General features: G+C 39.6%; 99 protein-coding genes and 4 pseudogenes (1 of these 103 running past the window's edge). 59 read left to right on the top strand and 44 right to left on the bottom strand.

Annotation, left to right across the window (positions count from 1 at the left end; translation table 11 throughout):
* From B0B05_RS16505 to B0B05_RS00040, 8 genes and pseudogenes are all read left to right on the top strand, one after another.
* A pseudogene (locus B0B05_RS16505) lies at positions 1-339 on the top strand (IS5/IS1182 family transposase); the annotation flags it as partial.
* Between the two features lie 93 nt (positions 340-432).
* On the top strand, positions 433-1,386 hold the full coding sequence (locus tag B0B05_RS00010; protein WP_076781257.1) for a ketoacyl-ACP synthase III: 954 nt from the start codon (positions 433-435) through the stop codon (positions 1,384-1,386).
* A 9-nt stretch (positions 1,387-1,395) separates the two neighbouring features.
* Positions 1,396-2,547 (top strand): glycosyltransferase, encoded by a 1,152-nt coding sequence (locus B0B05_RS00015; RefSeq protein WP_076781258.1) that lies wholly within the window; start codon positions 1,396-1,398, stop codon positions 2,545-2,547.
* Positions 2,548-2,556: 9 nt separating this feature from the next.
* On the top strand, positions 2,557-3,120 hold the full coding sequence (locus B0B05_RS00020; RefSeq protein ID WP_076781260.1) for a serine acetyltransferase: 564 nt from the start codon (positions 2,557-2,559) through the stop codon (positions 3,118-3,120).
* Positions 3,121-3,258: 138 nt separating this feature from the next.
* A complete protein-coding gene (locus B0B05_RS00025) occupies positions 3,259-3,924 on the top strand; it encodes a carbonic anhydrase (protein WP_076781262.1) in 666 nt (221 codons plus the stop codon).
* Positions 3,925-3,938: 14 nt separating this feature from the next.
* Entirely contained in the window at positions 3,939-4,235 is a 297-nt protein-coding gene (locus B0B05_RS00030) for a hypothetical protein (RefSeq protein WP_076781264.1), read from the top strand.
* Positions 4,236-4,420: 185 nt separating this feature from the next.
* Positions 4,421-6,016, top strand: a complete 1,596-nt coding sequence (locus tag B0B05_RS00035) for a SulP family inorganic anion transporter (RefSeq protein ID WP_076781265.1) — start codon at positions 4,421-4,423, stop codon at positions 6,014-6,016.
* Between the two features lie 47 nt (positions 6,017-6,063).
* A complete protein-coding gene (locus B0B05_RS00040; RefSeq protein ID WP_076781267.1) occupies positions 6,064-6,699 on the top strand; it encodes a carbonic anhydrase family protein in 636 nt (211 codons plus the stop codon).
* Positions 6,700-6,764: 65 nt separating this feature from the next.
* Here the strand turns inward: B0B05_RS00040 and pth are convergent, their stop codons facing one another.
* Complete coding sequence (gene pth, locus B0B05_RS00045) at positions 6,765-7,328, bottom strand: aminoacyl-tRNA hydrolase (protein ID WP_076781269.1); 564 nt, start codon at positions 7,326-7,328, stop codon at positions 6,765-6,767.
* Between the two features lie 7 nt (positions 7,329-7,335).
* Complete coding sequence (locus tag B0B05_RS00050) at positions 7,336-8,145, bottom strand: hypothetical protein (RefSeq protein ID WP_143745913.1); 810 nt, start codon at positions 8,143-8,145, stop codon at positions 7,336-7,338.
* A 463-nt stretch (positions 8,146-8,608) separates the two neighbouring features.
* Here B0B05_RS00050 and B0B05_RS00055 point away from each other — a divergent pair, with 463 nt between their 5' ends.
* The 5 genes and pseudogenes from B0B05_RS00055 to B0B05_RS17305 form a co-directional block, all read left to right on the top strand.
* On the top strand, positions 8,609-9,013 hold the full coding sequence (locus tag B0B05_RS00055) for a hypothetical protein (protein WP_143745914.1): 405 nt from the start codon (positions 8,609-8,611) through the stop codon (positions 9,011-9,013).
* Positions 9,014-9,111: 98 nt separating this feature from the next.
* A complete protein-coding gene (locus B0B05_RS00060) occupies positions 9,112-9,549 on the top strand; it encodes a tetratricopeptide repeat protein (RefSeq protein ID WP_076781274.1) in 438 nt (145 codons plus the stop codon).
* Positions 9,524-10,249: a helix-turn-helix domain-containing protein gene (locus tag B0B05_RS00065; protein WP_076781275.1), complete on the top strand. Its 726-nt coding sequence runs from the start codon at positions 9,524-9,526 to the stop codon at positions 10,247-10,249. Before B0B05_RS00060 ends, B0B05_RS00065 begins: the two co-directional genes overlap by 26 nt.
* A gap of 354 nt (positions 10,250-10,603) precedes the next feature.
* Positions 10,604-10,882 (top strand): phage integrase N-terminal SAM-like domain-containing protein, encoded by a 279-nt coding sequence (locus tag B0B05_RS16855; RefSeq protein WP_262488130.1) that lies wholly within the window; start codon positions 10,604-10,606, stop codon positions 10,880-10,882.
* Between the two features lie 142 nt (positions 10,883-11,024).
* Positions 11,025-11,147 (top strand): annotated as a pseudogene (locus tag B0B05_RS17305) (IS91 family transposase); the annotation flags it as partial.
* 246 nt (positions 11,148-11,393) lie between these two features.
* On the opposite strand, the gene B0B05_RS00075 reads toward B0B05_RS17305, so the two are convergent.
* Both B0B05_RS00075 and B0B05_RS00080 read right to left on the bottom strand, forming a co-directional pair.
* Positions 11,394-11,918, bottom strand: coding sequence for an HXXEE domain-containing protein (locus tag B0B05_RS00075; protein WP_076781277.1), 525 nt, complete (start codon positions 11,916-11,918; stop codon positions 11,394-11,396).
* A gap of 183 nt (positions 11,919-12,101) precedes the next feature.
* The gene (locus B0B05_RS00080) at positions 12,102-13,016 is read right to left on the bottom strand and encodes an AraC family transcriptional regulator (RefSeq protein WP_076781279.1); all 915 of its coding nucleotides are present in this window, start codon (positions 13,014-13,016) and stop codon (positions 12,102-12,104) included.
* Positions 13,017-13,326: 310 nt separating this feature from the next.
* Between B0B05_RS00080 and B0B05_RS00085 the strand changes: the two genes are divergently transcribed.
* Both B0B05_RS00085 and B0B05_RS17310 read left to right on the top strand, forming a co-directional pair.
* On the top strand, positions 13,327-13,764 hold the full coding sequence (locus B0B05_RS00085; RefSeq protein WP_262488131.1) for a site-specific integrase: 438 nt from the start codon (positions 13,327-13,329) through the stop codon (positions 13,762-13,764).
* Positions 13,727-13,870 (top strand): annotated as a pseudogene (locus B0B05_RS17310) (IS91 family transposase); the annotation flags it as partial. The gene B0B05_RS00085 and the pseudogene B0B05_RS17310, both read left to right, overlap by 38 nt.
* Before the next feature lie 227 nt (positions 13,871-14,097).
* On the opposite strand, the gene B0B05_RS00095 reads toward B0B05_RS17310, so the two are convergent.
* Together B0B05_RS00095 and mfd are read right to left on the bottom strand one after the other, a co-directional pair.
* Positions 14,098-15,405: an RCC1 domain-containing protein gene (locus B0B05_RS00095; RefSeq protein ID WP_076781282.1), complete on the bottom strand. Its 1,308-nt coding sequence runs from the start codon at positions 15,403-15,405 to the stop codon at positions 14,098-14,100.
* A 219-nt stretch (positions 15,406-15,624) separates the two neighbouring features.
* Positions 15,625-18,972, bottom strand: coding sequence for a transcription-repair coupling factor (gene mfd / locus B0B05_RS00100; protein ID WP_076781284.1), 3,348 nt, complete (start codon positions 18,970-18,972; stop codon positions 15,625-15,627).
* Positions 18,973-19,182: 210 nt separating this feature from the next.
* Here mfd and B0B05_RS00105 point away from each other — a divergent pair, with 210 nt between their 5' ends.
* The 5 genes from B0B05_RS00105 (at position 19,183) to B0B05_RS00125 (ending at position 21,504) form a co-directional block, all read left to right on the top strand.
* Positions 19,183-19,572, top strand: a complete 390-nt coding sequence (locus B0B05_RS00105) for a hypothetical protein (protein WP_076781285.1) — start codon at positions 19,183-19,185, stop codon at positions 19,570-19,572.
* A 102-nt stretch (positions 19,573-19,674) separates the two neighbouring features.
* Positions 19,675-20,052 carry a hypothetical protein gene (locus tag B0B05_RS00110; RefSeq protein WP_076781287.1) on the top strand — a complete coding sequence of 126 codons (378 nt, stop codon included), beginning with the start codon at positions 19,675-19,677 and terminating at the stop codon, positions 20,050-20,052.
* Positions 20,052-20,663: a hypothetical protein gene (locus tag B0B05_RS00115; RefSeq protein ID WP_076781289.1), complete on the top strand. Its 612-nt coding sequence runs from the start codon at positions 20,052-20,054 to the stop codon at positions 20,661-20,663. The genes B0B05_RS00110 and B0B05_RS00115 overlap by 1 nt, the downstream gene beginning before the upstream one ends.
* A gap of 105 nt (positions 20,664-20,768) precedes the next feature.
* A complete protein-coding gene (locus tag B0B05_RS00120; protein ID WP_076781290.1) occupies positions 20,769-21,029 on the top strand; it encodes a hypothetical protein in 261 nt (86 codons plus the stop codon).
* Positions 21,030-21,165: 136 nt separating this feature from the next.
* Positions 21,166-21,504: a hypothetical protein gene (locus B0B05_RS00125; RefSeq protein WP_076781292.1), complete on the top strand. Its 339-nt coding sequence runs from the start codon at positions 21,166-21,168 to the stop codon at positions 21,502-21,504.
* A gap of 10 nt (positions 21,505-21,514) precedes the next feature.
* On the opposite strand, the gene B0B05_RS00130 is transcribed toward B0B05_RS00125, so the two are convergent.
* Both B0B05_RS00130 and B0B05_RS00135 read right to left on the bottom strand, forming a co-directional pair.
* The gene (locus B0B05_RS00130) at positions 21,515-23,527 is read right to left on the bottom strand and encodes an AsmA family protein (protein WP_076781293.1); all 2,013 of its coding nucleotides are present in this window, start codon (positions 23,525-23,527) and stop codon (positions 21,515-21,517) included.
* 43 nt (positions 23,528-23,570) lie between these two features.
* Positions 23,571-24,362 carry a DUF2797 domain-containing protein gene (locus B0B05_RS00135; RefSeq protein ID WP_076781295.1) on the bottom strand — a complete coding sequence of 264 codons (792 nt, stop codon included), beginning with the start codon at positions 24,360-24,362 and terminating at the stop codon, positions 23,571-23,573.
* A gap of 119 nt (positions 24,363-24,481) precedes the next feature.
* On the opposite strand from B0B05_RS00135, the gene B0B05_RS00140 reads away from it, so the two are divergent.
* From B0B05_RS00140 to msrA, 9 genes are all read left to right on the top strand, one after another.
* On the top strand, positions 24,482-25,510 hold the full coding sequence (locus B0B05_RS00140) for a GDP-mannose 4,6-dehydratase (RefSeq protein ID WP_076781297.1): 1,029 nt from the start codon (positions 24,482-24,484) through the stop codon (positions 25,508-25,510).
* A gap of 121 nt (positions 25,511-25,631) precedes the next feature.
* Positions 25,632-25,853, top strand: a complete 222-nt coding sequence (locus tag B0B05_RS00145; RefSeq protein ID WP_072997379.1) for a DUF2795 domain-containing protein — start codon at positions 25,632-25,634, stop codon at positions 25,851-25,853.
* 92 nt (positions 25,854-25,945) lie between these two features.
* Positions 25,946-29,017, top strand: a complete 3,072-nt coding sequence (gene secA / locus B0B05_RS00150) for a preprotein translocase subunit SecA (protein WP_076781298.1) — start codon at positions 25,946-25,948, stop codon at positions 29,015-29,017.
* Positions 29,018-29,171: 154 nt separating this feature from the next.
* Positions 29,172-31,325 carry a TonB-dependent siderophore receptor gene (locus tag B0B05_RS00155; RefSeq protein WP_076781300.1) on the top strand — a complete coding sequence of 718 codons (2,154 nt, stop codon included), beginning with the start codon at positions 29,172-29,174 and terminating at the stop codon, positions 31,323-31,325.
* Positions 31,326-31,368: 43 nt separating this feature from the next.
* Positions 31,369-32,574, top strand: coding sequence for a PepSY-associated TM helix domain-containing protein (locus B0B05_RS00160; RefSeq protein WP_076781302.1), 1,206 nt, complete (start codon positions 31,369-31,371; stop codon positions 32,572-32,574).
* Positions 32,575-32,681: 107 nt separating this feature from the next.
* Positions 32,682-32,954 (top strand): carboxypeptidase-like regulatory domain-containing protein, encoded by a 273-nt coding sequence (locus tag B0B05_RS16370; RefSeq protein WP_143745915.1) that lies wholly within the window; start codon positions 32,682-32,684, stop codon positions 32,952-32,954.
* Between the two features lie 122 nt (positions 32,955-33,076).
* A complete protein-coding gene (locus tag B0B05_RS00165; RefSeq protein WP_221406957.1) occupies positions 33,077-35,098 on the top strand; it encodes a TonB-dependent receptor in 2,022 nt (673 codons plus the stop codon).
* An 80-nt stretch (positions 35,099-35,178) separates the two neighbouring features.
* A complete protein-coding gene (locus tag B0B05_RS00170; RefSeq protein WP_076781304.1) occupies positions 35,179-36,156 on the top strand; it encodes an ROK family protein in 978 nt (325 codons plus the stop codon).
* Between the two features lie 85 nt (positions 36,157-36,241).
* Positions 36,242-36,880, top strand: a complete 639-nt coding sequence (gene msrA / locus B0B05_RS00175; protein WP_076781306.1) for a peptide-methionine (S)-S-oxide reductase MsrA — start codon at positions 36,242-36,244, stop codon at positions 36,878-36,880.
* A gap of 26 nt (positions 36,881-36,906) precedes the next feature.
* Here msrA and B0B05_RS00180 read toward each other — a convergent pair.
* A pseudogene (locus B0B05_RS00180) lies at positions 36,907-37,815 on the bottom strand (DUF3078 domain-containing protein).
* Positions 37,816-37,850: 35 nt separating this feature from the next.
* Positions 37,851-38,960, bottom strand: a complete 1,110-nt coding sequence (locus tag B0B05_RS00185; protein ID WP_076781307.1) for a DUF3078 domain-containing protein — start codon at positions 38,958-38,960, stop codon at positions 37,851-37,853.
* A gap of 140 nt (positions 38,961-39,100) precedes the next feature.
* Between B0B05_RS00185 and B0B05_RS00190 the strand changes: the two genes are divergently transcribed.
* From B0B05_RS00190 to gdhA, 3 genes are all read left to right on the top strand, one after another.
* The gene (locus B0B05_RS00190) at positions 39,101-39,874 is read left to right on the top strand and encodes a rhomboid family intramembrane serine protease (protein ID WP_076781308.1); all 774 of its coding nucleotides are present in this window, start codon (positions 39,101-39,103) and stop codon (positions 39,872-39,874) included.
* Positions 39,875-39,903: 29 nt separating this feature from the next.
* The gene (gene dprA, locus B0B05_RS00195) at positions 39,904-41,010 is read left to right on the top strand and encodes a DNA-processing protein DprA (RefSeq protein WP_076781310.1); all 1,107 of its coding nucleotides are present in this window, start codon (positions 39,904-39,906) and stop codon (positions 41,008-41,010) included.
* 183 nt (positions 41,011-41,193) lie between these two features.
* A complete protein-coding gene (gdhA, locus tag B0B05_RS00200; RefSeq protein WP_076781311.1) occupies positions 41,194-42,552 on the top strand; it encodes an NADP-specific glutamate dehydrogenase in 1,359 nt (452 codons plus the stop codon).
* A 72-nt stretch (positions 42,553-42,624) separates the two neighbouring features.
* Here the strand turns inward: gdhA and B0B05_RS00205 are convergent, their stop codons facing one another.
* Positions 42,625-43,506: a cupin-like domain-containing protein gene (locus B0B05_RS00205; protein WP_076781313.1), complete on the bottom strand. Its 882-nt coding sequence runs from the start codon at positions 43,504-43,506 to the stop codon at positions 42,625-42,627.
* 351 nt (positions 43,507-43,857) lie between these two features.
* Here B0B05_RS00205 and B0B05_RS00210 point away from each other — a divergent pair, with 351 nt between their 5' ends.
* From B0B05_RS00210 to porW, 5 genes are all read left to right on the top strand, one after another.
* Positions 43,858-46,575, top strand: a complete 2,718-nt coding sequence (locus B0B05_RS00210) for a Plug and carboxypeptidase regulatory-like domain-containing protein (protein ID WP_076781315.1) — start codon at positions 43,858-43,860, stop codon at positions 46,573-46,575.
* Positions 46,576-46,706: 131 nt separating this feature from the next.
* A complete protein-coding gene (locus tag B0B05_RS00215; protein ID WP_076781317.1) occupies positions 46,707-47,609 on the top strand; it encodes a GLPGLI family protein in 903 nt (300 codons plus the stop codon).
* A gap of 71 nt (positions 47,610-47,680) precedes the next feature.
* Complete coding sequence (locus B0B05_RS00220) at positions 47,681-48,202, top strand: KdsC family phosphatase (protein ID WP_076781319.1); 522 nt, start codon at positions 47,681-47,683, stop codon at positions 48,200-48,202.
* A gap of 10 nt (positions 48,203-48,212) precedes the next feature.
* Entirely contained in the window at positions 48,213-48,800 is a 588-nt protein-coding gene (locus B0B05_RS00225) for a Maf family nucleotide pyrophosphatase (RefSeq protein WP_076781321.1), read from the top strand.
* A gap of 70 nt (positions 48,801-48,870) precedes the next feature.
* Positions 48,871-51,402: a type IX secretion system periplasmic lipoprotein PorW/SprE gene (gene porW / locus B0B05_RS00230; protein ID WP_076781323.1), complete on the top strand. Its 2,532-nt coding sequence runs from the start codon at positions 48,871-48,873 to the stop codon at positions 51,400-51,402.
* 30 nt (positions 51,403-51,432) lie between these two features.
* On the opposite strand, the gene B0B05_RS00235 is transcribed toward porW, so the two are convergent.
* The 4 genes from B0B05_RS00235 to B0B05_RS00250 form a co-directional block, all read right to left on the bottom strand.
* Positions 51,433-52,809, bottom strand: coding sequence for a tryptophanase TnaA (locus B0B05_RS00235; protein WP_076781325.1), 1,377 nt, complete (start codon positions 52,807-52,809; stop codon positions 51,433-51,435).
* Between the two features lie 193 nt (positions 52,810-53,002).
* Positions 53,003-53,617, bottom strand: coding sequence for a DUF502 domain-containing protein (locus tag B0B05_RS00240; RefSeq protein WP_076781327.1), 615 nt, complete (start codon positions 53,615-53,617; stop codon positions 53,003-53,005).
* Between the two features lie 95 nt (positions 53,618-53,712).
* A complete protein-coding gene (gene miaE / locus B0B05_RS00245; RefSeq protein ID WP_076781328.1) occupies positions 53,713-54,294 on the bottom strand; it encodes a MiaE family protein in 582 nt (193 codons plus the stop codon).
* Between the two features lie 34 nt (positions 54,295-54,328).
* Complete coding sequence (locus B0B05_RS00250; protein ID WP_076781330.1) at positions 54,329-55,423, bottom strand: acyltransferase family protein; 1,095 nt, start codon at positions 55,421-55,423, stop codon at positions 54,329-54,331.
* A gap of 276 nt (positions 55,424-55,699) precedes the next feature.
* Here B0B05_RS00250 and mutL point away from each other — a divergent pair, with 276 nt between their 5' ends.
* The 4 genes from mutL to B0B05_RS00270 are packed head-to-tail and all read left to right on the top strand — an operon-like array spanning position 55,700 to position 59,573.
* Positions 55,700-57,469 carry a DNA mismatch repair endonuclease MutL gene (mutL, locus tag B0B05_RS00255; RefSeq protein WP_076781331.1) on the top strand — a complete coding sequence of 590 codons (1,770 nt, stop codon included), beginning with the start codon at positions 55,700-55,702 and terminating at the stop codon, positions 57,467-57,469.
* 3 nt (positions 57,470-57,472) lie between these two features.
* Positions 57,473-58,222 carry a rhomboid family intramembrane serine protease gene (locus B0B05_RS00260; protein ID WP_076781334.1) on the top strand — a complete coding sequence of 250 codons (750 nt, stop codon included), beginning with the start codon at positions 57,473-57,475 and terminating at the stop codon, positions 58,220-58,222.
* Positions 58,223-59,203, top strand: a complete 981-nt coding sequence (locus tag B0B05_RS00265; protein ID WP_076781336.1) for an endonuclease/exonuclease/phosphatase family protein — start codon at positions 58,223-58,225, stop codon at positions 59,201-59,203.
* 19 nt (positions 59,204-59,222) lie between these two features.
* On the top strand, positions 59,223-59,573 hold the full coding sequence (locus B0B05_RS00270) for a hypothetical protein (RefSeq protein WP_076781337.1): 351 nt from the start codon (positions 59,223-59,225) through the stop codon (positions 59,571-59,573).
* Between the two features lie 66 nt (positions 59,574-59,639).
* Here the strand turns inward: B0B05_RS00270 and B0B05_RS00275 are convergent, their stop codons facing one another.
* Positions 59,640-60,236: a superoxide dismutase gene (locus B0B05_RS00275; RefSeq protein ID WP_076781339.1), complete on the bottom strand. Its 597-nt coding sequence runs from the start codon at positions 60,234-60,236 to the stop codon at positions 59,640-59,642.
* Between the two features lie 349 nt (positions 60,237-60,585).
* Here B0B05_RS00275 and B0B05_RS00280 point away from each other — a divergent pair, with 349 nt between their 5' ends.
* The 3 genes from B0B05_RS00280 to B0B05_RS00290 all read left to right on the top strand — a co-directional run bounded on the left by B0B05_RS00280 (position 60,586) and on the right by B0B05_RS00290 (position 64,938).
* The gene (locus tag B0B05_RS00280; protein ID WP_076781340.1) at positions 60,586-61,806 is read left to right on the top strand and encodes an aminotransferase class V-fold PLP-dependent enzyme; all 1,221 of its coding nucleotides are present in this window, start codon (positions 60,586-60,588) and stop codon (positions 61,804-61,806) included.
* Positions 61,807-62,018: 212 nt separating this feature from the next.
* Positions 62,019-64,421: an endopeptidase La gene (gene lon, locus B0B05_RS00285; RefSeq protein WP_076781342.1), complete on the top strand. Its 2,403-nt coding sequence runs from the start codon at positions 62,019-62,021 to the stop codon at positions 64,419-64,421.
* A 139-nt stretch (positions 64,422-64,560) separates the two neighbouring features.
* Positions 64,561-64,938 (top strand): MauE/DoxX family redox-associated membrane protein, encoded by a 378-nt coding sequence (locus B0B05_RS00290; protein ID WP_076781344.1) that lies wholly within the window; start codon positions 64,561-64,563, stop codon positions 64,936-64,938.
* Between the two features lie 33 nt (positions 64,939-64,971).
* On the opposite strand, the gene B0B05_RS00295 is transcribed toward B0B05_RS00290, so the two are convergent.
* A complete protein-coding gene (locus tag B0B05_RS00295) occupies positions 64,972-65,769 on the bottom strand; it encodes an alpha/beta hydrolase (RefSeq protein ID WP_076781346.1) in 798 nt (265 codons plus the stop codon).
* Between the two features lie 247 nt (positions 65,770-66,016).
* Complete coding sequence (fumC, locus tag B0B05_RS00300; protein ID WP_076781347.1) at positions 66,017-67,411, bottom strand: class II fumarate hydratase; 1,395 nt, start codon at positions 67,409-67,411, stop codon at positions 66,017-66,019.
* Between the two features lie 304 nt (positions 67,412-67,715).
* Between fumC and B0B05_RS00305 the strand changes: the two genes are divergently transcribed.
* Complete coding sequence (locus B0B05_RS00305; protein WP_076781349.1) at positions 67,716-67,988, top strand: hypothetical protein; 273 nt, start codon at positions 67,716-67,718, stop codon at positions 67,986-67,988.
* A gap of 292 nt (positions 67,989-68,280) precedes the next feature.
* On the top strand, positions 68,281-69,369 hold the full coding sequence (gene prfA / locus B0B05_RS00310) for a peptide chain release factor 1 (protein WP_076781351.1): 1,089 nt from the start codon (positions 68,281-68,283) through the stop codon (positions 69,367-69,369).
* 37 nt (positions 69,370-69,406) lie between these two features.
* On the opposite strand, the gene B0B05_RS00315 is transcribed toward prfA, so the two are convergent.
* The 8 genes from B0B05_RS00315 to B0B05_RS00350 all read right to left on the bottom strand — a co-directional run bounded on the left by B0B05_RS00315 (position 69,407) and on the right by B0B05_RS00350 (position 78,919).
* Positions 69,407-69,733, bottom strand: a complete 327-nt coding sequence (locus B0B05_RS00315) for an SUF system Fe-S cluster assembly protein (RefSeq protein ID WP_076781354.1) — start codon at positions 69,731-69,733, stop codon at positions 69,407-69,409.
* Position 69,734: 1 nt separating this feature from the next.
* Positions 69,735-70,430 (bottom strand): 3'-5' exonuclease, encoded by a 696-nt coding sequence (locus B0B05_RS00320; RefSeq protein WP_076781518.1) that lies wholly within the window; start codon positions 70,428-70,430, stop codon positions 69,735-69,737.
* A gap of 76 nt (positions 70,431-70,506) precedes the next feature.
* Positions 70,507-71,841 (bottom strand): quinol:cytochrome C oxidoreductase, encoded by a 1,335-nt coding sequence (locus B0B05_RS00325; protein WP_076781355.1) that lies wholly within the window; start codon positions 71,839-71,841, stop codon positions 70,507-70,509.
* Between the two features lie 8 nt (positions 71,842-71,849).
* The gene (locus tag B0B05_RS00330) at positions 71,850-72,554 is read right to left on the bottom strand and encodes a c-type cytochrome (protein ID WP_076781357.1); all 705 of its coding nucleotides are present in this window, start codon (positions 72,552-72,554) and stop codon (positions 71,850-71,852) included.
* Positions 72,547-73,068, bottom strand: a complete 522-nt coding sequence (locus B0B05_RS00335; RefSeq protein ID WP_076781358.1) for a DUF3341 domain-containing protein — start codon at positions 73,066-73,068, stop codon at positions 72,547-72,549. The genes B0B05_RS00330 and B0B05_RS00335 overlap by 8 nt, the downstream gene beginning before the upstream one ends.
* Complete coding sequence (gene nrfD / locus B0B05_RS00340; protein ID WP_076781361.1) at positions 73,055-74,452, bottom strand: NrfD/PsrC family molybdoenzyme membrane anchor subunit; 1,398 nt, start codon at positions 74,450-74,452, stop codon at positions 73,055-73,057. The genes B0B05_RS00335 and nrfD overlap by 14 nt, the downstream gene beginning before the upstream one ends.
* An 18-nt stretch (positions 74,453-74,470) precedes the next feature.
* Positions 74,471-77,527, bottom strand: coding sequence for a TAT-variant-translocated molybdopterin oxidoreductase (locus tag B0B05_RS00345; protein WP_076781363.1), 3,057 nt, complete (start codon positions 77,525-77,527; stop codon positions 74,471-74,473).
* A 21-nt stretch (positions 77,528-77,548) separates the two neighbouring features.
* The gene (locus B0B05_RS00350; RefSeq protein ID WP_076781364.1) at positions 77,549-78,919 is read right to left on the bottom strand and encodes a c-type cytochrome; all 1,371 of its coding nucleotides are present in this window, start codon (positions 78,917-78,919) and stop codon (positions 77,549-77,551) included.
* 186 nt (positions 78,920-79,105) lie between these two features.
* Between B0B05_RS00350 and B0B05_RS00355 the strand changes: the two genes are divergently transcribed.
* A complete protein-coding gene (locus B0B05_RS00355) occupies positions 79,106-79,615 on the top strand; it encodes an SPOR domain-containing protein (RefSeq protein ID WP_076781366.1) in 510 nt (169 codons plus the stop codon).
* A 52-nt stretch (positions 79,616-79,667) separates the two neighbouring features.
* On the opposite strand, the gene B0B05_RS00360 is transcribed toward B0B05_RS00355, so the two are convergent.
* The 5 genes from B0B05_RS00360 to ricT form a co-directional block, all read right to left on the bottom strand.
* A complete protein-coding gene (locus B0B05_RS00360; RefSeq protein WP_317044103.1) occupies positions 79,668-80,942 on the bottom strand; it encodes a DUF6080 domain-containing protein in 1,275 nt (424 codons plus the stop codon).
* Positions 80,943-81,111: 169 nt separating this feature from the next.
* Positions 81,112-82,647, bottom strand: a complete 1,536-nt coding sequence (locus B0B05_RS00365; RefSeq protein WP_076781368.1) for a protein adenylyltransferase SelO — start codon at positions 82,645-82,647, stop codon at positions 81,112-81,114.
* A gap of 41 nt (positions 82,648-82,688) precedes the next feature.
* Positions 82,689-85,046 (bottom strand): penicillin-binding protein 1A, encoded by a 2,358-nt coding sequence (locus B0B05_RS00370; RefSeq protein ID WP_076781370.1) that lies wholly within the window; start codon positions 85,044-85,046, stop codon positions 82,689-82,691.
* A gap of 13 nt (positions 85,047-85,059) precedes the next feature.
* Positions 85,060-85,524, bottom strand: a complete 465-nt coding sequence (locus B0B05_RS00375; protein WP_076781522.1) for a gliding motility lipoprotein GldH — start codon at positions 85,522-85,524, stop codon at positions 85,060-85,062.
* On the bottom strand, positions 85,517-86,890 hold the full coding sequence (gene ricT, locus B0B05_RS00380; protein WP_076781372.1) for a PSP1 domain-containing protein: 1,374 nt from the start codon (positions 86,888-86,890) through the stop codon (positions 85,517-85,519). Before ricT ends, B0B05_RS00375 begins: the two co-directional genes overlap by 8 nt.
* A 368-nt stretch (positions 86,891-87,258) precedes the next feature.
* On the opposite strand from ricT, the gene B0B05_RS00385 reads away from it, so the two are divergent.
* The 5 genes from B0B05_RS00385 to B0B05_RS00405 all read left to right on the top strand — a co-directional run bounded on the left by B0B05_RS00385 (position 87,259) and on the right by B0B05_RS00405 (position 91,669).
* Entirely contained in the window at positions 87,259-88,485 is a 1,227-nt protein-coding gene (locus tag B0B05_RS00385) for an OmpP1/FadL family transporter (RefSeq protein WP_076781374.1), read from the top strand.
* Between the two features lie 14 nt (positions 88,486-88,499).
* Positions 88,500-90,053 carry an SGNH/GDSL hydrolase family protein gene (locus tag B0B05_RS00390; protein WP_076781375.1) on the top strand — a complete coding sequence of 518 codons (1,554 nt, stop codon included), beginning with the start codon at positions 88,500-88,502 and terminating at the stop codon, positions 90,051-90,053.
* 114 nt (positions 90,054-90,167) lie between these two features.
* The gene (locus B0B05_RS00395; RefSeq protein WP_076781376.1) at positions 90,168-90,593 is read left to right on the top strand and encodes an RrF2 family transcriptional regulator; all 426 of its coding nucleotides are present in this window, start codon (positions 90,168-90,170) and stop codon (positions 90,591-90,593) included.
* A gap of 21 nt (positions 90,594-90,614) precedes the next feature.
* Complete coding sequence (locus tag B0B05_RS00400; protein ID WP_076781378.1) at positions 90,615-91,175, top strand: DUF3575 domain-containing protein; 561 nt, start codon at positions 90,615-90,617, stop codon at positions 91,173-91,175.
* A gap of 62 nt (positions 91,176-91,237) precedes the next feature.
* Complete coding sequence (locus B0B05_RS00405; protein WP_076781380.1) at positions 91,238-91,669, top strand: nucleoside deaminase; 432 nt, start codon at positions 91,238-91,240, stop codon at positions 91,667-91,669.
* A gap of 44 nt (positions 91,670-91,713) precedes the next feature.
* Here the strand turns inward: B0B05_RS00405 and B0B05_RS00410 are convergent, their stop codons facing one another.
* A complete protein-coding gene (locus B0B05_RS00410) occupies positions 91,714-92,472 on the bottom strand; it encodes a type III pantothenate kinase (protein WP_076781382.1) in 759 nt (252 codons plus the stop codon).
* 111 nt (positions 92,473-92,583) lie between these two features.
* On the bottom strand, positions 92,584-94,443 hold the full coding sequence (locus B0B05_RS00415) for a M1 family metallopeptidase (protein ID WP_076781384.1): 1,860 nt from the start codon (positions 94,441-94,443) through the stop codon (positions 92,584-92,586).
* A gap of 161 nt (positions 94,444-94,604) precedes the next feature.
* Here B0B05_RS00415 and B0B05_RS00420 point away from each other — a divergent pair, with 161 nt between their 5' ends.
* Both B0B05_RS00420 and B0B05_RS00425 read left to right on the top strand, forming a co-directional pair.
* Positions 94,605-95,489, top strand: a complete 885-nt coding sequence (locus B0B05_RS00420) for a DUF488 domain-containing protein (protein WP_076781385.1) — start codon at positions 94,605-94,607, stop codon at positions 95,487-95,489.
* A gap of 2 nt (positions 95,490-95,491) precedes the next feature.
* A complete protein-coding gene (locus B0B05_RS00425; protein ID WP_076781387.1) occupies positions 95,492-96,313 on the top strand; it encodes a hypothetical protein in 822 nt (273 codons plus the stop codon).
* Between the two features lie 10 nt (positions 96,314-96,323).
* Here B0B05_RS00425 and B0B05_RS00430 read toward each other — a convergent pair whose 3' ends face one another.
* Positions 96,324-98,036, bottom strand: coding sequence for a M14 family zinc carboxypeptidase (locus B0B05_RS00430; protein ID WP_076781389.1), 1,713 nt, complete (start codon positions 98,034-98,036; stop codon positions 96,324-96,326).
* An 87-nt stretch (positions 98,037-98,123) separates the two neighbouring features.
* Positions 98,124-99,920 carry a translation elongation factor 4 gene (lepA, locus tag B0B05_RS00435; RefSeq protein ID WP_076781391.1) on the bottom strand — a complete coding sequence of 599 codons (1,797 nt, stop codon included), beginning with the start codon at positions 99,918-99,920 and terminating at the stop codon, positions 98,124-98,126.
* A 304-nt stretch (positions 99,921-100,224) separates the two neighbouring features.
* Between lepA and bamD the strand changes: the two genes are divergently transcribed.
* The 5 genes from bamD to B0B05_RS00465 all read left to right on the top strand — a co-directional run bounded on the left by bamD (position 100,225) and on the right by B0B05_RS00465 (position 105,618).
* The gene (bamD, locus tag B0B05_RS00445; RefSeq protein ID WP_076781524.1) at positions 100,225-101,217 is read left to right on the top strand and encodes an outer membrane protein assembly factor BamD; all 993 of its coding nucleotides are present in this window, start codon (positions 100,225-100,227) and stop codon (positions 101,215-101,217) included.
* Positions 101,218-101,252: 35 nt separating this feature from the next.
* Positions 101,253-101,576 (top strand): DNA-directed RNA polymerase subunit omega, encoded by a 324-nt coding sequence (locus B0B05_RS00450; protein ID WP_076781394.1) that lies wholly within the window; start codon positions 101,253-101,255, stop codon positions 101,574-101,576.
* A 101-nt stretch (positions 101,577-101,677) separates the two neighbouring features.
* Positions 101,678-102,871 carry a bifunctional phosphopantothenoylcysteine decarboxylase/phosphopantothenate--cysteine ligase CoaBC gene (gene coaBC / locus B0B05_RS00455; protein WP_076781396.1) on the top strand — a complete coding sequence of 398 codons (1,194 nt, stop codon included), beginning with the start codon at positions 101,678-101,680 and terminating at the stop codon, positions 102,869-102,871.
* 104 nt (positions 102,872-102,975) lie between these two features.
* Entirely contained in the window at positions 102,976-103,881 is a 906-nt protein-coding gene (porD, locus tag B0B05_RS00460) for a type IX secretion system protein PorD (RefSeq protein ID WP_076781527.1), read from the top strand.
* Between the two features lie 87 nt (positions 103,882-103,968).
* The gene (locus B0B05_RS00465) at positions 103,969-105,618 is read left to right on the top strand and encodes a DNA repair protein RecN (RefSeq protein ID WP_076781398.1); all 1,650 of its coding nucleotides are present in this window, start codon (positions 103,969-103,971) and stop codon (positions 105,616-105,618) included.
* A gap of 84 nt (positions 105,619-105,702) precedes the next feature.
* Here B0B05_RS00465 and B0B05_RS00470 read toward each other — a convergent pair whose 3' ends face one another.
* From B0B05_RS00470 to B0B05_RS00510, 9 genes are all read right to left on the bottom strand, one after another.
* Complete coding sequence (locus B0B05_RS00470; protein ID WP_076781400.1) at positions 105,703-106,866, bottom strand: thioredoxin family protein; 1,164 nt, start codon at positions 106,864-106,866, stop codon at positions 105,703-105,705.
* Positions 106,867-106,888: 22 nt separating this feature from the next.
* Positions 106,889-108,406 carry a GH3 auxin-responsive promoter family protein gene (locus B0B05_RS00475; protein ID WP_076781401.1) on the bottom strand — a complete coding sequence of 506 codons (1,518 nt, stop codon included), beginning with the start codon at positions 108,404-108,406 and terminating at the stop codon, positions 106,889-106,891.
* Between the two features lie 89 nt (positions 108,407-108,495).
* Positions 108,496-109,119 carry a 50S ribosomal protein L25/general stress protein Ctc gene (locus tag B0B05_RS00480; protein ID WP_076781402.1) on the bottom strand — a complete coding sequence of 208 codons (624 nt, stop codon included), beginning with the start codon at positions 109,117-109,119 and terminating at the stop codon, positions 108,496-108,498.
* Positions 109,120-109,165: 46 nt separating this feature from the next.
* Positions 109,166-110,104, bottom strand: coding sequence for a ribose-phosphate pyrophosphokinase (locus B0B05_RS00485; protein ID WP_076781403.1), 939 nt, complete (start codon positions 110,102-110,104; stop codon positions 109,166-109,168).
* A 104-nt stretch (positions 110,105-110,208) separates the two neighbouring features.
* Positions 110,209-110,619, bottom strand: coding sequence for a BrxA/BrxB family bacilliredoxin (locus tag B0B05_RS00490; protein WP_076781405.1), 411 nt, complete (start codon positions 110,617-110,619; stop codon positions 110,209-110,211).
* Between the two features lie 282 nt (positions 110,620-110,901).
* Positions 110,902-111,348, bottom strand: a complete 447-nt coding sequence (locus B0B05_RS00495; protein WP_076781406.1) for a GatB/YqeY domain-containing protein — start codon at positions 111,346-111,348, stop codon at positions 110,902-110,904.
* A 72-nt stretch (positions 111,349-111,420) separates the two neighbouring features.
* Positions 111,421-113,304: a cell division protein FtsZ gene (gene ftsZ, locus B0B05_RS00500; RefSeq protein ID WP_076781408.1), complete on the bottom strand. Its 1,884-nt coding sequence runs from the start codon at positions 113,302-113,304 to the stop codon at positions 111,421-111,423.
* A 96-nt stretch (positions 113,305-113,400) separates the two neighbouring features.
* Entirely contained in the window at positions 113,401-114,777 is a 1,377-nt protein-coding gene (ftsA, locus tag B0B05_RS00505) for a cell division protein FtsA (protein WP_076781410.1), read from the bottom strand.
* 20 nt (positions 114,778-114,797) lie between these two features.
* Positions 114,798-115,343: the 3' portion of a cell division protein FtsQ/DivIB gene (locus B0B05_RS00510; protein WP_076781412.1), read on the bottom strand. It continues 453 nt past the right edge of the window; the window shows 546 of its 999 coding nt (coding positions 454-999); its start codon lies off the right edge, out of view — the gene reads right to left on this strand; the stop codon is at positions 114,798-114,800.

Here is a 115,343-nt window from a genome sequence, read left to right on the forward strand (position 1 = left end):
CGAGGATTTAGAGGAATCAAAGAAGTAGAAGGCACCTTAATTCTGCTTCCCACAAAAAAAGAAAAAACAAGATATGGGCAGCAAGTTGCAAGATTAAGATTCCGTGCAAGAGCAGCAATAGAACCCTGTATTTCACATTTAAAAAGAAACCACTCCTTAGGATTAAACTTCCTTAAAGGAGTGGCTGGAGATATTCATAACGCCCTATTAGCAGGGATTGGATACAATTTGAAGATGAGATTGAACCAAATCAAACAACAAATTCTTTTTTGGCTCGAAGTTGTTCTCAAAATCTTCTTAGGCAAGTATAATTTTCAAAATGAAAAATTAGCTTTTTAAGGAATGACTAGTTATTTTTATCAATTTTGATATTCCTAGCATAGTATTTTATTGAGATCATATATCTTTGTAAAAACAAGAAACATCTCCTCTATGATCGCTATTGCAGCAACAGAATATTACCTCCCCCAACAAGTATTGACCAATGATGACATTTCCCTGGAATTCCCAGAATGGAGCGCTGAGAAAATAAAATCCAAAATTGGTGTAGAAACGCGGCACATTACCCAAAAATCAGAAACTGCCCTTGACCTGGCTTACAAAGCCTGCGAAAAACTGTTTCTCTCCTATGATAGATCCAAGATTGATTTTATCCTCTTCTGTACCCAAAGCCCGGATTATCTTTTGCCTTCCTCCGCCTGCATTTTGCAGAACCAGCTAGGCCTTTCCAAGCAAGTAGGCGCCCTTGATTTCAACCTTGGCTGTTCTGGCTTTGTCTATGGCTTGTCGCTTGCCAAAGGCCTTATTTCCATTGGCCTGGCCAACAATGTTTTACTGGTAACCTCAGAAACTTATACCAAATACCTTAAGCCATCCGATAAGTCTAACCGTACCATTTTTGGTGATGGTGCAGCTGCAACAGTCATTTCCAAAGATGTATCCAAAAAAGATTTTCAGTTCTCGGTAGGGTCAGATGGCAGCGGTTACCACAACCTGATTGTAGAAGCAGGCGGTGCCAGAAATGGTCATAGTATGCATCCAACCCTTTTGATGGATGGCCCAAAAATATTTAAATTTGCTGTGGAAGCTGTCCCTGTTCTTGTAAAAGAAAACCTCGCCAAAAATAACCTGACGGTTGCCGACATTGATCTTTTCATATTTCATCAGGCCAATACCTATATGCTGGATTATTTGAGGGATCTTTGTCATATCCCTGAAGAAAAATTCTTTATCGATATGAAAAATGTGGGAAATACCGTATCCGCGACCATTCCTATTGCGATCCAATCGGCTGTAGAACAGGGGCGTTTAAACAAGGCCGATCTTGTGATGGTCGTTGGTTTTGGTGTCGGCTACTCGTGGGCCGCCAGTATTATTGAATATTAGACTTAAACATTGAAGAAAAAAATACTTATCCGCATCGGTTCTCTGCGTCATGGTGGCGCCGAAAAAGTGCTGGTCACCTTTCTTAAAAATATCCCACCACAGCACTACGAGATAGACCTGCTCCTGAACCTGCACTCCGGAAAGTACCTGAATGATGTCCCGGGATGGATTAATATTATCTATCTGAACCAAGGTGAAATGATCACTACCAACAGGCTGCAGGATCTTCCTAAGAAAGCTTACCGCAAGATTTATCAGGCTGTGCTGAAGAAATTCCCAAAACTGCTGTATAACGGCATCCTGAAAGGCAAAAAATATGATCTTGAAATCGCGGCTATTCACGGGATGCGCGATGAGATCCTGAATTCGCCTATTAAGTCCTCTAAAAAAATCGTCTGGATCCATAACGACCTCAAAAAAACAGAATCTTACCATTATTCTGATGACGAGATCAGAAAATTTTTTAGTTTTGATACCATTATGGTGATTTCGGACCAGATTCAGGATACATTTTTTTCGTTGGCCAAAAATGATCAGGAGCGCAATAAAATTATACGGATTTACAATCCCTTGGACACCGATGAAATTCTAATTAAATCAAAGGCACCAGTCCTTCATTACGATTTTGACGCCTCTGTTCCCACTTTTGTTTCGGTAGGCACCGTATTTCCTCAAAAAGGATTTGACCGCCTGCTGAGGGTTCATCAAAAATTATTAAAAGAAGGCCTTCAACATAACATCCTGATTATTGGCGACGGTTACGATTTTGAAAACATTAAAAAGCTCAAATCGGATCTTGGCCTTGATAACAGCGTCACGATGCTCGGTTTTACAGACAATCCTTATCCCTACATCAGGGAGGCCGGCTACTTTGTACTCAGTTCACGCTACGAAGGCTTCCCAACAGTGCTTTTTGAAGCCATAACCTTGAAAAAGAATATCATCGCCACGCGGGTGTCCGGCGTAGATGAAATGCTGCAGAACGGGCAGCTGGGTCTGATCACCGACAATTCTGAAGAGGGAATCTACACCGGTATGAAGCAAGCTCTTACACAGCCGGAATCTTTTTCCGGATATCAGCATCAGCTGAAGAATTACAGGATGCCCTTTGATCTGGAAAATTCGGTGAAAGCTATCCTTCGAATCATTGATAATCCCTAATTTTACATCATGAGCTATTCTACCATTCAGAAAGATTTTTACAGAGAGAGCGGCCGGTATTTATCCGGTTTACAAATCCTCAAAAAGTGTTTCAGCCCCAATCTGCACTATATTTATCTTTTCAGAAAAGCACAAAAATTTCACAGAACACCACTCTTAGGATTATTGTACAGACTTTTGCTCCGCCATTACCAAATCAAATATGGTTTCCAGATCTATCCGGAAACACAGATTGGCGAAGGTTTTTATTTGGGGCATTGGGGACATGTGGTAATTAACCCCAAAACAGTTATTGGCCGCAACTGCAATGTTGCCCAGGGCGTGACAATAGCTCAGGCTAACCGCGGAAAGAATAAAGGCGCACCTAAGATTGGCGATGAGGTCTGGATCGGGCCAAATGCTGTGATCGTTGGCCATATCATGATTGGAAGTAACGTACTGATCGCACCCAATGCCTACGTTAATACAGATGTGCCTTCCAATTCTGTAGTTATTGGAAATCCGTGTACCATTACAGCAAGGGCTACAGCTACCGAAGGTTACATCAACAATAAAATAGATATTCAGTTTTAAAGAAGTGTCTGATTTTTATCAATATTAAAAGAATGTTAAATATGATGATTTTAAATCCGAAACAATTACATTTGTATAATTATTGATTGAGTCTATTGAATTAGAAAATAAATTAAACAATTTTTAATAATTAGACCTATGGCAAAATCCTACGAAGCTATTTTTGAAAATAATAAAAAATGGGTAGAATCTAAAATTTCTGAAAACCCAGAGTATTTTCACCAGCTGGCAAAAACCCAAAACCCGGAATATTTGTATATCGGCTGCTCAGACAGCCGTGTAACAGCAGAAGACATGATTGGTGCACAGCCAGGCGAGGTTTTTGTCCACAGGAATATCGCTAATGTCATCAATACGCTGGATATGAGCTCCACCGCTGTCATCCAATACGCTGTCGAGCATCTGAAAGTTAACCATATTATTGTCTGCGGCCATTATAACTGTGGTGGCGTAAAAGCAGCGATGACTTCTCAGGATTTGGGCTTAATGAATCCCTGGTTAAGAAATATTCGGGATGTCTACCGCCTGCATCAGGCAGAACTAGATGCCATAACAGACGAAGGCAAACGCTATGACCGCCTGGTTGAACTGAATGTTCAGGAACAGTGTATCAATGTTATCAAAATGGCCTGCGTTCAGGAACGTTATATTTTAGAAGAATTTCCGGTAGTTCACGGTTGGGTTTTTGACCTTAGAACTGGGAAAATCATCGACCAGGAAATTGATTTTGAAAAAATATTAAAAGACATCCAAAAGATTTATAATCTGACTAACTCAGACTGGGTAATGAGCAGAAAAAAATAAGTCCGGAACTATTTATGAAATACTGGAGCATCATCACTTTGACGGTCTTTCTCAACTTTACAGCATTACCAGGTATTGCTGCCATACTGGGTTGGGAATTGCCACGTACCAATGTGGTGATCAATGAAGAAGAGACACATTCCAGTAACACGCTCGTTAATTTTGAAAAAACACTTCCAAAAACTCTGGACATCCATGATTTCCTGAAGTTTTGTGAAACTACTACTCCTAAAAAAATCACCGTTAGCCGGGGATCAGCTCTGTATTTCCCGCCTGTTCTCAGCATTTTCTCCCCTCCTCCAGAGGCCTAAATTTTCATATCTTCTTTACGGAACGCTGTAACAGCGATTGCGGTATTTTTCCAATACCTGCATTACAATGCCGTTCCTATTCATTACACAATAATTGGCTTTTCAGTTCAATTACATCCGTTATTATTTTTTGCGGTTGCCTTTAGGTCAGGCAGTTGCATGTCGCACTTATTATTTTCGATATTATGAAAAAAACAACATCTTTGTTTGGAGGAATCAAAGAAAACTTTCCGTCCGGCCTTGTGGTCTTTTTGGTTGCATTGCCACTATGTCTTGGTATAGCACTGGCATCGGGCGCACCACCATTATCAGGTATCATCTCAGGAATTGTAGGTGGTATTGTGGTAGGACTTATAAGCAATTCCAGTATATCGGTTTCCGGCCCTGCTGCAGGCCTTACCGCCATCGTTTTGGTGGCTATCAGCGATCTTGGAGCTTTTGAACTTTTCCTGTGTGCAGGTATTATTGCCGGAATCATTCAATTGATTTTAGGTTTTATCCGCGCAGGAAGTATTTCCAATTATTTTCCTAATAACGTTATTGAGGGGATGCTAGCCGGTATTGGTATCATCATCATTCTTAAGCAGCTGTCGCACGCTGTAGGATTTGATAAAGATTATGAAGGCCACGAATCTCTTTTTGACAATGGTATTAATTTCGGTTATTTTTCGGAACTGGTTTCTGCCATCCATCCGGGTGCAGTCGTCATTACGCTGATCTCTCTTGCTATATTGTTAGCCTGGGACCATGTAACCGTTCTGCGCAGGTTAAAACTTTTGCCAGGCGCTTTGGTTGCCGTTATCGCAGGAATTCTTATCAACGAACTATTTAAGCTGAGCGGAAGTTCTCTTGCTGTATCGCCGGAACATCTGGTAACACTGCCGGTGCCAAGTACTGCAGAAGAATTTAAAAACCTGATTATATTTCCGGATTTTGCAGGATTTACCAATCCAAAAGTGTGGATAACCGGAGCAACCATTGCCATTGTTGCGTCTATAGAGACACTGCTTTGTATAGAAGCTTCGGACAGGCTGGATGTAAGACGGCGCATTACCGATACCAATCTTGAGCTTAAGGCGCAAGGGATTGGTAACCTTGTAAGTGCTTTTATTGGCGGTTTGCCCATGACATCAGTTGTTGTAAGAAGTTCTGCAAATGCCAACGCCGGTGCTACGTCTAAGGTATCCGCTATTATACACGGTATCCTATTGCTCATCTGTGTATTATCCATCCCAATGGTTCTGAATATGATTCCATTGGCAACGCTGGCGGCCGTTCTGATTCTTGTAGGATATAAACTGGCGAAGCCAGCCACTTTCAAACATTTTTGGCACAACGGAAAGTATCAGTTTATCCCTTTTGTAGCGACCGTGGTAGCCGTTGTAGCAACTGACCTGCTGAAAGGTGTGGGTATAGGTCTATTAATATCGATTATCTACATCCTACAGGGTAACATGAAGCGGGCTTACTATCTAAGCCGGGAAACGCTGAATGACGCAGACGAAATTACTATTAAGCTGGCGGAAGAAGTGTCTTTCCTCAATAAGGCCGCGATCAAGAAAACGCTGAAAAATGTAAAAGCCGGCTCAAAAGTCATTATTGATGCCAAAACCACTTCCTACATCACAATGGATGTGTTGGAAATGATTCAGGATTTTGCCAATGTACGGGCAAGAGAAGAAGATATACATGTAGAATTGCTGGGTTTCAAAACTTCTTATGGGGATTATGCCCGCGACGAAGATTCCCACGTGGTTGTCAATCATAAGAGAGCCATGTAAAATGATCACAGTATAATCACAAAACAAATTCTTTAAATATTAAATTAATGAAAGCACATACATTAGAAACACAAACAAGCATAACACCAGATAAAGCCCTTGATTATTTAAAAGAAGGCAACGCCCGTTTCGTCAACAACTTAAAAGTCAACAGAAACCTGCTGGAACAGGTGAACGACACACGCGAGGGCCAGTGGCCGTTTGCAGTAGTTCTTAGCTGTATCGACAGCCGTACCTCGGCAGAGCTCATTTTTGATCAGGGATTGGGTGATATCTTCAGCGTAAGAATCGCCGGTAATTTTGTCAACCAGGATATCCTTGGCTCTATGGAGTTTGGTTGTAATGTGGCGGGATCCAAACTGATTGTTGTCCTAGGGCATACAAAATGTGGCGCGCTGAAGGGCGGTCTGGATGCGGCAAAAATAGAGGGACTTGGGATGGATAATCTCAACCACCTGATTTATCATTTTGATCCTATTATTAATGAGATCATCAAAGAAGGTGAAGAAAGGTCATCAAAAAACGAAGATCTGCTGGAAAGGCTGAACCATCACAATGTTCAGCATGCACTGGCAGACATCAGACATAACAGCACCACACTCAGAAACCTTGAAAAAGAAGGTAAAATAAAAATTGTGGGTGCCAATTACTGTGTGGAAACCGGTGTGGTGACCTGGTTATAGGAACATTTTTTTCTTCATAAAGTTAGGGTGGTAGGCCGGGTAATTGATTTATCCGGCTTACCTATTTACTTACCATTGTATGACGACATGGTATTATTGACTCCTGCAAAAACAAATGACAACGCCGCTTCTGCAAACTTCCGGATCCTTTCGGAGAGTTTTTCCTGCTCTTCCTCCGTCCATCTGCCCAAGACATAATCAATCTGATGGCCCTGGCTGAATTCGGCAGAGATCCCGAATCGCAACCTTGCGTACTGGCTGGTATTAAGAACAGCTTCAATATTTTTGAGCCCGTTATGGCCGGCCGCGCTGCCCTTGGCTTTCATCCGGAGTGTCCCAAACGGTAGGGAAAGATCATCAGTAACTACCAAAATATTTTCCAGCGGAATATTTTCCTTCTGCATCCAGTAGCGCACCGCGTTCCCGGAAAGGTTTACATAGGTATCCGGCTTCAGCACAAATACCTTACGGCCTTTATATTTCCCTTCGGCCATCAGGCCAAAATTAGAGGACTGAAAGGGAGCTTCTATCTTCCTGCCAATCTCCTCTGCCACTTTGAAACCAATATTATGGCGTGTTTCTGTATATTCTTCTCCTTTGTTGCCGATCCCGACAATAAGATATTTCATAATTTTTTTAGTAGGTATATTTAATATATTGATCGCCGGCGGTACTTTTTAGAGGGTAACCGTCTTTATCATAGTCGTGTGAAAACTCCATATCTTCTGTGGATGTGCCGTCAGAGATGGATACTTTTACAAAGTTATTACCTGACAAATAGGCGCCGCCCTGTGGACCGAGGCCTGAAAGTAGCAGGATATACTCTTTGGGTAACAAAAGATAAGGTGACTTTTTGTTGTCGTAAGTGTAAGAAATAGTTTGTACTTCCGGACTCATGACAAGTGTACCGGATGCATTATAAATCCCGGAACTGATAATCGACTTCGAGACATTAGCACCGGCATAATCGTACACTGTCGCGATGTATGATTTTACCGGAAAAGACAAGGTATAATCATGAACAAACTCTATTTTTGACAATTTGCCTCCAGTGTAAGTATAAGTAGACGATATGGTACCCATATCTTGTAAAGTAGTGGTAATTTTCGAAACATTGCCCCCGGAATACTCCCAAACAGAAACCTCACCATCTCCTGTCATCTTTGCAATTTTATTATCTGTGTTATACTCGAATACTGTCAAATTACCATCCTGATCTGTATAAGACACTAATTTGAAACCGTCATAATTATAGGAATAACTTTCTGTCTCAATCACGCCTGATGTATCATCTTTGAGATGGGCCTCAATTTTTTGTAGCTGTTTGGTATTGAAATCATACCAGATATTATGCAGTAGATCCCCATTTGTATCCTGATCAGAAGTGCAGGACACGATAGATAAAAGTGCTAAAACAGCCAGCCAGTAACGTTGTAAATATTTCATTAATTGTTTTTTCTGTTGCAAATTTAAATTATTAAAGCCAAATGATAACAACAATTGGAAATTCTGTGGATAACGCAGCCCATTAATGCCAACAATAATTTCGCTTAAATAAATAGGACATTTCAAATTTATAAAATCTACAAAAATCCCCACTCATCAACCAAAAAAGGCGGTAATATTGAGTATTGATTTCGGAGGATTATTGGTTTTTATTTAAGGAAAATGAATCCTACACGCCAATATTTTCCTGCACTGAAATTTTTTAAAAAAAATACACCCAAACAACTGTTAACCAAATAATTATATTAACACAGATTGAATATCAATTCTGTAATTAATTACAGAACTTAGAAATCAAGATTTGATAAGATTGTATATTTGATAATTTTAAAATAAAACAACAATAAGAGGAAGTTCTTCGAACCAAGTAAAAAATAATTATTATTCACAATACAAACACCGAATGAGATCAATATTTATACTTTTTTTTATTTTGACAGCCACTCTGTATTCTGCACAAAACACGGTCACTTGCCCCGGAAATAAAAAAGTAGACCTTCTGATAGACAAAGCGACTGCAATGGACAAGAAGGAAGAATCTCAGAAAAGCATACAGATCTTCCAAAACGCTGCTCTATTAGCCAAGAAATCAAACTGCAGAGAGAGTGAACTGATGGCACAAAAAGGCATCATGCTGTGTTATGCCAGACTATACCAATACAAAAAAGCACTGGCAGTCTCAAAAACCGTTGAAGAGATCGCGCTAAGGCTAAAAGATTACAAAATCCTATCCTCTGTATTCTCAACCAGAGCGGTGCTGTACACCAACCTTGGATTGTATAAAGAATCTATTGGTGCTTATGATTAAGCTCTGGAATACGCCAAAAAAATTGATAATGATGATGCTAGATTTTTTGAAATTGGATTCATCTACTTTAACCTCGCACCCTATTATCAGGATCATCTTTGGAAAAAGCCATCACTTATCTTCTGAAAAGCAAAACCGAAATTGAGAAAATCAGTAATCATGGTAAGGACATCCCGCTGAGTAAGAAAATGGACATGCTGGTTTCCATCAATACCAATTTGGGAATGTTTTACCAAGTTAGCAACAACCCCGACCGAAACCTGGAAAAATCAAAACAGTATTATGACGCAGCACTCAAAGATACCGAAAACGAAAACTACAAGGTAGGAACTGACACCAAAATTAATCTTTATGAATGTCTCTTAGAATTCTACAATGCAGGCAAAGATTATAATAAAGCCATTGACTTTGGCGAAAAAATGCTTGCGGTAGAAAAGTCTTACAGTATGCCTTATAACAGGCGTGTCGGCTATATGGTACTTGCAAAAGCTTATTTGGGCGCCGGCAAAAATGAAACATCCCAAAAAGTACCTTGACCTGTATTCTAAAATCAATGACAGCATCAATACCGTGGAAAAAGAAGCTGTAGAAGAGCCTGTAAAACAGATTATTAAAAAAAATGAAAACAACTATTCCCAGAAGGTCAAAACGGCATTTCTACTTGCCGGTATAACAGTTCTGTTGATCGTTGTGACTGCATTGGTCCTGTGGCTTTTTCATAAGAAAAAATTAAAGAAAAAATATGAAGCGATCATAGACAACCTCAAGGCAAGCAACACTGCAATCACAGAAACGCCTATTGAAGTACAAAAGGCAGAAGATGAAAACCAAGCGAGCGTCAATATTGCTGATGACACTTTGAAAACCATTCTCAAACGACTGGAAAAATTTGAAAGTTCTAACCGTTTCACAAAACAGGATGTGAACTTTGCATATCTGGCCAACTACTTGGGCACCAATTCCAAATATCTGAATAATATCCTGAAACAATATAAAGACAAGACATTTAGCGAGTATATCAATGACCTCCGGATCAACTATATTATCAAGCAACTGTATGAAAAACCAAAATACAGAGAGTATAAAACCAGCTACCTGGCTGAGGAATGCGGTTTTTCTTCAAGGGAAGTTTTTACCACGACTTTCAAAAAAATTGCCGGCATCCCGCCATCCTATTTTATAGAAAATCTCAAAAAAGAACAACATTCCGCTGGTCATTTGGAAACAACGAATTAAGAGAAAATAAAACGCCTGCATCTTGTGATACAGGCGTTTTGCGTTAAATCAGGAACTTATTATTTTTTGATTAATTTAATTCCTTTAGCATCGTTTTGTGTTTTGATGAAATAAACTCCAGCCGGAAGTTCAGAAACATTAAGAGCCTAACCGTTTTCCACTGTAGCTGATTTTACCAAAGTACCGTTGAACTAAACCTCCGGTAGCTTTTCCCATTCGCCGTTTTAGTAACTTTGTTTTTATTAACCTTTTAAAAACTCATGAAATGGCTACAAAAAAAAATCTCCGGAGGATTTAAGGACCAACAAATTCCTCAATCGTGCCTCGAGCGAAGTTAAAGGTTTTGCCGAACTTCTGCAACGCTTCGAAAGAAATATTTCCATCCTGGGCAGAAGCAGGCGTACCTTTAACTATTATTCCCGTCACGTTGCAGCCTTGGCGCTTCATTTCGGTAAAGTCCCTACCGAATTAGACCCGGAAGACATCAAAGATTACCTTTTTGAACTTCAAAAGCGATCAAAAACCCCTTCTCAGTCGTACTTTAAACATACCGTTTACGGACTGCGGTTTTTGCTGAAAACCGAAGGCTTGCCTTACAGCTACCTCCATCTTCCCGCGATTCCAAAGGTGTAAAAACTTCCCACTATTTTAAGCCGTGAAGAAATCTGGCGAATGCTTCAAAGTGCTGAACTCCTGAAACACAAACTGCTCATCGGCCTGATCTACGGGTGCGGACTGCGCTGTATGGAAGTAAGGAATATCAAGCTTCACACACAAAACGCTGCTCAATAAATGCCGGTGCTGCAAGGAGGGAAACCTGGTGACCATTGCCGTTTTCGGGCAGCGCGGTCCACCGCAGGACTTTCTTTTCGTTACCCAACCTTTGTCTGCAAAATAACCTTTGCGGGTAAGGGAAGCTGTGCCCTACCGCCAATAAAACCCCGCAGAAACCACTTCCAAAGTCTACCCAATGCCACAAAAAAGCAGTCCTCCCGAAAAAACTGCTTTGTGTATCTAAATTCTGAAAACGACATCCCCATAAGAGGACCATCTTACTGCTGAAAAGCCACCGGAGCTTCCTTTCAACGGGCTTTCATCTTCTGTCCTGCGGACAAGACGAAAGCTTAGTTATTAGCAGAAGGTTTTATTTATTTTGAATATTTTTTTCAAATTTTAAAATTAGAAAGTGAACAAAAATTAAGTTTACGACAACAAGTATAAAACCTAAAATGCCCCAAACAATTTGATCACTAATACTTAAAACTTCTTGATTGTTAATTTTTAAAAATGTATATAAACAATAAGGTAAAACTAAAAATGATGTTATTATTGAAGGTATATATTTACCAAAAATAATCCATTGAATGATATGAACTATTATATGTAAAGAAAATCCTATAAATATTCCATACCATAAATTATACTCTTTAGTTACTAAAGATAATATTGTAACTATCGATATTATCAAAAACTCTTCAGCTACTCCAACAGTAAAAGATGCTGTGGAAATTTTATTTAAGTGAGAAGAAATCTTCTTACCAATTTTTGGAAATCTTGATATTAATTCTTTTTCATTTTTTTCTATCCATTTTTTGAAAAATATAATTTCTTCAAAATCATGAATCATAAAAATTATCGGAAGTAGCATTATTAATATTTCAAAATCCATTTTTTAATTTCGTATAGTGTTTACAAACTTTCTGCTAACGGTGTGTGTAGCATTAGTGGCGGATTGCGGGCGTATCTCCTTTCAAGCCAGTAGATGGCTGATGCGGGAAATGAACCTTGCGGAACGTGCTTTACCCGCCATTAATGCTACACAATGTTAGCTGCTGGTTTTCATTAATTTATTTCATAATTTCCTTACAGGAACACAAATATCTACTTTAAAAATTCCATTTTCTGGTTCATCAGGATATAATTCATAACAAGCTTTATCGTCAGGTTGATACCCACTTGATGGAAACCATTGTCCAATTAACCAATCCCACGCTTCTTGAAATTCGTCTGCTTTCAGTGAAAATCTTGCTACGACATATTTACCTTTCTCAAGCACCATCTTCCCAATTTCACCATCTACTTTGGTGTTTTCTGGTGCAGTCAAACAAATACTTGTCCTTAATTTGCTTTTGTCTGCAACGGTTACATCATCGTGGTAGACAATTGCTGTCCGAAATTCGTTACTGTCCAATAGTCCTTTGGAGCCTGCCCAAGCAAAAAGTTTGCTAAACAAGCTTTCAAATAATTCTGCATCTCCCTGATATGGTCCGATATGTCTTAAATAAATTACTGGAATTGCTGGTAATTCCTTGACTTCAATATTTTCGTTATTTTTCATATTAACTTTCCATTTAACTGATTTTGTTTGATTACAAATGTAAATGGAAGATTTTTTATTGAGTTTATCATTAATGCTATTCGCTTTATTCAAATTGCTATTCTTAATTCGGAAAGAAGAAGCGGATTCATTAAAATGAAATTTGAAATTTTTTGAAAACACTGGCAAACTTTTAAATCCACATTTACAAGAAATCCCTGATATAGAATCGTTCCCATGAATTAACAAAGATGCTGCTTTTTCCAGTCGAAGTCGAAGAATCAATTGAAATGGTGTTTCTCCGGTTACACCTTGAAATATTCTACTAAAATGAAACTTTGAAAAGTTTGAAACATTTGCCAATTCTTCCAATGTAAAATCACTGTCCAAATTTTTCTCAATGTGGTCTATTACTTTATTTATTCTGTATTTATATTCTTTGTCAATCATGTGGTTGTTCTAACTTGCAGCTAACGAAAAAGTATTGCAGAAGGCGGGGTTAAAATGCACTTCTGTTCTACTGAAACAAAATTAAATTAAACAAAAAAAACTACCGCATATAACATTCAACCCCGCTTTTTGCAATACAATGTTGAACTAAACCTCCGGTAGCTTTTCCCATTCGCCGTTTTAGTAACTTTGTTTTTATTAACCTTTTAAAAACTCATGAAATGGCTACAAAAAAAAATCTCCGGAGGATTTAAGGACCAACAAATTCCTGAATCGTGCCTCGAGCGAAGTTAACGGTTTTGCCGAACTTCTGCAACGCTTCGAAAGAAATATTTCCATCCTGGGCAGAAGCAAGCGTACCTTCGACAATTATTCCCGTCACGTTGCAGCCTTGGCGCTTCATTTCGGTAAAGTCCCTACCGAATTAGACCCGGAAGACATCAAAGATTACCTTTTTGAACTTCAAAAGCGATCAAAAACCCCTTCTCAGTCGTACTTTAAACATACCGTTTACGGACTGCGGTTTTTGCTGAAAACCGAAGGCTTGCCTTACAGCTACCTCCATCTTCCCGCGATTCCAAAGGTGAAAAAACTTCCCACTATTTTAAGCCGTGAAGAAATCTGGCGATTGCTTCAAAGTGCTGAACTCCTGAAGCATAAACTGCTCATCAGCCTGATCTACGGTTGCGGACTGCGCTGTATGGAAGTAAGAAATATCAAGCTTCACACCCAAAACGCTGCTCAATAAATGCCGGTGCTGCAAGGAGGGAAACCTGGTTACCATTGCTGTTTTCGGGCAGCGCGGTCCGCCGCAGGATTTTCTTTTCGTTACCCAACCTTTGTCTGCGAAATAACCTTTGCGGGTAAGGGAAGCTGTGCCCTACAGCCGGTAAAACCCCGCAGAAACCACTTCCAAAGGCTACCAAACGCCACAAAAAAAGCAGTCCTTCTGAAAAAACTGCTTTGTACCTCTAAATTCTAAAAACGACATCCCCATAAGAGGACAATCATACTGCTGAAAAGCCACCGGAGCTTCCGTTCAACGGGCTTTCATTTCTTGTCTTGCAGACAAAACGAAAGCTTAGTTATTAGCAGAATAGATTTTGACATCTTCAGATTTCTGAGCAGATTTGATCTGGATCATATCTTTAGCCGGATTTGGGTAAACAGTAATTTTTGTATTGGCAGAAACATTGCTCACAGCCAGTTGCCCATCTTCACAAGTTACCTGAGTCGGTACATAGCTATCTGCTGTTGTACCATCTGTATTGCCTAACTGGTAAAGATTATCTGCACCCCAAGCCCATAGAGAACCATCATTTTGAACCGCGCCAAAGTGGAAACCACCAACTCTTAAGGCCAAATTTTTCCAGTTGTTGCTTGTTCCTACCTGTTGTGGTGCAAGATTATTGGTATCACCTGCTGTACTGCCAATAATACCATTGTGGTTAGCACCCATAGCGTAAAATGTGCCATCTGCTTTTATCAATGCAGAAGCATCCCATGATGTTGCAATCTGCTTATAAGTAGAAGCTGGATCTACAGCTTGTGGTGTTCTGAAATACTGAGCACCTGCACCGACGATTCCTAATCTCCCGTTAGCACTATATCCCCAACCAAAAACTTTCCCGGTTGTTTTAAGAGCCAATACATGGTAAACGCCACAAGAAACATCCTGCCAGTTGGTATCTGTTCCCACTTGTATAAAAACATCAGATTCACCAGATGTTGCTCCGGTACCTGTTTGCCCTTCTAAATTGGTGCCGGCAGACCAAAGTGTTCCATTGGTTTTAATACCAAAAGAATTATAATATCCTGCGGAAGTTTTTGCCCAGTCTGTAGCTTTAGAAGACTCTTGCTGCCAAGTATTGTAAGATACCTGACTGGTTCCTATGCCAAGGCCTCCCCAGTCGTTGTATCCTGCTCCCCACAATGTACCATCGGTTTTTACAATTGTCGTGTGGTGATAACCAGCAGAGAAAGACTTAACGTTTTCTGCGATCTTTACCGGGGCATATTGGTCTGTATTATTACCAATAGCCAAATTGCCATTAACGTTATCTCCCCAGCCATACAAGTCACCGTTAGCTTTGAGTGCTAAAGCGAAAAAACGGCCTGCAGCAATATCTACCCAATCAGAAGCGGTTCCGATTTGTGTAGGATGCTTTACCAAGCCTCCATTGGTGCCATCACCCTTGATACCATTTGTGTTATTACCCCACATCCATATCGTACCGTCTTCTTTGACAGCGATACTGGACTGCTCTGTCTGAGAGAATTTTTTCCAGCCTGTTAAAGAACATTGGGCATTAGCCATAACACCCAGCACAAACATTAGCAAACTGACTAATGATTGTCCTCGTTTTCCAAAAAATACATTTTGCAACATAATTTATAAAATTTTAAAATTGATGCTGCAAAATAACTGAGCCTGGTAATGATTTATACTATGTGAGTTGTGAGGTTTTCTGTAAATATAGCCAATTAAACACTACCAACAAACAACTAATAATCAACGCCATACAAAACCAAAAATGTATTTTTAACAATAAATCCCAGTTTCAGGCAACAAGGCCAATTCATCGCTATACTCTCTGAGAATTTAAGTTTATCTCAACATTTTAGACAGTACCAGATTCACCTCATCTACATTTTTCACATGATCTTTCCTCATCATCAGCTGGTTGTTTTTTTCTTTCAGCGTCGCTTCTGAAGGATTTTGCGTAAGGTAGGTAATGATATTTTTAAATTTCTCACTCTGGTAGAACTTATCTTGTGGATTGGCCGGGAAGTAGCCCAGGAACACTTTATTCTTCACCACCAGTTTATCAAAGCCTATATCGGCAGCCAGCCATTTGAGCTCTACAGATTTCAACAGGTTCACCGCTTCTTCGGGAAGTTTGCCAAAACGGTCTTTCAGTTCATTTTCAAACCGGTGCAGATCTTTTGGATTGTTGATATCAGCCAGTTTCTGATAAAGCAGCAATCTTTCCTCGGTGCTGGAAACGTAAGAATCCGGCAGCATCAGTTCCAGATCGGTATCAATATTAACTTCTTTTACCGAGTTGAATAGTTTTTGCCGCTCTTCTTCGTTTTCAAAAAGGCTTTCAAAATCCTGGTCATCTTTTAATTCTTCCAATGCTTCCTGCATTAGCTTCTGATAGGTTTCAAAACCCATTTCGTTGATGAATCCACTTTGTTCACCACCCAGGAGATCGCCTGCACCGCGGATTTCCAGATCCTTCATTGCAATCTGGAAACCACTTCCCAGATCTGAAAACTGCTCGATAGCCTCAAGACGTTTTCTAGCATCCGAAGTCATCATATCAAATGGCGGCGTAATGAGGTAACAAAAGGCTTTTCTGTTGCTTCGCCCTACTCTCCCCCGCATCTGGTGAAGATCGGCCATCCCGAAACGCTGGGCATCATTGATGAAAATTGTGTTGGCATTAGGTACATCTACCCCGCTTTCTACAATGGTTGTGGAGACTAATACATCGTATTTCCCTTCCATAAAATCCAGGACATTCTGTTCCAGTTGTTTACCATCCATTTGCCCGTGCCCAGTAATCACTCTTGCATCCGGCACCAGCCTCTGGATCAGGCCGGCAATATCTTTCAGGTTTTCTACTCTGTTGTTGATAAAATAGACCTGCCCGTCGCGCTGCAATTCATAAGAAACGGCATCTCTCAGTATTTCTTCGCTAAAACCGATAATACTGGTTTCTACAGGCTGCCGGTTGGGTGGTGGCGTTTTGATCACCGAGAGGTCGCGCGCTGCCATTAATGAAAACTGTAAAGTTCTGGGGATTGGCGTAGCAGTCAGTGTGAGCGTGTCAACATTGGTTTTCATGGTTTTGAGTTTATCTTTAACCGAAACCCCGAATTTGTGCTCTTCGTCGATGATCAGCAAGCCCAGATCTTTAAACTTCACTTTATCAGAAACCAGCTGATGGGTCCCAATTACAATATCTATTTTCCCGTCTTTGAGCCCGGCGAGCGTTTCTGACTTTTGCTTGGCAGACCGGAACCGATTAAGGTAAGAAATATTGACAGGAAAATCCTTCAGACGTTCTTTGAAACTTCGGTAATGCTGAAATGCCAGGATGGTTGTAGGAACCAAAATAGCCACTTGCTTGCCATCCGTAGCTGCCTTAAAAGCAGCACGAATCGCTACTTCGGTCTTACCAAAACCCACGTCGCCACAGATCAGGCGGTCCATCACGCCTTCATCTTCCATATCTTTTTTAACATCTACGGTCGCTTTCTCCTGATCAGGCGTATCCTCGTACAGGAAACTCGCCTCCAGCTCATTCTGAAGGTAAGAATCCGGTGAATACTGGAAGCCTTTTGCCGTTTTTCTCTGGGCATAGAGCTTAATCAGGTCAAAAGCAATTTGCTTAACTTTAGCCTTGGTTTTCTGCTTCAGTGACTTCCAGGCTGGCGAACCGAGTTTGCTGAGGACAATCTCCTTACCATCTGGGCCGTTATATTTTGAAATCTTATGCAGGGAATGGATGCTCACATAAAGCAAATCTCCGTTTTTATACGACAGCTTAAAACACTCCTGGATTTTACCGTCATTATTCACTTTTACCAATCCCATAAATTTCCCGATACCGTGATCGATATGGGCAATATAATCCCCCACCTTCAGCGACATCAGATCTTTCAGCGTGAGTTGTTCCGATTTGGCAAAGGTGTTTTTGGCCTGATAACGCTGGTAGCGGTCAAAGATCTGGTGGTCTGTATATACAAGGATTTTGTTGTCCAGATCTACAAAACCACCATGCAATTCTGACTTAAAACTCTTGAAGGGCAGCTCGTGCTCCAACTCCTCAAAAATCGACTGAAGACGCTCTTTCTGCTTTTCTGTAGAAAACGAAATCCAGGTATCAAAGCCCTGATTCTGTTTTTCTTCCAGATCCTCTATCAGCAGCTGAAAATTTTTGTGAAAACTCGGCTGTTGGGTCTGGTTCAGCTCTATGGCCTTTGGCTTGGCCAGTTTTAAAGTCTTAGGGCTGAAGTCGATGGTTTTGAATTGACTGATACCAGCGGAAAATTCGTCCTCCGACACAAACAGTTCCTGAGGCGTCCGGTGTTTGATTTCTTTGCTTAACGTTTCGAATTTCGCCAGTGACTTGTCGTAAAAATTATCAATCTTACTGAAGCCGAGATCCAGATTTTTTGAAACTACAAAAGTATCCCGCGGAAGAATCTCAAATAAGGAAACCTTGCTACCGGAAACCGAAAAATTCATATTGGACACCAACTGAAAATCATCGATCTTATCAACAGAAAGCTGTGTCTCTATATCAAAAGTCTTGATGCTCTCTACCTCGTTCCCAAAAAACGTAATCCTGTAAGGCTTCTCGTTAGAAAAAGAGAAAACATCCACAATCCCGCCACGCACAGAGAATTCCCCTGGCTCAGACACAAAATCGGTTTGGTTAAAATGGTAATGGTTCAATAGTTCATCCACAAAATCAAAATCCAGCTGATCGCCAACTTTGATATGGTGGGAAATAGCTGTAAAATCTTCTTTTTTAAGAACTTTCTCAGCCAAAGCCCCTACAAAAGCGACAATTACTTTAGGCGACTGGTTCGCATTAATTTTATTAATCGCCTCGGTCCTCAGCACCAGATTGGCATTTTGTGTTTTTTCCACCTCATAAGGTTCCAGATGTGTCGCCGGGAAATAGAGCACTTGGTTTTTACCCAGCAGGTCCTCCATTTCTGCATTGGCGTAGAGCGCTTCCTCTTTATCATCGATTAGATAAAGCACTGATTTCTTCTGCGTCAGGAAAAGCTCTGCTGCAAAAATTGACACTGCAGAACCCGCACTTCCCCTTACAGATATATTTTGATGATCCGATATTTGTGAGAAAATCTCTTTCCCGAATTCCTTTTGCAAAAGATCTGGAAGAAGATTTTGATTGATTTTTTTTAATTCCATTCTAAGGGACTGAATCTCTGAAAATATTGATAATTGATATAAACGCAAAAGCGATTCCGAAAAAAATCCGGAACCGTATGACGATGCAAATTTACGTCATTTTTTATAATTAAAACCAAGACTCTTCGATCGCCTAAAAACTTCGGTTATAACAGAGAAAAATTTATTGCAGAGTTTGGAAATTGGAAGGCACGTAAAAAATAAAATATTATGAAAAATGTATTCAGAATTCTAGGCGCTTTTATATTCGCCTTTGCACTATTGTCTATCTCGTCCTGCTCCAAGGATGATGATCCTGTAGACAACGATTTTTTTGCCGGCACTTATAAAGGCAGGATTACTTATAATGCCGGAAGCACCACAAAAGAAGTGGATAACGGAAGCGTTTTTGTAACCAAAGTTGCCAGCGGAACCAAGTATAACTTTGCGTTCTCTGATAATATCCCAAACATCAATGATGTTGAGTTTGAGAAAAAAGGTGACAACGTTCTGGTAAGTGTGGGAGCTAATGACACCGTATACATCAGAATTGACAATAACACTCTTAAAATTGCTTATCTGAAAGACGGCAAAACCTGGACTGCCAACTGTACAAGATAATTAATATAAGATTTAATCAATCATCCCGTTTCTATATAAGAGGCGGGATTTTTTCTGCACAATTTTAAAAATGTTAAATTTGCCCGATAAAATGTGTCAATTTTGAAATCTGCAATACATATCATAAGTTTACTAATACTGCTGCTTCTGGCTACAGCACAATGTAAAGATGATGATACGCAGATTTTCCGCGCCTATGCAGAAGGAACAATCAGCTACTCTGATGCTAAATTCCTTCAGGATCCCATTCATCTTGTAAAAGACGGGAAAATAATTGCAGAAACTTATCCCAAAGACAATGGTAATTTTGTTTTGGCCGGCCCTTATGACAAAGGCATCTATAAACTTCAGCTGAAACAGTATAAAATAAAATCATTTTCTACAGAAACTAAAGGCTGCAGGCTATCTGCCGATTCTTTGGCTATAGAGATCCCTGATGGCGTTACTTATGTCATATTTAATAATATTGAACTGAAATAATGAGAAAATACGGCACCACTTTTCTCTTATTAATTTCGATATTGGCATTCTCTCAAAAAAGGAAACAGACCTGGACCGAAAATGTACGGTTTTCTATCGATCCTCATTTTAAAATAATGACAGCGTTAGGCGATAATTTTCTAAAGGAATCAATCGGATACTTTTACGGATTCGGGCTTGGAGCCAATGCAAATATTTACAAAAATTTTGGCCTGGGTGTAGAGTACACCTATTTTTTGGCCAATATCAAGCGGCCGGAACTGTTTGGATATCTGGGCGCACCATCGATGAATAACTTTGACTGGTATCTTTTTCACAAAGATAAGATTACAGATAATTTTTTTATAGAAGAACTATTGGGCTACAGCACCTATCGGATGAAGAGCCCTTATCTCTCTGGCAGCGGGAATTTCTCCGAAGGCAACGGCGGAATCAATTTTGGAGCAAAAGCCATCTACACCATAGATGCAGAAGGTTTTCAGCAGATTGTTTTTGGCACCAGACTCAATTTTTACAATGCAAAGATCGGAAACCAAAATCCAGACATTGCCGATTTTTATTCCAACGCAATACTCCTTAATTTCAGTTTAGCTTATCGGTTTAACTTTTAAGCCGTTTTTAAGTTGTTATAATTTCTGGTTAAAATCATTTTAAATTTTAGTTTATTCAAATTTTAGAATAAATTTGCTTCATCAAACATTACAAATCAGACTGATATGAAAAATTTATTAACAGCGTTGATGCTTACTTTGGGCCTTGGCTTAGCATCTGCACAGACTGCTGCGCCAGCCGTAGCCAAGCAAACCGCTCAAAAAACCGAGAAACAGGCAAAAAAAGCTGATGCCAAAATTGAAAAAACAGCTGCAAAAGCAGAGGTAAAACTAAAAAAAGACGGAACACCGGACAAACGATACAAAGCCGCAAAAACGCTGAAAAAAGACGGGACACCGGACAAGCGTTATAAGGTAAACCAATAATTTTCCTAATCTGTGAAGAAGAGAGGGATGATTTAATTTTTCATAACTTTTATTTTTTTAAGACTTTGCATTTTTTGCAAAGTCTTTTGCTTTTGGTGCATGATTTGTTGGATTATAGTATCAAATCTAAATTATTATGACACCTAAACCTATGCTTACACTTTCTCAGGTAATGGAAAAACTGAGAGAAAGAGGAATAACAGACGAAATAAGGATGAATGACAACAAAAAATTTGTCATTTCCGGAACCGAAAAATCCTACAATGCTGAAGATCTCAAGATCATCCGCGTATACCGCTTTGAAGGCGCCAGCGACCCAGACGATAATGCTGCGCTGTACCTTGTAGAAGACACCTATGGCAACAAAGCAATGATTATAGACTCGTACGGTGCCAGCAGCAATTATGACGGTCCGGAGTTTGACGAGTTCCTTAAAGCCATCCCTACAGAAGAAAAAGAGGAATTTGACTTCTAATCTTTTTTTCTTAACTGACTTTTATAACAAGCAACGTTTTCTTGAGGCCGTCTTCTATACCTTTCCAGTAAAAGTTGAAGAAGGATCGCTGCTTGTTTCTTTCGACCTCAATATCCACAAATTCCGGGAATTTCTCAGAATCTTTTTTCACGAGAAGATTGGCCACCGCAGACAGGATATTTTTTTTCTTTTTGGTGTCTTTGTCCAGAAGATTAACCTTCAGGTCCTTATGCTTAATTCTGAAAGTACCTGTCATACGGTCGTTATTACCTCTAAAATTAAAATTGAGGCTGGCAATTATCCCTGTTGCAGTGATATTCATATAAGGCTTGATAAAAGGCGTAATATCCGCCGCTGGCAGCTTCCCTATAGAGCCTTTGATTGTAAAATCATCGTGCCTGTTGGCAGTGTCAAAATTCCAGTTGACCTGCATTGGTGAAGCATCCATAAAACGGCAATGGATGGCAATGGGCACTTCTGTTTTTTCACCTTTCCGTTTATTGGAATTGATGTTTTTAACATTCATATTAAACTGCGTGAAAATAACTTTCCCCGGACCGTTGGTGTCCGGTTTATCTTCCTCATACACCAGCTTAGACTGTACCAGGTCGAGATTCTTTACCAGAAGCGGGAACTTGATTGACCTCAGTAATTTTGAGTACAATGGTTTTTCTTTGGGATTATCTTTCGGGATTTTGCTGCGGAAAATATTAGCATCCACCTGCGTGAATTTTGCATAGTTCACAAGAACATCAGGCTGATCCTTTTCAAATTTCCACTGGAGGCCGGATAAATGGACACGCGTTGCCGAAAGATTGAACAAATCATTTTCCATCGGGATCATTCTGACAAATTCTGAGCGCGTGACTTTGGGCACCATTTTAAAATATTCGATATCTATTTCCGAAGGATTCGTATGAAAGCTAGCCATAGTAAGATGGTAATACTTACCTGCATCATAGAAAAAACGTTTCCCTGTAATGTTATAATCCTCCCAAGAAAAAGGCAATTTATTGTTAGCAGTCTCACTGTTCATCAAAAAACCTTTGACATTCGCATTCAGCTCATTTACCGACAACGATTTTTCTCCATTAGATTTGAGAACTGAAACCGCTGCATTCACCAATGCGATATTATCAAGATTCAGTTCAAAAGTTTTTTTGGATTTAAGGGCTTTTTGGACAGATTGGTTCCTGTTGCGAATAATGATTTCCGGCGAAATGAGCTGGGCATCCTTAAGAGCCAGTTTGTTTTTACCAATAGCCAGACTAGCCAACACCAGGCTTTTCCCTGTGATATTGTAGAGGCTTTTTTGATTTTTAAATTGGCTTTCCCATGTTTTGAAGTCCGGAACAGATTTCAGTTCAAAATCATTCATCTGCAATTTCTCACTATCTGTCTTGATTTCGGCCATAGAGACTGCGTAGACAGGGCTAATCCTAGAGTACAGATCTTTTGCATTGATTACCAAAGCATCTAGCGCAAACGGAAGTTCGTCTGGAATTTGGTTGAGTGACAGGTTTTTAACATCCAGGTTCAGAGCTTTTGCAGAAAACAGAGGTGATTTATCCGATTTTTGGATTATGATATTACCATTCTTAAGTCCAATATTTTTGATTATAAAAGGCATCAGATCTTCCTCTGACTTATTATTTTTTGAGCGAGCGAGCCTGATTTTTAGGTTTGGCTGATCGAGCAATATTGTATTAGCATCAATCTGCTTGTTTTTAAGCAATTGGATAATTCCCAACCTGCTGATTTTCAGGTTTTGCAAAGTCCCGTCCAGTGCCAGGATATAGGGATTGTCAGGCTGTTTGGTTTTCACCATTATTTTATTGGCAGAGATGCCGCCGGTAAGAACAGATACATCCAAGGATTGATAAGTGATCCCGTATGGTGTTTTGCTTTTAAGATAATCAGGCAGCTGATATTTGAGCCAAAGGCTAAATGCAAGGTTGACGATCAGGAACAATCCAAGCAGGCAGCCAGCTATAATAAGCGGAATTTTAAATGATTTTTTCATCCGTATTTTAATTACCTACATTGGACTAAAAACCATTCCAAATTTATACATCCAGTTCTATGACATAACCTTCGTGACCACGGATATTAATAAAATCGCCGCCTTCAAAAGAAAGATACTGGCCCTTGATACCGTTTAGCACGCCGCTGTAATCCGGTTTTTTATCTAATGTAAATACATTGATTTTCTCCGGTTTCTCGTAAGGGAAATCCAGCTTTACCACATTCTCGTCGCTCACGGCAAATCTTTTGAAATCATTGGGGAAATATTCTGCAACCTTATCGCGGAAATCAATCAGGTCTATAGTATCTTCATAATCATCCATCAACATTTTTTTGGGATTGGTCTTATCGGCTAAATGATTCTTGAGTTCCATCTCTATCATTCCGGCTTCGTAACGGTTGTTGGTAACCGCAATTGGCAAAGCAAATGTTGCACCCTGGTCAATCCAACGTGTTGGGATCTGATGAATTCTTGTCACACCTACTTTCACATCGCCTGTATAAGCAAGATACACAATATGCGGCACCAACTGTATCTCTTTTTCTATCTCGAGATCACGCTCAGCAATGCCAAGATGCGCCGTAGAAAGTTCCGGGCGGATAATCGTGTTGCTGGCATAAGGACTTTCAAAAAAACACCTTTTGCAAAAACCCATGCGGTAGATTTTTTCGTCGCTTCCGCAGTTAACACATTCGTAACCAATATGCCTGATGTTTAGCTCTTTCCCAATAAGCTGATTCATATTAATTAAATCATTTTTGAGATTAAGGTAATACTGGATGGGTTTTCCGTTTTGGGAAATCATTTTTAGAATTTGTCCTGCGAAGTGCATCAGATAGGATTTTTATATTTTGAATAAAAGTAGGCAAATACGAGCTATGTAACCAAAAAAGCAGGATAAAATCAATAACTTTTTTCATTAATGCTTATCTTCGCCATACATTACATGTTATGAACTATCTTGTTACCGGAGGAAGCGGTTTTATAGGTTCTCATTTGGTAGAACATCTTTTGAAAAACGGACATTCTGTCATTAATATTGATAACTACGATGACTTTTATGATTATAAAATCAAGATCAAAAATACGCTGGAATCTGTAGGAGCAAACACAGCTTTCCCATTTCAGGATAAAGAGACTGATATTCAAAAAGTTACAAAAGATACAAAAACAGAAAACTACACCCTCTACTATCAGGATATCCGGGATAAAGATGGCCTTACGGAGATTTTCAAAAATCATAAGATTGATCTAATCATTCATCTGGCAGCATTAGCCGGCGTTCGGCCTTCTATTGAGCGGCCTCTGGAGTACGAGGCGGTCAACATCCGTGGCACGATGAATCTCTGGGAACTCTGTAAAGAATTTGGGATCAAAAAATTTGTTTGCGCCTCATCATCAAGTGTTTATGGTAACAATGAAAAAATCCCATTCTCCGAAACCGATAATGTAGACCGGCCAATTTCGCCCTATGCGGCAACTAAAAAATCGGGGGAAATATTGGGCCATGTCTATCATCATCTTTATGATATAGATATGATCCAGCTTCGGTTTTTTACCGTTTACGGGCCAAGGCAGCGGCCGGATTTGGCCATTCACAAATTCACAAAACTGATCTCGGAAAATCAGGAAATCCCGTTCTATGGTGATGGTTCCACAGCCAGAGACTATACTTATATTGATGATATTATAGATGGTGTTGTCAAATCGATTAAGTACCTGGAAAACCACGGTAAAACTTATGAAATCGTTAATCTGGGAGAAAGTGAAGTCGTTACACTTAATGAAATGGTTTCTACCATAGAAAATACCTTAGGCCAGAAAGCCCTTAAAAAAAATCTGCCAATGCAGCCCGGCGATGTCCTGAAAACCAATGCTGATATCCAAAAAGCCCCGTCACTTTTGGGCTATGATCCCACCACAAACTTCCAAAATGGCATAAAAAAATTTGTGGAATGGTTTTTGGGAAATCGGGATTAATAAACTGGTGGGAAAATAATATCGAAAATAAAATGTAAGATTATTTTTAAATATTATTGAAAATCAGTAGAAAAATATATAAAATATCACCTAATTTTTTACTTTTGCAAAAAATTTAATTATGTATTGGACATTAGAATTAGCTTCCTATTTAAGTGATGCACCTTGGCCGATGACCAAGGCAGAATTGATCGATTACGCCATCAGAACCGGCGCTCCTATGGAGGTTGTGGAAAACCTGCAAGCCATCGAGGACGAAGGCGAAATTTATGATTCTATAGAAGAAGTATGGTCTGACTATCCAACGGATGAGGATTTCCTTTGGAACGAAGACGAATATTAAGATAGCCATTAGCTGATAGCTGTTGGCTGTTGGCTTTTTAAAATAATTATTAATGCAATCAGCCTATATGCTGGTTGCCAAAAGCTGAATAAATGAGTTTTTTAAATACCGTTCTTAAGAGTTTTTTGGGAGACAAAAATGCAAAAGATTTAAAAGAAGTAAAAAAAGTTGTCGCAAAGATAAAAGCAGCAGAACCTAGTATCCAATCTTTATCCGATGACGGGTTGAGAGATAAAACTGCAGAGTTTAAGGAGAAAATCAAGTCAGCAGCTGCCAAATTCACTACCCAGATAGAACAGATTAACGAGCAGATAAAAAACTCCAGCAATGTTGATGAAAAAGAGGCTCTTTTCAACAAAATCGAAGGTCTTAAAAAAGAATCTTACGACGTAGAAGAAAAAGTGCTGAACGAGATCCTTCCGGAAGCTTTCGCTTTGGTAAAGGAAACTTCGCGCCGCCTGGCTCAGAACGGAGAAATCCGTGTAACAGCAACAGACAGAGACCGCGAGCTGGCCGCAACCAAAGACTTTGTGGTTTTAGAAGGCGACACCGCCATCTGGAAAAATCATTGGGATGCTGCCGGAACACCGGTTGTATGGGATATGGTTCATTATGATACACAGTTTATCGGTGGTGTAGTTCTGCACCAGGGTAAAATTGCTGAGATGGCAACCGGGGAGGGTAAAACCTTGGTAGGAACATTGCCTATTTATCTTAATGCACTACCGGGGAGAGGTGTTCACGTTGTAACTGTCAACGATTATCTTGCCAAAAGGGACTCGGCATGGATGGGGCCATTATACGAATTCCATGGGTTGACGATTGACTGTATTGATCTTCACCAGCCTAACTCAGACGCCAGAAGAAAAGCATATCAATCAAGCATCACTTACGGTACCAATAACGAGTTTGGTTTTGACTACCTGAGAGATAACATGGTAACCAATCCGTCAGAACTCGTTCAGGGAGAACTTAATTTTGCCATTGTGGATGAGGTGGATTCTGTTTTGATTGACGATGCCAGAACTCCTTTGATTATCTCCGGGCCTGTACCACAAGGTGACAGACAGGAGTTTGATGTTCTAAAACCTTCTGTTGACAGGATTGTAGAAGTTCAGAAAAAAACAGTTGTAGCGATCTTCAACGAAGCCAAAAAACTAATTGCCAATGGCAATACCAAAGAAGGCGGATTCAAACTGCTTCAGGCTTACAGAGGACTTCCTAAAAACAGACAATTAATCAAGTTTTTATCAGAAAGCGGCAACCGTGCATTATTGCAAAAGGTGGAAGGCCAGTATATGGCGGACAACAACCGTGATATGCCGAAAGTGGATAAAGATCTTTATTTTGTCATTGATGAGAAAAATAATCAAATCGATTTGACTGATAAAGGTGTAGAATATATGTCTGCCGGCAACGAGGATCAACAGTTCTTCGTACTTCCGGATATTGCAACAGAAATTGCTGAACTCGAAAAGAAAAATCTTTCCAAAGAAGAGGAGTTTGCTGCTAAAGAAGAATTATACAGGGATTTTGCCGTAAAATCGGAACGCGTTCATACACTCAATCAGTTGCTGAAAGCCTATACATTATTCGAAAAAGATGATGAATATGTAGTTATTGACGGCGAGGTAAAAATTGTGGATGAGCAAACAGGCCGTATTATGGAAGGCCGCCGTTACTCAGACGGATTACACCAGGCGATTGAAGCTAAAGAAAATGTAAAAATCGAAGCTGCAACACAAACATTTGCAACGATTACTTTACAAAACTACTTCCGTATGTACAACAAACTGGCTGGTATGACCGGTACTGCGGAGACCGAAGCCGGAGAATTCTGGCAGATTTATAAATTGGATGTAGTGGTAATCCCTACCAACAGACCAATACAAAGAGACGACAGACAGGATTTGGTTTACAAAACCAACCGTGAAAAATACAATGCTGTTATCGAAGAAATTGAGCGATTAACCTCAGCGGGACGACCTGTCTTGGTAGGTACAACTTCTGTTGAGATCTCTCAATTGCTTTCCAAAGCATTACAGTTAAGAAAAATTCAGCACCAGGTTCTGAATGCGAAACTTCACAAAAAAGAAGCGGAGATTGTAGCTGGAGCTGGTGGACCAGGCGTCGTGACGATTGCAACCAATATGGCAGGTAGAGGTACCGATATCAAGCTAAAACCGGAAGTGAAAGAAGCAGGTGGACTGGCCATCATTGGTACAGAAAGACATGATTCCCGCCGTGTGGACAGACAGTTAAGAGGTAGAGCTGGACGACAGGGAGACCCGGGAAGCTCTCAGTTCTATGTTTCTTTGGAAGATAACCTGATGCGTCTTTTCGGTTCCGAAAGAATCGCTAAGATGATGGACAGGATGGGGCATAAAGAAGGTGAAGTTATTCAGCATTCTATGATCTCAAGATCTATCGAGAGAGCTCAGAAAAAAGTGGAAGAGAATAACTTTGGTGTCAGAAAAAGATTGCTTGAGTATGATGATGTGATGAACAAACAGCGTGACGTAATCTACAAAAGAAGAAAGAACGCGCTATTCGGCGATCACCTGAAGTATGATATCGTGAACATGATCTATGATACTGCTGCAGCCATTGTAACACAGGCCAAAGCGTCGGGTAATTACAAAGATTTTGAGTTTGACATCATCAAGTATTTTACAATGGAAGCTCCGGTTAGCGAATCTGTATTCGGAAGCACACCAGTGGCGGCGTTGACGGATTTGGTTTTCAAAAAAGCCAAAGAAGATTATGACCAAAGATTGGATCTGCTTAAAGAAAAAGCGTACCCAATTATAGAGAACGTTTACCTTAACCAGGGCTCAATGTTTAAGATGATTCAGGTTCCTTTTACAGACGGTACAAAAACGATGACGATTGTTACCGACCTTAAAGAAGCTTATGATACTAAGTGTGAAAGCCTGATCACTGATTTTGAAAAGAACATTTCTCTTGCAATCATTGATGAAAACTGGAAAACTCACCTTAGAGAGATGGATGATCTTCGTCGTTCTTCGCAAGGTGCTGTTTATGAGCAGAAAGATCCGCTGGTGATCTACAAACAGGAATCTTTTTATCTCTTCAGCGAAATGGTTGAGCAGGTAAATAAAGAAATTGTTTCTTTCCTTTACAAAGGCGAGATTCCTGCATAAAGTTGATTATTTATCAAAATAATATAAAAGACTGTTGGTTAACCGACAGTCTTTTTTTGTTTTAACATTTTTTAAGGAATGACAAATATCATACAGCTTTATAATTTAGAATTAATAAAAATAATACATTTGCAAAATTATTCCCCTAAAAAAAATGAAGAAAATAATTGTAAGTGTTATTGCACTTGTTTCTACCGCCGCTTATGCTCAGGAAACTGATTCTATAAAAAATTCAAAAAATATAGAAGAAGTCATCATCAATAAAATGGTGAAAAAACTCGATACCGAATCTTCCAACAAAATGCCGGTAAAGTTCATAGAAAATCCACAAGTTTATTCTTCTATCGATAAAGGGATTTTGGAAAATGAAAATATTTTCACTGTTGATGATGCTTACAGAAACGTAACTGGATTGCAGAAAATGTGGAACCCGACAGGAAGAGCCGGAGATGGTGGCTCATTCTTCGTTTTGAGAGGGTTTCCTTCGCAAGCCTCTACCAGAAATGGTGTAGTTGCTCCTGTTACTTCTACAATTGATGCAATCAATGTAGAAACTTTGGAATTTCTAAAAGGTCCCGTTGGAACACTTTACGGAAGTACAGTCGCTTCTTATGGTGGTCTTATTAATAGGGTAACCAAAAAACCTCAGCAAAATTTCTTCGGCGCAGTTTCAGCTTCTGCCGGAAATTACAATACTTACAGAGCCACTGCGGATATTAATGCTCCGATTACAAAAGACTTGCTTTTCCGCATCAATACGGCTTATACAAACGAAGGAAATTTTACTAAAACTGATGCGAAAAACCAATATACGACATTTGCGCCGAGTTTGACTTACAATGTTTCTGACAAAGTTCAGTTGAATGTGGATTATGAGTTATTCAACAACCGAGTAACAGCCAATCCCTACTTCTTCTATCTTTCACCAAAAACACTGAACGGAATTGATAATATGAAAGATTTGGAAAAAGTAGCAGGTTTGGATTATAAAGAATCTTACACAGGAAAGGATTTGTACATGACGGCGAGAAACTCCAATGTTTTCGGGAACGTGAAATGGGAAATCAACGATAATATTACTTCTAGTACTTATATTAATAATTCTGATTCTTATTCAGACGGATACAATCCATATTTTTCTATTGCTTATGATGCTGCATCTTCTTCATATTTGGTGGCAAGAGCAGATCAATCGACAAATGACAGTAAAAAATCTTGGTTTCAGATCCAACAAAACTTCAACTTCAATTATGATTTCTCCAACGGAATGAAAAACAGAACAGTTGTTGGTTTTGATTATATGAGGACAACAGAAAGATTACGTTACAAGTATTTGAATTCGAATTTTGATACTGTTGTGGCAGCTGGCGCAGATTATTCCGGAATGAATGCCGGTGCATTATCTGCACTTTATGCCAATTCTGCAAATTTCTCAACTTGGGACTATCTGAGAGATCTTAACACCTATTCAGGATATATTTCTAACTTGTTTACTCCAGTAGAAAACTTACACATTATGGCCGGCCTTCGTTATGAAAACAACGATTATTTGGGAGGAACTTCTGGAACTAATATAGAGTTGCCTTTCAATCAATCTGCATTTTCGCCAAAAGCTGGTATTGTTTACGAAATTGTGAAAGAGAAATTCTCGGTTTTTGGAAATTATCAGAACTCTTTCAAATCCAACGGATATTATGCTTCTAATGTAGCCGGAGATATGGTTTTATCAGACCCTCAAAGAGGAAACCAGTTTGAAGGTGGTTTCAAGGCGAGTTTGTTCAAAAACAGATTCAATGCAACAGTTTCTTACTACAATATCAAAGTGAAAAACCAATTGCTATACACCGGAGAATATACAGCAAGTTGGGCTTCTGTACAAAAACAAGCGGCTTCTACGCTCAGCAAAGGTTTCGAGTTGGAAGTTAATGCATATCTTGTAAAAGGCTTCTCATTAGTAGGAGGTTTGGCTTACAACGATACAATAGATGAATCCACAGATCTAAGACCAACAACAGCTGGATCTTTCTGGAATGCAAATTTCAACTTGGCTTACCAATTTGTTGATGGAAAAGTAAAAGGACTTGGTTTTGGATTTGGTGGAAATTATGCTAGTGATAATAATGTAACAGGAGATTTCATTTTACCAAAATATTTCGTTTTGAATGCCAATGCGTTTTACGATGCCAAGAAATTCAGAATCGGAGTTAAAGTTGACAACTTCACGAACGAACATTACTGGACAGGCTATTCCACAGCTAATCCGCAAAAATTGGCCAACTTCTTAGGAACGGTTGCTTACAAATTCTAAAAAACAAAAAGGCTAAGTTCATAATTTGCCCTTTAAATTATGTATGACGAAAAAACACCATCATAAAAAGAAACCAGGATTTTTCAAAAAATGGTCAGCCAAACTACATTTGTGGTTTGGCTTGTCCATTGGGTTCCTGATTTTTATTATATCGATTACAGGAGCGCTTTATGTTTTCAAAGATGAGATAGAAAACTTTACCCGCAAAGAATACATCTATCATAACGAGCAAAATATAGCGAGCAAAAAGGTCATTCCGATCCGGGAATTGGAAAAATTGGTTGACTATCAAACCAAAGAAAAATACCCGATCCACTGGGTCAACGTCCCGATTGACAAAAAGATGTCTTACCAATTCTATTGGTATGAGCATCAGCCTGATCAATGGAACTATTTTGATGAATTTCCAATATATAAAGTTGCTTATGTCAATCCTTATAATGGAAAAGTCCTTAAAACCTATGATGAAAAAAACGGATTCTTTGCTATCGTAAAATCCATCCACTGGAGTTTTCTTTTGAAACAGGATTGGGGAACTTATGTCGTGGGTATTCCTGTTATTATTTTCCTGATAATGCTGGTTACAGGGATCATACTCTGGTGGCCAAAAAACAGAGCTGCGAGAAAACAGCGTTTCCGATTACAATGGAAAGATACGACCCGATGGAAGCGTAAGAATTATGACCTTCATAACATCCTTGGTTTCTATTCTTCAATTTTCGCATTGATTCTTACAATAACAGGTTTGTTCTATGCGTTCTTTGTTGTTCAGGCGATGATTTATGTGATTTTTTCGGGAGGAGAAACCGCTTATCCCGATTTTTCAAAGATCACAACGAGGGCGCCAATCGAGATGAGAACTGACAAAACATTGGATAAGATTTCCGAAAAAGTCATTCAGCTTTATCCTGATGCGTATGCTTTTTCTCTGGATCTTGGGCATCCTCATATCGATGACCATGAGCATCCTAATTATGAAGTTTATGTCAAGTATCTGTCCTACTCCTATCACAAGAGCAGCAGCCTGATTTTCGATGAGAACTCTGGGGAGCTTTTGCATACGCACGACCCGAAAGATAAGAATTTTGGAGAAAAAGTAGTTGGCGCCAATTATGACATCCACGTTGGAGCGATATTGGGCTTGCCTACAAAGATCATCGCTTTCATTGTAAGTCTCATCATTGCATCAATGCCAATTACCGGATTTATGATCTGGTGGGGACGAAGAAAAAAAACAGCAACTAAATAATTACAAACAACCTGAATATTGATGATTCAGGTTATTTATTAATTTTATTTCATACTATTTTGGTATGAATTATTTCTTTTTTACAATTGCTCATTAATTTTTAAACTATGGGCAGAACTTCTTCTATTTTTAAAAAGGCTTTTTATGTCTTTTTTATTTTGTCATTCTCTCACTCTTTCGCACAGGATACAGTTAACGGCAAAATCCTTGACAGTATTAATAACAAACCACTTAGTGGCGTCAGGATTTCCTCAAGGTCAGACAAAAACCTGTCCCTGCAAACCGATCAGAACGGAAATTTCACGATCCAGGATCTACAGTCCTATCCTTTTGATTTAAAAATTCAGAAAAAAGTTTTGAAACAAGATTTGTATCAATAAAGGAAAATCCGAGAGACACTTTATTCATCAAACTATTACCAAATGATGTTGTTATTACAGAAGTTGTTGTAACTGCCAGAAGAAGAGAAGAAACGGCTCAACAGGTTCCAATCCCTATTAATGTGATCTCAGGGAAAAAGGCTGAAGAAACCGGCGCTTTCAATGTCAACCGCTTGAAAGAATTTGTGCCTTCTGTTCAGTTTTACAGCTCCACACCCAGGAACACTAGTCTCAGCATCCGAGGTTTAGGTTCTACTTATGGTTTGACAAATGACGGACTTGATCCAGGTGTCGGGTTTTATGTAGATGGTGTCTATTACGCAAGACCTGCTGCGACAACTTTGGATTTTGTTGATATCGAAAGGATTGAAGTTTTGCGCGGTCCGCAGGGCACTTTATTTGGCAAAAACACAACGGCAGGAACTTTTAACGTAACTACAAAGCAACCGAGTTTTACAACCGGTGGGACTGCTGAAATCAGCTATGGAAACTATGGATTCATCCAGGCAAAAGCATCGGTAACAGGAGCAATTACAGATAAATTGGCTAACCGGTTTTCTGCTTCAGGCACGCACAGGGATGGAACAATTTATAATTCGAGAAACAATCAGGAGCTTAATAATATTATTTCCGATCTGGGCTATACTTTGCCTGCCATTGACCCTTTTAACAGGACAGTGGATACAGACACACCCTGGCGGGCAGAACAGGATATGGGCGGATTGGCCCTGAATGTTGAATACAATCTCGGCAAAGGAAAAATCACGTCCACATCAGCGTGGAGATTTTGGAACTGGAACCCGTCCAATGACAGAGACTTCACAGGGCTTTCGGCATTGGCAAAATCCCAGGCACCTAGCAAGCATCAGCAATGGAACCAGGAAATCCGCTGGTCAGGAAACTTTAATGAAAAATTGAGCGGCGTATTTGGTGTTTTCGGAATCTGGCAAAGACTGAGAGCCGGAAAAGATGGCCAAATTGAAGAAGCGGGAAAAGACCAATGGCGGTTTTCTTTATCCTCTGCCAACCAAACAGTCATTGACCAATGGAAAACGCCGGGGCTTCTGGATGGTTATGGCATCAAATCTTATCCTAATCTTAATTCGTTCAGTGGTGCCGTATTTGGTCAGCTGGATTGGGCTTTCACCGAAAAACTTAGTTTACTTCCGGGAATCAGAATTAATTATGATAAAAAAGAAATCGATTTCAGGAGAATTACCTACGGTGGCTTACAGACAGACAATGCTGCTCTCAATGCTATTAAAAATTCAGTGTACAGTAATCAGGAGTTCAATGCAGCGATTGATGATACCAATTTTTCTGGTCAATTGACCCTGGCTTATAAACCGACCAAAAATTATAATCTTTTCGGAACCTTCTCAACGGGCTTCAAACCAGTTGGGCTCAACCTAGGAGGATTGCCAACAAATAACGGAAGAGTGATGACAGAATTGGCTGTCGTAAAACCGGAAAGAATTTTACATTACGAAATCGGGCTAAAATCCCAACCGCTTAAAAATTTGATTTTCAATTTGACGGTTTATAATTCCAATATCAGGGATTATCAGGTGCAAGTCCAGGCAGCAGACCTGTCTATCAACAGAGGTTACCTTGCCAACGCAGAAAGAGTGAGAGTGCGAGGCATTGAAACTGATATTTCATATACCTTCAACAACTTTTATTTCTTTACCAACCTGGCTTATACAGAAGCGATTTATAAGAAATTCACCAATGCGGCACCAGCTTTGGAAGATACAGGTGGTGCGAATTATGTTGATATCTCGGGCGGTGTTTTGCCTGGTGTTTCAAAATGGGCAGGTTCAACGGGCGGAGAATTAAATTTTGCAGGAAAATTCCTGAATTACAGTGGTGACTACTTCTTTGCATTGGATAGCTATTACCGTTCAACATTTTCCTCAAGCCCTACTCCATCGAAATTTTTAAATATTCCTGGCTACGCGTTGTTTAACACAAGATTTGGATTTAGGGTTCGGCAGAGTGTTACGACTTATGTCTGGGTGAGAAATATCTTTAACAGAGATTATTTTGAGCAGCTACTTCCAGGAGCCGGCAACGCCGGACATTACGCCGCTGTCTTAGGCGATCCCAGGACTTTTGGCCTAACCATCAAAGTTAGTTTCTAAAAATTTAAACTTAGATTAATATTTAATACATATTACATTTAATTTTTTTTAAATTTAGCCTTTGAAATTTTTAAAGATACATGTCATTACTTGATTTGTCCCGGCAAGTTGCCCTGGGAATCGATATAGGCGGGACCAATACAAAATTTGGCCTCGTGAACCATCGCGGAGACATCCTCGCAAAAGGAAGCATCAAAACAGATGAATATGAGAAAGTTGAGGATTTTATAGAATCACTTTATCAAAATATTGAACCACTCATCAAAACCTATTCTCCACACAAGAATCTTGATGGTATAGGTGTAGGTGCTCCCAATGCCAATTACTACAGAGGAACTATAGAACAGGCGCCCAACCTGCGCTGGAAAGGTGTTGTCCCTTTTGCAGAACTGATGATACAACGCTTTGGCGTGCCTTGCAAAATGACCAACGATGCCAATGCTGCAGCATTAGGTGAGATGATGTTTGGCGCAGCCAGAGGCATGAGAGATTTCATCATGATTACCTTGGGTACAGGTGTAGGCAGTGGTATTATCGCCGGAGGCAGCCTCATCTACGGGCACGACGGTTTTGCCGGAGAATTGGGCCACACCATAGTAAAACCTGGAGGCAGAAAGCACTGGAGCACCGGTTCCGAAGGCAGCCTAGAAGCATACGCCTCAGCAACTGGCATTTCGATCACGGCCAGAAAATTCCGGGCTGAGTTTCCTGATTCTATGCTGAATGAGTATCCTGAGGATGAAATCAACTCCAAAACAGTTTACGAATGTGCGATAAAGGAAGATCCTACTGCGATTGAGGTTTTCCGCTATACCGGACAAAAACTGGGTGAAGCGCTGGCTAACTTTGTGATGTTCTCTTCCCCGGAAGCTATTTTACTCTTTGGAGGTGTAATCAAGGCGGGTGACTTTTTGCTAAAGCCGACCAAACTACATATGGAAAGAAACCTGCTTCCTATCTTCCGCGGAAAAGTAAAACTGGTTTTCAGCGAACTTGACGAAGCCGATGCTGCTATACTGGGAGCAAGTGCCCTGGTATGGGAAAACAATAATAAATAATTGATATTAGAAATCCTTTGCCTTTTCTTCTAATAGGAATAACTTTTGCTATTAGTCTAAAGAAAATCAAAGGATTTTTTGTGCAATGACCCGATATTTATTAATCATTCTAAGCTTTATCCTCATCAGTTGTAATGGTCAGGATAAGAAAGTAAAACCATTAACAAATCAAACAATGGACAACAATCATTTGGAACATGCCACAATTGCCGGCGGGTGTTTCTGGTGTGTGGAAAGCTGTTTCCATATGCTGAAAGGTGTATCATCCGTCACCTCGGGATATTCCGGAGGACATAAAGACAATCCTACTTACGAAGAAGTCTGCACAGGAACCACCGGTCATGCTGAAGTGGTGGAAATAACATTTGACCCAAAAATTATTTCCTACAAGCAACTTTTAGAAGTGTTTTGGTTTTTACATAATCCCACCACCCTCAACAGACAGGGAAACGATGTGGGAACACAGTACAGATCAGCTATTTTTTATCACTCCGAAAAACAAAAACTGGAAGCAGAAGAATCAATGAAAGCCTCAGAAGCCAAACAGGAATGGAATGGTAAATACGTAACCGAAATTGTACCTTTCCAAAAATTCTGGCCGGCAGAAGCTTATCATCAGGGTTATTACAACGCCAATCCCAATCAGCCTTATTGCAGTGCTGTTGTTGGGCCTAAAATCCAGAAATTCAAAAAGCATTTTGGAGAACTGGGTTGGCTAAAATAAAAAAGTGGAACACAAGTTCCACTTTTTTATTTCCATTCCTGATTACGTTTGTCTTCAGATCTTTTTTTACCATTATCTATATTATAAGCAAAGCCAATTCCCAGAGTTTGTTTCAGTTGGGTCTTTTTGATCTGGTTATGATCATACAAAAGATCCAGTGTTACATTGGTAGAGATATATCTATTAACCTTCATATTTAGGATTCCGCTGTAAGACAGTACCAGTCTCTCTGGATGATCCAGATAATTAGAAAAAACCGAAGCATTATTTTGCAACGTGATATTCTCCATCAGCTTTAATTTATATTGCGCCGTCCCCAGAAAACCAAATTGAAACAACATCGAGTCTCCGTCATTTTTTAGGCCATAACTACCGGCATACTGAAGGTCTTTATCCAGTACAAAAGTAAATCTTGCATTAGCAGGCCTTAGTGTCATTGTAAAATTATCAGATGGTTTATAAGTAAATCCGACTCCCAAGTTTAAGTAACCCGGTGACATAAAGTTTGAGATCTTAGCCGCCTCAGGATTATTGCCGTCACCATAACCGGCCGCAAACTGAGAAATAAGGCCTGCACCACCGGAAACATACCAGTTGGTCGCACCCAGTTTTCTACCATAGTTAGTGGATAAGTTGATAACATCCTGCGTTTTTCTGTTACCTACGCCCTGGGTATTATTCATACCATAACCCAGAATCACAATATTTTCCCAAAGGTCTTTTCCTTTTTCGTATGTCAGGTTATAGTTGACGCCTGCCTGCCAGCCAATATTATTAGCTCCACCGGCAATCCAGTTTGAGAAAGCGGACTGATTCAGCATCAATGTATTTTGTCCAATTACTGACTATGCCTTTACAGAATCCTGTACCGGCTGTTCTTGCGCCTTCGTCATTAGAGCAAACAAAGCGCTGCTTAACAATAGAATTTTCTTCATCGTGTATGTTAGTTTAAAAATGTTATAGTTTCGTGTTAATTAATAAATGGCTTAATAACGCCTGTATTACTGTCGCGTTCCATTTTATAGCCCAAATTATAGGTGATTCCCACACCCAATGTTTGTTTTCTTTGCAATTTTTGGATTTGGTCATGATCATACATCATTTCCAGGCTTACGACTGTCGTGATATATTTATTAAATTTGAGATTAAGGCTTCCTACATAATTGATATCTATCCGCTCAGAATGTTGCAGATAGTTACTAAAGAAATTAATCTGGTTGACATACGTGGCATCTTTGAAAAGCTTAATCTTATACAAAACATTAAGCATGGCTCCCAACTCTGCCCTCAGGCTTTGCCCATCCCTCTCCAGACCATAGTTGCCGGCAAACTGCAGTTTTTTATCCAGCACAAATGTAAATTTGCCATTAAGAGGCCTCATAATCACCTGAAAATTTTCATTAGGATTGTAAGAGAAACCAAGACCTACATTGAGATATCCCGGTGCCATAAATTTGGAAATGCGGTCATTATAAGTAGGATCTGGTGTATTAGCGTAATTAAAGCCCGGCGTAAACTGCGACAAAACCTGGAAACCAGTGGACAGGTAATAGTCCTTAGCCAACTCATAACCATAATTGGTAAGAATATTAATATAATCATCAGTTTTTCTGGTAGATTGGCCTGTAGAAGATACTAAGCCATAACCCATCTGGATATTATTGTCCAGATAATGTCTGTTTTTCTTGTAGACGATATTGTAATTGATTTTCCCCAGGACACCAATATTATTATTCCCACCGGCATACCAATTCGCAAACGAAGATTGGTTAAAAACCAAACTGTTTTGCCCAAATATAAACCACCTTTTCAGCGTAGGCAGAGAAAGCATAGATGAGGGTGTTAAAGGGCTGGAGTCGCCTGCATTAGGAGCCACCACGATATTACTGTTCAGTTTTACAGAGTCTTTGCGGGCTGTTTTTATTTTCACAATCCGCGGATTTGCCAAGCTGTCTATGTCAACGCCGGAAGAGTCCCATTTTTTTTGATTGATAGAGTCTATTAATTTATGATAATCTGTGATCTGAGCCTGAGAAAAAAAGCATACACAAAACAACAGTAACGCTGATATCTTTTTCATTAAATTCCTAATTTGATGCAAAAATAGTAAATCAAAATTTTAAAAATCTGACTTTAACGCCAAATAATGTATTAATAAGTCAATTTCCAGACAAAATTACCATCAAAAAAAATTGGCTGCATTATTGTGAAAAAAAAATAATGCTGCTAAAATCAATTAGAATTCAGGCTCTTCTTGCACCCGCCTTCATGCTGGCCATGATGTGGAGTTTTTATCTATTGCAGACGCTTGGTTTTTTCAGTGGCTGCAATGGCGCTATTATACCACTTATGCCTCAGGGCCTTAAGGGTGTCATATTTGCGCCATTGCTGCACGGCAGTCTGGATCATATTATCAGTAACTCCTTACCGATAGTGATACTGCTCTTTTTACTGTTTGAGTTCTACCCAAAAATTGCATTTAAAATTTTCATCATTGGCTGGATTGCCTCCGGCCTGTTGGTTTGGCTGCTGCCGCCAATTGATATCAATACCGGAAACTGGAACTACAGCTGTGTCATAGGTGCCAGTGGGCTGGTCTACATGTTGGCATTTTTTATATTCTTCAGCGGGATATTTCGGTGGGATGTCCGGCTCATGACTGTTTCGCTGGTAGTTGCCCTATACTATGGCAGCCTTATCTGGGGGATTTTTCCCGAAGAATTTTTTTATCAGCTGCCGGAACCCAGCAGAATCAGCTGGCAATCGCACCTTGCCGGAAGCATTACTGGTCTGATGCTGGCCCTGATATTCAGAAAACAGGCTGATAAAAAAATCAAATACATCTGGCAATATCCTAATTATTACAGTGAAAAGGATGACAAACTATGGCAGGCTTACATCGCCAGCCACCCTCAAAATTTCGAAGAACTGCCGCAGCTGAAACAGGAAAATATCTGGGATTATCTGGATGAGATTCGTAAAAACGAAAAATAGTTTTTATCTTCGTAAGAACTCTAGCAACCATGTTTTACGAAGAATATCTTTACCTCATTGCACTGCGCCAATGCAATAACCTTGGCAACGCCAACTTGCGTAAGCTGACCAACAACATTGGCTCAGCAAAACAGGTCTGGGAATCTACTCATAAAAACCTGATGGCTGTTGATGGCATCGGCAAAGTAAGGATCAAAGATATTGGCAACCCGGAGTTTATCCGCATGGCAGAAAAAGAACTGCTTCACTGCGAAAAACATGGTATCAGCATGGTTTCTCTCCGGGAAAGTGGCTATCCAAAACATCTGCAGAATTGCGATGACGCTCCTGTTCTCTTATTTTATCAGGGCAACCTAAACGTCATACAAAACACTATCAGCATTGTTGGCACCAGAAAGCTGACGTCTTACGGTAAGACTTTTATTCAGGAATTTTTATCCGAATTGCGTGGCAATCCTATATGTACGGTAAGCGGCCTTGCCCTGGGTGCAGACACCTGCGCCCATGAAGAATCCCTTAGTACCAATATCCCGACTGTTGCAGTCCTGGCACAAAGCCTGAACAGCATCTATCCTGCTGCCAATAAAAAACTAGCACGCCAAATTTTGGAAAATAATGGTGTATTGATGACCGAATACGCGAGTTTTGATGGTGCCAGCAAAGAATACTTTCTTCAGCGTAACAGGATTATAGCAGGTCTATCGCCCCATCTTGTGGTGGTAGAAACGGCCTACGGCGGCGGCTCTGTCACGACCGTGAACTGTGCCAACAGCTATAACCGGGATGTCTTTGCGCTCCCGGGAAAAATAACAGACATTTACAGCCAGGGCTGCAATATGCTTATTGCTCAAAACAAGGCGGAATCCATTGTCAATATCAAAACTTTGGTCCAGAATCTCAACCTATCTTTACAACCTCAGCTTTTCACCGAAGAACAGAAAAAACAAGAAATTAATCCGGCGCAGAAAGATCATCTTAAAACACTGGAAATCATCAGGCAATCAGCATCTGTTTCTCTGGATGAGATTGCAGAAAAAACAGCAATTTTGCATCACAAATTATTACCAATTTTACTGGATCTGGAACTTTATGGCTACATCAAATGCCTTTCCGGAAGACAATATCAGATCATCTAAGAAAAGCATCGTTTCGAAAATTTGAAATAAATTAATATTAACTTCAACTATTCTTAACATAAAACTCGTAATTATACATTTTGCAAATAAGTACAGTCATATTCTTAAATTTTAAATAAAAACCAAAATATTACTTGCGAAATTCGAAATTAAAATTAAATTTGTTGTCATAATTATAGAATAATGGAACACTATAACGTTGAGCAAAAGATTCAGGAATTTATGGCAAAAATTGAAGCCAAAAATCCTAATGAACCAGAATTTATACAGGCCGTAAAAGAAGTTGCAGTAACTGTAATTCCTTTTATCGCAACCAAGAAAGAATATACCGGCATGAAGCTTCTCGAGAGAATGGCAGAACCGGAAAGAGTAATCATCTTCCGCGTACCATGGATTGATGACAAAGGAGAAATCCAGGTCAACAGAGGTTTCAGAATCCAGATGAACTCTGCTATCGGCCCTTACAAAGGTGGTATTAGATTTCACCCGACTGTTAACCTGAGCGTTCTTAAATTCTTAGCTTTTGAACAGGTTTTCAAAAACAGTTTGACCACATTGCCAATGGGCGGCGGAAAAGGTGGTTCTGATTTTGACCCTCAGGGCAAGTCTGATATGGAGGTTATGCGTTTTTGCCAGGCCTTTATGACAGAACTTTCCAAACATATCGGTCCGGAAACCGATGTCCCTGCGGGAGACATTGGTGTGGGCGCCAGAGAAATCGGATATCTTTTTGGTCAATATAAAAAAATCAGAAACGAATTTACCGGTGTGCTAACCGGAAAAGGCCTGGCATACGGTGGATCGCTAATCCGTCCGGAAGCTACGGGTTATGGGGTGGTATATTTTGCAGAGCAAATGCTGAAAACCATTAATGAATCTATTGCTGGCAAAACGGTTGTTGTTTCAGGATTCGGAAATGTGGCTTGGGGTGTTATCAAAAAGATTGATGACCTTGGCGGAAAAGTAGTGACTATATCAGGGCCAGACGGCTACATCTATGACAAAGATGGTATCTCTGGGGAAAAAATAGATTACCTGTTGGAGCTGCGCGCTTCCGGGAATAACAGAGCCGAAGATTATGCGATAAAATATCCCGAAGCTCAATTCTTTGCTGGTAAAAGGCCTTGGGAAGTAAAATGTGATGTCGCCTTCCCTTCTGCCACGCAAAACGAATTGGATCTAGATGATGCCAGAGCTTTGGTGGCCAATGGTTGTGTATGCGTTACTGAAGCGGCTAACATGCCTTCTACACTGGACGCTATCAACTACTTCCTAGATAACAAAGTACTTTTCTCCCCAGGAAAAGCCTCTAACGCTGGAGGTGTTGCCACTTCCGGATTAGAAATGACCCAGAACTCAATCCGCCTGAACTGGACTTCTGAAGAAGTGGACGCCAGGTTGAAGGAGATCATGATTGGTATTCATAAGTCGTGCAGAGATTATGGCAGAGAAGAAGATGGTTATGTCAACTATGTAAAAGGTGCTAACATTGCGGGTTTTGTAAAGGTAGCTGAAGCTATGCTTGCGCAAGGTGTTGTATAAGCAGCCAATCAAAATAAAAAGAAAAGCAGCTCGTTTTGAGCTGCTTTTCTTTTTTATGTAAGAATAGAATTTCTATTTTGGCAAACCTTTTTTGAGGGCATAATTAGCACGCTCTACGGCTTTTTTCTCTTTCCAGTTCATATATCTGGCTTTGAAGTTTTTCTTCATAAAATTATCGAAGTTACGCTGCACGGTAAGATTCCATAGAGAATGTGCTTTTACACCCCAGCTTTTATCCCAGGCTCTGAGAGAGATTGAGAAGCTACCATCCAAATACTTCATCCAGTGCCACCAGCCTGTCGGCATAAAGAGTGTATCGCCATGTTCCAGAAAGCACTCGATGCCTTCTACACCATCCAAAGCCGGAAATTTGCTGAAATCAGGATTTTCTATATCATAATCTTCCAAAGCATAAGTAGCATAAGGAATCTGGTACAACCGGTCTTTCCATTTATAATCAAACAACAGGATATGTTTTCTTCCGTTGAAATGCGTATGGAAGATATGCGCCATATCTATATCATAATGCAAAAACGTAACAGAGCCTTTCCCTCCAAAAAACATACTTGGGTATTTGTCCAGAAAGCCTCCCATCAGGTCTTTTGGAGAAATATAATCATTCAGGATTTTCGGGGCATGTTTTATTGGGTCAAAAAAGAAAATCCTTAGATCCGTCGGTTCTCTTTGTATCAGATCGATATAATCTGCAAATTTCATCTCTGCAGTTGGCGCATTGATCGGAGCTGCCGGATCTGCTTTGGAACTGTCATACAAAGGCACTGTGACATCTCCCACCACCTCTTTTATATAATCCATCGTCCACTTTTGATAAGCCGGCCATTTTTTGGCCATGTTTTTAATTACCAAAGGTTTTCTAGGCTTCAGGTATTTTTCAAAAAATTCCTCTTTTGTGATATCATCTACAATATCAATAGGTTTTAGAATGACTCCCATGTTGATGTATTATTAAGCTGCAAATTTATTAATTTTTAAATTGCCAACGAAAAAAAACAAAATTATTATTTATATCAATTATAAATAAGCCCTATAAAATAACCTTTTTTGATCTTTATATACCAGATTCACGTTCCTTACTATTTTATCTTGGTGATAAAGCCTGATCAAAAGCCAAACACTAGTTTAACTTTATTGATATTCTACACTCCAATAAAATACTTTGTAACAATTCGACAAAATGTTTTACTAATGTTTTAGTGATATAGAATAATAACCGTGAAAATGCCTTTCGGATAAGACTTTTACTCCCAGAGGCACTCACTTTTTTAAATAAGAATACTATTACCTATGAGAAAACTTCTATCTTTATGCCTTGTGCTGGGTTTTTCTATGATTATGCTGGCACAAAAAACGATTTCCGGCGTCATTACCGATACAGACGGAAAAGCTTTGGCCAGCGCCAGTGTAACCATCGAAGAGCCCGGGAAAAATGCAATTCTGGCTTACGGAATTTCTAATGCAAAAGGCGAATATAAGGTAAGCTTTACTTCTTCGGAAAGCAATCTTGATCTTAAGATTAAAGCTTTTAACCAAAAGCCAATTACCACTTCTATTAAAAACGAAGATCAGAAGCAAAACTTTTCTATGGACTCTCAGGCTACCGAAATCCAGGAAGTGCGGCTAAAAACAAAACTGATTACCAAAAAAGGAGACACAATCTCCTATGATCTTAAATCTTTTGAAAATAAAAATGACCGTACCTTAGCTGATGTATTGAAAAAAATCCCCGGCATCGAGGTGAACAAAGACGGAACCGTTCTCTATCAGGGCGAAGCGATCAACAAATTCTATGTAAACGGCAAAGATCTCATGGAGGGTGGTTACGGCACGGTTAACAACTCGCTCCCAAAAGATGCAGTATCCAAAGTTGAAGTGTTGGAAAACCATCAGCCGGTGAACATCCTGCGGGACAAACTACCATCTGAGCAAGCTGCCATTAATATCAAACTCAAAAAATCGGTCACGATGACGGGGCGTGGTGAGATTGGTGCAGGCTTCAGCCCACTACTGTGGAATGTGAAATTAACACCGATGTTTTTTGGACAGAAAAACCAATGGGTCGTTAACTACAAGGCTAATAACAATGGCGAGAGTGTAGAAAACGAAGGTAACCTATTGGCTTTTGGAAGCCGTTGGGAAGGCAGGAGAAGCCAGGCTGCTCAAAAATCCTGGACCAATGTAGAAACTGCAGGTATTCCTAATATTGGAGAGAAAAGATATTTACTGAATAATGTGCATTTCTTCTCCGCCAATCTTTTGACAAGCCCTTTTAAAAATAAGGAGTGGGAACTGAAGGCTAATGCATCTTATACCAATAACAGTATCAAAAGAGAAGATTTACAGACAAAAGTATATGAGCCAGGCTCACAGGCAGTAAATCAGGGAGGGACCTTTATATCAAGCACTAATAACAGGTTTTTTGATAATGTTGCCAAAGGAGAATTAATTTTTACAAAAAATGCGAAAAAAGGATTCTTCAAAAATACAACCACGTGGAACAGCTTCTGGAACACAGACAGAGCCGACGTAGATAACAATCTGCCTCCTCTCCAAAATGATCTTACAGCAACACCCATTCACAAATTTGCTAATGAATCACTGGAATCTCCTTCTAATATGTTCCAAAATTCATTAAGTACCATTATCCCGTGGAAGGATAAACTGGTGAATTTTATGAGTTGTATCAAATACCAAAAAGACAAGCAGACACTAAAGGTTAATCCTGGAAGTTATATGGATAATTTTGGTTTTGGGAATTTCAACTCGATTACCCAGTACACCAATTCAAAAACAATGGAAATCAACCATTCTGCATCTGTTGGGTTATCTTATAGAAAATGGACTTTCACACCGGAATTTGGTTTGAATCTCAATTTTAATAATCTTAGTTCCGCTATTACCGGTGAAACCAATGGCAGTAATATGTATCTTGGCCAGGATTATCAGAATGATGTAGACTGGAATGAGGTACAACCATATACCCAAGTTGGTGTTAATTACAAATCACAGAATCTAAGCCTGAATGTCACATTGCCAATGAATTTCTATGGCATCACTTACAAAGATAATTTAAGACAAAAATATCTGGATAAGAGCAAAACGGTGTTTGAACCTAATATGTTTGCCAGCCTGGATTTTGCTTCGTTTTTCAAACTGTGGGCATTTGCTAATCAATCCTATGATTTTGGTAATTTTGGTTTCCTGTATGGTGGAAAGATGCTGACAAATCCTACAAGCCTGCAAGTAAGATTCAGTGATAAGATAGAGATGCCAGAGTATCTTACAAGAAGTGCTGGATCCCGTTTGGAATACAGAAACCCACTGAATAATTTATTTTTCAACGTAAGGTATAACTACTCTACCAACAAAAGAAACCTTATAGAAAGCTATACCACAAATGGTTTTATATCAGAGCTGATGCTGCAAAGTTTAGAAAATACAATAAGGAGCCAGACAGAAGGCGCTGAAATTGGGAAATATTTTCCAAAATTCAAAACCAATTTATCAGTGAGTGGTACCAATACAGATTCCAACTCATTCTCTTATTTTAATTCTGATCTTAGAGAATCATCTAACAGCAGGCAAACGATGGGTATTAAATTTAACAATACCTACTTCAGCTGGTTAAGTGTAGATTATAATATTAGTCTCAATTGGAGTAAGAATACCAACAAAAGTGATAATACGGTATTTACATCCAGCGGGTGGAATCATAATCTTGCAGCGTATATCTACCCAAGCGACAACCATACGTTTGGTTTTAACTGGGATGACTTATCTACCAGCGCCAGCGGTAACCATTTCAGAAATACTTTCTTTGACTTATCCTATCAATATACATGGGTTAAGAAGAAGATTGATTTCGAATTCAAATGGCTCAATATTGCCAACAGAAAAGTTTATGAAACTGTCAATGTAGATGTTTTGCAACAGCTTGTAACAACCAACCAAATGTACATCCGTCCAAGCCAGTTTATGTTCACGGTTAAGTTTAACTTCAAATAACACACTATTTTTTTATCGAAAAGGCAGTTCAATTATTTTGTCTGCCTTTTTATTTCACTAATTTTAAATCACTAATTTTTTAGTCATCAAAATAATTTCATTCAACATCAATCACTTAAAAATATAACCATATGAAAAAAGTACTACTTATTTTAGCCCTTATGCTAAGCTTAGTCGCCATCGCACAAGGAACCAGAATTATGTATGAATACAGATTTATTTCCAATATAGACAAAAAAGACTCTGCCGATACAGAACTGATGTACCTGGACATCAAAAAAGACGGCAGCAAGTTCTACAGCAGGCAAAAGTTTGCAAGCGACTCTGCAAGGGAAGCTTATTTCGCGAAACAAATCTCTATGGGATCAAAAAACTTCAATTACAGCGGCGGTAATCCAGGGAAAGTTGGTTATACCGTTACAAAAACTTATCCTGATTTTGTCACCACACTACACACCGCAATGGGACGTTCAAAATTTGCAGTAAAAAACGAAAAACCTTTAGCTTGGAAAATCCTGCCAGAAAAAAAGACAATCGATCAGTTCGAAGTACAGAAAGCCACGGTTGACTTTGGAGGAAGAAGCTGGACAGCCTGGTTTTCCCAGGATTTCCCTTTTCAGGATGGGCCTTATAAATTCCACGGGCTCCCCGGGCTAATTCTTGAGATGGAAGATTCTACTGGCACACATCAATTTAAATTCGTGGGAAGCAAAAAATTTGATGAAGTAGAAAGAATCGATAAAAAAGATGATCTGGGGAGCACAAAAAGCGGTTTTGTCGTTAAGTCAGTTGGGCTTGGCGGTAAAGAATTGGAAGTGACAGAAGACCAATTCCGAAAACAATGGAAAGAATACAAGAACGATCCGACAAAGGAGATGAAGCAGATGCTTTCCCAAGGCAATGTCAAAGTAACCATGAATGTGAATGGCAAAGCGATTACCGATAATTCGGAAATGCTACGTTCTATGGAGAAAAGCCAAAAAGAGCAGATCAAAAACGATAATAATAAAATTGAGCCTGCACTTTACCCATAATTTCTCATAAATACTTACTTTTATAGTCCTCAAATCTGAGGACTTTTTTATGCAGATACAATAAAATTACAATGAGTTACTTATCAAGACTTAAAAATATAAAAGCTTTCGTTTTTGATGTAGATGGTGTTTTCACAGATGGCAGCGTTTATCTGTTACCTGACAAAAGTATGAGCCGCGTGATGAGCGTTTTGGATGGCTATGCCATTGTACAGGCGATCAAAAAAGATTTCGTAATAGGGATTATCACCGGAGGCAATGACCCGATGGTAAAAAACAGGATGGAGTATCTGGGAATTACAGATTACTATGCCAAATCTTCACATAAAATCTCTGATTACCAAGATTTTAAAATAAAATACAATCTGAAAGATTCCGAAATCCTGATGATGGGCGATGATGTCCCGGATATTGGTATTATGAAACTCGCGGAGATTTCTGCCTGTCCCGCCAATGCCGTTCAGGAAGTGAAAGCCATTGCCGATTATATTTCGCCGGTTTTTGGTGGGAAGGGTGCGGTGCGCGATGTGATAGAACAGGTGATGAAGGTACAGGGAAAATGGAACCTGGACGAAGAAACAAAATCAGCTTAGTTAATTGATAATGAAATTATTACTAGCCTCTAATTCCCCCAGACGAAAAGAATTATTATCACAGCTTGGATACGATTTCGAAGTCGTTAAAATTGATGTTGATGAATCTTACCCTGAGGATTTGAAACCCAACCAAATCTCTGAATATGTTTCGGCGAAAAAAGCAGCAGCACTGGAAGTCCGTCCGGGCGAAGTTCTGTTAACCTCAGACACCATTGTAGCACTGGATCAGCAGATTCTTCTAAAACCCAAATCCGAACAGGAAGCTTTTGCCATGCTAAAGAAACTGTCTGCAAAAACGCATCAGGTTTACACGGCTTTCACTATTAAAACCGATACTTCCCAATTGAGCAGGACAAGCAAAACAGATGTAGAATTTTCAGAAATCAATGATGACGAAATTAATTTTTATATCAACAACTATAAGCCTTTTGATAAAGCCGGATCTTACGGCATACAGGAATGGCTGGGTATGGCAAAGATCAAAAACATAACCGGATCTTTCTATGCCGTGATGGGTTTGCCTGCGGATCTGGTTTATGAAGAACTTAAAAAACTGGGCTGTTTCCCTGCTAACTTCCAAAACCGCAAGCCTTAGATAATTTTCCTTGCAAAAATTCGTTATTTTTACAGATCATACTCTGGAAATTGATTTTGAAACAAATTAGATGAGAAAATATTTACTAATCATAATAGCTGTCTTAAGCGTTGTTGCCTGTAATCCGAGATTCAAAAAGAAGAAAACCAAGAGTGGGCCCGTTCACCGTTTTATGACCTATTATAACACTTTGTTCAATAGTAAAGAAGCTTTGAACGCTGAATTGCAAACGCGTGACAAAACCCATACGGACAATTTTTATGATCCTTATATCTCTGTCTATACGACAGAAGATAACGCTGCAGATCTACAAAATACACCAGCCGCAGGAAGTGCTTCTGATACAGAAATGGGTCCCAGAGGTATGAGAAGCGCCAGCGAAAATGCTTTTGGAGCCGGCGGCGGCGGTGCGAGAGGCCAGTCCGGGAACAAGGGTGCATCAATCCTGCAAATTGCTGAGGCAAAGGCACAAAAAACGATTTCCAAATATTCGGTCCTCGTTAACGGTGTAGAAAAAAATAAGAAAATTTTTGATGCTTATATCCTGTTGGCCAAAGCCAAAATGTATCAGGGCAAGTATCTAGAATCTTTGGATGCTTTGGGCTATGTTTTCAACACCATGAGCAAAGACAAAAGGCTGCCATTAGCAAGAATATACCAAGCTGTTAACTACTCCAAGCTCAAAGAATATTACCGCGCAGATGAAGTGTTCCGTGGACTGGAAGATGATCCTAAAATAAAACTTACCCGGGAATACAAAGCCATATTAAAAGTCTATCAGGCAGATAATTTTCTGAAATGGGGCAAAAAAGAACTGGCTGCAGAAGTTCTGGATGAAGCATTTACCTATAACAAAAACAGGAAAACCCGAAGCAGAATTGCATTTTTAAGAGGGCAAATCCTTGCAAGCCTCGGTAAGAAATCCGAAGCCAGAGAATCTTTTGCCACAGCTTATAAATATGCAAACAGTTACGAGTTCGAGGTTAAATCTCAGATAGAAATTGCCAAAACATTTGATGGCAAAGCAGACAGTTATGACGAAGCTGTTGCCTACTTGGAAAAGATTGCCAAAAAAGGGACTTATGCTTCCCGCAAAAATGAACTGTATTATGCAACCGGCCTTATTGCAACTACTGTAGCAAAAGATTCTATAGCTGATTCTTATTTTAGGAAAGCACTCAAAGAGAAACAATCAGACCCGCAGATCCGCGGGCTTACGTATTCTGAATTAGCCAAAAAATATTTTACCAAAGATGATTATCTTACCGCCGGTATCTACTACGACAGCGCATTGGCAGTCATGACCTACAAACCTGAAAAAGACAGGCTCACCGAGTTGACAGCCAATATCAAAAAACTGTCAAAGAATTATTATGTCATCAAGAAGAACGACAGCATCCTGGCTTTGGCTAAGATGAGCCCTGATGAGAAAAAAGCTTATTTTACCAAGTATATTGATAAGATTAAAGAGAAAGAAGCTGCAGAAGAATTGGAAAAAAGAAGAGCAGAAAAAAATAAAGGTTTTGATAACGGAGATTATAATGCTAACTCCATATTTGCTAATAATTCGTCTGACGCCAATAGCTTTCAGAATTTTGGGATCAGCAGCGGCGGATCCACGTTCTATTTTGCCAATACCAATAATATCCCAAGAGGTGAAGTAGCCTTTAAACAGACCTGGGGCAGCAGGACATTGGCAGACAACTGGCGTTATTCTGCCAAATCAGCAACCATAGAAGACCTCAAAAACGAAGCTCTGGGCATTGCAACAGCACCAGATCCCCGGCGTCTGGAGCCAGAATTCTATATCGAGAAAATCCCTACATCAAAAGCAGAACTTGACAAACTGAAAAAAGACAGAGACACCGCAAGCCTGGGCATGGGAAGGATGTATGAGAACTTTTTTGGCAATACAAAACTGGCAACCAAAACACTTTTTGATCTTACAGACAGCAAACCTGACGAGGAGACTGATCAACAGGCACTGTACAACATCTTTGTTTTTAATCAGGAAAAAAATCCTGCTGAGGCAGAAAAAGCTAAGCAGCTGATTTTGCAAAAATACCCTTACACATCTTATGCAGAATTTGTTAAAAACCCAAAGAGCAAAGACCTCAACAAATCATCAGAGAATGTAGAAAAGCTCTATGCTGATGCCTATAAACTCTATGTGACCGAGAAATATACCGAATCATCGGCTATTATAGATAAAGCCATCGCAGACAACCCAAAAGATGCGCTTATACCTAAGTTTTATCTTTTGAATGCTTATAATGCAGGCAAAACGGCAGGCAAAGAGATTATGATTTTACAACTGGAACAGATTGTTCTTAATTATGCTAAGACTCCGGAAGGCAAAAAAGCCAAAGACCTTCTCAAATTCTTAAAAAGTGATGTCAAACTGGAGTTAACAGATGAGAATGGCAATGCTGTTACGCAAAATCCACCGCAACAGAAATCTGCCGAAGAACAGAAACAGGCAGAGCAAAGCACAGATTTTGCAGCCCCTGTAAGTTCCGGACCCGGAAGACCCGGAGGCAATGGCAATCCGAAAAACCCGGATGCACCGCGAATACAAATGCAGCGCAGAAGTACAAAATAAAAGAGAGCAATTGCTCTCTTTTTTTGTTAATTATATTTTATCCAATTGGACTGTAAAATGCCTTAAGATATCAGGCTCGTGTTTGATTTTATATCCCTTCGTAATGTCATCTCGCCTTTCAAAAACATTAATGACCGCTGCGGCAACATAATCCATATGGTTATTGGTGTAAGTCCGTCTTGGTATCGCCAGTCTCAGCAATTCAAGTTTTGGATAGCGGTTTTCTCGTGTTTCCGTATCCCGGTCTGCGAGCAAAGTCCCTATTTCTACCCCACGGATGCCTGCTTCTTTGTAGAGCTCTATGGCCAAAGTCTGCGCAGGGAATTCCTCTCTTTTGATATTTGGTAAAAAACTAAGCGCATCAATGAAAACAGCGTGCCCGCCAATCGGCTTTTGAACCGGGATTCCGGCTTCCATCAATTTGTTTCCCAGATATTCCACTTGGGAAATCCTACTTTCCAGATAAGGAAATTCGGTGGCTTCGTCCAGACCGGCCGCCAAAGCAGACATATCTCTCCCTGCCATTCCTCCGTAAGTGATGAAACCCTCATAAATAATGGTGAAATTAGAGGCTTTTTCAAAAATCTCTTTATTCTTCAAAGCGATAAAGCCGCCGATGTTGACCAAGCCGTCTTTTTTGGAGCTCATTGTCATTCCGTCTCCGTAAGAGAATAGTTCTTTACAGATTTCTTTAATACTTTTATGCTGCTGTCCTTCCTCTCTTTTCTTGATGAAATAAGCATTTTCTGCAAATCTTGCCGAGTCGAACAGAACAGGAATCCCAAATTTGTCAGACAATGCTTTAACGGCTTTGATATTCTCCAAAGATACGGGCTGTCCTCCGGAAGAGTTGCAGGTAATCGTAATCAGACAAAAAGGGATTTGCTCTTTCGGATGAGATCTGTAAACCTCTTCCAGCTTTTGCAGATCGATATTCCCTTTGAAGGGATGAAGATTGTTGATATCAAAAGCCTCATCAATAGTACAGTCGATGGCGTGTGCTTTTCGGATTTCGATATGTCCTTTTGTTGTATCAAAGTGGGAGTTTCCCGGTACAACATCGCCTTCTTTTACCATGACCGAGAACAGAACATTTTCTGCCGCCCGACCTTGATGCGTTGGCAATAAATATGGAAACCCCGTAATTGTTTCAACGGTTTGTTGTAAAGCTTCGAAAGAGCGTGATCCGGCATAACTCTCGTCACCAATCATCAGTGCGCCCCATTGTTTGTCGCTCATCGCTCCGGTTCCGCTATCTGTTAAGAGATCGATGTAAACGTGGGAACTTCTGAGATTGAATAGGTTATAATCGGCTTTTTTCAGCCATTCTTCGCGTTGTTCTTGTGTGGATTGGTATATTTCTTCGACCATTTTGATTCTAAATGGTTCTGCGTAAGGTAATTTCATAATAATGAATAGTTAAGAAAGAATAATTAATTTCGTGGAAAATGATTATAACTTCTATCCTGGGACAAAACCGCAGCCCGACTTGAGTGGAGCTCTTTTTCTTTTTTGACAAAAAAAGAAAAAAGCGGGAACGGAAGGCGGAAAAGCTGCCCAAAAAATGATAATTAATAATCGGCAATTAATAATCAAAAAACTACTCCGGTGCCTTGAAAACACTTTCGTCTGAATGGAATCCGGCAACGCCACCGCTCACCGCAAACTTCATAGCCTCGGCAGAGCTCATCCCGTTAACTTCTTTAATATTATTGAATTGGGTAACAATCACCCAGCCGGACACGGCGTAAGAATGTGGCAGATAAACAGCAACCATCTGATCTAGATTGACGGCAGACATATCAGACTGTGTCAAAAATCCGATTCTCCAGATCTCAGGATTTTCATTGGTTTTAACCCAAACCGGCACATTGAATTTTTTTTTATCTCCCACAAAAGAGCCGAGAACGTCCTTGAGTGAAGTATAAATGAACTTAATCCCAGGGATATGTTCCAAAACATAATCAACACCATCAACAATCAACCGACCGATGATGAATTTGTTTCCCATAAACCCGATAAAGGCGGTCCCAAAGATAACAATGAAAAATATGAGCCCCGGAAATTTACCCGAAACCGACGGCACCAGATTGTCTATACTGAAAACGATGTACCAGATAATCCATACAGTAATCGCAAATGGGCCAATGATGATGAGCCCCTGGATAAAGGACCGCAGAAAAAGCCGAAGGTAATCGTTAAAGCTTCTGTTCATTTTAATTTAATAGTCTCCTTGTCCTCGCAAACTGACAACGTTCATTTACTCATAAAGTGTTAATGATGCCCAGTCAGCGTAGTATTAGCGTTTGTTTATCCGTGGATGGTTTCTTTGTTACCGTAAGATTGCATGACCTCTGCCTCGTAAGCCAGCCATTCTTCCCAGCGCTGGTTAACTTTTTCGGGATCGCCGATCTGTCTTGCAAACCCGATGAATGTGGTGTAATGATTGGCTTCGGAAATCATAAGGTCGTTATAGAATTTTTTCAGTTCCGCGTCTTTGATATTTTCCGTCAGAACTTTGAAGCGTTCGCAGCTTCTGGCTTCTATCATGGCTGCGAAAAGCATTTTATCTACCAAAAGATCTTTGCGGTCGCCGCCTTTTACAATAAATTTCACCAGATCGTTCACATAATCGTCTTTGCGGGTTCTCCCAAGGATGCCGCCTCTCTTTTTGATAATCTCGTGAACCTGATTAAAATGATCCAGCTCTTCCTGCGCAATAGCCAGAAGTTCGGTAACCATCTCGGTATGCTCCGGAACCATTGTAATAAGCCCAATGGCGTTGGTTGCTGCTTTTTGCTCGCACCAGGCGTGGTCTGTAAGAATCTCTTCCAGGTTATCTTCTGCAATATTGGCCCATCGTGGATCTGTAGGAAGTTTGAGACGAAACATTATTTTGATTTTTTTGTAAAATTAAGAATAATAATCAATTATTAGATGCAGTTTTTTCTCTCAAATACTGTAAAATTTTCCAGCCCAGATCATCTATTTTTTTAAGCCCCTTTGCAATAATAACCGCCAACAAAATATTGACTGGATAGATAATCAAAACCAGCCACCACCAGCTCATAAAATCTTTTAGCGGAACCACGATAAAATACATCAGAGACGAGCTCATCCCCTGTGCGAAATAAAAGAAGATCGCATCCTGACCAACCTTTGTGAAAAAATTAGGCTTATTGATTTTCAACCGGTTATAAAACACAAATAATGTTACCAGAGAGAATAAAGTCCAAATAATGTAAGGGATTTTTGGAGGGAACTTCTGCTTGTTGAGTTTGTAAAAAATCTCACCCCCGTAATACCAAAACATCCAAACCAAAGCTGCGGCAACCAATCCGTAAAGCACAGGGATCATTTTGGCCGGGATCTGTTTTCCGCGCATTTTGTGAGCAATCAGAAAAACAGCCATATAAAAAGCGACATAACCAACCTGTCCGCTAGGATAATATTGCGGAAATATATTGAAGATCAAAGTTAAAGCCGCGCAAATCCCGATAAACCAGTTGATATGTCTCGGAAAAAACCTTAATATTAAAACGCCTAAAACAGTCAGGATATAATAAACTTTCAGATACCAGAAGCTGCCCATTACCACAGGAAAAGTATCACAATTAGAATATTCGTGCAGATACCAATTCCCCAAAACCTGCCATTGTGGTTCTGCCGAAATGCTTGCCGGAACATATTTGCTCCCAAAGGTAGAATAGAAATCCTTCAGCCATTCAAAAGAAAAAACCGTCAGTCCAAAAACCTTGAAAAAATAATCCAGAAAGAACAGGAATGTCACAAAAATCATATAGGTGATCTGCAGCTTCAGCAATCTGTAAAGAGTTTTCTCAACATTATTCCCGGACGTGATTCCGCTCAAAGCATAAAACAGCGCCACATCAAAAACCAAGGAAAATACGCGCACTTCTGTCGGCAGGTAAAACTGACCACTCCAGAAAGCCGTGTGAATGAAGATGATGGAAATGGTAGCAAACCCTTTGGCAAAATCAATATAGAGATCTCTTTTCATCAATTATGAATTATTTACAGGACTCAAAATTATCACAAATTTCCCAACTTTTACCGTCCGCGAAAACATTAGCGGTATTGCCAACAATTATTTACTCCAATTTGTTAAAACTTCTCAAGACAGTTTTACTTAGCAAAGAATGTTGCCTTGCTTTTATTGAAAGACTTTAAAGCCCGCTATAATAAGCCCCTTTGTGAGTATTATGTTCAAAAAATACAATTATTTAACTTTTATCGCTCGATACTTATCCTTATTTTTGGAAGTTCAATAGCAAATATGTCAGATATTATTCAGCTTTTACCGGATCACGTTGCTAATCAGATTGCTGCAGGAGAAGTGGTGCAACGCCCGGCTTCTATTGTTAAGGAATTATTGGAGAATGCCGTGGATGCTGGCGCGGATAAAATCCAGCTGATTATCCGCGACGCGGGTAAAAACCTGATTCAGGTGGTTGACAACGGAATTGGCATGTCCGACACCGATGCAAGGCTGGCTTTTGAACGCCATGCCACTTCCAAGATCCGATCGACAGAAGATATTTTCAAGATTGCCACCAAAGGTTTCCGTGGAGAAGCACTTGCTTCTATTGCAGCTGTTGCGCAGGTTGAGCTGAAAACCAAGCAGAAAGATGCGCCGGTTGGGACTAATATTTATATCGAGGGCGGACAGTTCCAGTTTCAGGAACCGGTACAGACGGTAGAAGGTTCTAATTTTTCTGTCAAGAATTTATTTTACAACGTTCCGGCAAGGCGCAAATTCCTGAAAAATGACAATGTAGAATTCCGTCATATCATTGATGAATTCCAGCGTGTTGCACTCGCTCATGAGACGATTGAGTTTGAGATGTTTCATAATGACGAGCCTGTTTTCCGCCTGAGAAAAGGCGGACAGATGCAGCGTATTGTAGATGTTTTCGGCAGGAAACTGCAGCCGATTTTGATCCCTATCAAGGAAGATCTTGGTTGGGTAGACCTGCATGGTTATGTCGCGAAGCCGGAAGGTGCCAAAAAAGTAAGAGGTGAGCAGTTTTTCTTTGTCAACGGGCGATATTTTAAAAGCCCTTATCTCAGCAAAGCGGTACAGGAAGCGTTTGAAGGTTTGTTACAACCAGGCTATATCCCTTCTTTTTTTCTTTATCTGCAACTGGATCCCGAGAAAATAGATGTGAATATCCACCCTCAAAAAACCGAAGTCAAGTTTGAGGATGAGGCTTTGATATTTGCCCTGATGCGTTCCACCATCAAGCGTTCTCTGGGGATCTATAATATTGCGCCAAGCCTGGATTTTGAAAGAGACCCAAAGATGGAAGCTTTTTTCTCATCCACGCCAAGCAAAGCCAACAGTGGTGCACCAATGCCTTCTGCGATTAATGTTGACCGGGATTTTAATCCGTTTGTTTCAGAAAAAATATCAAACGAGGAAAAAATAAACCTTGCCGAACTGTATGATGTTACCGCTTCTGCAGCACCATCCAAGATTAATCTTTTTGAAGATGATGACCTGGATGAAGACCTTTTTCGGTTGCCCAACGGCTATTGGCTGCTCAACAAAGACGGGCAAACTTATATGCTGGATCTTGGGCGGATGCACCGCGTCCTGATGTCTTCTCATCAGGAAAACCTTCCGACCAAAAAAGCAGGTCAAAGCCTTTTATTTTCTTTGGAATATCATCTGAATGAGATTGAAAAAAACAAATACAAGTCCATCAAAAAATATTTGCCCGATTTTGGGTTTGAAATGACCTTGGCTCAGGAAAATGTGCTGAGAATAGAAGCCGTTCCCGAAGCTTTAAAAGAATCTCAGGTTATCAAATTCCTCGAAAAAATCTTTGAAATCCTGGAGTACAGGACTGAAGAAGACTTCTACAAATATTTTGAATACCAATGGGTAAAACTAAAAACCAAGTCCAAGTTCGATTTTATTTATAAAACCGAAGTCGAGCAACTGGTAAAAGACTTTATAGAGCTTGGGTTTCCGCAGTATACCGTCAATGGGAAAAAATGCTGGCTGGAAGTGCCCTTTGATGATTTTAAAAATAAATTTTAAACTATGTTTCCACAACTGACACCTGTTACCAAAAATATTATTATTCTGAATGTAGTGGTTTTTATTGCAACATTTTTGCTGGAAAACTACAATATTAACGCCACAGGACTGCTTGCAGGCTATTTTCCGTTGTCTCCCAACTTCCACTCCTGGCAGATTATAACGCACATGTTTATGCATGGGAGCATTCTTCACATTGCTTTTAATATGATGACATTGTGGAGCTTTGGGCCTGTGTTGGAGCAAGTGTTGGGCGAAAAAAAATTCCTGATCCTATATTTTGCTTCAGGTCTGGGCGGCTTTGCCCTTTACAATTTGTGGAATTATTACGAAGTCAGCCAGATTACCAACTTCTTGACATCTCAAGGTTTTGACATCCATGAGATTTATAAATACGCTGATTTTTCTTACAGCGGAGAGCGGCCTATTAACTCCAACAACCCCGAAGTGATTGACCAAGCCAAAAAATTATTTGGCATGCTAACCACGCCAATGGTTGGTGCATCTGGTGCTATATTTGGGGTAATTGCTGCATTTTCAACACTTTTCCCGGATGCTAAGCTGATGTTCCTGTTTATCCCTTTTCCTATCAAGGCCAAATATCTGACGCCTATAATCATTGTAGTTTCGCTATTTTTGGGATTCAGGCAAAGCGATGGAGATAACATTGCCCATTTTGCACATTTGGGAGGCGCGTTGATTGGTTTCCTTTACATCCTGAGCTGGAAGAAAAACAGAGACAGGATACAATAGATGGTAATTATACGTTTTCTTTTAACAGCATTGCATTTGCTGGTTATTTCCATCTTGTTTGGAACAATTCTGAATGCTTACATTCCGCCGCGGGTTTTTGGTTTTCTGAATTTGCTTTCTTTAGCATTTCCAATATTAATTATTGCTAATGTATTATTGCTGATTTTCTGGATCATCACATGGAGAAAGAGGTCTGTTATTTTCCTGTTGCTGTCGTTGTGTTTCATTACTCCCACAAGGCGGTGGATCAATTATACTTCAGAAAAAAAAGAAAAACCCAATCTCAAACTCCTGTCCCTGAACGGCAAATTCGGTGCGTTAGGCGATGACGCGATCTATAATTATATTAATAAACAGAATGCCGATATTGTTTTCCTTCAGGAATTTAACAGTGATGAAAAACCGGAAGGATTTGGATATTCCGGGAAAAATTATGCCTACATCAAGATTTTTTCTAAATATCCAATCTCCGAAACCGGCCTGATAAAAACAGATGTTAATAACGGCTTATCTATTTTTGCTGATATCAAAATTAATGGAAAAACCATCCGGTTTGTCAACATTTATATGGAACCTTTTTTTCTGGAAAAGAAAATGGTAAGGCCAACAAGCGATATGAACAGGAATGAAGAAAAAGCCAGAAAAGTACTTCATATGCTGATCCCAACATTCAAAAAACATGAGACCGAGATCAATCAGATCAAGAATTTTATCAATGCTTCGCCTTATCCTGTGATTGTGGGCGGCGACTTCAATGCGGTTCCCAATTCTTACGAATATTACAAAATTTCCGAAGGTTTACAAGATGTGTTTCTCAAAGCCGGGAAAGGCAGTGGGACAAGTTTCCACGATTTTAAATTCCCTCTAAAGATAGACCACGTATTTGCATCAGAATCTATAACTCCGATTAGTTATAAAGTAGACAGAACGGTCAGGATATCAGACCATTTTCCGGTCATCGCTACGTTTAATATCAAATAATTTTACGATTTTTGCAGCTATGAAGCTTATAATCTGTACATTAATCATTGCGTCCACAGCACTGTCCTGTTCCCAAAAAAGTACGGCACAAAATAATCCCGACAATCTGGAGGCTGCACCCAGTATAACTTACGATACAACAGTCATAGATTCTTTCGGTCCCGGCGCCACTTCGGAAAGTGTGATGTCGAAAATTAATGCCGTTGCCATCAAGAGAGAAAAGGACAGCCTTGCAGCGATTGCGAAAGCGGCACAGGAAAAATTGGATAAAGGAAAAGCAGAAAAAGAAGCCCAAAAAACCAAAGAGGAGAAAAAAGAAAGCAAACCGGAAAAAACGGAATCTCCCACATCTCCAGAATCGACCAACTAAAACATAAAAAACCATCAGGAAACCCTGATGGTTTTGACGGTTTATCTATAATGTTTTTTAGCCGGATTATTTATTGTAGAATTCTTCCACTTTATCCCAGTTGATTACATCAAAAAAAGCGGCAACATAATCTGGTCTTCTGTTCTGATATTTTAGGTAATAAGCGTGTTCCCAAACATCAATACCTAATATCGGAGTTCCCTGAACATCCGCAACAGGCATCAGTGGATTATCCTGGTTTGGTGTGGAAGAAACAACCACAGATCCGTCAGCATTTTTTACAAGCCAAGCCCATCCGGAACCAAATCTTGTTTTGGCTGCGTTAGAAAAATCTTCTTTGAATTTTTCAAAACCACCCAATTTCTCAATTTCGGCTTTTACGTTGCCTACCGGTTCTTTGCTTCCTCCCGGTGTCAAAAGTTCCCAGAAAAGCGAATGGTTGTAGTGTCCGCCGCCATTATTCCTTACAGCTGGTTTATCAGTTCCTATTTTTTGTAGATCTACAAGAGATTTTCCCTCAAGATCTGTTCCTTCAATTGCTTTGTTTAGATTATCCACATACGCCTGATGGTGTTTTGTATAGTGGATTTCCATTGTTTTTGCATCAATCGTTGGTTCCAACGCATCGTATGCATAATTTAGTTTTGGTAATTCGAATGCCATAGTTTTACTATTTATTTGTTAATAATAAATGAATTGTCCAAAAATACTCAATTATTATTCCATCAGACAAAAATCCTCATTTTTTTATAAATATTTAACATCGATATTTTTAATAATTTTTGACGTAACTTTGACCCATTCTAAATAATTATTACTAGCATTTTAATTATTTGGGCAGCTTATCCGCCTTCTGCTCCCAATCTTTTTTGCACGAAGTTTTCAGTCCAAATAAAACTTGAAGTACAAGCAAAAAAGGATTTCCGCTCAAGTCGGGCTGCTGTAATTCAACGCTTTAGCATTGGACTCAATTCGAACAAGTAAATTATAACATCTAATATCTACATCCAAAATGTTTGATATCAACAACATAAGATCGCAATTCCCTATTCTAAATCAACAGGTCAACGGAAAACCTTTGGTTTATCTGGACAATGCAGCGACTTCGCAAAAACCATTGTCTGTCATTAAAACCTGGGAAAAATATTACGAAACCATCAATGCCAATGTGCATCGTGGGATTCATACGCTGAGCCAACTGGCCACTGAAGAAATGGAACTGGCGAGACAGAAAATCCAAAAGTTCATCAACGCCAAACACGATTACGAAATCATTTTCACCAAAGGAACAACCGAAAGTATCAATCTTGTGGCTTATGCTTTGACGAATCAGATCAAAAAGGATGACGAGATCATTATTTCTTATCTGGAACACCATTCCAACATCGTCCCTTGGCAAATGCTTTGCGAGAGAACCGGCGCCAAACTAAGGGTAATTCCTATGGACGAAAACGGCATTCTTCAAACCGACGTCTTAGATTTCTGGTTGGGAGAAAAAACCAAAATGGTTGCGGTTAATCAGGTATCCAACGCTTTGGGAATCGTTAATCCAATCGAAGAAATTATTGCCAAAACCAGAAAACTTTCCAATGCTTATGTTTTGATTGACGGCGCGCAATCGGCACCGCATTTCAAAATCGATGTTCAGAAAATGGACTGCGACTTTTTTGTATTCTCAGGGCACAAGATGTACGCACCAATGGGAACAGGGATTCTATATGGGAAAGAATCTGTTTTGGAAAACCTTCACCCCTTCCACGGTGGCGGCGAAATGATCGACAAGTGTAGTTTTGATGGGACAACTTATGCAGGTTTACCTTTCAAATTCGAAGCTGGGACGCCTAATGTTGGCGGTAATATTGCTCTGGGTGCAGCCGTTGATTTTATAGAAAAGATCGGTCACGATAATCTTCAGATCCACGAAAACGAACTTCTGAATTACGCACAGAAAAAACTTTTGGAAATCGAAGGCCTTTATATTTATGGTGAAAAAGCCAACAGGACCGGCGTCGTCTCTTTTAATCTGAACGGAGTAGGAATAGCGTCTGACACTGGCATGATTCTCGACAAAATGGGGATTGCCGTAAGAACCGGACATCACTGTACACAACCGATTATGGATTTCTTCAATATTGCGGGAACTGTCCGTGCGAGCTTTGCGGTTTACAACACCTTAGAAGAGATCGATATTCTTGCAGAAGGTGTAAAAAAGGCACAAAGAATGTTGGTGTAAAATCAATTCAAATAAAACTTAAAAACCCTTTCAGAGTTTCAAACTCTGAAAGGGTTTTTTAATTAAAAACTGCCAAATTGCTAGGTTTTTTCCTGTGGCATAGCGCTTGTGAAATTATAATCCAACATAGAACCAGATTGATTTTCTAAGAAATGTAGAGAATCAATCTTTATATCCATTAAGATTAATGACAATATGTCATCAACTATATTATGACAGAATTTGAAAATATCAATTTTGAAGAGATACTTGACGAGGGCATAGGAATGCTTGCCGAAGAGATTAATTTTTCTGACTTCGATACTAAGGAAAGCGATGAATCTCAAAACCTTTTCCCGATCCTTCCGGTGAGAAATATGGTTATGTTCCCAAAAGTGATTATTCCCATAACAGCTGGAAGAGAAAAGTCCAAAACACTGCTGGAAGAAGCACAAAAGGAAAATAAATTCATCGGGATCATCAGCCAGAAAAACCCAAACGAGGAAAATCCAACAGAGAAAGACCTTTATGCTGTCGGAACTTTGGCTAAGATCATCAAAATTATCAAACTCCCTGAAGGTAATATCACAGCCATTACAAGAGGGTTCCAAAGATTTAAACTCAAAAAAATGGTTTCTCAGGAGCCTTATTTTATTGCCGAAATTATCAGGCTAAAAGATGCTCAGCCTAAGGATAAAGAAGAGTTTTCTGCACTGATGGATAATATCAAAGATCTGGCGGAAAAGATTATTAATATTGATCCCAACATCCCCAATGCGGCTCAGTTTGCTATTAAAAATATTGACGGGCAGGAAGATCTCCTGAATTTTGTTTCTGCCAACGGCAACTTTTCATCAGACAAGAAACAAAGGCTGCTGGACGAGAAATCGTTAACCGGACGTGCAAAAGCATTGTATGAATTGATGCACGACGACTTCCGCCATTTGGAACTGAAAAACCAGATCCATCAGAAAACAAGCAAAGATCTTGACAAACAGCAACGCGAATATTTTCTGAATCAACAGATCAAAACCATTCAGGAAGAATTGGGTGGTGGCGCTGAATCTGACGCTGATGAATTCCGCCTAAAAGCTGAAAAAATAAAATGGAACTCTGACGTAGAAAATCACTTCCAAAAAGAACTGCAAAGGCTGCAACGCCAGCATCCAAATTCCCCGGATTATAACGTCCAAAGAAATTATCTGGATTTCTTTACCGATTTGCCTTGGGAAAAATATTCCAAAGATCATTTTGATCTCAAAAAAGCGGAAAAACTTCTTGATAAAGAACATTTCGGACTGGAAGAAATCAAAAAAAGAATCCTGGAACATATTGCTGTCCTTAAATTAAAGAACGATATGAAGTCGCCAATTCTTTGTTTGGTTGGTCCTCCGGGAGTTGGAAAAACCTCGCTTGGAAAATCGATTGCAGATTCTTTAGGAAGAAAATATGTTCGAGTTTCCCTTGGCGGTTTGCACGATGAGAGCGAAATCCGCGGACACCGGAAAACTTACATTGGTGCGATGGCCGGCAGGATTATTCAGTCCATCAAAAAATCTGGGACATCCAATCCTGTGATCGTCCTTGATGAGATTGATAAAATCGGGCAAGGCGCGCACGGCGACCCGAGTTCCGCTTTGTTGGAAGTTCTTGACCCTGAACAAAATAGCAATTTCTATGATAATTTCTTGGAAATGGGTTATGATCTTTCCAAAGTAATGTTTATTGCAACTGCCAACTCACTTTCTACTATCCAAAGGCCTTTGTTGGACAGAATGGAGATCATCAGCATTGCAGGCTATACGTTGGAAGAAAAAATTGAAATTGCTAGAAGACACTTAATCAAAAAACAGCTTCAGGAAAATGGTTTGGATGCAAAATCCTTAAAACTGGGAAATCCTGAACTGAAACATATTATTGAAGCCCACACTTCGGAAAGCGGCGTAAGAACGCTGGAAAAAAGGATAGCGGCCATTGCCCGTTGGGTAGCACTGCAGCTGGCTATGGAGAATGACTATGATCCAAAAATTTCTGTTGAGAAAGTGGATGAGATCCTGGGCGTGCCAAGGCCAAAAACATTAGCAGAAATAACTGATGTACCCGGCGTTGTAACCGGATTGGCCTGGACAAGCGTTGGCGGTGACATTTTGTTTATAGAAAGTATTTTATCCAAAGGTAAAGGAATACTGACAATGACCGGGAATCTCGGAAATGTAATGAAGGAATCCGCTACTATTGCATTAGAATTTATCAAAGCGCACCACGAAGATCTGGGCATATCTGAGGAAGATATAGAGAAAAAAAATATCCACGTCCACGTTCCTGAAGGCGCCACACCAAAAGATGGCCCGTCTGCCGGGATTGCAATGCTGACATCAATGGTGTCCAGCTACAAAAACAAAAAAGTGAAACCCCATTTGGCAATGACCGGCGAAATCACACTGCGCGGCAAAGTATTGCCTGTTGGCGGTATTAAAGAAAAACTGTTGGCAGCTACAAGAGCAGGCATCAAAGAAGTCATCCTTTGTGAGGCCAACAGAAAAGATGTGGAAGAAATCAAAAAAGATTATCTGAAAAACCTAAAAGTCAACTACGTGACCAATATGAGTGAAGTGGTTGATATTGCACTAAAATAGATTCCAAATCAATTTTACCAGAATCCGTTGTTTTATATTTGTAAAGCAACGGATTTTTTTATGTCATAAAATTAAAAATATTTGGTTTTTGAATCAAAATTTTAATTAATTTCGAATAATCATCACAAATTTTATAATTATGAAATACGTTAAGTTTATCCTCTGCCTTCTCTTTGGCCTGATGTTTATCAATGCCGGTCTGGACAAATTTCTGCATTATATGCCAATGCCTACACCAACCGAGGAACAGAAAAAACTGTTTGCCGCTTTTGCAGAAATCAGCTGGCTGATGCCATTGGTTGGTACGGTAGAAATCGTAGGTGGTTTACTGTTTATCGCTCCAAAAACAAGGGCGTTGGGAGCTATTGTCATACTTCCTGTTTTGGTGGGTATTGTCATTCATAATTTCACTAAATTTCCTACCACAGAAGGGATGATCATCGTAACTGTTCTCGCCCTTATCAACTTGTGGATACTCTATGACAACCGTGGAAAATATAAAACTTTGATCAGTTAAAAAAAGGAAGGTCGTCAGACCTTCCCTTTTATATTATAAATTTTCAATTGCTTTCAGAATCCTATCTTTATCAGCGGTTCGCATTCCATCAATATGCTCTCCGGAAAATTCTAAGAACTGTTTTGGTTCAGGAGCATTCTCGTAAATCAATTGACCTTGTTCAAAAGGAACGGTAGAATCGCCTTTGCTGTAAATGAATAATTTTGGAAGCCCCGCCAATGCCTTAACATCTTCTTTTGCGGAATAGGGAGATGTGACATACTTTTCAATAATTTCTTTCATTTCCGGTTTAAACTTAATGGCAATATCTGTGAAGGAGGACATCCCGCCATCTAAGATCAAACCCGAGATTTTTGACTGATTGCCTTTAGCCAGATGTGTCGCAATCTGAGATCCTAATGATGCTCCATAAAGGTAAATTTTAGTATTACTGATGTCTTTTCTGCTTAACACATAGTCAAAAAATTTCTGACCATCTTCTGCCACGTTAAGGTGCGTGGGTGTCCCGGTTGACTTCCCGTAACCTCTCATATCTACCATTACAACCTGAAACCCTGCATCTACTAATGGTTTTGTCATAAACTGGTAAGTTGAAATATTTCCTGCTGCCCCGTGAAAAAACAGAATGGTTTTTTTGATTGATTTTGATTCTGGTTTCAAAACAACCGCGGTGATGGTATCATTGTTTACAGGAAGGCTTACCTGTTCGATGTTCTTGAACTCCAGAGCTTTCATTTCTTTTTTAGACTGATAGAACTTGTCATCCATCTGCGCTTTTGAAAAAAATGATACTAAAATTAAAAAGATGGTGATAAAGATTGAAGTTTTCATATGTAGATATTTATTGTTTTTTTTTTTGCTATATGTTATCGCAGTATCTTTGATGTTTGAGTTTCTCAATCAAGGCGATTTCATAAGTTTTGTTTTTTTGATACCCCAAAATTAGGCTGGCGCAAAAGAAACTCAAAAAAAACACAACCGAACGGTCAAAAATCTTTACTGAGCAGTCATAATAAGATCATAAAAACAAAAGACTGCCCTATTGAGCAGTCTTTATCTATTAAAAAAAAGAAAAATCTTATTTCAAACTTCCTACCATATCTTCCGGTTTTACCCATTCATCAAACTGCTCAGCAGTCAGAAGGCCAAGATTAACCGCTTCTTCTTTAAGCGTTGTACCGTTTTTATGTGCAGTTTTTGCGATTTTAGCAGCATTTTCGTATCCGATATGCGTGTTAAGCGCGGTTACCAACATTAGTGATTTGTCCACCAATTCTTTGATTCTTGGCAAATTAGGCTCGATACCTACAGCACAATGCTCATTAAACGAGATCATGGCGTCTGCCAATAGTTGCGCAGATTGCAAAAAGTTGGCAGCCATCACCGGTTTGAAGACATTCAGTTCGTAATTACCTTGTGTTCCTGCGAAAGAAATAGTGGTATCATTCCCGAGAACCTGGGCGCAAACCATGGTTAAAGCTTCGTTTTGTGTAGGATTTACTTTTCCCGGCATAATAGAAGAACCCGGTTCATTCTCCGGAATGTGGATTTCACCAATTCCTGATCTAGGACCAGAAGCCAGCAATCTGATATCCTGAGCAATTTTATAAAGTGAGACGGCCAGTTGCTTAAGAGCACCGTGCGTTTCAACAATGCCATCGTGAGCCGCCAGAGCTTCAAATTTGTTAGGTGCCGTTACAAATGGCAATCCTGTAAAATCTGCGATGTACTTAGCAACCAAAACATCATACCCTTTTGGTGTATTAAGACCCGTTCCCACGGCTGTACCGCCTAAAGCCAATTGCTTAAGGTGCTCCAGCGTATTTTCGATCGCTTTTTTCGCATAATCCAATTGCGCCACGTAACCGGAAAATTCCTGTCCTAGCGTCAACGGTGTTGCATCCATCAGGTGTGTTCTTCCTATTTTCACCACACTCTGGAATTTTTTGGATTTTTCGTCCAACGTATTTCTCAATTTTTCCAAAGCCGGCAAAGTTTCTTTCACCACTTTGGTGTAAGCCGCAATGTGCATGGCTGTAGGATAAGTGTCATTAGAAGATTGCGACTTGTTGACATCATCATTGGGGTGGACATCTGTTTTCTCGCCCAATTTCCCTCCATTGTTAACGTGTGATTTGTTCGCTATCACTTCGTTCACATTCATGTTAGACTGTGTCCCGGAGCCTGTTTGCCAGATAACAAGCGGGAACTGGTCATACAGCTCACCTGCAAGAATCTCTTCACAAACTTTGGCAATCATATCTCTCTTTTCATTAGAGAGCACACCTAATTCTGCATTGGTATAAGCTGCGGCTTTTTTCAGGTATGCAAATGCATTAATGATCTCATGAGGCATGCTGCCTTCCGGTCCAATTTTAAAATTGTTCCTGGAACGCTCTGTCTGTGCACCCCAAAACTTGTCTGAAGGCACTTGCACCTCGCCCATTGTGTCTTTTTCAATTCTGAAACTCATTGTATAATTTTTTTATTTATTAAAATTTTGTAGGTATAAAACCAAATTTATTAGGAGCTGATTCCCGCTTTCCGCTCATACGCCTCACGCCGCTGCATTTTCCAAGGCATGTTCCGGGGTAACCGCTTCAATCGGGGCTAGTTGATAAAGCCTGTTTTCATTCTTTTTCAACCCAATTCCGACTGATTATTAAACATTACGAATGTACTAAAAACTGAAAATTTATCAAAATGAAAAAAATCAATCCCCAAATTTTGTCTGGTAAGATAAAATCGTTTATTTTTGCTGTTAAATATAGATCATTATGATGTTATCAGCATTCTGGCCGTTTTACCAGTTCCTTTGGACAATTTATTTTTTCACAATGTTCCTTTGTGGATTCTGGTGTATCTTTATGTTTGCGACATTTATTGTCCCACTTTGGTTGACAGAAGGTGTAGCAGAGTACTTTGGAAAAATCAATAAAAACTTTGATCCAGAACAAGTAAGATACAAAAAACTATATGAGCAAGAAGGTGTAGAAGTAATCTACCAAAGACCTGCAGGCGAAAAACCAGCGAACCACGGTCATCATTAATAGGGCAATTTTCTTTTCGTGAGAGATTGCACTCAAAGCGAAACAATATATATGAAATCCATTCTTTCGAGAGTGGATTTTTTATTTTTTGACATAAAGTCGCATAGGTCCAACTAATAATTAGGTGATCATTACTAAAATGTTCTTTGGAAACAGTGTATAAAACTTTATCTCTTTTGTGCTTTTAGATAACAGCATCCTATCAAAACTTCTGACATCCTACTTCCTACTTCCTACTTCCTACTTCCTACTTAAATCTTATTTCCGTATCTTTGCCAACTAAAATTTAAGTATGTCTAAGTCATTAATTCCGAAACTGGAAGCGATAAAACAACGATATAATGAGGTTGCTGACCTGATCATTCAGCCCGATGTGATAATGGATCAGAAACGCTACTCTTCCCTTAATAAAGAATACAGCGATCTGGGTAAGATTGTAAAGGTTTTTGATGAATACAAAGGCGCCCTTAATACCATAGAAGAATCAGACGAGATTATTGCGGATGGTTCTGATAAAGAGTTTACCGAATTGGCCAAAATCGAAAAAATGGAGGCTCAGGACAAACTTCCGGCGTTGGAAGAAGACCTTAAATTTCTCCTGATACCAAAAGATCCCGCAGATGATAAAAATATTATTCTGGAGATGCGTGCCGGAACCGGCGGTGATGAAGCGGCTATTTTTGTAGAAGACATGTACAGGATGTACTCGATGTACTTCAAGACCAAAGGCTGGAAGCATGAGATCACCGATGTCAGCGAGGCATCCAAAGGTTATAAAGAATTGATCATGAAGGTAGAAGGCGAAAGTGTCTACGGTATTATGAAATTCGAGTCTGGTGTTCACCGTGTGCAACGTGTCCCAGAAACAGAATCCCAGGGCCGTGTCCATACCTCTGCTATCACAATAGCTGTTTTGCCTGAGGCTGAAGAAGTAGATGTAGAAATCAACCCGGCTGATATCGAGATGCAGACATCCCGATCTGGCGGTGCTGGTGGACAAAACGTAAACAAAGTGGAAACTAAGGTGCAGCTGACGCACAAACCTTCGGGATTGGTAGTCGTTTGTCAACAAGCCCGTTCTCAGTTAGCTAACCGGGAATTGGCAATGGAAATGTTGAGAGCTAAACTCTATGATATCAAACTTCAGGAAGTGGTGGGTGATATCGCCGCTCAGAGAAAAACCATGGTCTCCACAGGTGACCGTTCTGCGAAAATTAAAACCTACAATTATCCGCAAGGCCGTGTCACAGATCACAGGATCAATAAGTCAATCTACAACCTGGATGCTTATATGAATGGTGATATTCAGGAGATGATGGATGCCGTAATCATGGCGGAAAATGCCGAAAAACTGAAAGGCGAAGAGGAAGGCATCGCATAACAAATAAAAAGGAGATTGTAAAAACAATCTCCTTTTTTTATAACATACCTAGCTCAAACTTGGCCTCTTCGCTCATCATTTCGCGCGTCCAGGTTGGCTCAAAGGTTAATTCAATTTTGGCAGATTTTACGCCTTCTACGCCCCTTACCTTGTCTTCTACTTCTACTGGCAGCGTCTCGGCCACCGGACAATTGGGAGACGTTAATGTCATGATGACCAAGACTTCACCTTCATCAGAAATCTGTACATCATAAACCAATCCTAATTCATAGATATCAACTGGGATCTCAGGATCAAAAACGGTTTTCAGTTCCTTAATTATTTCTTCCCCAATATCTGCAATCTGGTCGTCTGTATATTTCATTTTAATCTAATCTTTTTAATAAATCTTCTTGCCGCATACGGCGGAAAATATTAGCCAAAGTTAAGACATCTTTTTCACAATAATGAATGATTCTGTCTATATCGCCTTCATTATAATAAATATCGGCTACCATGCTGCCGTCTATATCGTCCTTTGGTGTAGGAACACCGAAGAGATGGGCGAGTAACTCCAGGGAAACAAAACTTTTCCAGTCACCAAACTTCCAAAGTTCCATGGTGTCCAAATGCGGGATTTCCCAAGGTTTTTTACCAAACATCTGAAAAGGAAACGGTGGCTGAATACCATTGATTAACAAACGCCTTGCGATGTAAGGAAAATCAAACTCTTTACCATTGTGGGCACAAAGGATGACATTGGCCATACGTGGGCTGTTAAAGATCTCGCAGAATTCCAACAACAACTCTTTTTCCTCACCAGAAAACGTTTTGATTTTAAGCCTTCCTGAGTTGTTATCAATCATTCCTATAGAGATACAAATAATCTTCCCGAATTCGGCCATGATCCCGGCACGCTGCTCATAAAAATCGGAAGCTTCTATCTCATCCTTCCTTTGCAATCTTGTCTTCTTATCCCATAGATATTGGCTGGTAGTATCCAAATTGTCCCATTTGTCTATCTGTGGAACTGTCTCTATATCCAGAAATAGAATATTTTCTATCGGAATTTTGTGAATCATAGGAATCAATCTTTGATTAAAAATAATAAAAAAACCCAACATTTCTGTTGGGTTGTATTATAAATTCTAAATAAAATTAGAACGGATATTCATAAATCTCTGATTCGTGATAGTATGGATTACCTGTTGGCATCAGTTTAAGTTTGGACAATGCTGTCATTACAGTAAAGACAAAAACTCCCACAACAAAAACAAAAGATCCCAAAACTAAGAGAGCCATTGGAAGATTATTCCAATAAGGACCAACTGTACCCGGCATCACCATGTTGAAGTAATCTACGGCATGACCAAAGATCACTACGCAGGCCATAAAAGTAACAACCTTATAATTTCTCTTGATACTGCTGCTTACCAAAACCAATAATGGTGCAAGGAAATTAACAATCAGCATTGGTAAGAACGTCGGCCCGTAATACTCAAAACGGCCTAAGAAATAGTTAACCTCTTCCGGAACGTCTGCATACCAATAAAGCATGAACTGACAGAACCATAAATAAGACCACAACATACTTGTTGCAAAAAGAAACTTACCAAGGTCGTGAAGATGGTTATTATTAAACTGAGGATACACACCTTTTTTCTTAAGATAAACACTAATGATAATCATAATGGCAATAGATGTTGACAGGCAACTAACCATAGAATACCAAATATATAATGTTGAATACCAGTGTGGATCGATAGACATCAACCAATCCCATGCCCATGCGGCAGAAGCAAATCCAAAGAAAGCGATGTAACCAACGTTCCAGCTATACAAACTTGCATAGATCTTTCTGTCACCTTTGTTTTCATCCACTTTTTTAGAAAGGCTTTTAAGCTTCCATGCAAAGAAGGACGCGCCTACTACGTAAATGATCGTTCTGATAGCATAGAAAGGAATATTAAGAAATCTTTTCTTTTCGAATAAAATCACATCGAACTCCGGTGAATTGGGATCCGTTAGATTAGGATCCATCCAGTGGAATAGATGCCCCTGATGAGTCACATTCAGTATCATAATGATAACCAATAATGCACCTCCGTAAGGGATAAATGATGCAATAGCTTCCATCACCCTTGTTACAATAATAGACCAGCCGGCGTGTGCTGCATGCTGAATACTGTAAAAAAACAAGGCACAACAGCTAATCCCGAAGAAGAACACTGCAAACGTGTGGATGGCAGCCAATGGCTGATTATGAACCTGAAGTTTTGCGTGCTCCAGATGCGCATTATGATCTTGTGGGCCAACCAACTCGCTGGAATGCGAAGGCGCATCATGCCCTTTGGAATGAGCGGTCTCCATCCAATGGGTAATTGTAGCATCATCCAAGCCGTGGTTAAGTGCATAACCAATACCGAACAAAACAACGCCTACAACAATGAGTATAATTGAATATAATCTTAATTTAGGTGAAAAACTATACATTTTTTTCTTTATTTTTTATTAGCATTGGTTTTTTCGTCAGTTGCAGCAGCAGTAGCGGCTGGCGCAGCATCTGCTTTGGCAAGCGTTGGCGCTTTAAATGTGTTGTAAACATACAATGCCACTCTCCATCTGTCACCTACGTTGAGCTGCCCTGCATAAGATCCCATCGCATTTCTACCATTCGTTAAAACATAATGGATAGATCCGATTGTGATATCTCTGTCAGCATAATTTGGTACACCGGCATAAGCACCACTCTGTACGATTGGCCCCTGCCCATCACCTCCTGTACCATGACATGCTGCACACGTATGATCGAACAAAATCTTACCTCTTGCCAAATCTTTCTCAAGGTTTTTTGGATTAAGAGGAGAAACTGTCACTGTTTTGGAAGCATCATATCCGGCATTATATTCATCTACATTTTTTGGCAATGTTTCCTCGCTTACAATTCCGTCTTTATTCTGTGGTACTGTACCTTCTACCGGCGTAAGCCCTGTGGCACCATTATTAGCTACAAAAGCAGGAATCTCGTTCTCATGATCAGAATAAGCATCCTGAGCTTTCATCAATGGATCATAAGCCGTAGGAAAATACATATCCGGGAAATAAACCAATGGTGGATTATCTTTAGGACCACAAGAATTCAATAAAACACTTGTTAAACCAAAGATTGCTGTAATTTTTAAAATATTATTCTTCATTTTAAGCATCTTTTACGGTTATTTCTTCAACACCTGTATCTATCAAAACCTGCTTGATAGTTTCTACATCATCTGAAACAAATTCTATCATAAATTTATCATCAGTTGTTCTTGGATCAGGATTCTGAGGTTTTGCGCCCGGATACATTTTGTTTCTGAAAAGAAACGTTAACGACATCAGGTGAGCAGAACAGAAAACCATTAGCTCAAATATTGGGTCTACAAATGCAGGCATATTGTGTGCCCAGTCAAATGACGGTTTACCACCAATGTTCTGAGGCCAGTCATGGTTCATGACATACCAGGTTAAAATAATTCCGATACATACCCCATAGAGAGCATAGATAAATGCAGCATCAGAAATCCTCGTTTTTCTTAAACCCAAGGCTTTATCCAACCCGTGAACCGGGAATGGTGTATAAACCTCGTTTATCTTAATTCCTTTATCATTCAAGGCTTTAACGCCGTGCATCATATCATCGTCGTCGCCGTAAAGTCCATATATAATCTTAGTGCTGCTCATCTCCTTCTTTTGCTTTATAAGTTTCACCGGAAATTTTCAAAATACTCTTCAATTCGGCCTGTGCAATAACAGGGAACGTTCTGGCATACAAAAGGAATAATACAGAGAAGAATCCTATTGTTCCAAGATATACACCTACATCTATAATCGTTGGTTTAAACATCGTCCAGGATGATGGCAGGTAATCTCTTGACAGGTTGATTACGATGATATCAAAACGCTCAAACCACATACCGATATTGATAATCAATGCAATGATGAATGTCCAGAAGATATTGGTTCTTACTTTTTTGAACCAGAATGCAGCAGGTACAACCAGGTTACAGATAATCAGCGCCCAAAATGCCCACCAGTATGGTCCAACGGCAGCCCCGGGAGATAGGTAAGTAAAATCTTCAAACCGTGATCCTGAATACCAACCGATAAAATATTCTGTTGCGTAAGCCACAGTTACCATACCACCGGTTACCACGATTACGATATTCATAATCTCTATGTGGTACATTGTGATGTAGTCCTCCAGGTGACAAACTTTTCTTGCGACTAATAATAGTGTCTGTACCATTGCAAATCCTGAGAAGATCGCACCTGCAACAAAGTACGGCGGATATATCGTGGAGTGCCAACCTTTGATTACTGAGGTAGCAAAGTCAAAGGATACTGTGGTGTGTACTGAGAATACAAGTGGCGTTGCCAAACCTGCTAACACCAAAGATAACTCTTCAAATCTTTGCCAGTGCTTTGCTTTCCCACCCCATCCGAAGGCCAGAATGGTATAAATCTTTTTGTTGAATGGCGTTTTTGCGCGGTCTCTGATCATTGCAAAGTCAGGAATCAATCCCATAAACCAGAATACCACTGATACCGAGAAATAGGTAGAGATCGCAAATACGTCCCAAAGTAATGGTGAGTTGAAGTTAACCCAAAGGGATCCAAACTGGTTTGGCAACGGGAATACCCAATATCCAACCCAAACTCTACCCATGTGGATAACCGGGAAGATAGCAGCCTGACAAACCGCGAAGATTGTCATCGCCTCTGCAGAACGGTTAACCGACATTCTCCATCTTTGTCTAAATAATAATAGAACGGCAGAGATCAATGTTCCGGCGTGACCAATACCTACCCACCATACGAAATTGGTAATATCCCAACCCCAGTTGATGGTTCTGTTAAGTCCCCATGCACCGATACCGGTTCCGATGGTGTAAGCAATACAACCAAATCCGTAAACGAACAGTACCAGGGCTGCGTATAAAGATACCCACCATAGTTTGCCTGCACGTTCCTCGATAGGTCTTGCGATATCTTCTGTAATATCGTGATAAGTCTTATGACCAATAATTAAAGGTTCCCTTATCGGAGCTTCGTAATGTCCTGACATTTTTTACCTATTTATTATTTAAACGTTTTTCTCTTCTTTTCTGTTTCTGATTTTTGCATGATAGAATACGTTTGGTTTTGTACCAATCTCTTCAAGCAAAGTATATTTTCTGTTGCCGGTATACAATGATCTCACTTCTGAGTTAACATCATTCATATCACCAAACTTCATGGCGCCGGTAGAACAAGCATTGGCACAAGCCGTTTGGAACTCTCCATCCTGAACTTTTCTGCCATCTTTCTTAGCTTCGAGGATAACATTCTGTGTCATCTGGATACACATAGAACATTTTTCCATCACCCCTCTTGTTCTCGTAACAACATCTGGATTCAATACCATTCTTCCAAGATCGTTATTCATATGGAAATCGAACTTATCATTAAGAGCGTAATTGAACCAGTTAAATCTTCTTACTTTATATGGACAGTTGTTCGCACAATATCTTGTACCGATACATCTGTTATAAGCCATTTGGTTTTGGCCTTGTTTACCATGGGAAGTTGCGGCAACAGGACAAACAGTCTCACAAGGTGCGTGATTACAGTGCTGGCACATTACAGGTTGGAAAATTACATCCGGATTATCCGCAGCATTCTCCAATGCGCCTTCTATACCAAGAACAGAGCTCCCATACAGTTCCGGCACAGCCATCCCTTCTTTCAGCCCTTCATAAACTTCCACTTTTTGTTCTGTAGAATAGTAGCGGTCAATTCTTAACCAGTACATATCCCTAGACATCCTTACTTCTTCTTTACCTACAACAGGTACGTTGTTTTCTGCCTGACATGCAATAACACAGGCACCACAACCGGTACAAGAGTTAAGGTCAACAGAAAGATTGAAGTGAGGGCCATCTGTATCATCAAAAGAATCCCAAAGATCTACTTTCCCAATAGGAAGCTCGCCTCCTAAGGTATGCATTTCCAAAGGTTTGTTCCACTCGTCAACAGGTTTGTTGATATAATCCTCCAGAGAAACTTCTTTCGCAATCTCATAACGACCCATTAAGGTATTCTGAAGCTGCATACCAGCAAATTCATGGGTTTCACCAGTTCTTTCAATTTTTACATTGGAAAGAACTGTGTTATATCCATCAAACAACGGATAAGCGTTGATCCCTGTTTCTGCTACTTTACCAGAATCTTTTTTACCGTAGCCAAGAGCTAGTCCAAGAGAACCATCTGCCTGACCAGGCTGGATAAACACGGGTACATCTTTCAAAGTAACGCCATTTGCAGTAACGTTTACTGTATCTCCATCCAACTGCATTCTAGCATTAAGACTGTTTTCCAATCCTAGACTTTCTGCATCTTTTGGTGAAATAGTAATATAATTATCCCAAGACAATCTTGAAATTGGGTCCGGAAGTTCCATCAACCAAGGGTTGTTAGATTGTGTTCCGTCACCAATAGAAGGTTTGGTATAAAGCTGTAACTCTAATTGAGCTGGTTTGAAAGCTGATAATTCAGCGATAGCCTGAGCAGCATTTCCGCCGGAATAAGATAATCCTGTCGAAAGTCCGCCAGTTGCAAAACCGTTGTATAGATTCTTGTTGAATGACAATCCTCCGTTAAGCGTCAATGCGTTAGCTTTCAAATAATTATAATAATTATTAGCCGGGTTATCTTTTCCGTTAATCCACACTAAAAGAGATTCTTCAATCTGTCTCGATTTGTATATCTTCTGGATTGTAGGTTGCATTAAACAATATGCACCTGTTTCCGGTGTGATATCACCCCAAGATTCTAGCCAATGAGTAAAAGGAATAACTGCCTTTGAAGCTTTATATAATTCGTTTTTCTTATCGGTAATTGCAACAGAATAAGGAACCTTTTCGATTGCAGCCTTTAGAGATTGACCTTTTGCGTGCGAATAAATCGGGTTTATATTATTCGTAATCAAAACACCAACCTGTCCACCATTCAACCAAGAAAGAAATTCGTTGAATCTTGCGTTATCATATTCTTTAAGGAAATTAGCTTTTCCAGTAAATGCGTTAGATGCTAATTTTTGGTTGATTAAGTGCGCCAAAACATAAGCCGCTTTAGAACCATCAGCAAAAACAACAGCGTTGCTGCCTTTTGACTGAAGTTCTTTCACGATTTCGGAAGCCACTTTATCAGAAGTTCCACCATTTAGTCCGTTATAAACTTCTACCAAAGTTTTAAAAACTGCACTTGGTTTCAGTTTATATCTGCTATCGGAGTTAGCACCTGTTAAGCTCATATTAGATTCTACCTGGATATGTCTCAACATATTTTCGCCTGGCTTTCTTGCCGCAGCATAGGAAACTTCAAGGCTTGATGCGTTGTAATCACCTAAGAAATCCGCATTGAAAGAAACCACCAACTGAGACTTGCTAAGGTCATAAACCGGCAAAGCTCTTTGTCCGAATACTTCCTGTGCTGCATCCAAAGCTGCCGCGTAAGGAATCGCATCGTAAGTAATTAGTTCTGCGGAAGGATATTTCGCCTTAAATTCTGCAAATAATTTTTTGAATGTTGGTGAAGCGTAAGATTGAGATAAAAGAACGATTCTTTTTCCTGAAGCTTTAGCTTCTTCTAAACCTTTAATAACGAAATCATCTACTTTATCGAAAGTTTCGTCTTTCCCATCAAGCTTTGGTTGCTTTACTTTATCATTATCATAAAGTGAAAGTACACTTGCTTGTGCTCTTGCGTTAGTTTTACCTAAATCTCCAGCAACTGGGTTTGGTTCAATTTTAATTGGTCTACCTTCTCTAGTCTTTACTAAAACACTAGCAAAATCGAACCCATCAAAATAAGTTGAAGCGTAGTAATTAGGAACCCCAGGAATAATGTCGTGTGGTTTTACTACATAAGGTATCGTTTTGATAACCGGTGCTTCACACGCTGCCAGCGTTACCGCAGCTGTGGAGAATCCTAACAACTTAAGAAAATCTCTTCTGGATGTATTGGCAGAACCTGCATTATCATCGCTTAAGAATTCATCAACCGGAATCTCATTCTGAAACTCTTTCTGAGCCAACTTCCCAGTTAAAGTTGGGTCTTTTAGTTCGTGAATACTTCTGAATTGTATTTTATTTGAAGCCATTTATACTTCTAATTTTTGTTATTAATAATGACATTTACCACACTCAAGACCTCCAATTGCATCTACAGTGATTTTGCTACCCTCACCATATTGTTTTTTCAACTTGTCATGCAGATTTTTGAAGTATTCTTTATTATAACCGTTGGTCATATCCACTTCTGTTGTTCTGTGACAGTCGATACACCATCCCATTGTAAAGTTGTTGGCCATCTGCACCACATTCATCGTATCAATTTTACCGTGACATGCTTTACAAACCACATCGATCTTGTTGGCAGGATCTTTTTGCTTGGCATTAAATCCGTTTATGATTGCCTGTTCCCCTGCAACTACGTGCTGAGAGTGATTAAAGTAAACAAAATCAGGCATGTTGTGAATCCTTGTCCACTCTACAGGTTCGGTTTTACCGGTATAAGCCTGTTTAGACTCATCCCAGCCAACATGTTGGTATATCTTTTTGATCTCACCAGTATAGAACTCCCTGTCTTTGCCCGGCTCAAGATATTTCCCTTTGTACTCGGAAATAGAACGGTGACAGTTCATACATACGTTAAGAGACGGGATCTCAGAAACTTTACCATATTTTGCACCGGAGTGACAAAGCTGACAGTCGATTTTATTTTCGCCTGCGTGGATCTTGTGAGAGAAATAGATGGGTTGTTCCGGCTTATAGCCTTTATAAACGCCAATCCACATCAGCCAGTTCCAAACACCATACAGCGCAAAGATAGCTAAGAGAGCCACAAGAGCTTTCCCAACATAGCTGTATTTCTCATACAGTTGAGAGAATGATGTGATCCTGGTAGAATTAAGTTCTGAAAGTTCAGGCGACTGCTGAAGTTTTACCAACTGACGGATTTTCAATAAAAGCCAAAACAACAGGCCGGCAATAGCAATAAACGCCGCCACCATAATTTTGGAATTAAGCTGATTGGCTTTATCCGCCTGCACAGATTGCATATCAGTAGCAGCAGCGTCTCCGGCTTTATCCGCCGCAGGTTCTTCCGCAGGAGGATTGGTTGTATAGGCAAGAATGTCGTCTACATCAGCTTCTGTAAGCTTACCTTCAAAAACCTGCATAGCCACTTTACCATTCTCCTCATAGACCTGGTTGGCATACTTGTCTCCGGATGCTCTTAGTTTATCATTGTTAATAATCCACTTATGCAGCCAATCTGTGTCAAGGTTCTGTTCCTTTTTCAGCTTATCGACGATGCCGCCCAACGCAGGGCCAACAACCTTTTTGTCCAACGCGTGACAAGCGGTACAATTCGCCTTAAACAGGTCCTGTCCTTTTTTGGGATCGCCTTGTGCATAAACAGAAGCGCCGGTTGACAGCAATAAACTAATTGCTATCAGACCCTTTTTGTAATGCTTTCTCCAACTAATCATTTATATAATCTTGGGTTAGTAAAATTTCTTGAGTTTACTTTCAGTTCCGCAAAAATAGCACATTAACAAAAATTAAGAAGACCTTCGCCCATGGTTTTTGTCAATTCTGATTAATTTGTAACAGTTCTAAATAACAAGTTTTGCGTTTCTTCCTTTTTATATTAAATTTGCATAAAATAAAATTAAATGAATAATCTTCTGAAGTTTTTCATCATCTGTAGCTTTTTCTGCTTCTACCAACTTGACGCACAATATATTGTTAAAAAAGATACTTTGTCAGGAACCGAACTTTCTTTTTCTCTGGACGAGCGTATCAATGATGCGCTGGAGAAGGTAGAAAACAACTGCAACCGCTCTGCAAGCATCCCTGTAAAAGCGCCATCACGTGTCCTTGTACCCAACAGAGAGCTTACCAACGCTGAGATTTGCCGCAAGAACCCAAAAATTATGGGTTATAAAATCCAGGTAGTGATTGTTAAAAATAATGACGACGCCAGAAAAATTGCTACCGAATTCCGCAATAGCTTTAGAAACCTTAAAGTTGAAACCGATGCCTCCTTAAGGCCTAATTACAAAATATTGGCTGGCAGCTATTTTACCAAACAGGGCGCTGCAGAAGATCTTAAAAATATCCGCAGACAGTACCCATCCGCTATCATAATTCCGTACGCGGTTTTTTGTGTAGAAGCCAAATAATTGCCTGATAGAAACCAAAAAATTATATACAATCCGCATTTTTGCGGATTTTTTATTGGTAATAAGTTTCCAAGAACTGGTAAAACTCTTCTAATCGATAAATGTTATTAAAACCAAGATAAACCGTTAAGATCAGGAGCAACCCATATACCAGGCTTACCAAATTTTGTCTATCCTTCAAACTATAAAACAGCCATCCAATCAATAAAGGATAGACAAAAACAAAATGCCCCCCGTAGATATAAGATGTATGAAGGCCAAACTTAAGAACGCAGTGGATCAAAATATCCACTGAAAACGAAATCACAAGAATCCAGATCAGTTTGTTTTTATAATTATTTAAAATGCTCCAGATTATAAGGCCAAGCACAAGGCCGACAAAAATATAAGATGCAGCTGATGTATAAACATCCATAAAGAGAGCCTTGTAAAAGAAGCCCTGCTTATTATGATAATCTCTGATGACAAAACCAGGAAAAAGAATATTGCCTCCGAAAAACCATGAACTTATCATGTCCCAAAGCGGTGTTACTTTTGGCTGAGAAAACTTGTCATATTGTTCGCCGGTTTTATTGAAGAAATTCTGAAAGTTAAAATCCAGCCTCAATAAAAAAAGCAACATAAAAACACCTGCAGAAACAATAATTTTTGATATTGCAAGACCCATTTTTTTCCAGCTCCGGAATATATTTTTCTCAAACAGAAACGGAATATAAACCTTGACAATATTGGTAATGGTCAAACCACCTACTACAACAGAACCCAAAACGGTTGCACCAAAAGAAATGGGTTTTTCACTCCGAATTTTAATCGCTGAATAATAATTGAATACCGAAAGAACAAGCAATGTATAGGTATAGGTTTCCGGCGTGAAAGACAGTAAAATATTGGTAACAAACAGGCCATAAAAAGCCAATATTACAAGACTTATTTTTAGCGGGATACCAATAATATTATTGAGATATTTAAAAATCTGAACATTGGCTAATGCGACCGTAAGCGTGGAAAAAAGCGCTAAGACCAGCCTAAAAACGGCGTTGTAACGATTCCCGGAAAGCCACAACGCAAAATCCCTGACGTTATTGAAAAAGTAATTGGAAAGCGGATGCCTCTCAAACCCGCCGCCAGTCTGGATAATAGCCCGGTTATCAAAGCTAAAATATGCGTCCCAGGGAATTCGGTCGTCATAAACAATCCTGAAATTCTCTGCAATAAACCATGCATTGGCACCATACAGAATAACAAAAAACAAGAAAATCAGGATTTCTGTTCTAGTAGCTGGAAAAATAACCTTCAGGAAGGAAAACAATTTGTTGAGAATTTTCAAGTTTTGATATTTTGTGCAAAAGTAAAGAATGATTTTTTTATTCTTTATGGGATGTTAGTATATTTGATTTATTAAACAATAAAATATTCTATACTAGAGAAGACCTCACAGTTTTTGAAAACCTGTGAGGTCTGTATAATTAAGAAATAAAGATTATATTAAAAAATAATCACGAACTGCAGGACAATTGGCTGCAACCCGTTTGGTCATCATATTTGGATGGCCGTTTTTGATTAAATTCCGGGAAGAGGTTTTTGTAAGGATTTTGCAAAGCTTCTTTTAATTTAAAAAACATGGCGTAATCACCTTTTTCTGCATCCTGAATTGCTTCGAACAGGAGATAATTCCTGAGGGTAAATTTGGGATTTGATTTTGACATTAATGCAAGGGATTCACTCTCCAGAATACTATTTTTTATTCGTCTTGCCTTGTATTTTTCTATAAATTCAGACAGCCGGCTCAGCTCTTTCTGACTCAGATCTCTGTAAAATGCATTAGAAAAAAATTCGATATCAATCTCTGCAATCGGCTTTTCCAGATTTTGGAAAAATATGGTATAATCAAGACCCAGATCCTGCATCATCTGCTGCCATTCTGTAAAAAAACGTTCATCTTCTTGCAGCACCTCGTCCAGGCCAAATTTGTCAGCTAACATTTTATCATGCTCGATCCAGAACTGTTTGCCATACCGGTCCAAAATATTTCCCAAAGCCTCCGAATCCTCAATCAATGGAAAAACAGCATTGGCCAATGCTGCCAGATTCCAATGGGAAATTTGCCCCTGCTTCCCAAAGGCATACCGTTTACCGGGCAAATCTGTTGTATTGGGTGTAAACTCAAGATCATAACCATCCATCATAGCATAGGGGCCATAATCAATCGTTAAGCCAAGAATTGACATGTTGTCAGTGTTCATAACACCATGTACAAAGCCTACACGGTACCAATCGATTATCATTTTTAAAGTTCGATCACAAATAGCCTGAAACCATTGGAGGTATTTTTCAGGATTATTATCGTGATTAATTTCCGGGAAAAAATTCTCGATGGTGTAATCTGCCAGTTGCTTCAACAGATCGTTTTGTTTTCTGGCAGACAGCAGTTCAAAATGCCCAAATCTAAGGAATGATTCCGCAGTCCTTACTACAACAGCACCCGGTTCTCTCTGCGGATGCCCGGAATACTGTATATCCCTGACAACTTCTTCGCCGGTAAGCGATATGCTGAGAGCCCTAGTCGTGGGCACACCCAAATGGTACATTGCTTCGCTCATCAGATATTCGCGGATAGATGAGCGCAGAACGGCTCTGCCATCTGCATGCCTGGAATACGGCGTTGCTCCTGCGCCTTTCCATTGGATTTCGGTTTGTTTCTTGCCATCCGAGATTTCACCGGCATAGATCGCCCGGCCATCTCCCAGTTGCCCGGCCCAATTACCAAACTGGTGCCCGGCATAGGCTGTTGCAAAAGTGGTTACATTTTTGGGCAAGTCCTGCGCTGCCAAAAAACGCTGATCACCTTCCAATTTACCAAGACCTATTTCCTCTGAAAGATTTTCATTAAAATCAATCAGTTTATTTTTTTCAAATTCAGCTGGTTGTACAGTGCAAAATAAGGCGTCGGGTGTTTGGCGCTGGATCCTATTCCCGGAAAAATCTCCCGGAAAAATTTTGGTGAAGTGCTGACTAATTTTGTTTATGTTCATCTATCAAAAATCCCGTCTCGCTAAAAGCGGACGGGAAATGTTTATTTGTTAAAATCTATATCTTCAGAAGAATTAATGGCTTCATTAGAATGATCATCTTTTTTTGCTGGCTTATCCGGGACTATCTGTGTTGGATTTTTGAGTTCATCAATTGTTTGCAAGTCTCCTTGATCTCCGTAGCCATTTCTTAGATTATTGAGATCCGAGCAGCTTCCTGTCCAATTGGCTGGTTTTATGAATTTTTCATCCGGATTGATATTCAGAGATTTGTCTGCAAAGACTTTTTTCATAAAAATTGCCCAAATCGGAAGTCCCATTTTAGCGCCTTGTCCTTCACCAGTGCTCCAGAAGTGTGTTGCCCTGTCTTCCCAGCCAACCCAGACTCCTGTTGCCAGCTTGGGAACAATACCTATAAACCAACCATCGGAATTATTTTGTGTGGTTCCGGTTTTACCTGCGATTTCAACAGTTGCAGGAATTCCCTGTCTTCTCAGTTCTCCGGAAGCCGTTCCAAACTCTGCAACGCCTTTCATCAAATCAATCATGGTATAAGCATACATCTCATTCATCACTTCTTTAACGACAGGTTTTACTTCTTTGATGACACGTCCATTGGCATCTTCAATTCTCCAGATCATCTCTGGTTTGGTATAATTCCCGAAATTGGCAAATGTGCTGTAGGCGCCTAACATTTCATAAATGGTAATATCGGACGTTCCCAGCGCCATCGGTAAACTGGTAGAAATATCTTCTGTAACGCCTAGATCCCTGGCTGTTTGGATTATATTTTTTGTACCTACCATTTCTGCCAAACGCAAGGCTACAGGGTTTTGAGATTGTGCTAACGCATTTTTGAGTGTCAGCATTCCGCCTTTTCCTGGTACGTGATAACTTCCTTTGTTAAAACTGGCATTGGAAACTGTGGAACAAGGTGTCATCCCCAGATGCATAATAGCGGTAGCGTATACAAAAGGCTTAAAGGTTGATCCAACTTGTCGTTTTCCTTGCTTCACGTGGTCATACTGAAAATGCTGCCAATTGATTCCTCCTACCCAGGCTTTGATATCGCCAGTTGCTGGTTCCATAGACATTAGCCCGGCTTGTGCAATTTGTTTATGATAACGGATGGAATCCCAAGGCGACATTTCTACTTCCTCCTCGCCTTGCCAAGTAAATCTGGTCATTTTAACTGGCTGGTGAAACTCCATCATAATAGAGTCTTCCGGCATTCCTTCGGCTTTAAGTTGTTTATATCGTCCGGTTCTTTTAACGGCTGACATCATTAGGCTATTGATCTGTGACTTCGAAAGATTGTAATAAGGACGGTTCGGGTTACGCTTCATTTCACTGTCAAAGTTTCTCTGAAGGTTGGTTAAATGTTCCTTAATTGCTTCCTCTGCATATTTCTGCATTCTGGAGTCCAGCGTAACATAGATTTTTAAACCGTTTTTATACAGACTCAACTGTTTTCCGGTTTCTTTTTCATAGGCGTCCAGATACTGCTGAATTTCTTTTCTTAGATAAAATTTATAATAAGCGGAATAGCCTTCTTCAACTGTTTTTACCTCATGGTAATCTACAGCAACAGGCGTGCTGACCGCTTTTTCGTAAGTAGAATTATCAATATAACCTGTATCCAGCATCTGCTTAAGAACAACATCCCTTCTTTGTTTTGATTTCTCAGGATTTCTGTAAGGATTATTTCTTCTTGGTGCTTCCAGCATTGCAACAAATGTTGCTGCTTCCGGCAGGGTTAACTGGTTTGTAGATTTATTAAAATAAACCCTGGAGGCCATCTCAATCCCTTTTGCATTGAAAAGGAAATCCATTTTATTAAAATAAAGTGCTACAATCTCCTCTTTGGTATACCGTTTTTCCAGACTTACGGCAACACACCATTCCTTAAGCTTCTGCAAAGCACGTTCGATTTTGTTTTGAGACGCATTACCCGTGAAAAGCAATTTGGCAAGCTGCTGAGTAATAGTAGAACCACCGCCACGCTCGCCACGGAAAAACACGGCTCTGGCAATAGACTTAAGATCTATCCCCGAATGTTCTTTAAAACGCTCATCCTCTTTAGCCTGCAGAGCATAGACCAGGTATGGCGGGAGCTGTTTATAAGTAACGGGCATGGTCTTCTCTTTCTCAAATTTCCCCAACAGGACATTGTCTGACGAGTAAATCTCTGAGGCCACAAAAATATCGGGGTTTTCCAGTTCCTTGACATCCGGCATATCACCAAGAAAGCCTTGGGAAACTGCGAAAAACAATGCCGAAATCCCTAATACCAACGCAAAGAAACCGATCCAGATAATCTTAATCCATTTCTTGACCGTTGTTTTGGGTTTTTTCTTTTCCGGAAGAGGAAAAGTTTTTTGTTCAGGTTTTTTATTTTCCATTAATATCGATCTATTAATTAGGCTTAATATTTTGAATTTTTACTCCTATATCTTCTATCCCTGGCAGAACATTTCTCCGCATAGCCTGTATCACTTTCAGAGAATATTGGCCATCCTGAGGAAAATTGTAATTGAGTTTATACTGGAACAAGGCTTCCTTTGTATCGCCAAAACCAGTTCCCAGCCACTCGCCATTCGGTTTTGCAAGAACATAATTAAGCGTATCCTGGGAAACAATCTTCTTATTATGCTCCAGTATCGCTATAAGCCTCAGGTTACTGTAGGGGTAATCATTATTATTTCTGACAATAAAAATAATATTTTTTTGCTTTTGAAAGTCATTAATACTGAAATCAAACTTATGACTGGTCTTTTTATCCCACTTGCTATCTACATTTTGCATTACCACAGTCTCATCGGGATTATTACAGGACAGGCAAAAGAGAACAAGACACAACAATGATGTTATTCTAAGCATTACCTTCATCTTTAGGCGGCGTTTTCTTTTTTGGTTTTTTGAACGGCTTTTTATAATTTTTATTTTCCTGTGGCTGTCCCTGGCTTTGAGGCTGACTTTCAGGTTTATTTTTAGGAGCAGGTTTTCTGTTGTCCTGAGACTTTTGTTCCGTATTACGGTTTCTGTTTTCAGGCATTTTTTGTTCGGCATTTCGATTCCTGTTCTCCCTTTGGTTTGGATTTTTGTTATCCTGGTTTTTGGGTGATCTATCCCGGTTGTTATTAGGTCTTGGCTTTCTGTTTTTCTTTTCAAAACGGTCTACGCTGTTTTCCTGAATAAGGTCAGACGTTACCAAAGGGTTCTCAACCACTTTAAGATCTTCCAAGGCCGGCGCTTTTTCACCTTTTTTGTTAATGGCAATCAGCTTTTTGACCTCAGCGATATCCAGGTCATACCAAGCCATGGAATTTTCTACATAAGCAAACCACATTTTCTTTTTGAAAACATCAATTTTAATGCAAAAAGCCCTGCCCTTTTCTGTATTCAGCACGGTATTGGATGAAGGGAAATCTTTAAGCACATCCAGGTAACTGTCCAGCTCGTAATTGAGACAGCATTTCAGTTTTCCACATTGCCCTGCCAACTTTTGGGGATTAATACTCAACTGCTGATATCTTGCCGCATTGGTATTGACAGACCTGAAATCTGTGAGCCATGTAGAACAGCACAACTCCCTGCCGCAGGATCCTATCCCGCCCACTTTCGCAGACTCCTGGCGGAAACCGATCTGCTTCATATCAATTTTTGTACGGAAGGCTCCGGCATATTCTTTTATCAGCTGGCGAAAATCTACCCGATTATCTGCTGTATAATAGAACGTAATTTTGGAACCATCGCCCTGATACTCAACATCGGTAATTTTCATCTCCAGATGAAGGCCATAAGCAATTTTACGAGCCTCGATCTTGATGCTATTTTCTTTCTTTCTCAGCTCCTGCCATGTTTCCACGTCTTTTTGATTAGCAAGACGGTAAACCTTAAGAGGATTATCCAGCGTGGCATGTTTCTTTTTCATCTGGATTTTTACCAGCTCGCCAGCCAGGCTTACTACACCTATATCATGTCCCGGACTAGATTCTACCGCAATGATGCTACCAATATGTAAAGGAAGGTTGTTGACATTTTTATAATAGAGCTTCCGGTCGTTTTTAAAACGGACCTCAACATATTCAGAGCTTTTTGATTTTGATGAATCAATATCAGAAAGCCAGTCAAAAACACTTAATTTATAACTATTACCACAGGTATCTACACTACTGCACCCACTGGCACTTTTTGTACCACAAGAATGGGAAGAATCGCCGGATGTTTTGCATCCACAACTCATATTTTGATTTTTATATACTGTTTGCAAAGTTAATATAATTTTTGTTTCAGCTTTAGGAATATGCTTTTTAAAAAAACAATTTTATTAATTTTAAGTTAATATTATATTAATATTGATAAATTGACATTTAAAATTATGATTATTTAACTATTATGTAAAATATCATGAGCGTTTTTACTATGGTTTACATTATAATGTTTAAAACTAAACTAAAACTAAATACAAAACCTAAACAATACATTATCAATATATTAAATACAATTTTACATTAAACAATTATTCAATAAATAGCAATGTTTAACTTTTTTATGAAATATTTATAATTGTTATTAAAATAATTATAAATTTGGAACATTAATAATAATTATATGAGAAAAATTTTTGTTACCATGGCTTTGGCTGCCGGTGTAGTAGCATACGCAGGAGGATTCCGGGTATCGCTTCAGGGTGTTAAGCAGTTAGCAATGGCGCATACCAGTGCCCATGCAGAAGATGCAAGTGTCGCTTTTTATAACCCGGCGGGTATCTCATTTATCCCTGCAAAATTAAGCGTTGCTGCAGGAGGATTTGGTGTTTCTAATAAAATTACTTACCAAAATACCAGCACATTGCAACAGACTGAAACCGATAACCCGCTGGGAACACCGATTTATGCAGCAATTGCTTATAAGGTGATGGACAATGTTTCCGTTGGTTTTAGTTTTTCTACACCTTTCGGAAGCACCATAGAGTGGCCAAGCGCTTGGGAAGGGAAAGAAATAGTTCAGAAACTGGAACTGAAAAGTTATTTCTTCCAACCGATGATTTCAGTTAAACTGGCACCTTGGGCTTCTTTTGGAGCAAGTTACATCTATGCCAAAGGAAAAGTGGACTGGACAAAAGCTCTGACTCAATACGGCGGACAGCTCAATCTTTTAGATGACACCGCTTCAGGACATGGTTTCGGTTTTGGTTTTTATTTCCAGCCAAATAACAATTTGGACGTCAGCGTAGCATACAGATCACCAGTAGATATGAAGGCAAAAGAAGGTAAGGCAACTTTTACGGTGCCATCTTCTCTGCTATCTAATTTTAATGGTGGTTCGGACAATTTCAAGGCTACACTTCCTCTTGTGGACGAATACACTGTTGGTGTTACATACAAGGTTACACCTAAATGGTTAATTTCTGCGGACTATAATTACCACGGCTGGGAAAGATACAGCAAGCTGACACTTGACTTCAGTACAGTTGCAGCAGGCAATCAGCCGAATGATCCAACCATCTCCGTATCACCTAAAAATTTTAAGAGTACTTCCAGTGTAAGAATTGGAACACAGTATGCGTTCAATGAGATGATTGCCGGTAGATTGGGTTGGTACTATGATCAGTCACCTTATGCAGACAAAGATTTTATCCCTGAAACACCTTCTTTTGACAATTATGTTATAACAGGTGGTGTAGGATTTAAGTTCAACAAACTTGGAGTTGATCTTTCCGGAGCGTATGCAATGCCAGAGAGCAGAACATTTAACAATCCTAACCTGAATTTTGCGGGTCAGGCAAAAGCTGATGTATTCTATTTTGGTCTTGGATTATCTTATAACGCATTCTAAAATTTGAATTAATTATGAAAAAATTATATATATCAACAGTAGCTGCAACGCTTTTATTAGCTGCGAGCTGTAAGACAGATTTCGAAAACAGCACGGAAGATGTGGTGGTAACATCGGGCGAAGCCAATTTTTCAAAGTATATCGCTTTAGGAAATTCTCTTACATCTGGTTACAGAGACGGAGCACTTTATTCAAGTGGGCAAGCTGAATCATATCCAAGTATGCTTGCAATGCAAATGAAATTAGCAGGTGGTGGAGAATTCACACAGCCTTTGATGCCAAATAATGTGGGAGGTTTCATCGGAATTCCAGGATTTGGAGGCAAGTATAATCTAGCTCTTGTAGATGTAAAAGACTATACCGGGGCTGTTACTGGAAAAACATTATCACCTGTGCAAGCAAATCCTGCGGCTCAACTAGATGTTATAGGCGGTGCTGGAAAATATTTTGGAAATATGGGTGTTCCCGGTGCAAAATCTTTTCATTTGGTAACACCAGGCTATGGAAGCGCTGCTAACTTAGCGATTGGCGCTGCAAATCCTTACTTTGTACGCTTTGCAACATCTGCAACAACTACAGTTTTGGCAGATGCAATGGCTCAAAACCCTACTTTCTTCTCATTGTGGATTGGAGCTAACGATGTACTATCATACTCTACATCTGGTGGTACCAATTCTACAACCATAGGCGGAGTGACAACTTATACCACAGCGACCGATCAAACAGGGAATACAAATCCAGCGACATACAAATCAAACGACATCTCAGATCCGAATGTAGTGGCAGGATCAATCAAAGCAGTTTTAGATGGACTAAAAAGTAAAGGTGCTACAAAAGGCGTGATTTCAAATATACCATATGTAACTTCTATACCTTATTTTACTAGAGTTCCGTATAATCCTATTCCTCTTTCAGCTGCATCTGCCTCTGCACTCAATGCGAATTTTGGACAACTTAATACAGCATTAACCAGCCTAGGGCAAGCAAAAAGATTTGTAACATTATCTTCTGCTTCTAGCAACCCCGTTTTAATAATTGATAAAAGTCTTTTCGATATCGCTCCTTATTTACCAGCAAATCTGAAAATGTACGGACAGGCAAGACATGCCACATCAGAAGATTTAATTTTATTAACAGCATCTGGCGTTATAGGAATCGACCCAACAACAGGTCTTCCTCCAGCACCAACTTCTCAAACTATTGGTGGCGTTACAATTCCTTTAGCAGATCAATTGGTTTTGACAAAAACAGAAGCAGCGAAGGTAAAAACGGCAACAGATGCCTATAATACAGCCATCTCCAATTTAGCATCTCAATATGGTTTAGCTCTTGTAGATGCTAACGCAAAAATGAGAGAACTAAACTCAGCCTCAGGGATTTTGTGGGATGGTGTGAAGTATACCGCTACTTTTGTAACAGGAGGAGCATTCTCCCTAGACGGTGTTCACCCGACAGGAAGAGGTTATGCTATTATTGCTAATGAATTCCTTAAAGCTATCAATACTAAATACAAATCTAATCTACCAATGATTAGTCCAAATTCTTATTCTGGAGTTACATTTCCATAAAGATTAAATAATATTTGTAAAGCCGCTTCACTTTTGAAGCGGTTTTTTATTTGTAATTAATAATATTCTTAAAATGTAATTTTTTGATTATTTTTACATCCACAAGATTAATCAATGCTTTCAAAAAGAGTAAAATACGCGATTAAAACATTGCTTTTCCTCAACAGAAAAGACAATGCATCTCTCTATTCTGCAAAAAAAATTTCGGAGAGCGAACGTATTCCGCTCAAATTTCTGGAGCAGATCCTGAGGGAACTGAAACAAAATAAAATCCTCAAAAGCGAACGAGGCGCAGAAGGTGGTTATACCTTTATGAAAAATCCTTCTGACATAAAAGTACTGGATGTCATCCGAATTGTAGACGGCCCGGTGGCTATGCTCCCGTGTGCTTCTCTCAATTTTTATGAAAAATGTGATGACTGTACAGACGAAGCCACCTGCAGCATCAGAAAGCTTCTCATTAACGTTCGGGACAATATGCTGCCAATATTGGATACCAGTATTGCGGACATGACCAACTCAGAGCAATATCCTATTTAAAAAACAATTATCAAAATAACCATGAAAAAAACAATTTTACTTCTTACTATTGCCGCACTCTGCAATGTTGCGAAGGCTCAGACGTCATCGGAAACGCCAACATCCGACAGAAAAAACGATATAATGATCAGCCCGATTGAGCTGATTGCCTCGCCACTGCTCAACATTTCTTATGAAAGGCTCATCAGCGCCCAGTCCGGAGTAGGGATCAACGGGATGTTTTATTTCGGTGACAAAAATGAAGACACAACAGGATTCACCCAGGTATCGCCTTACTACAGAATGTATTTTGGGAAAAAATATGGTGGAGGCTTTTTCGTAGAGGGATTCGTGCCCATTACATCTACAAAAGACAGATACTATACTTACAACTACTACAACAATTATGCAGGGCCTGACTATCATGAAGAAACCAGAACAACAGTCGGGATAGGCGTAGGATTTGGCGGAAAGTGGATCACCAGGAATAATATCATTTTTGAAGCCAGCATGGGTGTGGGCAGAAGGTTTGGTGATAATGACAAGTACGACGACTCCAACCTAACAGGAAAAGGGATGTTGGGAATTGGGTATCGATTTTAACAAGCTTGTTTCAGATAAGAAAAATTAAAAGTTTAGTTTTGTGCTAAACTTTTTTTGTTATTATGTTTACCGACGAATATTTTATGAAAATGGCTTTTCAGGAGGCAGAAAAAGCACTTGAGAAAGACGAAGTTCCTATTGGCTGTATCATAGTCTCTAATGACAGGATTATTGCGAAAGCTCATAATTTAACAGAAACCCTTAATGATGTTACGGCTCATGCAGAAATGCAGGCCATCACTTCAGCCGCTAATTTCCTTGGCGGAAAATACCTGCAGAACTGCACACTGTATGTAACCCTGGAACCTTGTGTGATGTGTGCCGGTGCACTGGCATGGTCACAGATTTCTAAAGTCGTAATTGGTGCCAGAGATGAGCAACGCGGCTTTATCAACAAAGGTTTAGCACTTCATCCGAAAACCCAGATTGTTACCGGAATTATGGAAAACGAATGTTCTGCAATTGTAAAAGATTTTTTCCGGAATAAAAGATAAATCTTGCTGAAAGTCTCCCAAAATCTGACTTCCACCAAATCACTTTACAAATCCTTTCCCAGAAAGTACAGCCCTTTCAGTGTATGGAGGCGATCCCCGATATTGATCTTATCTGTCAAAGGTTTATAAACATGGCTCACACCTCCGGTTGCAATCACAAAGCAGTTGTCATCAACCTCATCATTAATCCTGTCGATAAAACCCTCTACCATCCCCAAAAAACCGTAAACCATCCCACTCTGCATACAGCTGATAGTGTCCAATCCTAAAACTGATTTTGGTTTTACCAACTCTATCTCAGGCAGCTGAGCCGTTCCTTTTATGAGGCTATTCAGCGAAGTTACTATTCCAGGAGCAATGATAACACCCAGGGTTTCTCCTTTTTCATCAATACAGCTCGCCGTAAGCGCCGTCCCAAAATCTAGAACAATTTTCTTTTGCCCGGGATATAGATTATGCGCCGCTACGAGATTAGCATAGATATCGGTACCCATTTGTCTGGATTTGGGAACCACGCCGGATGGTGTACCCCTGTCCACAACAATTGGATTTCTCTGATGGATTTTTTTGATCGCACTGCTTACCACTTTAGTAAGCTGGGGAACAACAGAGCCAATAATCACTTTATCAATTTTCTCAATATCAATTTTGTAAGTCTGATAGAGCATCAGAAATTGAACAAAAAGCTCATCCGTTGTTTTGTACGGTTTTGTATTGATAACCCACGAAAGATCGCAGTTATCATCATCAAAGAGACCGAAGCGGATATTGGTATTTCCTATATTGATTACAATAGAATTCATTTTCTAATCTTGTCGGAAGTCGGAAGGCCGATGTCCGAAGTTTTAATTATTGTGTTTTAATTTTAATTGTTTCCGAATTGAAATCTTCTGACTTCCGACATCCAGCTTTCGTTATTTTACCTCCAGATAATTATCTTCAGGATTCACATCCCCAAGCCTTTTGGAAAAATCGATTCCCAGTGCAGATAACTGAGACTTGGTATAAGGAATGGTAAAACTATATTCCTGCTGTGTCCATGGCCAATAAGGCAAACTCCGGATATTCCCGTAGATATCCTTTGTTTTCCAAACTCTGGTCAGATTCAACGGGATGTTATAATTGATGACTTTTTTATCTTTAGTCAAAATACTGAAATCAATCGGCATGGGAACACCGCCTTTGTTCACCAAGGTAATTGTTGTAGACTGCGGGTCATATTTCACAGTTTTTATACCGTAATCAATAGTTTTTGTCGTATTAATCCAGTAATGCTGAAACCACTTGAGATCCATCCCGGATACCAACTGTGCAATATGAATAAAATCCCTTTCGGTAGGATGCTTCATCGCCCATTCGTCATAATACCTCAGCATAATTTTACTAAGATTTTCTTCACCCACAATATATCCTAATTCTACCAAAAATGTTTCACCCTTGATGTAACTGGCATAAGTGTAAGCCGTTCCGTTATCATGATGGTCACCCAACCAAACCGCTGGTTCTTCTTTACCAGATTTGGTAAAATTGATGTACGCTTTGATGGCATCTGTAAAAGGATTGGGTTGCGATTCCTTTGGCGGGAAAAGGCGGTACATTGTATAATCTTCCGCGTATTGCGTAAAACCTTCATCCATCCATGGCCTTACACTTTCGTTGGTCGCCAGCATCTGCTGGAACCAAGAGTGGGATCCTTCGTGAAACATCAGTCCGCAAAGGCCTTCCAGGGTTGTCGCTTCTCCCAAAACCATGGTACACATACCGTATTCCATTCCGCCGTCACCACCTTGGATGAAGGAATAACTTGGCCATTTGTAACGACCGAAAGTGGCGTTCATCAGTTGATAATACTTGGTGATATAAGGTTTGAGATCAGACCAATATTTTGTTTTTTCAGATTTCTGATAGACTAAGTAAACTTTTGGCCCGTCCAAAATCGGAAAACTCTCCACCGAATAATCTCTGTCAGCTGCCCAGGCAAAATCAAGGATATTTTTTGCCGTCCATTTCCAGGTTATTTTGCCCGAAATATCCGGTTTGATAGCTGCATTGCTGTCATAACCCTTTACATCGGTTGGATTTTCCAATGTTCCGCCGGCACCAATAACATAATCTTTATCAATCTTAATATTAACCTCGAAGTCGGAAAATGGTGCATGAAATTCACGGCCTACATAATCAAAAGCTGCCCAGCCATCATAATCGTATTCGGCGATTTTTGGGTACCATTGCGTCATTGTCATATCAACACCTTCGCGGTTGTTGCGCCCGGCTCTTCGGATTTGCATTGGGATATTGGCATCCCACTCCATTGTAAAAGTTGTGGAAGAATTAGGTTTTATAGATTCATTCAAAAAAACCTTCATGACCGTCCCCTGAATCTCAAACTTCAAATCTTTGCCATTCTGTTTGATCCAACGGATATTCTGTGCGCCTTCCTGATCTTTCGGAATTTCGGACAGTCTGGAAACTACAGTATTCCCCACTTTTTTTGCCAATCTTCCGTCTGCATTGATACCCTGAGACTGCACACGCTGGTCCATCATAGAACCTGCTTTGAAAGCGTTCCAATACAAATGGAAATACACCACTTTCAACTCATCCGGCGAATTGTTTCTATAATCCAGAGTCTGTTTTCCTTGATAGGTGAAATTGGCAGCATCTACATCAATATCCATTTTATACTTGGCATATTGCTGATAATAAGGATTTTGCTGAGCCGATAAGATGAGAGGAAAAAGAATTGAGAATAGAGAGAATTTCAGTTTTTTCATAGATTTATGATTAAACCTAAAAGGTTTGTTTATAATAATTTCCTCAAAAATAGGAAGTTTTTGTTGATTGACAAGTGGAAGGGCGTGGAAGGTTGAGTTAATAGTTATAAAACTTTAAAAGTAAAAAATTCATCTTCAATTCAATTTTGTAATTTTGCGGAATGTTTTATAGAAGAAAAATTATATTAGGAATGTTAGAGGTTTTTGGAAATGAATTAGAAAAAATTCGTTTACAGAAACTACTGTTTTTGTTAAGTAAAAATCAGATTAAACCTGAATACGATTTTATCCCATATAAATACGGATGTTATTCTTTTTCAGCTAATGCAGACTTAACCGCAATGGTAAGACAAGGAATATTACTAGAATCAGAGGCTAATTTTGCTAAAAATGATGAAGTTGAATATTTTAAAGCTTTAAAGCTTAGTGACCAAAAAAAAATCCAAGAATTAAAAGAATCATATGGGAAAATGAATGCAAATTCTCTTATGAAACATACTTATATTAATTTTCCTTTCTGGGCAATCAAAAGCTTAAAAGCAAAAGAAATATTAGATGAAAAATATTACGAAAAAGTTTTAAATGCAATTCCCAAATCTGAGAAAACCACCTTATTCACAATTGGTTATGAAGGAATATCTTTGGAAGAATATTTAACACGATTAGTTAGAAATGATGTAAAAATTCTAATTGATGTTAGGAGGAATCCGCTAAGTATGAAATTCGGATTTAGCAAAACTTTACTTCAAAGATATTGTAATGCTTTAGATATTGAATATTTACATTTTCCAGAAGTAGGAATTGAATCTGATAAAAGGCAAGAGCTGAATAATCAATCAGACTATGACAAATTATTTGAAAATTACAAAGAATGCAATATTCCAAATACTTTAGAAACTCAAAATAAAATTTTAGATTTGTTAAAATCAAAAAAAAGAATTGCGTTAACTTGTTTTGAAGCAGATATTTGTCAATGTCATCGTAAACATTTAGCAGAAGCACTACATTCAAACCAAAGCTTTTCTTTTGATGTAAAACACATTTGAAAATGCCAAAAACTAAAGTACTAATAACCGTTAAAACATATCCTGCAATTTCAACTAAATATGACGAATTAGTTTGCACTGCAGGTTTCTTAGAAGATGGAACCTGGATAAGAATTTATCCTATTCAATTTAGAAAAAAGTCTTTTGAAGAACAATACAAAAAATATGATTGGATAGAAATTGACCTCATTAAGAATAAAGAGGATAAAAGAAAGGAAAGCTATAGACCTATTTCCTACGATACGGAAATAAAAATTTTGGAACATTTAGACACCAAAAGTAATTGGTTGCTTAGAAAACAAATTGTTCTTAAAAATAAAATTTATACTGATTTAAAAGAATTAATTTCCGAAGCGAAAGATACAACAGTAATGACTTCCCTAGCAGTTTTCAAACCAACAGAAATTATTGATTTTACTATTGAACCTGTAGAAAGAGAATGGAACAAAAATAAACTTGAATCTCTTAGAGTCCAAAGAAGTAGTCTGTTTGAACAAGAAGATGAGGATTTATTTGAAGTTGTAAAAAAATTACCTTACAAATTCTCATACAAACTACTAGATTCTAAGGGTCAGCAAAGTAAAATGATGATTGAAGATTGGGAGATTGGAGCACTTTTTTGGAAAAGACTTGCTCACTTTGAAGGCGATGAAAAAGCAGCAACTGAATACGTTAAAAAAGTATACTTTGAAGATTTTGCAAAAACTAAAGATTTATATTTATTTTTAGGAACATCAAAACTTCGTCATTTTACAAGTAAAAATCCATTTATGATTATTGGAACTTTTCATCCAAAAATTGAACATCAACTTAGACTTTTTTAAGAAGTAAATTCTAATTTATCCTAAAAACCGGATAAAGCCGGTGCGTTTTTTCGTAATAGTCAGAATGTTTGTAAACCCAATCCAACTGCGCTTGTCCGTCTTCTGCAAATTTTGGATTGATGGCTTTTTCCATTTCGAAAGCGGCTTTTAAAGATTTGTTGTCTTTCAGAAGTTTGCTCGCTGTATCTTCGAAAACATACGCCGAATAATATTCTTTCTGACCGAGAATCGCATCAAAGAAATTCCAGTTGAAGTAAGAATCCACCGCTTCCGGCTCCAAAGTTTCCAAGAGAAATTTCACGCCGTCTTGATTGAGCGGAACCAGAAAATCTCCAGCTCGGAATTTGGTTTTTCCGGATTCTTTGGTCACAAATGTGTCGTAATGCAGATAATGACCTTCGTAAGGATTCGGAACAGTTTTGAAATCTTTGATTCGGTATTGTTCAACTGTAATCGTAGAATCTTGTTTTATCTGCATCATTTTTATTTGGTTGAGTTTCAGCAAATCGATGACTTTCCATTCGGATTGAGGAATGACATAATATTTCGGAATCGTGATGTCTTTTGCCGGAACGTAAGTATTATAAAACTTGACAGGCTTTGAAAACTTGGAATTTCTGTCATACCAAAGTCTGGTTTTTCCGGAAACGTCGCTCGGTTTATATTTCGCTTCAAAACCTTTGAAATCGATATTTTCGTATTTCGTAGAATCGAGTTTCCAGGCCAAAGCATATCGGTTTCCGACTTTGTATTGTTTCAGGTTTTCGGCTCTTTTCTGCTGAATGGTTTTATAATTTTCATCGATATAATTCAGATTGTCAACCATATAATCGTAAGTCACTTTCACACGGTCTTTGTAAGGTTTCAGCATATGCGTTTCCACAACCGTCCCGATGGAATTGAACAAAGTCGTATAACCTGTCGCATATCTCGGTGAGTCAACAAAAGCAGGAAAACCGCCATCTGGAACATCGCCGTGAATGTTGACATAAGGAACAGAAATCACGCCTTTTTCCGCCATATTTTTCAGAAGCGTTTTCTGCATTTCGTCATTGAAATAATTGCCGAGAATACTTCCCAATCGTTCTTTATTCGTTGAAATATATGTGAAAGTATATTGATAATCGGCACCGTTACTCACGTGATTATCAATGAAAATATCGGGTTTCAGCCATTGGAAGATCTGCTGAAAACTTCTGGAATTCTTGGAATCTGTTTTGATGAAATCCCGGTTCAAATCATAATTCCTAGCGTTTCCTCGGAAACCATATTCTTCCGGACCATTTTGGTTAGCTCTGGAGAAACTTCCTCGGTTCATCATTCCGCTGATGTTGTAACTGGCGATTGCTGTGAAAATGACATTTTTCGGTGCTTTGATTTTTCCAGTTGCTAAATCTCTCATTAACATCATCGTTGCGTCAATTCCGTCCGGTTCGCCGGGATGAATGCCGTTATTAACCAACAAAACCGATTTTCCTTTTCTCGCTTCTTCGAAACTTAATTTCGTCGGATTGAAAATCACCACATCGATTGGAGCGCCGTTGTCATCTTCGCCTTTTGTTTCGTAACTGATTGATGGATATTGTTTTGATAATTCCTGATAGAATTTTCGCATTTCATCAAAAGTTGTGGTTTGATTGCCGTTGCCTTTTTCGTAAGGTGTGAGAATTTGAGAATAACCAAAAACAGAAATGAGGATGAATAAGATGGAGAGATTTTTCATAGTACAAATGTAGAGAACTCAATTTTTATGAAATAAAAAATCCACAGAAAAAACTGTGGATTATATTTATTAAAAATTGAGTTAGTTCTAATCGTTAAGCTTCAAAACAGCCATAAACGCTGATTGTGGAACTTCTACACGACCAATTTGCTTCATTTTCTTTTTACCTTCTTTCTGTTTCTCCAAAAGTTTACGTTTTCTGGAAATATCACCTCCGTAACATTTTGCAGTAACGTCTTTTCTTAAAGCTTTGATGGTTTCTCTTGCAATAACTTTCGTTCCTAAAGCGGCCTGAACTGCAATATCAAACTGTTGTCTCGGAATCAGTTCACGAAGTTTTTCACACATTTTTTTACCAATGTGATAAGCGTTAGAATCGTGAATCAATGAAGATAAAGCATCTACCATATCTCCGTTGATCAAGATATCCATTTTTACCAATTTAGAAGCCCTGAAACCAGTCGGGTGATAATCAAAAGAGGCGTAACCTTTAGAAATAGATTTTAATCGGTCATAAAAATCGAAAACAACCTCAGCTAAAGGCATATTGAAAACCAGCTCAACTCTGTCGGATGTCAGATAACTCTGGTTCACAATCTCGCCTCGTTTCTCGATACAAAGTGTCATCACAGCACCTACGAAATCAGATTTTGTAATGATAGATGCCTTGATATAAGGTTCTTCTACACGGTCCATTGTGGTTGGATCCATCATCTCTGACGGATTATTAATTAAGATAACCGTTTCGGGATCTTTTTTGGTAAAACCGTGGTAGGATACGTTGGGAACTGTCGTTATGACATTCATATTGAATTCCCTATCAAGGCGTTCCTGAACGATTTCCATATGCAGCATACCCAGGAATCCACAACGGAAACCAAAGCCCAATGCAGCAGAACTCTCCGGTTCAAAAACCAAAGAAGCGTCATTTAACCTCAATTTTTCTAATGAAAATCTCAATTCTTCAAAATCTTCTGATTCTATAGGATAAATACCTGCAAAAACCATTGGTTTCACTTCCTCAAATCCTTCGATAGGTGCTGCCGCAGGTTTTTCAAAAGATGTAATCGTATCGCCAACTTTGACTTCACGCGCATCCTTGATCCCCGAAATCAGATAACCAACATCGCCACAGCTAATCTTGGTCTTGGGAACCTGCTTTAGTTTCAGTGTCCCAACTTCATCGGCACCATATTCTTTACCGGTTGCAAAAAATTTAATTTTTTCGTTTTTGGAAATACTTCCGTTAACGACTTTAAAATAAGCTTCGATCCCGCGGAAAGGATTGTAAACCGAATCAAAAATCAATGCTTGAAGCGGTGCTTCAGGATCGCCCACCGGAGCCGGGATCCTCTCTACGATCTGTTCTAATAGTTGATGAACACCTTCACCTGTTTTTCCGGAAACCCTTAAAACATCATCATACTCGCAGCCGATGAGATTCATAATTTCGTCGGTCACTTCTTCCGGATTGGCGGATGGCAAATCAATTTTATTAAGGATTGGGATAATGGTCAAATCATTCTCCAACGCCAGGTAAAGATTGGAAATCGTTTGCGCCTGGATGCTTTGTGCAGCATCAACAATCAAAAGCGCACCTTCGCAGGCAGCAATAGAGCGGGAAACTTCGTAAGAAAAATCTACGTGTCCCGGTGTATCGATTAAGTTGAGAACAAATTTCTCACCTTTATATTCATAATCCATCTGGATCGCATGGGACTTGATGGTAATCCCGCGTTCTTTTTCCAGATCCATATCATCCAGTGTCTGAGACTGCAGTTCGCGCTGCGTTACAGTGTTTGTATATTCTAAAAGACGATCTGCCAACGTACTCTTACCGTGATCGATATGGGCAATAATGCAGAAGTTCCTGATATTCTTCATTTATAATTCTTGTAATTTGCAAAAATACGTTTTTTATTGACACAACAAACCTTATGAATTGATCTTGCAGCATGTTTGGTTGCCTCAACTGCGGCCGGGATGGGAAGTGCGCGAGCGGAGCGAGCGGTCTTATAAAAACAAGGCCGGGCGTGGATGGCTTTTATAAGACGGGACCACTGGAACAGCCCGAATTGCCGCCCCATTGATTATAAAAACGTTAATCTTTCATAAAAGTAACAGATTGAGTAAAAAAGTTTTATTTTTGCAGATTATTAATAATATTCAGAATATTCTGAGGACCGTTATGAAGAAATATATTAGTTTGCTGATGCTGTCGGCGGTATTGCTTTCCTGCAAAACTGAAATGGACAGAGCGATGAAGAGTGCGGATAAAGATTTTATCCTGAAAGTGGCTAACGAAAAGTTTGCCAATAAGAAGTGGAGTGATGCATTGGCGTTATACGACAGATTGCCGAACCTGGTTGCAGGGACGGACGATGCACCTAATGTGGTTTTTAACTCGGCTTATGCTAATTATTATGATAAAAACTACCGTTTGGCGGCCAACCAGTTTAAGAATTTCGCAATAAGTTTCCCTCAGGATTCCAGAAAAGAAGAAGCATCTTATCTATCTGCCCTGTGCTATTATGAAGGATCTTTGGATTATAACCTGGATCAGAGTAATACGGAATCTGCCATTACAGAATTACAGAACTTCCTGAATGACTATCCCGATTCTGAAAGATCCAAAAATATCAGCCAGCTGATCGACGAGCTGAGCTATAAACTGGAGTTCAAAGCTTTTGAAAATGCTAAGCAATATTACAAAATGGCCGAATACAAGGCTGCATCCGTAGCATTTGAAAATGTGTTGGAAGACTTCCCGGCTACTAAACTAAAACCTCAGATTTACGATATTCTTGTGAAATCTAAATATGAGCTGGCAGTTAACTCGGTCTACGATCTCAAAAAAGAAAGGCTGGACGCTGCCTCTGCCTACGCCAAACGTGTTGCAGCAGAGATGCCCAATACCGATGTGGCAAAAACAGCCAATGACCTCTACACAAAACTGGAAGCTGAGAAAGTAAAATTTGCTAAAGTTCAGGTAGAAGTAGAAAAGCGAAAAGCTGAATATGAAGCCAAAGTTAAAAATGCTGAAGCCAAAGAAAGTGAGAAAAAAGAAATAGCACTGGAGAAAAACCAGCTAGACCTGCAGAAAGCCGCTGAACAGACCAGACGCGACAGCGCAAAGATCAGTTCTCCTGAGCCACAGGCAACTTTTAAATTTAAAAGATAATTCATATATTTGCATTCTCAAACAAAATTCGCGCAATGAGTGTTAAAGATACAAAAGCAGAAGTAAATACAATTACTTACGACAAAGATAAAATCGAAGAAAAAGTTGGCAGCATCTATGAAGCTATCGTGATCATGGGTAAAAGAGCCGAACAGATCAATGCTGAAATCCGTTCGGAATTGCACAGTAAATTGGATGAATTTGCTGTCCACAACTCTACTTTGGAAGAAGTTTTCGAAAACAGAGAGCAAATAGAAATCTCTAAACATTACGAAAAACTTCCTAAGCCAACATCTATTGCGATAAAAGAATGGCTGGATGATGAAATCTATTTCAGAAAGACAGAAGACAGAAATTAATTTTTTTTCTGAAGAATATATAACCGCCTCATTATTACAAAAGAGGCGGTTTTTTTATTCCTGAAATTATTAATACTTTAGTTGACAAAAAATCACAGCAAATGAGCTTGCAAGGCAAAAAAATCATTGTAGCAATTACCGGCGGCATTGCTGCTTATAAAATCAATTATCTTGTACGCGACCTTATAAAATCTGGCGCAGAAACCAAGGTAATTCTTACAAAAGCTGCAGAAGATTTTGTATCACCACTTACACTGGCAGCACTTTCCAAAAACAAAGCTTTTACCGATTTTTCTGATGATAACAGATCCTGGAACAATCACGTAGAACTGGCTCTGTGGGCAGACCTGATCGTCGTGGCACCCTGCACGGCCAACACTCTGGCAAAAATAGCCAACGGCATCTGCGACAACTTTCTAATGGCCGTATATATGTCAGCGAAATGCCCCGTGATTATAGCGCCGGCAATGGATCTTGATATGTATCAGCACCCCGCGGTTGTCAAAAACCTGCAGACGGCGGCAGAATATGGGCACTATATCATACCAGCAGAATCCGGGGAACTTGCCAGCGGACTTATAGGACAAGGCAGGCTTGCCGAGCCCAAAACCATCTACAAAGTGATAGAAAGCCATTTGTCTGAAAACAAGCGAGACTTTGAAGGAAAAAAATTCCTGATTACTGCAGGACCAACTTATGAGAATATAGACCCGGTAAGATTTATAGGCAATCATTCATCCGGCAAAATGGGTTTTGATTTGGCCAGGGAAGCAGCAAAAAGAGGCGCAGAAGTCATCCTGATCTCGGGGCCGTCGTCTCAGCGAGTTGATGACAAAAACATAAGGATTTACCGTGTCAGCTCAGCTCAGGAAATGTTTGATGAAGTTTTCAAACATTACGAAAATACGGATGTTGCCATCATGAGTGCCGCCGTCGCAGATTACACACCAAAAGTAAAAGCAACAGAAAAAATCAAAAAGAATGAGAACGAGCTGGTAATCGAACTTGTTAAAAACAAAGATATCCTGAGAACAATGGGCGAACACAAAACCCATCAGTTTTTGGTAGGTTTTGCCCTGGAAACCCAGAATGAGGAAGAAAATGCCAAAATGAAACTCAAAAAGAAAAATCTGGATATGATTGTGCTCAACTCACTGCGGGATGAGGGTGCCGGTTTTGCAAACGACACCAATAAGATCAAAATCTTTACCCCGACCGAAGAGCAAACTTTTTCATTAAAATCAAAAGAGGAGGTTGCGGAAGATATCCTTAATTTTATACAGGCCAAATTGTAACAAAAGCCCGTCTTTCACGTTCTAATTTGAGATCCTGTTTCGGTTACGTCGATATGGTAAGTATTGATAAAGTTTTACTTAAATTTACAGACATTTTTATCAGAATGAAAAAACTACTTTATATAATTTGTACGCTTCTTTTTGCACAGACGGCTTTTTCACAGGAGTTGCTGGCCAATGTGCAGATCAACAGCCAGCAGATTGCCGGCAGTAATACGCAAGTTTTCCGGACGCTGGAGAAATCGCTGAGGGATTTTATCAACAATACCAGCTGGACGGGCAAAAAACTTCAGAATTTCGAAAAAATCAAATCGAATTTTGCCATCGTCATCTCAGAGCGTAACGGCAACAACAGCTTCAAGGGTACGCTGGTAGTGCAGGCCACAAGGCCGGTTTTCAACTCGCAGTACGAGTCGCCACTGATGAACATCAATGATACCAATTTCTCTTTTGAATATAATGAAAACGAAAATCTGGTTTTTAACGAGCGGCAGTTCTCCGGCAAAAACCTTATTGATGTCATTAGCTTCTACATCTATGTCATCCTGGGTTATGACGGTGACAGTTTCCAGCTGAAGGGCGGACAGCCTTGGTTTGATAAAGCCTTGAAAATAGCTCAGAATGCCCAAAACCAAAACTACAGTGGCTGGAACCAAATCGAAAGCCAAAGAAACCGCGGCGCACTTATCAACGGACTACAGAACGAGAACGCTTCTACATTGCGCACGGTCTACTACAGCTATCACAGATCAGGGCTTGATAACCTGTCTAAACAGGACCAGAACCCGGCGAAGAAAATTATTGCAGAATCACTTTTGCAGCTCAAGTTTTATGAGAATAATTTCCAGATGAATTATCCTTTTAATGTCTTTATAGAAACCAAAAGTAACGAGATCTTCAATATATTCAATACCGGGAACAACGCATCAGTTAATATCAGTGAGCTGAAAACGATGATGAGCACCTTTTCTCCCAAAGATATTGATACAAAATGGGACAAGTGGAAGTAGCCAATACTCAAATAACCTCCATATATAACTGACAACCAGGCAACAAACCTTATATTTCATATCTGAGTTTCGCTCTATTTAATAGTCATGCTTTCAAGAATATTTATACAGAATTTTGCACTTATCGATAAACTCGAGATTGATCTCAAGAATGGCCTACAAGTCATCACAGGGGAAACAGGTGCCGGAAAATCCATCATCCTTGGTGCATTGCGCCTGATTATGGGTGAGCGGGCAGATGCTAAATCTTTTGCTAAAGCAGATGCTAAAAGTGTTGTAGAAAGTGAGTTTGTCATTAGTGACAATATGCGCCTGTTTTTTGATGCTCACGACCTGGATTTTGAACCACAAACCATCATCCGGCGCGAGATACAACCTGGTGGCAAGTCCCGGGCATTTATCAATGATGTGCCGGTGACACTGGATATTCTTAAGCAATTGGCTTCTCAGCTGATTGACATCCATTCTCAGTTTGAGACCTCCAATCTTTTTACCGAAGAATTCCAATTCGGGATCCTGGACGGTATGGCAAAAAATGCTGATATCCTGAATGCTTATCAGGCAACATACAATGACTACCAGCGGACTCGGAAAGAGATTGTTGACCTGCAAGCTTCGCTTCTTGACATTAACCGCGAAGCTGATTATAAAAACTTTCTGCTTGCGGAGCTGACAGAAGCGGATCTTGACAACCTGGATTTCGAAAATCTCCAGCAACAGCTCAAGACACAGGAAAATGCCGATCAAATCAGCGAATTACTAGCACAGTCCATTTCAAAATTAACGGCGGAAGAGTTTGGCATCCTTACGAATCTGTCTGATGTAAAAAGTAAGATTGCTAAGCTCCAGGAACTTTCCCCGGAATATGAAGAGCTCAGTCGCCGCCTGGAAACTGCCTATCTGGAAATTAAAGATATCAGCACAGACCTGGAAAGCCAATCCGAAAATATCGAGATTAATCCTACTGCTTTGCAAGAGTTATTGATGGTTATCAATAGAGTTAATGCACTTTTTCTGAAACATCAGGTAGATGATGTCCCTTCTCTGATTGCCATACGCGATGATCTATCTGCCAGCCAACATTCTGTAGAAAATATTGAAAATCAAATATCAGAAAAAGAAAAACAGGTAGTATCTCTGGCCTCTGACCTGGAATCTTACAGCCAAAAGTTAACAAAAAAGAGAGCGCAATTTTCCGAAAAGCTGGAAAGTAAAGCCCGCGAAATATTCCAAAAACTTGGGCTTGAGAAGGCTATTCTAAAAATCGATCTTTCGGATTCATCGTCCTACAACCAGTTTGGCAAGAATCATATTCAGATCTTGTTTCAAGCTAATGCCGGCTTCCCGTTAAAACCCATCCAGAGTGCTGTTTCGGGTGGAGAAAGATCCAGGGTGATGCTGGCCATCAAAAAAATAATGGCGGAGAATAATGCCTTGCCAACGTTGATCCTGGATGAGATAGACACTGGTGTCTCCGGAAGAATTGCGGAAGAAATGGGAAAACTGATGCAGGAGATGGCACAAGACTTACAGTTAATTGTCATCACACACCTGGCGCAGGTTGCAGCAAAAGGCAATGACAACTACAAGGTCGTAAAATATGATGAAAATGCCATTACCAAGACGACCATTATCAAGCTTTCCGACGCTGAAAAACTTAACGAGATTGCCCAGCTGATTTCCGGATCCAAAATTACCGATGCCGCCATTTCTCAGGCGAAGGAATTAATTGGATAGATCAGCGATTAGACTTTTCTCCTGATAATTTCAAATAAGAAAAACGGGCTAAAGCCCGTTTCTATTAATCTCTAGAACATTTTCTTATTTCAGGCCGTCCAAAAGTTTTTGGGTATCTTCATAATCCTGCCCAGACTTTTTTGCCAGTTCGATCGATTTTTGTGCCCAAACTTTAGCCTCATTCTTCTTCCCCAACTTATTGTAAAGATTTGCCAATGTATCGGTATTGGCATAATGTTCATCTTTCTTCACGGATTCCTGTGCCCAAAGTACGGCCGTTTCCAAAGAGGTTTTTGTATTGACATTTTCAAAAAAGTTCCATGCTGCTGAATTAAGCGTAACAGAAGATGCCGATGTGTAATCTTTGTAGAGCTCCAGCATCAGCTTCTCATAGGTTGCCATGTCTTTTCTTTTAAAAGCTGAATTTACTTTCTGAGAAAGAAGGTATTTTTGAGCTTCCTCTTTGCCTGTAACCTTTTCTGCTTCGGTGAGAAAGTAATTGTCATTATAACTATCTGTCTCTTTATTGTAAGCCTTTACGGCAATACTATTTAGTTTGAGACTTTTGTCTATCTTACTATAACCTGCTTCTGTAAAAGCTTTTACAATATCATTTTTTTTATCGACAAAGACACTATACAGTGGCGAATCTGAGTTTTTAAGTACAGATAACAGCAAATCAACATCTTCATTATCCAGATTTGATTTTTGCGGAAAGTATTGCTCTAATACCTTAACTGTATAGTCGGGCTCCGTATAAACGGTAAGACTTGCCAGGTTTTTTAGAAAATCAGGATTATTCTCACCTTCTTCAAACTGTTTTTTCAGCGCACCCAGCCTTCTGTTGGGATCTTCTGCATCCTTTGCAAACTGCAGAAAATCTTTTTCTTCAACATAGCCTATTGTCCTGTGAACCACCTCACCATTGCCGTCTATAAATAAATAGGTTGGATAAACTTTAACATTGAATTTCTTTGCCAACTCAATCCCTTCGCCTTTCTCCATGTCGATTTTGGCATTTACAAAATGGCTGTTGTAAAATTCGCCGACGGCCGGCTTTGTAAAAATATTTTTAGCCATCAGTTTACATGGCCCGCACCAGGATGTAAAAGCATCCAGGAAGATCAATTTTTTTTCTGCTTTTGCCTTGGCAAGCGTCGTCTTGAAATCAGAGTTTTCAAAAGTGATTCCCTGAGAAAAGGATAACAAGGAAACCAAAAGAAGCAGTGCAGGAAGTATTTTTTTCATTATAATTAATTCTGTAATTTGATTATGGTCTATTAAGTTCTAGCAACGGATCAATATACTGGCGGTCGTTGCTTAGGCGAGGCACTTTATTTTGCCCGCCCAATTTACCGCGGCTTGCCATCCACTCATAGAAAAGGTTGGGTTTTGCCACATGCACAACAGGCCGGCGAAGCGTAATATCATTGTATCGTTTGGCTTCGTAATCGGAATTAAGGCACTTAAGTGCTGTATCAAATATATCCGTAAACTCCTCAATATTGGCAGGCTTGCGGGTAAACTCGAAAATCCACTCGTGGCAACCTTTTTTGTCACTGGTCATAAAAACCGGCGCTCCGGTATAGTCAGAGATATTGGCATTCAGCTTCTCGCAGGTCTGCTTAAGAGCTGTCTCTACATTGTCGATCATCAGTTCTTCGCCAAAGGCATTGATGTAATGCTTGGTCCTGCCGGTAATTTTTATCCGGAAAGGATTAATGGATGTAAACTTGACCGTATCACCCACAAGATAGCGCCACAAACCGCCATTGGTAGTGATGACCACGGCATAATTTTTATCTAGCTCAACTTCGGAAATCGGGATGGCCTCCTGCACGCCAGAGAAGAACTTATCCATCGGAATAAATTCGTAAAAAATACCATAATCCAACATCAAGAGCATCTCATCGCTCCCCGACTGATCCTGTATCCCAAAAAAGCCTTCTGAGGCGTTGTAAATCTCGTAATAGCGGATCTCTTTGCCGATGAGCTCTTTGTACTGGTTTTTATAAGGTTTAAAACTGATCCCGCCATGGAAGAATACTTCCAGATTAGGCCACAGTTCCGCAATATTGCTTCTGCCGGTCTCCTGCAGTGTACGCTGCAATAGCACCATCATCCAGCTGGGAACACCTGTAAGGCTGCCTACATCATCATGCCGCACTTCGGAGATAATAGCTCTCATTTTACTTTCCCATTCGGACATTAGAGAGATTTTTTTATTCGGTGTATTGATAATCTCTACCCAGAACGGCAAATTCTCTATCAAAATGGCCGACAGATCTCCAAATTTTGTATTGAAGTCCTGATACATCTCAGCGCTGCCGCCCAATCTGAGGTTTTTATGCTGAAAAAGCTCGCTCTCGGGATGATTATTGACATAGATAGACACCATGTCTTTACCGGCCTTGTAATGGCAATCTTCTAGGCTTTCTGCACTGATTGGGATAAATTTGCTTTTGGCATTTGTAGTACCGGATGATTTTGCAAATTGCTTAATCAGCCCCGGCCAGAAGACATCTTTACAACCCTGCCTGGCCTTTTCTATGTACGGCTCAAAATCTTCGTAACAGACGATAGGTACTTTTTTTTGAAAGTCGCGGTAATTGGATATGGCGCTGAAGCCGTACTTCTGCCCATATTCGGTCTCTTCTGCGTGGAAGAGCTGTGAGAACAAAAGCCCTTCCTGGGTCTCGACAGGATATTTTATAAAATGTTCTATCTGATCTATGCGCTGACGTATAAACCAATTGACCAATGTATTAAAAAGTGCTTTTGTTGCCATTATGCACAAATATAACAAATTTTGCGTTGCAGAATAAAAAAAGACATTTCGAAATGAAATGTCTTATATAGTACTTAAGTTAAGTTTGATTATTCAGCTGAAGCCTCTTCAGAAGCGTGTTCTGTGTGCTCTTCATCATCATCGTCTGCAGCAGCACCGCCTTTCATTGCATTTCTAGACATCTTAACAGCTGCAACAACAGCATTATCAGGATGCATAAAAATGTAAGAGTCATTTTTAAGAGCCTCTACATAAAGTTTGTTTCCAATTTTAAGAGGTGTAACATCCACAACGATCTCATCCGGCAAGTTTGCAGGAATTGCTTTAACTTTCAGTTTTCTGAATGATTGTCTAAGAACACCACCGGCAACAACACCTTTTGCACGACCAATGATTCTTACAGGAACTTCCATAATTACCGGTTTGTCTTCTGATAATTGATAGAAATCCACGTGCAGGATTCTGTCTGTAATTGGGTGAAACTGGATATCCTGAAGAACAGCAGGAATGGTTTGTCCGTCAACCTCAATAGATACCGTGTGTGCTTCAGGAGTGTAAACCAAATTTTTGAAAGATTTTTCTTCTGTAGAAAAACTCAATGGTTCTGCACCTCCGTAAACAACACAAGGAACTAATTCAGCATCACGTAAAGCTTTTGTAGACTTTTTGCCCACGCTTTCTCTTTTTGTACCTTGAATTGTAATAGATTTCATTTTATTATAAAATATAAATTTGAGGCTGCAAAGATATTAATTTTTTTTAAATAATAAACTTCTCGCTGATAGATTTGTGCTCATGAACCATTTTCATCACATCAGAGAACAACCTTGCGCATGATAAAACTTTGATTTTAGAAGACAAACCTTCTTTTAACGGGATAGAATCAGTAACAATTACTTCCAACAACTGGGATTTTTCTATATTCTCATAGGCTTTGCCGGATAATACACCGTGTGTGGCCATGGCTCTTACAGATTTGGCCCCTTTTTCCATCAGGATATCTGCCGCTTTGCAAAGTGTTCCTGCGGTGTCTATCATATCATCTATCAGTATCACGTTTTTATCTGTAACATCTCCTATCAGAAACATCTCCTCTACCACGTTGGCTTTTTTCCTTTCCTTGTAGGCAATTACAACGTCTGCGCCCAAGTGGCCGGCATAATTTTTTGCCCGTTTTGCACCGCCCATATCCGGGGAAGCAATGGTAAGGTTATCCAGATGTAGCGAGCGGATATAATCGATAAATATAGTGGAGGCATAAAGATGATCTACCGGAATCTCGAAGAAGCCCTGAATCTGATCTGCGTGCAAATCCATGGTCATAATCCTGGTTGCACCGGCTGCAGTAAGGAGGTTGGCAACCAATTTGGCACCAATTGGCGCTCTTGGTTTGTCTTTCCTGTCCTGTCTTGCCAATCCGTAGTAAGGGATAACTACGGTAATGTTTTTTGCTGATGCCCTTTTGGCAGCATCAATCATTAGTAGCAGCTCCAACAGGTTATCAGCTGGCGGAAACGTAGATGCAATGAGAAAAACCCTTGCTCCTCTTACAGACTGCTCCAGTACGGGCTCAAACTCACCGTCGCTGAAATGCTGAAAATTAATTTTCCCTAATGGCTGCCCATAATGCTGAGCAATTTTTTCGGCCAACTCGTGGCTGGTTCTGGTAGAAAACAAATAACTTGCTTGATCTGACATTTTTACTTTTTTGCAAATTTAAAAAATAATGAAAAATCTGAAAATTGATTTTCAGGTTTATAGATAAAAAAAACCAAAATAAAATTATTTTGGTTTAGTTCTGTTTAACAGTATTCGTCGTAAGCGGCCTGTAGGTTTGCAGCAATGGCACCAGCCGGGTTGCCCTCTATGTGGTGTCTCTCCAACATGTGAACCAACTCACCATCCTTAAAAAGTGCCACACATGGCGAGCTTGGCGGGAATGGAGCCAACAACCTTCTTGCCTCGGCAACGGCATCTGTGTCAAAACCTGCAAACGCAGTTACCAGATGATCCGGTTTTTTGTCGCCCGTCAAAGAATAGACAACTCCCGGTCTCGCTGCACCGGCAGCACATCCGCATACGGAATTGATAACCAATAATGTTGTGCCGCTCTGCTTAAGAGCTTCATCCACCTGTGCCGGTGTTGTAAGATCTTCAAAGCCTTTATCTGTAAGTTCTGCCTTCATTGGCAATACTAAATCTGCTGGATACATATTAATGTGTTTATAAAATGTTATACTTTATGTTGAGATGCAAATTTACTAAATAAAAATTTTGTCTCAACGATAAATCATTCTATTAAAATCATTCCGAAAATCTATGATGCAACTTCACAAAAAAACTCCGGGTCCGAAGATCCAGAGTCTTAATCAAATCGATATGCAAATAGAGTATATCCTTTTTTTGAGGTCAGAAGTTGGGTGATAAATGCGGGAAGTTTAAAAATAGTGCGCCATAATTTAACTTCCGTCATCTGACTTCCCACTTCTGACAATTTAGGAAAGCAACTGTTTAACCATGGCGGAAATACTCTTTCCGTCTGATTTGCCAGCGAGTGCTTTGGAAGCTACGCCCATTACTTTTCCGAGGTCTTTAATAGATTCTGCTTTAACTTCAGAAATGATTTTTTTGACTTCTGATTCCAGTTCTTCAGCAGAAAGTTGTTTTGGCAAAAACTGCTCTATGACTTTCATCTGAGCTTCTTCTACCTCAGCAAGATCAGTTCTCCCCTGAGCGGTAAACTGCTCAAAAGAGTCTTTTCTCTGCTTGATCATTCTTTGCAGAATAGCAATCTCCTGTTCTGCAGAAACTTCTGCGCCTTTTGCTTCGGTTTTCAGCAAAAGGATCTGTGATTTCACAGCTCGGAGAGAATCCAGAGCCACTCTGTCTTTTTCACGCATTGCGGTTTTTATCGCATCGCTTATTGTATTTTCTAAACTCATTTTTTTATTTTAATAGTTGATGGTTGATGGTTGTTAGTGCAAAACTCTATCAACCTAAAACTATCAACTAGATTAATCTACATCTTTATTAAGAAAACGGTTTTCCCTTAGCTGCATACTCCCATTATTATCAGACAGATAGGTGTTGATGTTCTGGTCGGATGCATTGGAGCCGTCGATATTGATATTTTTTCTCTTGAAAGCCGGAACTGTCTCGAAAACATTCTCATTATCCAACTGCTGGTAACGGGAATTGAATTCTTTCAGCTTGTTTCTTCTTTCCATCGCTTTTGAGGCATCTGGTGTTTTGTTAAAGAAAGTGAATCCGCTTTCTGTTTCCTGAGCCGGTTCTGACTGCTTCTCTTCTACAACTTCTTCTTTAGTTTCTGCAGCGAAAGAAAATCTGCGAGGCTCTTCCAATTTTTCTTCGGCAATCTCGTGACTGATTTCTTCACGCGGCGTTGGGATGTCGGCAATAACCTGCTTTTCGATTACAGGGAATTCTTCTTCCACAACCGGTTCATTGATGGTAAAAGTTACTTCCAAAGGTTTTTCTTCTACTTCTTCTTTGAAGGAAACTTTGGGTTTATCCTCTACCTCAAAAGTAAAAGATTGCGCTTCCAGATCAACATCATCATAGCTCTCTTCTTCGAAATTGAAAAGATTGTATTCGTGCTTTTCGTTTTTTGAATTATAATCATTTGAGAAATCCTGGATTTCTTCATTTTCGATAATTTTGATCTCGGTTTTTGGCTCTTCTACAAGGCTCTCAGCAACAGAATTAGTGGGGAAATTAGAAGTCCCGAAGTCATCCTCATCCTCTAAGCGAAAAAAATTTTTCCCGCCTGTCGCTTCCGGTTTTGATTCTTCCTGAATCCTGCTTTTGAATGGTGACTCTCTATGCGAGGATGGGCTTGGCCTGTCATCTAAAGAATACTTGATGGTTTCTGTTATGCCAGAATGTTTTTTATTATCATTGGAAAAACCGGTAGCAATTACCAAAACGCTAACTGCATCGCCCAGTTCTTCATCTGTTCCAACTCCAAAAATAATATCAGCTGTATTCCCGGCTTCTTTCTGGATATAGTCCATAATGACGCCGATTTCGTCCATCGTAACTTCGGAAACACCACTTCTGATGAGCAAAAGAACATTCTTGGCACCAGTGATTTTGTTGTCATTCAACAATGGAGAATCCAATGCTTTTTTCACAGCTTCTTCCGCTTTTTTCTCGCCAGTTGCCACACCGGTTGACATCAACGCTGTTCCGGAATTTGCCAAAACAGATTTGGCATCACGGAAGTCAATATTAACATCAAAATAACCGGTAATTACCTCTGCCATCCCTTTTGCAGCATTGGTCAAAACTTCATCAGCTTTGGAAAATCCCTGCTTGAAACCTAGATTCCCAAACTGCTGTCTCAGCTTATCATTGTTGATAACAATAAGCGAGTCCACGTTATTTCTTAATTTATCTAATCCTAATTCTGCCTGGTCCAATCTTCTTTTACCTTCAAAACTAAAAGGTACGGTTACAATCCCAACTGTTAGAATGCCCATTTCTTTTGCCACCTTAGCAATTACAGGCGCAGCACCGGTACCGGTTCCACCGCCCATCCCGGCAGTGATAAAAACCATTTTGGTATTCTGTCCCATGGCCGCTTTGATATCATCAATGCTTTCGATGGCCGCTTTCTCGCCCACTTCAGGATCAGCGCCGGCACCCAAACCTTCGGTCATGGAGATGCCCAACTGGACTTTGTTGGAAACAGGGTTGTTGTCTAATGTTTGCGCATCGGTATTGCAAATAACGAAGTCTACTCCATAAATCCCTTTCTCGTACATGTGCTTCAAGGCGTTGTTACCGCCGCCGCCAACACCAATTACTTTGATGATGGCAGAATTCCCTTTTGGTAGGTCAAAGGAAAATCCTTGTGTATTAGTTATATTGTCCATACTGGTATGTTTTTTTGTTTTATTGATTCGTTAATTTGTAAAATTGCTAATTATTAAGTTTTACAGTTCAACGATTTAACAATTAATCATTGATATTTACTCTTCTACTTCTTCAAAAAATTTCTTCACTTTATCTAAAATCGATTGCCCAAAAGTTGGTTTGTTTCTTCTGGCAACTTCTTTTGGCTTTACCACTTCTTCGGTTGCCTGAGGCTGGCTAGGTTCTGCTTCTGCAGCAGGTTTCTCTGTTTTTTCAGCCTTGGCAACTGCCTGCTCTATAACCTCCTCTTCTGTGGGAAGAATTTTTTTATCCCTGATCTTAAGGCTTTCCATTAACAATCCAATGGATGTCGCAAATTCCGGCCCTTTAAGATACTGATTTTTATCGTTGGCCACGTATTCGTTTGCGAAACCAATTCTGCTGTCAAAACCAGTTGTATAATTGGCCAACTGACGAAGGTTTCTCAAATTGGAACCGCCACCTGTCAATACAATACCGGCGATCAGTTTTTTCTTTTGTTCGAAAGCACCATAAGCTTTCAGCTCTGTATTCACCATTTCCAGGATTTCTTCAACCCTTGCATTGATGATCTGAGCCAAAACTTTCAACGAAATCTCTTTGTCCGGACGGCCGTGTAACCCCGGGATTGTCACGTAAGTGCTGTCTTTTTCCAATTCCGGAACAGAGGAACCGAACTTCACTTTCAGTTGTTCTGCATGTTTCTCGATGATGGAACATCCTTCCTTAATATCATCGGTGATAATCCCGCCACCGTAAGGAATCACGCAAGTATGACGAATGATGTTGTCTTTGAAAATTGCGATATCTGTAGTCCCGCCACCTATATCAACAATTGCAACACCAGCTTCTTTTTCTTCTTTTGTAAGAACCGCTTCAGACGATGCCAAAGGTTCCAATGTCAAAGCTTCCATCTCAAGACCTGCTTCTCGAACGCATCTTGCAATATTTCTGATAGAACCCATCTGTCCCACAACAACGTGGAAATTGGCTTCTAACCGTTTGCCGTGCATCCCGACTGGTTCCTGGATTTCGCCTTCGGAATCTACTTTGTATTCCTGCGGCAAAACGTGGATAATTTCTTCTCCTGGCAACATTACCAATTTCTTTACCTGGTCTTTTAGTTTTTCGATATCATCTTCTGTGATGTATCTATCCGGATGCTCTCTCATTATATAATCCGAATGTTGGAGAGAACGGATATGTTTTCCTGCAATTCCTACAGTTACCTTGTGAATAGGAACGCCCGCGCTGGATTGCGCTTCTGCAACTGCAGTTTTGATGGAATTGATGGTTTGGGAAATGTTGTTCACGATTCCTTTGTGAACACCAAGACTTTTAGCCTTCCCAACGCCCAGGATTTCTATTTTACCGTGAGCGTTACGTCTGCCGACAATGGCGACAATCTTAGTCGTCCCAATGTCCAGACCTACTGAATACTCTTGATTTTCCATTATATGCTCGATTTGATTTTTTATTCTACTATTACTTTTGCTTTTTTCTTTTTATCAGAAGACGGTTTGGAAGAGGTTTCCTTTTTCTTTTCCGTAGATTTTTTTGGCGGAGACTTCTTTTCTGTTGTTTTTGGCTTTGTAGATTCCTTTTTCACGTCCGCTTTTTTCGCTTCTTTCTTCGGTTCCGGTGTTGCTTCCGTTTTTACCGGTGTTGCCGCCAGCAGTTGCACGGGTTTCTCCTCCGTTTTTACAATTTCGATCTTTGGTGCATTGCGGAGCATGCTGTCATTATCTTTGAAATAAGGATTCAGCGTGGTAACAATCTGATTGTTATATTTTACCGAAACCTTTTTGTACTTCTGCGGATTCTGGTAAACCAGGTATTTTTCTACAAAGGTCTTGAATCCCTGTACCTTAAAATCAATATTTTCCAGATCTCCCAATTCTACTTTGAAATGCCCGTCGCTGGTCAAAAGGTTGTAGCCTCCTTTTTCTTTCTTAATCCCGATGAAATATTTTTTGCAAAAGTCATCTTTATCGATTTTCTCAATCAACCGCCCCAGTTC

Origin of the sequence: Epilithonimonas bovis DSM 19482, assembly GCF_900108115.1 — a bacterium.
Taxonomy (GTDB): Bacteria; Bacteroidota; Bacteroidia; order Flavobacteriales; family Weeksellaceae; genus Epilithonimonas; species Epilithonimonas bovis.

Coding starts and splice junctions, on each gene's coding strand:
- B0B05_RS00030 (WP_076781264.1), top strand. CDS start 3,939: ATGAAATACTGGAGCATCATCACTTTGACGGTCTTTCTCAACTTTACA.
- B0B05_RS00025 (WP_076781262.1), top strand. CDS start 3,259: ATGGCAAAATCCTACGAAGCTATTTTTGAAAATAATAAAAAATGGGTA.
- B0B05_RS00040 (WP_076781267.1), top strand. CDS start 6,064: ATGAAAGCACATACATTAGAAACACAAACAAGCATAACACCAGATAAA.
- B0B05_RS00210 (WP_076781315.1), top strand. CDS start 43,858: ATGAGAAAACTTCTATCTTTATGCCTTGTGCTGGGTTTTTCTATGATT.
- B0B05_RS00160 (WP_076781302.1), top strand. CDS start 31,369: ATGACGAAAAAACACCATCATAAAAAGAAACCAGGATTTTTCAAAAAA.
- B0B05_RS00250 (WP_076781330.1), bottom strand. CDS start 55,423: ATGAAAAGAGATCTCTATATTGATTTTGCCAAAGGGTTTGCTACCATT.
- mutL (WP_076781331.1), top strand. CDS start 55,700: ATGTCAGATATTATTCAGCTTTTACCGGATCACGTTGCTAATCAGATT.
- ftsZ (WP_076781408.1), bottom strand. CDS start 113,304: ATGGACAATATAACTAATACACAAGGATTTTCCTTTGACCTACCAAAA.
- B0B05_RS00260 (WP_076781334.1), top strand. CDS start 57,473: ATGTTTCCACAACTGACACCTGTTACCAAAAATATTATTATTCTGAAT.
- B0B05_RS00020 (WP_076781260.1), top strand. CDS start 2,557: ATGAGCTATTCTACCATTCAGAAAGATTTTTACAGAGAGAGCGGCCGG.
- B0B05_RS00270 (WP_076781337.1), top strand. CDS start 59,223: ATGAAGCTTATAATCTGTACATTAATCATTGCGTCCACAGCACTGTCC.
- B0B05_RS00280 (WP_076781340.1), top strand. CDS start 60,586: ATGTTTGATATCAACAACATAAGATCGCAATTCCCTATTCTAAATCAA.
- B0B05_RS00205 (WP_076781313.1), bottom strand. CDS start 43,506: ATGGGAGTCATTCTAAAACCTATTGATATTGTAGATGATATCACAAAA.
- B0B05_RS00345 (WP_076781363.1), bottom strand. CDS start 77,527: ATGGCTTCAAATAAAATACAATTCAGAAGTATTCACGAACTAAAAGAC.
- B0B05_RS00420 (WP_076781385.1), top strand. CDS start 94,605: ATGTTTTATAGAAGAAAAATTATATTAGGAATGTTAGAGGTTTTTGGA.
- B0B05_RS00080 (WP_076781279.1), bottom strand. CDS start 13,016: ATGATTGACAAAGAATATAAATACAGAATAAATAAAGTAATAGACCAC.
- fumC (WP_076781347.1), bottom strand. CDS start 67,411: ATGAGTTTCAGAATTGAAAAAGACACAATGGGCGAGGTGCAAGTGCCT.
- B0B05_RS00140 (WP_076781297.1), top strand. CDS start 24,482: ATGAACTATCTTGTTACCGGAGGAAGCGGTTTTATAGGTTCTCATTTG.
- B0B05_RS00170 (WP_076781304.1), top strand. CDS start 35,179: ATGTCATTACTTGATTTGTCCCGGCAAGTTGCCCTGGGAATCGATATA.
- nrfD (WP_076781361.1), bottom strand. CDS start 74,452: ATGTCAGGACATTACGAAGCTCCGATAAGGGAACCTTTAATTATTGGT.
- ricT (WP_076781372.1), bottom strand. CDS start 86,890: ATGAGTTGTGGATGCAAAACATCCGGCGATTCTTCCCATTCTTGTGGT.
- B0B05_RS00065 (WP_076781275.1), top strand. CDS start 9,524: ATGAAACATCCCAAAAAGTACCTTGACCTGTATTCTAAAATCAATGAC.
- B0B05_RS00365 (WP_076781368.1), bottom strand. CDS start 82,647: ATGAACATAAACAAAATTAGTCAGCACTTCACCAAAATTTTTCCGGGA.
- B0B05_RS00075 (WP_076781277.1), bottom strand. CDS start 11,918: ATGGATTTTGAAATATTAATAATGCTACTTCCGATAATTTTTATGATT.
- dprA (WP_076781310.1), top strand. CDS start 39,904: ATGTTTTACGAAGAATATCTTTACCTCATTGCACTGCGCCAATGCAAT.
- B0B05_RS00415 (WP_076781384.1), bottom strand. CDS start 94,443: ATGAAAAAACTGAAATTCTCTCTATTCTCAATTCTTTTTCCTCTCATC.
- B0B05_RS00490 (WP_076781405.1), bottom strand. CDS start 110,619: ATGTATCCAGCAGATTTAGTATTGCCAATGAAGGCAGAACTTACAGAT.
- lon (WP_076781342.1), top strand. CDS start 62,019: ATGACAGAATTTGAAAATATCAATTTTGAAGAGATACTTGACGAGGGC.
- B0B05_RS00265 (WP_076781336.1), top strand. CDS start 58,223: ATGGTAATTATACGTTTTCTTTTAACAGCATTGCATTTGCTGGTTATT.
- B0B05_RS00395 (WP_076781376.1), top strand. CDS start 90,168: ATGCTTTCAAAAAGAGTAAAATACGCGATTAAAACATTGCTTTTCCTC.
- B0B05_RS00125 (WP_076781292.1), top strand. CDS start 21,166: ATGACACCTAAACCTATGCTTACACTTTCTCAGGTAATGGAAAAACTG.
- B0B05_RS00155 (WP_076781300.1), top strand. CDS start 29,172: ATGAAGAAAATAATTGTAAGTGTTATTGCACTTGTTTCTACCGCCGCT.
- B0B05_RS00215 (WP_076781317.1), top strand. CDS start 46,707: ATGAAAAAAGTACTACTTATTTTAGCCCTTATGCTAAGCTTAGTCGCC.
- porD (WP_076781527.1), top strand. CDS start 102,976: ATGAAAAAACTACTTTATATAATTTGTACGCTTCTTTTTGCACAGACG.
- B0B05_RS00050 (WP_143745913.1), bottom strand. CDS start 8,145: ATGAAATATTTACAACGTTACTGGCTGGCTGTTTTAGCACTTTTATCT.
- B0B05_RS00220 (WP_076781319.1), top strand. CDS start 47,681: ATGAGTTACTTATCAAGACTTAAAAATATAAAAGCTTTCGTTTTTGAT.
- B0B05_RS00370 (WP_076781370.1), bottom strand. CDS start 85,046: ATGGAAAATAAAAAACCTGAACAAAAAACTTTTCCTCTTCCGGAAAAG.
- gdhA (WP_076781311.1), top strand. CDS start 41,194: ATGGAACACTATAACGTTGAGCAAAAGATTCAGGAATTTATGGCAAAA.
- secA (WP_076781298.1), top strand. CDS start 25,946: ATGAGTTTTTTAAATACCGTTCTTAAGAGTTTTTTGGGAGACAAAAAT.
- B0B05_RS00450 (WP_076781394.1), top strand. CDS start 101,253: ATGAGTGTTAAAGATACAAAAGCAGAAGTAAATACAATTACTTACGAC.
- B0B05_RS00425 (WP_076781387.1), top strand. CDS start 95,492: ATGCCAAAAACTAAAGTACTAATAACCGTTAAAACATATCCTGCAATT.
- coaBC (WP_076781396.1), top strand. CDS start 101,678: ATGAGCTTGCAAGGCAAAAAAATCATTGTAGCAATTACCGGCGGCATT.
- B0B05_RS00475 (WP_076781401.1), bottom strand. CDS start 108,406: ATGGCAACAAAAGCACTTTTTAATACATTGGTCAATTGGTTTATACGT.
- B0B05_RS00305 (WP_076781349.1), top strand. CDS start 67,716: ATGATGTTATCAGCATTCTGGCCGTTTTACCAGTTCCTTTGGACAATT.
- B0B05_RS00320 (WP_076781518.1), bottom strand. CDS start 70,430: ATGATTCACAAAATTCCGATAGAAAATATTCTATTTCTGGATATAGAG.
- miaE (WP_076781328.1), bottom strand. CDS start 54,294: ATGTTTCGTCTCAAACTTCCTACAGATCCACGATGGGCCAATATTGCA.
- B0B05_RS00135 (WP_076781295.1), bottom strand. CDS start 24,362: ATGCACTTCGCAGGACAAATTCTAAAAATGATTTCCCAAAACGGAAAA.
- B0B05_RS00055 (WP_143745914.1), top strand. CDS start 8,609: ATGAGATCAATATTTATACTTTTTTTTATTTTGACAGCCACTCTGTAT.
- bamD (WP_076781524.1), top strand. CDS start 100,225: ATGAAGAAATATATTAGTTTGCTGATGCTGTCGGCGGTATTGCTTTCC.
- B0B05_RS00485 (WP_076781403.1), bottom strand. CDS start 110,104: ATGTCAGATCAAGCAAGTTATTTGTTTTCTACCAGAACCAGCCACGAG.
- B0B05_RS00355 (WP_076781366.1), top strand. CDS start 79,106: ATGAATAATCTTCTGAAGTTTTTCATCATCTGTAGCTTTTTCTGCTTC.
- B0B05_RS00290 (WP_076781344.1), top strand. CDS start 64,561: ATGAAATACGTTAAGTTTATCCTCTGCCTTCTCTTTGGCCTGATGTTT.
- B0B05_RS00275 (WP_076781339.1), bottom strand. CDS start 60,236: ATGGCATTCGAATTACCAAAACTAAATTATGCATACGATGCGTTGGAA.
- B0B05_RS00235 (WP_076781325.1), bottom strand. CDS start 52,809: ATGAAATTACCTTACGCAGAACCATTTAGAATCAAAATGGTCGAAGAA.
- B0B05_RS00145 (WP_072997379.1), top strand. CDS start 25,632: ATGTATTGGACATTAGAATTAGCTTCCTATTTAAGTGATGCACCTTGG.
- B0B05_RS00225 (WP_076781321.1), top strand. CDS start 48,213: ATGAAATTATTACTAGCCTCTAATTCCCCCAGACGAAAAGAATTATTA.
- B0B05_RS00130 (WP_076781293.1), bottom strand. CDS start 23,527: ATGAAAAAATCATTTAAAATTCCGCTTATTATAGCTGGCTGCCTGCTT.
- ftsA (WP_076781410.1), bottom strand. CDS start 114,777: ATGGAAAATCAAGAGTATTCAGTAGGTCTGGACATTGGGACGACTAAG.
- B0B05_RS00105 (WP_076781285.1), top strand. CDS start 19,183: ATGAAAAATGTATTCAGAATTCTAGGCGCTTTTATATTCGCCTTTGCA.
- B0B05_RS00185 (WP_076781307.1), bottom strand. CDS start 38,960: ATGAAAAAGATATCAGCGTTACTGTTGTTTTGTGTATGCTTTTTTTCT.
- B0B05_RS00295 (WP_076781346.1), bottom strand. CDS start 65,769: ATGAAAACTTCAATCTTTATCACCATCTTTTTAATTTTAGTATCATTT.
- B0B05_RS00400 (WP_076781378.1), top strand. CDS start 90,615: ATGAAAAAAACAATTTTACTTCTTACTATTGCCGCACTCTGCAATGTT.
- B0B05_RS00390 (WP_076781375.1), top strand. CDS start 88,500: ATGAAAAAATTATATATATCAACAGTAGCTGCAACGCTTTTATTAGCT.
- lepA (WP_076781391.1), bottom strand. CDS start 99,920: ATGAAGAATATCAGGAACTTCTGCATTATTGCCCATATCGATCACGGT.
- B0B05_RS00385 (WP_076781374.1), top strand. CDS start 87,259: ATGAGAAAAATTTTTGTTACCATGGCTTTGGCTGCCGGTGTAGTAGCA.
- prfA (WP_076781351.1), top strand. CDS start 68,281: ATGTCTAAGTCATTAATTCCGAAACTGGAAGCGATAAAACAACGATAT.
- B0B05_RS00325 (WP_076781355.1), bottom strand. CDS start 71,841: ATGTATAGTTTTTCACCTAAATTAAGATTATATTCAATTATACTCATT.
- B0B05_RS00480 (WP_076781402.1), bottom strand. CDS start 109,119: ATGAAATCTATTACAATTCAAGGTACAAAAAGAGAAAGCGTGGGCAAA.
- B0B05_RS00430 (WP_076781389.1), bottom strand. CDS start 98,036: ATGAAAAATCTCTCCATCTTATTCATCCTCATTTCTGTTTTTGGTTAT.
- B0B05_RS00350 (WP_076781364.1), bottom strand. CDS start 78,919: ATGATTAGTTGGAGAAAGCATTACAAAAAGGGTCTGATAGCAATTAGT.
- mfd (WP_076781284.1), bottom strand. CDS start 18,972: ATGGAATTAAAAAAAATCAATCAAAATCTTCTTCCAGATCTTTTGCAA.
- B0B05_RS00405 (WP_076781380.1), top strand. CDS start 91,238: ATGTTTACCGACGAATATTTTATGAAAATGGCTTTTCAGGAGGCAGAA.
- B0B05_RS00465 (WP_076781398.1), top strand. CDS start 103,969: ATGCTTTCAAGAATATTTATACAGAATTTTGCACTTATCGATAAACTC.
- B0B05_RS00470 (WP_076781400.1), bottom strand. CDS start 106,866: ATGAAAAAAATACTTCCTGCACTGCTTCTTTTGGTTTCCTTGTTATCC.
- porW (WP_076781323.1), top strand. CDS start 48,871: ATGAGAAAATATTTACTAATCATAATAGCTGTCTTAAGCGTTGTTGCC.
- B0B05_RS00035 (WP_076781265.1), top strand. CDS start 4,421: ATGAAAAAAACAACATCTTTGTTTGGAGGAATCAAAGAAAACTTTCCG.
- B0B05_RS00330 (WP_076781357.1), bottom strand. CDS start 72,554: ATGCTTAAAATGAAGAATAATATTTTAAAAATTACAGCAATCTTTGGT.
- pth (WP_076781269.1), bottom strand. CDS start 7,328: ATGAAATATCTTATTGTCGGGATCGGCAACAAAGGAGAAGAATATACA.
- B0B05_RS16370 (WP_143745915.1), top strand. CDS start 32,682: ATGGGCAGAACTTCTTCTATTTTTAAAAAGGCTTTTTATGTCTTTTTT.
- B0B05_RS00115 (WP_076781289.1), top strand. CDS start 20,052: ATGAGAAAATACGGCACCACTTTTCTCTTATTAATTTCGATATTGGCA.
- B0B05_RS00335 (WP_076781358.1), bottom strand. CDS start 73,068: ATGAGCAGCACTAAGATTATATATGGACTTTACGGCGACGACGATGAT.
- B0B05_RS00315 (WP_076781354.1), bottom strand. CDS start 69,733: ATGAAATATACAGACGACCAGATTGCAGATATTGGGGAAGAAATAATT.
- B0B05_RS00240 (WP_076781327.1), bottom strand. CDS start 53,617: ATGAACAGAAGCTTTAACGATTACCTTCGGCTTTTTCTGCGGTCCTTT.
- B0B05_RS00495 (WP_076781406.1), bottom strand. CDS start 111,348: ATGAGTTTAGAAAATACAATAAGCGATGCGATAAAAACCGCAATGCGT.
- B0B05_RS00190 (WP_076781308.1), top strand. CDS start 39,101: ATGCTGCTAAAATCAATTAGAATTCAGGCTCTTCTTGCACCCGCCTTC.
- msrA (WP_076781306.1), top strand. CDS start 36,242: ATGACCCGATATTTATTAATCATTCTAAGCTTTATCCTCATCAGTTGT.
- B0B05_RS00010 (WP_076781257.1), top strand. CDS start 433: ATGATCGCTATTGCAGCAACAGAATATTACCTCCCCCAACAAGTATTG.
- B0B05_RS00410 (WP_076781382.1), bottom strand. CDS start 92,472: ATGAATTCTATTGTAATCAATATAGGAAATACCAATATCCGCTTCGGT.
- B0B05_RS00120 (WP_076781290.1), top strand. CDS start 20,769: ATGAAAAATTTATTAACAGCGTTGATGCTTACTTTGGGCCTTGGCTTA.
- B0B05_RS00095 (WP_076781282.1), bottom strand. CDS start 15,405: ATGTTGCAAAATGTATTTTTTGGAAAACGAGGACAATCATTAGTCAGT.
- B0B05_RS00375 (WP_076781522.1), bottom strand. CDS start 85,524: ATGCTTAGAATAACATCATTGTTGTGTCTTGTTCTCTTTTGCCTGTCC.